104 protein-coding genes and 1 tRNA gene (1 of these 105 running past the window's edge) are annotated in these 115343 nt (G+C 65.6%); 58 read left to right on the forward strand and 47 right to left on the reverse strand.

What is annotated here, in order from left to right; genetic code table 11:
* The first annotated feature begins 623 nt into the window (after positions 1–623).
* The 10 genes from dnaK to HMI57_RS09365 all read left to right on the forward strand — a co-directional run bounded on the left by dnaK (position 624) and on the right by HMI57_RS09365 (position 10228).
* Positions 624–2522 carry a molecular chaperone DnaK gene (dnaK, locus tag HMI57_RS09320; protein WP_171585689.1) on the forward strand — a complete coding sequence of 633 codons (1899 nt, stop codon included), beginning with the start codon at positions 624–626 and terminating at the stop codon, positions 2520–2522.
* Between the two features lie 2 nt (positions 2523–2524).
* The gene (gene grpE / locus HMI57_RS09325; protein WP_171585690.1) at positions 2525–3235 is read left to right on the forward strand and encodes a nucleotide exchange factor GrpE; all 711 of its coding nucleotides are present in this window, start codon (positions 2525–2527) and stop codon (positions 3233–3235) included.
* 154 nt (positions 3236–3389) lie between these two features.
* The gene (locus tag HMI57_RS09330) at positions 3390–4412 is read left to right on the forward strand and encodes a DnaJ C-terminal domain-containing protein (RefSeq protein ID WP_171585691.1); all 1023 of its coding nucleotides are present in this window, start codon (positions 3390–3392) and stop codon (positions 4410–4412) included.
* A 28-nt stretch (positions 4413–4440) separates the two neighbouring features.
* A complete protein-coding gene (locus HMI57_RS09335; RefSeq protein WP_171585692.1) occupies positions 4441–4854 on the forward strand; it encodes a helix-turn-helix transcriptional regulator in 414 nt (137 codons plus the stop codon).
* A 73-nt stretch (positions 4855–4927) separates the two neighbouring features.
* On the forward strand, positions 4928–5527 hold the full coding sequence (locus HMI57_RS09340; RefSeq protein ID WP_171585693.1) for a hypothetical protein: 600 nt from the start codon (positions 4928–4930) through the stop codon (positions 5525–5527).
* Positions 5528–5544: 17 nt separating this feature from the next.
* Entirely contained in the window at positions 5545–6237 is a 693-nt protein-coding gene (locus tag HMI57_RS09345) for a PspA/IM30 family protein (protein ID WP_171585694.1), read from the forward strand.
* 39 nt (positions 6238–6276) lie between these two features.
* A complete protein-coding gene (locus HMI57_RS09350; protein ID WP_171585695.1) occupies positions 6277–6957 on the forward strand; it encodes an SDR family NAD(P)-dependent oxidoreductase in 681 nt (226 codons plus the stop codon).
* Positions 6958–7082: 125 nt separating this feature from the next.
* A complete protein-coding gene (locus HMI57_RS09355; protein ID WP_171585688.1) occupies positions 7083–7289 on the forward strand; it encodes a hypothetical protein in 207 nt (68 codons plus the stop codon).
* The gene (locus HMI57_RS09360) at positions 7231–7800 is read left to right on the forward strand and encodes a TetR/AcrR family transcriptional regulator C-terminal domain-containing protein (protein WP_171585696.1); all 570 of its coding nucleotides are present in this window, start codon (positions 7231–7233) and stop codon (positions 7798–7800) included. Before HMI57_RS09355 ends, HMI57_RS09360 begins: the two co-directional genes overlap by 59 nt.
* Positions 7801–8074: 274 nt before the next feature.
* Positions 8075–10228, forward strand: coding sequence for an EAL domain-containing protein (locus HMI57_RS09365; RefSeq protein ID WP_171585697.1), 2154 nt, complete (start codon positions 8075–8077; stop codon positions 10226–10228).
* Positions 10229–10250: 22 nt separating this feature from the next.
* Here the strand turns inward: HMI57_RS09365 and HMI57_RS09370 are convergent, their stop codons facing one another.
* The 8 genes from HMI57_RS09370 to HMI57_RS09405 all read right to left on the reverse strand — a co-directional run bounded on the left by HMI57_RS09370 (position 10251) and on the right by HMI57_RS09405 (position 17554).
* Complete coding sequence (locus tag HMI57_RS09370; protein ID WP_171585698.1) at positions 10251–11057, reverse strand: ABC transporter permease; 807 nt, start codon at positions 11055–11057, stop codon at positions 10251–10253.
* Positions 11054–11995 carry an ABC transporter ATP-binding protein gene (locus HMI57_RS09375; RefSeq protein ID WP_171585699.1) on the reverse strand — a complete coding sequence of 314 codons (942 nt, stop codon included), beginning with the start codon at positions 11993–11995 and terminating at the stop codon, positions 11054–11056. Before HMI57_RS09375 ends, HMI57_RS09370 begins: the two co-directional genes overlap by 4 nt.
* A gap of 19 nt (positions 11996–12014) precedes the next feature.
* On the reverse strand, positions 12015–12311 hold the full coding sequence (locus tag HMI57_RS09380) for a transcriptional regulator (RefSeq protein ID WP_171585700.1): 297 nt from the start codon (positions 12309–12311) through the stop codon (positions 12015–12017).
* Complete coding sequence (locus HMI57_RS09385) at positions 12304–12951, reverse strand: hypothetical protein (RefSeq protein ID WP_171585701.1); 648 nt, start codon at positions 12949–12951, stop codon at positions 12304–12306. The genes HMI57_RS09380 and HMI57_RS09385 overlap by 8 nt, the downstream gene beginning before the upstream one ends.
* Before the next feature lie 99 nt (positions 12952–13050).
* Positions 13051–14202 (reverse strand): MFS transporter, encoded by a 1152-nt coding sequence (locus HMI57_RS09390; protein ID WP_216607313.1) that lies wholly within the window; start codon positions 14200–14202, stop codon positions 13051–13053.
* A gap of 171 nt (positions 14203–14373) precedes the next feature.
* Positions 14374–15258: a tRNA (guanosine(46)-N7)-methyltransferase TrmB gene (trmB, locus tag HMI57_RS09395; protein WP_171585703.1), complete on the reverse strand. Its 885-nt coding sequence runs from the start codon at positions 15256–15258 to the stop codon at positions 14374–14376.
* A gap of 156 nt (positions 15259–15414) precedes the next feature.
* On the reverse strand, positions 15415–16191 hold the full coding sequence (locus HMI57_RS09400; RefSeq protein WP_171585704.1) for a type 1 glutamine amidotransferase domain-containing protein: 777 nt from the start codon (positions 16189–16191) through the stop codon (positions 15415–15417).
* 82 nt (positions 16192–16273) lie between these two features.
* Complete coding sequence (locus HMI57_RS09405) at positions 16274–17554, reverse strand: M20 family metallopeptidase (protein WP_171585915.1); 1281 nt, start codon at positions 17552–17554, stop codon at positions 16274–16276.
* A 303-nt stretch (positions 17555–17857) separates the two neighbouring features.
* On the opposite strand from HMI57_RS09405, the gene HMI57_RS09410 reads away from it, so the two are divergent.
* The gene (locus tag HMI57_RS09410) at positions 17858–19540 is read left to right on the forward strand and encodes a DEAD/DEAH box helicase (RefSeq protein ID WP_171585705.1); all 1683 of its coding nucleotides are present in this window, start codon (positions 17858–17860) and stop codon (positions 19538–19540) included.
* A gap of 136 nt (positions 19541–19676) precedes the next feature.
* Positions 19677–20078 (forward strand): YccF domain-containing protein, encoded by a 402-nt coding sequence (locus HMI57_RS09415; protein WP_171585706.1) that lies wholly within the window; start codon positions 19677–19679, stop codon positions 20076–20078.
* A gap of 112 nt (positions 20079–20190) precedes the next feature.
* On the opposite strand, the gene HMI57_RS09420 is transcribed toward HMI57_RS09415, so the two are convergent.
* The 3 genes from HMI57_RS09420 to HMI57_RS09430 form a co-directional block, all read right to left on the reverse strand.
* Positions 20191–21450, reverse strand: a complete 1260-nt coding sequence (locus HMI57_RS09420) for an ATP-binding protein (RefSeq protein WP_171585707.1) — start codon at positions 21448–21450, stop codon at positions 20191–20193.
* A gap of 67 nt (positions 21451–21517) precedes the next feature.
* Entirely contained in the window at positions 21518–22204 is a 687-nt protein-coding gene (locus tag HMI57_RS09425) for a response regulator transcription factor (protein WP_205207934.1), read from the reverse strand.
* A gap of 663 nt (positions 22205–22867) precedes the next feature.
* The gene (locus tag HMI57_RS09430; protein ID WP_171585708.1) at positions 22868–24817 is read right to left on the reverse strand and encodes a penicillin-binding transpeptidase domain-containing protein; all 1950 of its coding nucleotides are present in this window, start codon (positions 24815–24817) and stop codon (positions 22868–22870) included.
* A 255-nt stretch (positions 24818–25072) separates the two neighbouring features.
* On the opposite strand from HMI57_RS09430, the gene HMI57_RS09435 reads away from it, so the two are divergent.
* Together HMI57_RS09435 and HMI57_RS09440 are read left to right on the forward strand one after the other, a co-directional pair.
* Positions 25073–28513 (forward strand): response regulator, encoded by a 3441-nt coding sequence (locus HMI57_RS09435; RefSeq protein ID WP_346655178.1) that lies wholly within the window; start codon positions 25073–25075, stop codon positions 28511–28513.
* 11 nt (positions 28514–28524) lie between these two features.
* The gene (locus HMI57_RS09440; RefSeq protein WP_346655179.1) at positions 28525–29427 is read left to right on the forward strand and encodes a diguanylate cyclase; all 903 of its coding nucleotides are present in this window, start codon (positions 28525–28527) and stop codon (positions 29425–29427) included.
* A gap of 32 nt (positions 29428–29459) precedes the next feature.
* Here the strand turns inward: HMI57_RS09440 and HMI57_RS09445 are convergent, their stop codons facing one another.
* From HMI57_RS09445 to betT, 3 genes are read right to left on the reverse strand one after another with little or no spacing between them, the layout of a single operon-like run.
* On the reverse strand, positions 29460–31052 hold the full coding sequence (locus HMI57_RS09445; RefSeq protein WP_171585710.1) for a GMC oxidoreductase: 1593 nt from the start codon (positions 31050–31052) through the stop codon (positions 29460–29462).
* A 2-nt stretch (positions 31053–31054) separates the two neighbouring features.
* Positions 31055–32542, reverse strand: coding sequence for an aldehyde dehydrogenase family protein (locus HMI57_RS09450; RefSeq protein WP_171585711.1), 1488 nt, complete (start codon positions 32540–32542; stop codon positions 31055–31057).
* Positions 32539–34680, reverse strand: coding sequence for a choline BCCT transporter BetT (gene betT, locus HMI57_RS09455; protein WP_216607297.1), 2142 nt, complete (start codon positions 34678–34680; stop codon positions 32539–32541). Before betT ends, HMI57_RS09450 begins: the two co-directional genes overlap by 4 nt.
* A 195-nt stretch (positions 34681–34875) precedes the next feature.
* On the opposite strand from betT, the gene HMI57_RS09460 reads away from it, so the two are divergent.
* Both HMI57_RS09460 and clpB read left to right on the forward strand, forming a co-directional pair.
* Positions 34876–35874: an aldo/keto reductase gene (locus HMI57_RS09460; protein WP_171585713.1), complete on the forward strand. Its 999-nt coding sequence runs from the start codon at positions 34876–34878 to the stop codon at positions 35872–35874.
* A 148-nt stretch (positions 35875–36022) separates the two neighbouring features.
* On the forward strand, positions 36023–38629 hold the full coding sequence (gene clpB / locus HMI57_RS09465; RefSeq protein WP_171585714.1) for an ATP-dependent chaperone ClpB: 2607 nt from the start codon (positions 36023–36025) through the stop codon (positions 38627–38629).
* 47 nt (positions 38630–38676) lie between these two features.
* Here the strand turns inward: clpB and HMI57_RS09470 are convergent, their stop codons facing one another.
* On the reverse strand, positions 38677–40245 hold the full coding sequence (locus tag HMI57_RS09470) for a hypothetical protein (protein WP_171585715.1): 1569 nt from the start codon (positions 40243–40245) through the stop codon (positions 38677–38679).
* Between the two features lie 287 nt (positions 40246–40532).
* Here HMI57_RS09470 and HMI57_RS09475 point away from each other — a divergent pair, with 287 nt between their 5' ends.
* A complete protein-coding gene (locus tag HMI57_RS09475; protein ID WP_171585716.1) occupies positions 40533–40772 on the forward strand; it encodes a DUF3073 domain-containing protein in 240 nt (79 codons plus the stop codon).
* Positions 40773–40867: 95 nt separating this feature from the next.
* Here HMI57_RS09475 and purM read toward each other — a convergent pair whose 3' ends face one another.
* The 7 genes from purM to HMI57_RS09510 form a co-directional block, all read right to left on the reverse strand.
* On the reverse strand, positions 40868–41992 hold the full coding sequence (gene purM, locus HMI57_RS09480; protein WP_171585717.1) for a phosphoribosylformylglycinamidine cyclo-ligase: 1125 nt from the start codon (positions 41990–41992) through the stop codon (positions 40868–40870).
* Positions 41989–43548 (reverse strand): amidophosphoribosyltransferase, encoded by a 1560-nt coding sequence (purF, locus tag HMI57_RS09485; RefSeq protein ID WP_171585718.1) that lies wholly within the window; start codon positions 43546–43548, stop codon positions 41989–41991. Before purF ends, purM begins: the two co-directional genes overlap by 4 nt.
* 40 nt (positions 43549–43588) lie before the next feature.
* The gene (locus HMI57_RS19090) at positions 43589–44020 is read right to left on the reverse strand and encodes a hypothetical protein (RefSeq protein ID WP_228721029.1); all 432 of its coding nucleotides are present in this window, start codon (positions 44018–44020) and stop codon (positions 43589–43591) included.
* A 19-nt stretch (positions 44021–44039) separates the two neighbouring features.
* Positions 44040–45479 (reverse strand): DUF2079 domain-containing protein, encoded by a 1440-nt coding sequence (locus HMI57_RS09495; protein WP_171585719.1) that lies wholly within the window; start codon positions 45477–45479, stop codon positions 44040–44042.
* Positions 45476–45853 carry a sterol carrier family protein gene (locus HMI57_RS09500; protein WP_171585720.1) on the reverse strand — a complete coding sequence of 126 codons (378 nt, stop codon included), beginning with the start codon at positions 45851–45853 and terminating at the stop codon, positions 45476–45478. Before HMI57_RS09500 ends, HMI57_RS09495 begins: the two co-directional genes overlap by 4 nt.
* A gap of 5 nt (positions 45854–45858) precedes the next feature.
* Positions 45859–46863: an asparaginase gene (locus tag HMI57_RS09505; protein ID WP_171585722.1), complete on the reverse strand. Its 1005-nt coding sequence runs from the start codon at positions 46861–46863 to the stop codon at positions 45859–45861.
* A gap of 93 nt (positions 46864–46956) precedes the next feature.
* A complete protein-coding gene (locus HMI57_RS09510; RefSeq protein WP_228721030.1) occupies positions 46957–48564 on the reverse strand; it encodes a molybdopterin-dependent oxidoreductase in 1608 nt (535 codons plus the stop codon).
* Positions 48565–48667: 103 nt separating this feature from the next.
* Between HMI57_RS09510 and purD the strand changes: the two genes are divergently transcribed.
* Both purD and HMI57_RS09520 read left to right on the forward strand, forming a co-directional pair.
* Positions 48668–50002, forward strand: coding sequence for a phosphoribosylamine--glycine ligase (gene purD / locus HMI57_RS09515; protein WP_171585723.1), 1335 nt, complete (start codon positions 48668–48670; stop codon positions 50000–50002).
* Positions 49999–50886, forward strand: coding sequence for a phosphoribosylaminoimidazolesuccinocarboxamide synthase (locus HMI57_RS09520; RefSeq protein ID WP_171585724.1), 888 nt, complete (start codon positions 49999–50001; stop codon positions 50884–50886). Before purD ends, HMI57_RS09520 begins: the two co-directional genes overlap by 4 nt.
* A 202-nt stretch (positions 50887–51088) precedes the next feature.
* On the opposite strand, the gene HMI57_RS09525 is transcribed toward HMI57_RS09520, so the two are convergent.
* From HMI57_RS09525 to HMI57_RS09545, 5 genes are all read right to left on the reverse strand, one after another.
* A tRNA-Pro gene (locus tag HMI57_RS09525) sits at positions 51089–51165 on the reverse strand.
* A gap of 76 nt (positions 51166–51241) precedes the next feature.
* Entirely contained in the window at positions 51242–53122 is a 1881-nt protein-coding gene (locus HMI57_RS09530) for an ABC transporter transmembrane domain-containing protein (protein WP_171585726.1), read from the reverse strand.
* Positions 53119–54948, reverse strand: a complete 1830-nt coding sequence (locus HMI57_RS09535; RefSeq protein ID WP_171585728.1) for an ABC transporter ATP-binding protein — start codon at positions 54946–54948, stop codon at positions 53119–53121. The genes HMI57_RS09530 and HMI57_RS09535 overlap by 4 nt, the downstream gene beginning before the upstream one ends.
* Before the next feature lie 106 nt (positions 54949–55054).
* Positions 55055–55984 carry a metallophosphoesterase gene (locus HMI57_RS09540; RefSeq protein WP_171585730.1) on the reverse strand — a complete coding sequence of 310 codons (930 nt, stop codon included), beginning with the start codon at positions 55982–55984 and terminating at the stop codon, positions 55055–55057.
* 3 nt (positions 55985–55987) lie between these two features.
* Positions 55988–58255: a transglycosylase domain-containing protein gene (locus tag HMI57_RS09545; RefSeq protein WP_171585732.1), complete on the reverse strand. Its 2268-nt coding sequence runs from the start codon at positions 58253–58255 to the stop codon at positions 55988–55990.
* 36 nt (positions 58256–58291) lie between these two features.
* Between HMI57_RS09545 and HMI57_RS09550 the strand changes: the two genes are divergently transcribed.
* The 3 genes from HMI57_RS09550 to HMI57_RS09560 are packed head-to-tail and all read left to right on the forward strand — an operon-like array spanning position 58292 to position 59858.
* Complete coding sequence (locus tag HMI57_RS09550; RefSeq protein WP_171585734.1) at positions 58292–58453, forward strand: DUF4177 domain-containing protein; 162 nt, start codon at positions 58292–58294, stop codon at positions 58451–58453.
* Entirely contained in the window at positions 58450–58932 is a 483-nt protein-coding gene (locus HMI57_RS09555) for a RidA family protein (RefSeq protein WP_171585736.1), read from the forward strand. Before HMI57_RS09550 ends, HMI57_RS09555 begins: the two co-directional genes overlap by 4 nt.
* A gap of 5 nt (positions 58933–58937) precedes the next feature.
* On the forward strand, positions 58938–59858 hold the full coding sequence (locus tag HMI57_RS09560; protein ID WP_171585738.1) for an NUDIX hydrolase: 921 nt from the start codon (positions 58938–58940) through the stop codon (positions 59856–59858).
* A gap of 164 nt (positions 59859–60022) precedes the next feature.
* On the opposite strand, the gene HMI57_RS09565 is transcribed toward HMI57_RS09560, so the two are convergent.
* Positions 60023–60700 (reverse strand): Crp/Fnr family transcriptional regulator, encoded by a 678-nt coding sequence (locus tag HMI57_RS09565; RefSeq protein ID WP_019483148.1) that lies wholly within the window; start codon positions 60698–60700, stop codon positions 60023–60025.
* A gap of 245 nt (positions 60701–60945) precedes the next feature.
* Here HMI57_RS09565 and HMI57_RS09570 point away from each other — a divergent pair, with 245 nt between their 5' ends.
* Positions 60946–62130: a MarP family serine protease gene (locus tag HMI57_RS09570; RefSeq protein WP_171585740.1), complete on the forward strand. Its 1185-nt coding sequence runs from the start codon at positions 60946–60948 to the stop codon at positions 62128–62130.
* Positions 62131–62134: 4 nt separating this feature from the next.
* Here HMI57_RS09570 and HMI57_RS09575 read toward each other — a convergent pair whose 3' ends face one another.
* Entirely contained in the window at positions 62135–63139 is a 1005-nt protein-coding gene (locus tag HMI57_RS09575) for a DUF2332 domain-containing protein (RefSeq protein WP_171585743.1), read from the reverse strand.
* A gap of 223 nt (positions 63140–63362) precedes the next feature.
* Here HMI57_RS09575 and HMI57_RS09580 point away from each other — a divergent pair, with 223 nt between their 5' ends.
* The 3 genes from HMI57_RS09580 (at position 63363) to HMI57_RS09590 (ending at position 67096) form a co-directional block, all read left to right on the forward strand.
* Positions 63363–65063 carry an ABC transporter substrate-binding protein gene (locus HMI57_RS09580; protein ID WP_225668651.1) on the forward strand — a complete coding sequence of 567 codons (1701 nt, stop codon included), beginning with the start codon at positions 63363–63365 and terminating at the stop codon, positions 65061–65063.
* A 90-nt stretch (positions 65064–65153) separates the two neighbouring features.
* Entirely contained in the window at positions 65154–66158 is a 1005-nt protein-coding gene (locus HMI57_RS09585) for an ABC transporter permease (protein ID WP_171585744.1), read from the forward strand.
* Positions 66155–67096, forward strand: coding sequence for an ABC transporter permease (locus tag HMI57_RS09590; protein WP_171585746.1), 942 nt, complete (start codon positions 66155–66157; stop codon positions 67094–67096). Before HMI57_RS09585 ends, HMI57_RS09590 begins: the two co-directional genes overlap by 4 nt.
* Positions 67097–67200: 104 nt before the next feature.
* Here the strand turns inward: HMI57_RS09590 and HMI57_RS09595 are convergent, their stop codons facing one another.
* From HMI57_RS09595 to acs, 4 genes are all read right to left on the reverse strand, one after another.
* Entirely contained in the window at positions 67201–68931 is a 1731-nt protein-coding gene (locus HMI57_RS09595) for an ABC transporter ATP-binding protein (protein WP_171585748.1), read from the reverse strand.
* A 26-nt stretch (positions 68932–68957) separates the two neighbouring features.
* Positions 68958–69416, reverse strand: coding sequence for a type II 3-dehydroquinate dehydratase (aroQ, locus tag HMI57_RS09600; RefSeq protein WP_171585749.1), 459 nt, complete (start codon positions 69414–69416; stop codon positions 68958–68960).
* A gap of 44 nt (positions 69417–69460) precedes the next feature.
* Positions 69461–70810, reverse strand: a complete 1350-nt coding sequence (locus tag HMI57_RS09605) for an MFS transporter (protein ID WP_171585750.1) — start codon at positions 70808–70810, stop codon at positions 69461–69463.
* 205 nt (positions 70811–71015) lie between these two features.
* A complete protein-coding gene (gene acs / locus HMI57_RS09610) occupies positions 71016–72980 on the reverse strand; it encodes an acetate--CoA ligase (RefSeq protein WP_171585751.1) in 1965 nt (654 codons plus the stop codon).
* A 216-nt stretch (positions 72981–73196) separates the two neighbouring features.
* On the opposite strand from acs, the gene HMI57_RS09615 reads away from it, so the two are divergent.
* From HMI57_RS09615 to HMI57_RS09625, 3 genes are read left to right on the forward strand one after another with little or no spacing between them, the layout of a single operon-like run.
* Positions 73197–74750 carry a hypothetical protein gene (locus HMI57_RS09615; RefSeq protein ID WP_171585752.1) on the forward strand — a complete coding sequence of 518 codons (1554 nt, stop codon included), beginning with the start codon at positions 73197–73199 and terminating at the stop codon, positions 74748–74750.
* A 6-nt stretch (positions 74751–74756) separates the two neighbouring features.
* Positions 74757–75563 carry an endonuclease III gene (nth, locus tag HMI57_RS09620; RefSeq protein ID WP_318779262.1) on the forward strand — a complete coding sequence of 269 codons (807 nt, stop codon included), beginning with the start codon at positions 74757–74759 and terminating at the stop codon, positions 75561–75563.
* A complete protein-coding gene (locus tag HMI57_RS09625; protein ID WP_171585753.1) occupies positions 75560–76219 on the forward strand; it encodes a CoA pyrophosphatase in 660 nt (219 codons plus the stop codon). Before nth ends, HMI57_RS09625 begins: the two co-directional genes overlap by 4 nt.
* A 29-nt stretch (positions 76220–76248) precedes the next feature.
* Here HMI57_RS09625 and HMI57_RS09630 read toward each other — a convergent pair whose 3' ends face one another.
* Positions 76249–77976 carry a bifunctional 3'-5' exonuclease/DNA polymerase gene (locus HMI57_RS09630; protein ID WP_171585754.1) on the reverse strand — a complete coding sequence of 576 codons (1728 nt, stop codon included), beginning with the start codon at positions 77974–77976 and terminating at the stop codon, positions 76249–76251.
* On the opposite strand from HMI57_RS09630, the gene HMI57_RS19365 reads away from it, so the two are divergent.
* The 8 genes from HMI57_RS19365 (at position 77975) to HMI57_RS09665 (ending at position 83088) form a co-directional block, all read left to right on the forward strand.
* Positions 77975–78100 (forward strand): hypothetical protein, encoded by a 126-nt coding sequence (locus HMI57_RS19365; protein ID WP_267313540.1) that lies wholly within the window; start codon positions 77975–77977, stop codon positions 78098–78100. The genes HMI57_RS09630 and HMI57_RS19365 overlap by 2 nt on opposite strands.
* A 21-nt stretch (positions 78101–78121) precedes the next feature.
* Positions 78122–79204, forward strand: a complete 1083-nt coding sequence (gene ssd, locus HMI57_RS09635; RefSeq protein ID WP_171585755.1) for a septum site-determining protein Ssd — start codon at positions 78122–78124, stop codon at positions 79202–79204.
* A complete protein-coding gene (locus HMI57_RS09640) occupies positions 79201–80397 on the forward strand; it encodes a TadA family conjugal transfer-associated ATPase (protein ID WP_228721031.1) in 1197 nt (398 codons plus the stop codon). The genes ssd and HMI57_RS09640 overlap by 4 nt, the downstream gene beginning before the upstream one ends.
* Complete coding sequence (locus tag HMI57_RS09645; RefSeq protein ID WP_171585756.1) at positions 80394–81173, forward strand: hypothetical protein; 780 nt, start codon at positions 80394–80396, stop codon at positions 81171–81173. Before HMI57_RS09640 ends, HMI57_RS09645 begins: the two co-directional genes overlap by 4 nt.
* Positions 81170–81796: a type II secretion system F family protein gene (locus HMI57_RS09650; RefSeq protein WP_171585758.1), complete on the forward strand. Its 627-nt coding sequence runs from the start codon at positions 81170–81172 to the stop codon at positions 81794–81796. Before HMI57_RS09645 ends, HMI57_RS09650 begins: the two co-directional genes overlap by 4 nt.
* Before the next feature lie 165 nt (positions 81797–81961).
* A complete protein-coding gene (locus tag HMI57_RS09655) occupies positions 81962–82180 on the forward strand; it encodes a DUF4244 domain-containing protein (protein WP_171585760.1) in 219 nt (72 codons plus the stop codon).
* 63 nt (positions 82181–82243) lie between these two features.
* Positions 82244–82699 carry a TadE family type IV pilus minor pilin gene (locus tag HMI57_RS09660; RefSeq protein WP_216607301.1) on the forward strand — a complete coding sequence of 152 codons (456 nt, stop codon included), beginning with the start codon at positions 82244–82246 and terminating at the stop codon, positions 82697–82699.
* A 35-nt stretch (positions 82700–82734) separates the two neighbouring features.
* Positions 82735–83088: an Rv3654c family TadE-like protein gene (locus tag HMI57_RS09665; RefSeq protein WP_318779164.1), complete on the forward strand. Its 354-nt coding sequence runs from the start codon at positions 82735–82737 to the stop codon at positions 83086–83088.
* Between the two features lie 4 nt (positions 83089–83092).
* On the opposite strand, the gene HMI57_RS09670 is transcribed toward HMI57_RS09665, so the two are convergent.
* Both HMI57_RS09670 and HMI57_RS09675 read right to left on the reverse strand, forming a co-directional pair.
* Entirely contained in the window at positions 83093–85444 is a 2352-nt protein-coding gene (locus HMI57_RS09670; RefSeq protein WP_171585762.1) for a DEAD/DEAH box helicase, read from the reverse strand.
* A 76-nt stretch (positions 85445–85520) separates the two neighbouring features.
* Positions 85521–86078 carry a GNAT family N-acetyltransferase gene (locus HMI57_RS09675; RefSeq protein ID WP_171585764.1) on the reverse strand — a complete coding sequence of 186 codons (558 nt, stop codon included), beginning with the start codon at positions 86076–86078 and terminating at the stop codon, positions 85521–85523.
* 191 nt (positions 86079–86269) lie between these two features.
* Here HMI57_RS09675 and HMI57_RS19095 point away from each other — a divergent pair, with 191 nt between their 5' ends.
* The 6 genes from HMI57_RS19095 to proC all read left to right on the forward strand — a co-directional run bounded on the left by HMI57_RS19095 (position 86270) and on the right by proC (position 94879).
* Positions 86270–87196, forward strand: coding sequence for a rhodanese-related sulfurtransferase (locus HMI57_RS19095; protein WP_346655180.1), 927 nt, complete (start codon positions 86270–86272; stop codon positions 87194–87196).
* Complete coding sequence (locus HMI57_RS09685; RefSeq protein ID WP_346655181.1) at positions 87193–88839, forward strand: class I SAM-dependent methyltransferase; 1647 nt, start codon at positions 87193–87195, stop codon at positions 88837–88839. Before HMI57_RS19095 ends, HMI57_RS09685 begins: the two co-directional genes overlap by 4 nt.
* Before the next feature lie 201 nt (positions 88840–89040).
* Positions 89041–91806 (forward strand): type I DNA topoisomerase, encoded by a 2766-nt coding sequence (topA, locus tag HMI57_RS09690; protein WP_171585767.1) that lies wholly within the window; start codon positions 89041–89043, stop codon positions 91804–91806.
* Between the two features lie 98 nt (positions 91807–91904).
* Positions 91905–92927 (forward strand): Ppx/GppA family phosphatase, encoded by a 1023-nt coding sequence (locus tag HMI57_RS09695; RefSeq protein ID WP_171585769.1) that lies wholly within the window; start codon positions 91905–91907, stop codon positions 92925–92927.
* Positions 92924–93739: a sugar phosphate isomerase/epimerase gene (locus HMI57_RS09700; RefSeq protein WP_346655182.1), complete on the forward strand. Its 816-nt coding sequence runs from the start codon at positions 92924–92926 to the stop codon at positions 93737–93739. Before HMI57_RS09695 ends, HMI57_RS09700 begins: the two co-directional genes overlap by 4 nt.
* A gap of 294 nt (positions 93740–94033) precedes the next feature.
* Entirely contained in the window at positions 94034–94879 is an 846-nt protein-coding gene (gene proC / locus HMI57_RS09705; RefSeq protein ID WP_171585773.1) for a pyrroline-5-carboxylate reductase, read from the forward strand.
* 32 nt (positions 94880–94911) lie between these two features.
* Here the strand turns inward: proC and HMI57_RS09710 are convergent, their stop codons facing one another.
* Together HMI57_RS09710 and HMI57_RS09715 are read right to left on the reverse strand one after the other, a co-directional pair.
* Complete coding sequence (locus HMI57_RS09710) at positions 94912–95580, reverse strand: TrkA family potassium uptake protein (RefSeq protein WP_171585775.1); 669 nt, start codon at positions 95578–95580, stop codon at positions 94912–94914.
* Positions 95573–96985: a potassium transporter TrkG gene (locus tag HMI57_RS09715; protein WP_228721033.1), complete on the reverse strand. Its 1413-nt coding sequence runs from the start codon at positions 96983–96985 to the stop codon at positions 95573–95575. The genes HMI57_RS09710 and HMI57_RS09715 overlap by 8 nt, the downstream gene beginning before the upstream one ends.
* 129 nt (positions 96986–97114) lie before the next feature.
* Between HMI57_RS09715 and HMI57_RS09720 the strand changes: the two genes are divergently transcribed.
* The 4 genes from HMI57_RS09720 to HMI57_RS09735 all read left to right on the forward strand — a co-directional run bounded on the left by HMI57_RS09720 (position 97115) and on the right by HMI57_RS09735 (position 99509).
* Positions 97115–98314 carry an acetoin utilization protein AcuC gene (locus HMI57_RS09720; protein WP_171585777.1) on the forward strand — a complete coding sequence of 400 codons (1200 nt, stop codon included), beginning with the start codon at positions 97115–97117 and terminating at the stop codon, positions 98312–98314.
* Between the two features lie 33 nt (positions 98315–98347).
* On the forward strand, positions 98348–98797 hold the full coding sequence (locus tag HMI57_RS09725; protein ID WP_171585779.1) for a metalloregulator ArsR/SmtB family transcription factor: 450 nt from the start codon (positions 98348–98350) through the stop codon (positions 98795–98797).
* A gap of 181 nt (positions 98798–98978) precedes the next feature.
* Positions 98979–99191 carry a helix-turn-helix domain-containing protein gene (locus HMI57_RS09730; RefSeq protein ID WP_171585781.1) on the forward strand — a complete coding sequence of 71 codons (213 nt, stop codon included), beginning with the start codon at positions 98979–98981 and terminating at the stop codon, positions 99189–99191.
* Between the two features lie 219 nt (positions 99192–99410).
* Positions 99411–99509 (forward strand): AURKAIP1/COX24 domain-containing protein, encoded by a 99-nt coding sequence (locus HMI57_RS09735; RefSeq protein WP_003792170.1) that lies wholly within the window; start codon positions 99411–99413, stop codon positions 99507–99509.
* Between the two features lie 106 nt (positions 99510–99615).
* On the opposite strand, the gene HMI57_RS09740 is transcribed toward HMI57_RS09735, so the two are convergent.
* On the reverse strand, positions 99616–100440 hold the full coding sequence (locus HMI57_RS09740) for an HAD-IB family hydrolase (protein WP_228721034.1): 825 nt from the start codon (positions 100438–100440) through the stop codon (positions 99616–99618).
* A 77-nt stretch (positions 100441–100517) separates the two neighbouring features.
* Between HMI57_RS09740 and HMI57_RS09745 the strand changes: the two genes are divergently transcribed.
* On the forward strand, positions 100518–100799 hold the full coding sequence (locus tag HMI57_RS09745; protein WP_171585783.1) for a glutaredoxin family protein: 282 nt from the start codon (positions 100518–100520) through the stop codon (positions 100797–100799).
* Between the two features lie 172 nt (positions 100800–100971).
* Entirely contained in the window at positions 100972–101652 is a 681-nt protein-coding gene (locus tag HMI57_RS09750; RefSeq protein WP_171585927.1) for a redox-sensing transcriptional repressor Rex, read from the forward strand.
* A gap of 30 nt (positions 101653–101682) precedes the next feature.
* Here the strand turns inward: HMI57_RS09750 and HMI57_RS09755 are convergent, their stop codons facing one another.
* Positions 101683–102321: a hypothetical protein gene (locus tag HMI57_RS09755; RefSeq protein ID WP_171585785.1), complete on the reverse strand. Its 639-nt coding sequence runs from the start codon at positions 102319–102321 to the stop codon at positions 101683–101685.
* 144 nt (positions 102322–102465) lie between these two features.
* Positions 102466–103014: a YceI family protein gene (locus HMI57_RS09760; protein WP_171585787.1), complete on the reverse strand. Its 549-nt coding sequence runs from the start codon at positions 103012–103014 to the stop codon at positions 102466–102468.
* A gap of 185 nt (positions 103015–103199) precedes the next feature.
* Between HMI57_RS09760 and HMI57_RS09765 the strand changes: the two genes are divergently transcribed.
* The 5 genes from HMI57_RS09765 (at position 103200) to ccsB (ending at position 108104) form a co-directional block, all read left to right on the forward strand.
* Positions 103200–103877: a histidine phosphatase family protein gene (locus HMI57_RS09765; protein ID WP_171585789.1), complete on the forward strand. Its 678-nt coding sequence runs from the start codon at positions 103200–103202 to the stop codon at positions 103875–103877.
* 37 nt (positions 103878–103914) lie between these two features.
* Positions 103915–104529, forward strand: a complete 615-nt coding sequence (locus HMI57_RS09770; RefSeq protein ID WP_318779162.1) for a TlpA disulfide reductase family protein — start codon at positions 103915–103917, stop codon at positions 104527–104529.
* Positions 104530–104629: 100 nt separating this feature from the next.
* On the forward strand, positions 104630–105343 hold the full coding sequence (locus HMI57_RS09775) for a cytochrome c biogenesis protein CcdA (protein ID WP_171585928.1): 714 nt from the start codon (positions 104630–104632) through the stop codon (positions 105341–105343).
* Between the two features lie 32 nt (positions 105344–105375).
* Positions 105376–107079, forward strand: a complete 1704-nt coding sequence (locus tag HMI57_RS09780) for a cytochrome c biogenesis protein ResB (RefSeq protein ID WP_171585793.1) — start codon at positions 105376–105378, stop codon at positions 107077–107079.
* Positions 107079–108104 (forward strand): c-type cytochrome biogenesis protein CcsB, encoded by a 1026-nt coding sequence (gene ccsB, locus HMI57_RS09785; protein ID WP_171585795.1) that lies wholly within the window; start codon positions 107079–107081, stop codon positions 108102–108104. Before HMI57_RS09780 ends, ccsB begins: the two co-directional genes overlap by 1 nt.
* Positions 108105–108181: 77 nt before the next feature.
* Here ccsB and HMI57_RS09790 read toward each other — a convergent pair whose 3' ends face one another.
* The gene (locus HMI57_RS09790; RefSeq protein WP_171585797.1) at positions 108182–108595 is read right to left on the reverse strand and encodes a PLD nuclease N-terminal domain-containing protein; all 414 of its coding nucleotides are present in this window, start codon (positions 108593–108595) and stop codon (positions 108182–108184) included.
* 30 nt (positions 108596–108625) lie between these two features.
* On the opposite strand from HMI57_RS09790, the gene HMI57_RS09795 reads away from it, so the two are divergent.
* Positions 108626–108922, forward strand: coding sequence for a DUF4229 domain-containing protein (locus HMI57_RS09795; RefSeq protein WP_171585799.1), 297 nt, complete (start codon positions 108626–108628; stop codon positions 108920–108922).
* A gap of 25 nt (positions 108923–108947) precedes the next feature.
* Here the strand turns inward: HMI57_RS09795 and HMI57_RS09800 are convergent, their stop codons facing one another.
* The 3 genes from HMI57_RS09800 to HMI57_RS09810 are packed head-to-tail and all read right to left on the reverse strand — an operon-like array spanning position 108948 to position 111956.
* On the reverse strand, positions 108948–109835 hold the full coding sequence (locus HMI57_RS09800) for a 1,4-dihydroxy-2-naphthoate polyprenyltransferase (RefSeq protein ID WP_171585801.1): 888 nt from the start codon (positions 109833–109835) through the stop codon (positions 108948–108950).
* A gap of 30 nt (positions 109836–109865) precedes the next feature.
* Entirely contained in the window at positions 109866–110999 is a 1134-nt protein-coding gene (locus HMI57_RS09805; RefSeq protein ID WP_171585803.1) for an AMP-binding protein, read from the reverse strand.
* A gap of 6 nt (positions 111000–111005) precedes the next feature.
* On the reverse strand, positions 111006–111956 hold the full coding sequence (locus HMI57_RS09810) for a 1,4-dihydroxy-2-naphthoyl-CoA synthase (protein WP_171585805.1): 951 nt from the start codon (positions 111954–111956) through the stop codon (positions 111006–111008).
* Between the two features lie 159 nt (positions 111957–112115).
* Between HMI57_RS09810 and HMI57_RS09815 the strand changes: the two genes are divergently transcribed.
* The gene (locus HMI57_RS09815) at positions 112116–112541 is read left to right on the forward strand and encodes a hypothetical protein (protein ID WP_171585807.1); all 426 of its coding nucleotides are present in this window, start codon (positions 112116–112118) and stop codon (positions 112539–112541) included.
* A gap of 1 nt (position 112542) precedes the next feature.
* Here the strand turns inward: HMI57_RS09815 and HMI57_RS09820 are convergent, their stop codons facing one another.
* Positions 112543–112980 carry a VOC family protein gene (locus HMI57_RS09820; RefSeq protein WP_171585809.1) on the reverse strand — a complete coding sequence of 146 codons (438 nt, stop codon included), beginning with the start codon at positions 112978–112980 and terminating at the stop codon, positions 112543–112545.
* Between the two features lie 111 nt (positions 112981–113091).
* On the opposite strand from HMI57_RS09820, the gene HMI57_RS09825 reads away from it, so the two are divergent.
* Positions 113092–113919, forward strand: a complete 828-nt coding sequence (locus tag HMI57_RS09825) for an alpha/beta hydrolase (RefSeq protein WP_171585811.1) — start codon at positions 113092–113094, stop codon at positions 113917–113919.
* A gap of 28 nt (positions 113920–113947) precedes the next feature.
* On the opposite strand, the gene HMI57_RS09830 is transcribed toward HMI57_RS09825, so the two are convergent.
* Entirely contained in the window at positions 113948–114520 is a 573-nt protein-coding gene (locus HMI57_RS09830) for an SRPBCC family protein (protein WP_171585813.1), read from the reverse strand.
* Positions 114521–114727: 207 nt separating this feature from the next.
* Here HMI57_RS09830 and HMI57_RS09835 point away from each other — a divergent pair, with 207 nt between their 5' ends.
* Positions 114728–115343, forward strand: partial view of an ATP-binding cassette domain-containing protein gene (locus tag HMI57_RS09835; RefSeq protein ID WP_171585815.1) — the start only. Its footprint extends 1010 nt past the window's final position; the window shows 616 of its 1626 coding nt (coding positions 1–616); the start codon lies at positions 114728–114730; the stop codon falls past the right edge of the window.

Raw genomic sequence — 115343 nt, forward strand, 5'->3', positions numbered from 1 at the left:
ACACAAACTGGCTCAACGACCATTGACACCTATAGGAGCATCAAAATAAGGGGCAAATTAGGGGTGCTCAGAAAACTTTTTCCACTAATTTTTCGGGGCCAAGATTGCGCTCAGATTGCCGGCATTCAGCGGCCGGTGGTTTGCGTCCGAGGTCGTGGCGGAGCCTCAACACGAGCCCCGACGGAGCCGCTAGCCCTCGACAAAACTCTTGCCAAGAGATTGGAAGTCCCCCAGAGGTGAGATCTGGTGGCTCAAAGAAGGCGGAACCCACCAGATCTCACGCCTCAGCGGATTGGTCCGGGGGCACACGAACACACCGCACCGCACCTTCACAACCCGCAGGCAAACGAAAACATAACGCACGGCACCTTCAGGATTCACCTGCCGAGGGTCGAGGCATGTCGTTCTCTCACGGCTGAACCTCCGGAATCCCACTGAATAAGCGGGCTAAAACCACTATCCGGCAAAAGTTGAGTCCACCCGACTCAACTTCAATTTGACTCTCCATCCACCGAGAGTACAGTTGAGTGAAGAACGCTCAAGATCCAGCTTTCTGGCGAAAATCCGCCAGGCACCGGATCGAGTGATTCCCCTTATTTACGGGCTGTTGAAAGGAAATACGCATGTCACGTGCAGTAGGTATTGACCTCGGAACCACCAACTCAGTGGTTTCCGTACTCGAAGGTGGCGAGCCCACCGTTATCGCCAACGCTGAAGGCGCACGGACTACGCCCTCGATCGTTGCATTCTCCAAGGGCGGCGAAGTGCTGGTTGGCGAGATCGCCAAGCGCCAGGCCGTCAACAACATTGATCGCACCATTGCCTCCGTCAAGCGCCACATGGGCACTGACTGGAGCGTCAAGGTAGACGACAAGAACTACACCCCACAGGAAATCTCCGCTCGTATCCTTCAGAAGCTGAAGACCGACGCCGAGAGCTACCTGGGTGAAAAGGTAACCGACGCCGTCGTTACCGTTCCTGCCTATTTCAACGACGCCGAGCGCCAGGCAACCAAGGAAGCCGGTGAGATCGCCGGGTTGAACGTCCTGCGTATCGTCAACGAGCCAACTGCTGCAGCACTCGCTTACGGCCTGGACAAGGGCAAGGAAGACGAGCTCATCCTGGTCTTCGACCTGGGCGGCGGCACCTTTGACGTGTCCCTGCTTGAGGTCGGCAAGGATGAAGACGACTTCTCCACCATTCAGGTACGCTCCACCGCCGGTGACAACCGCCTCGGCGGCGATGACTGGGATCAGCGCGTCGTTGACTACCTGCTGTCGCAGGCCAAGGCCAAGGGCGTCGACCTGTCCAAGGACAAGATCGCTCTGCAGCGTCTGAAGGAAGCAGCCGAGCAGGCCAAGAAGGAACTCTCCTCGGCCAGCTCCACCAACATCTCCCTGCAGTACCTCTCGGTCACCCCCGACGGACCTGTGCACCTGGACGAGCACCTGTCCCGCGCCAAGTTCCAGGACCTCACTAAGGACCTGCTGGACCGCACCAAGAAGCCTTTCAACGACGTCATCGCTGAAGCCGGCATCAAGGTAGCTGACATCGACCACATCGTGCTCGTGGGTGGCTCAACCCGCATGCCCGCAGTCGTCGACCTGGTCAAGGAACTGGCCGGTGGCAAGGAGCCCAACAAGGGCGTCAACCCTGATGAGGTAGTCGCCGTCGGCGCCGCTCTCCAGGCTGGCGTGCTGAAGGGCGAGCGCAAGGATGTGCTGCTCATCGACGTCACCCCTCTGTCCCTCGGGATCGAGACCAAGGGCGGCATGATGACCAAGCTGATCGAGCGCAACACGGCTATCCCCACCAAGCGCAGCGAGACCTTCACCACCGCTGACGACAACCAGCCATCGGTTGCCATCCAGGTCTTCCAGGGCGAGCGTGAGTTCACCCGGGACAACAAGCCTCTGGGTACCTTCGAACTGACCGGCATCGCGCCAGCTCCCCGTGGCGTGCCGCAGGTCGAGGTCACCTTCGACCTCGACGCCAACGGCATCGTCCACGTGTCCGCCAAGGACAAGGGCACAGGCGCCGAGCAGTCGATGACCATCACCGGCGGCACCGCGCTGTCGAAGGAAGACATCGACCGCATGGTCCGCGAAGCCGAAGAGCACGCAGCCGAGGACAAGGAACGCCGTGAGGCAGCCGACACCCGCAACGGCGCCGAGCAGTTGGCCTACTCGGTCGACAAGCTGATCGCCGACAATGCGGACAAGCTGCCTGAGGACGTCAAGACCGAGGTCCAGGCCGACGTCGACGACCTCAAGAAGGCGCTGGAAGCCAACCCCGAGGAAGCCGGATCGGTTGACGCCGTCAAGGCAGCGTTTGAGAAGCTTCAGGCTTCCCAGACCAAGCTCGGCGAGGCAATCTACGCAGCAGCACAGCAGGACGCCGCCGCACCAGGAGCCGACGCCCCTCAGGATGGGACGACGCCTGACGCCGACTCATCCTCGAGCGACGAGGACATCGTTGACGCCGAGGTAGTCGACGAAGACGACACCAACGAAAAGAAGTAATCATGCCGCACCACGGAAACGAAGAAGAGCACCAGTCCGAACCGGTCAGCTTCCGCGACAAGCGGAAGATCGATCCCGAGACAGGTAAGGTCCGTGGGCAGCAGGACGACGACGGCTCACAGGCTGGTCCCAGCGACCAGCCTGTGGCCCCGGACTCCGTTCAGGATCCGGTCGAGGAAACCGACGCCGACGCCGAAGGGAAGGCTGCTGACGGCAGCGACGCCCTGGCCCAGGCCGAAGCAATCCTCAACGGGATTGACGGCGAAGGGTTCACTGAACCCGCCGCCGAATCGGGCTCCAGTCTGGAGAACGAGCTGCGCACCGACCTGCAACGCCTCTCGGCCGAGTACGTCAACTACCGGAAGCGTGTTGAACGTGACCGGGACGTGGCCCGGGACATGGCAGTCATCGGAGTGTTGAACTCCCTGATGCCCGTCCTGGACGACATTGACGCTGCCCGCCAGCACGGCGACCTGGCCGACGGACCCTTCGCCGCGATCTCCACCAAACTGGAGAACGCGCTGAAGACCTACGGTCTGACCCGGATCGACGAGACCGGTGTGGAGTTCGACCCGAACGTCCACGAGGCTCTGATCCAGCAGCCCAGTGCAGACGTGCAGTTCGACAGCGTCAGCCAGATCCTTCGGGCAGGCTACAAGAAGGGCGACCGCGTCCTGCGGGCAGCCCAAGTGATCGTCGCAGTACCCGAGTAGCGCTCGGCAAGCCGGAGCAGTGCCCGACCGGCGGCAACGAAGTTTCCTGGCTCGCAGAGCTCGCTGGAAACATTAAAGCCGCCGGATCGGACACTGCTCCGGCTCCATCACTACTCACCTATGCTTTGAATTCATATACGAAAGGGGACGCCAATTGGCTAGTCAGGATTGGGTCGACAAGGATTTCTACAAAATTCTGGGTGTCCCCAAAGATGCTTCCGCGGCCGACATCAAGAAGTCGTACCGGAAGCTGGCGCGCAAGCACCACCCGGACCAGAACCAGGCAACCGGTGGATCCGACAAGATGTTCAAGGACATCTCCGAGGCCTACTCGGTATTGTCGGACCCCGAGGATCGTCAGCAGTATGACGCTATCCGCGCTATGGGTGGCGGCGCACGGTTCACCGCCGGCGGTCCCGGCGGTGGCGCTGGCGGCGCAGGTTTCGAGGACATTTTCGGCAACCTCTTCGGACAGGGTGCTGGCCGCCCCAGTGCCGGACGCCAGCGCGGCGGCGGCGCCCCCAACTATGGCAATCTGCCACCCGAGTTCGCCGACCTTTTCGGTCAAGGTGGGGGAGGCGGCTTCGGTCAGGGCAGCGGAGGCGGGTTTGGTGGTTACCAGCCCACCCCACGCAAGGGTGCCGACCGGACCGCGACCACCAGTATTTCGTTCGCCGGCTCCATCAACGGCACCACCATCGGACTGCGCGAGCCATCCGGTGAAGTGATCGACGTCCGCGTGCCAGCCGGCATCAAGGACGGACAGAAGGTCCGTGTCCGCGGTAAAGGGCAAGCCGGCGCAGCAGGCAACGGTGACCTGATGGTCAGCGTCAGCGTCAAACCACACCCGTTCTTCCAGCGCGACGGCGACAACATCCGGGTGCACGTTCCGGTGTCCTTCCCCGAGGCCGCCCTCGGCGCACAGATCGACGTTCCCACGCTTACCGGTGACACGGTCAAGGTGAAGGTTCCCGCCGGGACACCATCCGGCCGCACGCTGCGCGTCAAGGGACGAGGGGTTTCCACCGCCAAGGCGACGGGCGACCTGCTGGTGACCATCGACGTCGTCGTCCCCCAGAAGCTGAACAAAGAGGCCGAGGCGGCCGTCGAAGCGTTTGCCGCCGCTACGGCCGACGCCAACCCGCGGGCGGGTCTTGCCGCGAAGGCAAAACTCTAAAGCCCAAACTGCCTGAAAGGAGGTCACGATGGCAATTGACGCAACCCTGCCCATCTATGTGATCTCCGTCGCCGCCGAACTGGCGGACATGCATCCGCAGACGCTGCGGCAGTACGACCGGCTGGGGCTGGTGACTCCCAGTCGGGCTCCGGGCCGTGCCCGGCGCTATTCGCAGCGGGATGTCACCACGCTCCGTGAGGTGCAGCGGCTTTCCCAGGAGGGCGTTTCCCTTGAAGGAATCCGCCGCATCCTGCAGCTTGAGAACCAGGTGGCCGCGCTCCAGTACCGGGTGCAGGAATTGACCGATGAACTGGCCTCCCGCCGTCGCCAGTCCGACGGAAGCCGGGTCTTCGCCGCGGGCCTCGCCGGCGACGTCGTCACCCTCTCGCGTGGGCAGCGACCCCGCCCACGCAGCCAGGCCATGGTCGTGTGGCGACCGTGACGAGTTGATGACAACTCTGCGCCCGGGGCCCCCTCTGCTGGAAACCGCTGCGGTTACGGTGCAGACTGGGAGTATGCCTCAACAGCTCACCGACGCCGGTGACTCCGGTGACTTCATCATGCAGCTCCTCATCTTTGGCGGGGTGACACTGCTGGTTATCGGCCTGGGATTTGCGTTGGCCACGTGGCTGATTGTCCGCCGGCTCCGCCGCTCCGGAGTAGTGCAGCGCAGCTTCTCCAACGGCGTGCTCACTGCCCGGTCCTACGCCGTCGACGACGGCGTCCGACGGATCGCCCGACTGCGCCTCGACCTGCGACGCTCCGGCCAGGCAACCCGCCGGGCCCTCGACGCCGCGGCGGGCAGCGGCGGTCCCATCGGGGAACTTCCGATGGTTGCTGAGGACCTGTTCCGGGCCGAACGTGCTCTGGAAGACCAGCTCCGCCTCGCCGAACGCGAACCCGACCGCCAGCTCAAACGCGATCTGGCGGGCCGAATCGGTGAGCAGGTCCAGTCCTACGGCACCCTGTCGGCAGACCTTCGGCGCTCACTCATGCAGGCTGGCCAACCGGCTGGCGGTGCCGAAATTCAACGGGCCAGCACCCACCTGACGCGCGAGATCAATGTGCTTCAGGCGTGGAGCAAGGCCTACGGCACCCGCGACCAGATCCAGTAGAGGCTGAGGGAATCACCATGTCACTAGGCCACCGCATCTCCCGTATCGTCCGAGCGAACCGCACCGCCGCGAAGGATGCGAAGCAGAAGCCCACCGACCCGATCCAGACCGTCGAGCAGGCCCACCGGCAGCAGCTGGACCTGGTGGACAAGGCCCGCCGCAGCGTCGCTGACCTGGCGGCCAACCGGCACCGCCTGGATTTGCTCGCCGGCGAAGCCCGGGCCGAGCTGGACCATCTGGAACGCCAGGCCGCGGATGCGGTGAACGCCGGCGACGACGACGCCGCCCGGGCCGCCCTGCGCCGCGGCCTCGCCGTCACGAAACGGCTCGAGACGCTGAGCCGTCAACGGGACGAACTCGATTCACAGGTACGCCAGCTCGACTCCAACCTGCAGCGGCTGGAAACGCGGGTTGAGGACAACGGCATCCGGTACCAGACCCTCAAGGCCAGGCATGGTGCTGCGCAGGCCGAACTCGGCATGCAGGACGCGCTCACCGGATCAGGGCAGGCCGCTGCGGGGGCCGAGGCTGCGGCACGGCAGGCAGAGCTGGAGGCCCGGCGGGTTCAGGCCCAGGCTGCGGCCCACGACGAACTGTCCTGGACCGATCCCAACTCCCGACGGGTCGAGGAGGCCTTCGAGGAGCTGGAAGCCAGCTCGGCGGCGGACCGGGAACTGGAACGCCTGAAGAACCGGCACCTTCGCGACTAGCCCCCTGGCGGATACCCAGGGGTGGGTAGACTCGGCCACATGACAACTATCAGTGGCAGCCACTTCCTGGTGATCGGAGCGACGGGCGTTCTGGGCGCCGCCGTCGCCAGGCAGCTGGCAGGTGCCGGTGCGCGGGTGACGCTCTCCGGCCGGAACGCCGGAAAACTTGAAAGCCTGGCCGCCGAGCTGGGAGATGCGGTGGCTGGAACCGTCGTCGCCGACCTCACTCACCCCAACGCTCCGGCAGAGATCGCCGGGGTCTGCGGTGATCTTGACGGGCTGGTGTACGCGGCGGGAGTAGTCGCGTTCGGGCCGGTAGCCGGGCTCGACGACGAAACCCTGGATGAGCTGCTCCTCGTCAACGTCCTGGGCTACATCCGGCTCATCCGTGCGGTGTCAGCCCAGCTGCAGCGCGATTCAGTGGTGGTCCAGATCAGCGCCGTCGTCGCCGAAAGCCCAACCGCCGGGATGGCCGCCTACTCGGCGAGCAAGGCAGCGCTCAGCGCCTTCGGGAAAGCACTGTCGCTGGAAGTCCGCCGGCAGGGAATCCGGGTGCTCGATGTGCGGCCGCCGCACACCGAGACCGGGCTGGTGAACCGAGCCATTGCTGGTGCAGCGCCGCGGCTTCCCGCCGGGAAAGACCCGGACGCCGTCGCTGAGCGGGTTGTCCGGGCGATTGCCGACGGCGAGAAGGACCTCCCGGCATCGGCATTCAGCTAGGGTGCCGCAGTGATCCATAGGCCAGCGCCGCGGACCTCCTGAGGTCTATCTGGATTGTTGAGATAGTGAACACTCTGGGCGGGTGAAGCGTGCGCCTAATATGGCCACTGGACGGAAAGGGCGTAATGACCGTTGAGCAAACGGAGAGCTCACCGCTTCCGCCGGGAATTGCCATCGCCTGGGCGCTCGGGCGCCCCGCGTCCCGTGGCATGAAGGCCGAGTTGAGTCCGGCCCGCATCATCGATGCGGCAATCAGAATCACCGACGCCGCTCATGCGGGACGGGGCCTACGGGCGTCCGGACTCGCACCAGTCGAAACCGCAAAGTGCTGATCATGCGGTCGATGTTCCACCCGTCGACGGTCCTGGTGACTCGGGCGAATCGGGTAATTCAGGCGGGGTCGGCGACTGGCGGTCGGCGGTCGGGGAGTGGGCCCGGGCAGTTGAGGCCCAGTATCGCGCGCATCCGTGGGTGTTGGAGTATCGCCTCACCGCGCCGCCCGCCACTCCCAACGAGCTGCTGTGGCTGGAAATGCTGCTGCGGGTGCTCGCCACCACGCCGCTTAACTCGTCAGAAAAACTGAGCAGCGCCCTCATGCTCGGAAACCTGGTGCGATCTGTCACGAAACTCGAAATTGATGTTTCCGCCAGCGATTCCCCCGAGGCGCTCGAAGAATATGGATCGTTATTGTTTCGCCTGCTCGATCCGGAAGAATACCGCGAGGTGCTCGGCGTGTTTAGCGACCCCGCCCTCACCGTGATGGAAGCAGAGGGGGCTGAATTACAGTTCGTCTTGAAGCGGTTTCTCGATGGGGTGGCAGTCCTGATCGCCAACCGTTCCTGAGGGCACACCCCGTCACAATCCTTCCTCCGGCCGCCCTATCTGAGGAATCGCGCGCCTTTGAGGCAGTTTTGGCTCAGTAACCTGCGCCGGGTCCCTGCGGCGCACGTGCCCGCGAAATATGAGTCCTATGATTTGTGAACAAACACTGGGGTGCCACAAGGTAGGTAGAATGCAACAGATCAGTGGTTTACATTGCGATCGTTTTGGTACCAATGTGGCCGTAAGCCCGCGTGTGTGGCTTCTCAGACTCACCGGTGCGCTACTTGCGATTTTTATGGTCAGCCTCGCGCTGGTCGGTGAGGGTGTCCTCGACCAATGGGTCGCGACAAGCCTATGCCTGACCACCGAAGCATCAGCGGTCCTCCTGTGTTGGGCCGCCGCGAGCGAAGTAGGCTTTCGGCGGTTGGAAGTGACCCTTGCCGCGTCAGCGGTCACGCTCTATGCCACTGGGGATGTCCTCTATTCCTACCTTTCAAACGGTGAGCCAGCGTTGGCGATCGCCTCTGTGGCGGACGCGGGCTATCTGCTGTTCTCGGTGCTGGTCATCGGCGCTCTCGGCGTGGTGATCCATCGGCAACTGCGCGGCCGGCTCTGGCCGGTGCTCCTTGACAGTCTCGTTGGTACCCTTGCCGCGGCATCCGTGATCTCAATGGTCGTGGCACCCACGCTCAACGCAGTCAGCCTCGGTTCCGTGACCCGCGAATCCACGATTGCCATTGCCTACCCTGTGCTGGATATTGTCACAATTGCGCTGATCGCCGGGATCCTGGCCTCTCAAGGATTGGACCTGGGCCCCCGCTGGCCCATTCTCCTGATCGGATTGGGCCTGTTCGCGGCGTTCGACGTGGGATATGCACTGGATCCGGAGTCCTACTCGGCGGGGTCTCTCTACGACGCTGGCTGGACCGCAGGAGTCGTCGCAGTAGCTGTCTGGGTCGATGGTATCGCCCGGCCCCTCTCTGACCGGCGCCGCGGCAACGCGGGCATCCCAGCACTTGCAGCTCCGATCATTTCAACGGTCGCTGCGTTGGGAGTGCTGGTGCTGGCAAGCCAGAAGCCAGTACCGGTGCTCGCCGTCGTCCTCTCCGGGTTGACCCTCGCCGCCGCAGCGATCCCGCTGAGCTTCCGGCACCGTTTGCAGCGAACGTTGGCCAGAACTGACGACCTCACCGGCCTCACCAACCGCCGGGCCCTCTACGCTGACGTTCCCGATCGGCTGCAGCCGGGTCAACACAGCGCCCTCCTCCTGCTCGACCTGGACCGGTTCAAGGACGTCAATGATGGGTTGGGGCACGACGTCGGCGACGGCCTGCTGCAGCGGGTGGGGGAGCGGTTGACCGAACAGGTCCGCTCGTCCGACCTGATCTCCCGGATCGGCGGCGACGAATTTGCCATCTTCCTGGCCGATGTCTCGGAGGAAGCCGCGGTGGAAACCGCGGCCCGCATCTCCAGGGCGTTGGAGGAGCCGTTCACGATCGGGGGTGTGATAGTGCAAACCAGTGCAAGCGTGGGGGTGGCTCTTTACCCCGAACACGGACCGGAACTTGGGTCATTACTGCGGAGCGCCGACGTCGCCATGTACCGCGCGAAGGCCGACCACAGCGGGCATCACCTCTACCAGCTGGACTACAACGACCACCGCGAAATCCGCTTCCGCACCGTCCAGGAACTCAGGACCGCAATCGCGGAGCGCCAGTTCGTGATGCATTACCAGCCAAAAATCTGCCCCGGAGGTCCGGAGATCGCCGATGTGGAATCGCTGGTGCGGTGGAATCACCCCACCCGTGGGCTGCTGTACCCCGGTTCTTTCCTCCAGCTCGCCGAAGAGGCCGGGCTGATGCCGCAGCTTACCGACGTGATCATGGACCAGGTGCTGGACCAGGCGGTCCGGTGGCGGTCGGAGGGACTTGAGCTGGCGATTGCGGTGAACGTGTCAGCGAGCTGCCTCCGGCAGGACATGCCACACCGGATCACCCGGCTGCTGAGCGCGCGAAACCTGCCACCTTCAGTGATCGTGCTGGAAATCACCGAGGAAATTCTTCTGCAGGAGGGCCCGCAGACAGCCGGGATCCTGCGTGAAATACGCGCGAGGGGCATCGAGATTTCGATCGATGACTTTGGGACGGGCTACAGCTCCCTCGCCTACCTGCGCGATCTCCCGGTCGACGAACTGAAGCTGGACCGGTCGTTCATCGCTCCGATGAACCAGGACCCTCGAGCCACCAACCTGGTGGCGTCGATCATCGACCTGGCGCACAGCCTGGGGCTGCGGATCGTTGCTGAGGGTGTCGAGGACGAGGAGGCATACACCGCGCTGGCCGGCCTGAACTGCGACCTCATCCAGGGGTACTACCTGAGCAAACCCATCCCCGCCGGGGAGCTCAGCGCCTGGATGGCCAGGCGACGGGTGGCAGCAGGTCTGGTCTGACCCTCCCGGCCCGGCAGCCAGGTCACCTGAACCTTCGCCCCTGGTCCCGTCGGTTTGCCCATAGCGCCAGTGCCCCCAGGAGGACTGTCCACGCGGTGATCGTCAGCAGCGACAACACCTCGACCGGGCCGCCCGTGAAGACCTGGACAGAAATGTCGCGCGCGGCCCGTGAGGGCAGGAACAGCGAGAGGGTGTTGAGCCAGTCAGGGAACAGGAACGGCGGCAGGAGCATCCCACCGGCGAATGCCAGCGGGAAGAACACCACCTGTGTCACAGCGATGGCCACCTTCGAGGTGCACAGGTAACCGATGAACAGGCCCAGCGCCAGGAAGGGCAACCCGCAGAGCAGCCACACCACCACCGACAGCGGGACTGTCCACCAGGGCAACATTCCGGTGGTGAATGCGTCGGAGGCCGTGGTGAGGGTTGCTCCGAGAACCAGCACCGGGATGAGGGCCAGGAAGGCGAACAGCATCGCTGTCAGCGCGCGGGCGATCGTCGACGGGAGCGGACCCGCGGGAAGCGTGCGGAGGTAGCTGCTCCACGGGTTGGCGCGGTCTTCGGCAACGCCGATGCCGTAGTTGAACAGAAACGCGCTCATAACTCCGAAAAGTGCCAGCTGCGCCACCGCCGTCAACGATGCCACCGGATCCTGCACTGTTGCCTGCTGGGGGATGACGAAGAAGAGCAGTGCCAGCGCCGGGAAAATTGTCGACGAGATCACCGCGACCGGGATCCGCAGCTGTTCGAGGATGTGCGCCTTGGTGTGCGCGCGGATCAGGGTTGCCTGGGAGGGTGCCGCCGAATGGGGCCCTGCTGAGATTGTCATGACTGCTCCTGACCGATCGTGCGTACCGGATGCTCACCGGTCAACGCCTTGAACGCTTCCTCAAGGCTCGCCGCATGCACTTCAAGCGAACGGACGGCGAGGTCCTCCAGCACCAGGGCTCTCACCGTCGCGTCGCCGTCGGCCGTGACAATGGTGACGCGGCCGTCGTCGTGCGTTTCAACGCCAACGGTATGGGGCAGGGACCCGAACGACGACGCAGGCAACTCGGTCCGGAATGAAACTTTCGTCAGGGTCACGTGGGAACGGATCTCGTCGACGGTGCCATCGGCGATCACCGATCCCTTGTCCATCACGACCACCCGGCCAGCCAGTGCCTGGATCTCCTCCAGATAGTGGCTGGTGATCAGCAGGGTTCCGCCGGCGTTCCGGTAGGTGCGGAGCAGGCGCCACAGGGTGTCCCGGGCCTCCACGTCCAGGCCGGTGGTGGGTTCGTCGAGGATGACCAGCTCGGGCCGGCCGACCAGCGCGAGTGCCACCAGCAGGCGCCGCTGCTGTCCACCCGACAGACCGCCACACTGTTTGGCGGCCATCCCGTCCAGCCCGAAATCGGACAGGAGTTCAGCCGTGGGGATCGGGTCCGGGTAGTGGGCCGCCACAAAGTCGACGGTCTCGCTGACCCTCAGCGTCTGCGGCACGGAGGTGGCCTGCGGGGTTGATCCGAGCCGTAGCCGAGCTGACGGGTCCAGCGGGTTGCGGCCGAACAGGCGCACTTCACCTGCGTCGGCGCGCCGGAGCCCGCACAGCAGGCCGATCAGGGTGGATTTACCGGCACCGTTCGGTCCGAGCAGACCCACCGCCTCACCCGAGTGGATGTTGAGACTGACGCCGTCCACTGCTGTAGCTCCGCCGAAGCGTTTGACGACGTGGGACGCCGAGGCGAGGACCGGCAGATGGTCAGACGGGGTGGGGGTGGTCATGGCAGCTCCGGTCTGGTGGTCAGGAGAGCCCGGCGAGGAGTTCCCGCAGGGCCTTCCGGTAGTCCTCGAAGGCGGCTTTGCCCTTGAGGGTGATGGCGACATAGGTGGCGGGTGTGCGGCCCTCGATGGTCTTGGTGACCTCCACATAGCCTGCGTCTTCAAGCTTGCGAAGGTGGGTGGAGAGATTCCCGGCGGTCATGTCCAGGATCTTGCGGAGCTTGGTGAACGCAATACGGTCCCCTTCGCCCACCTCGTTAAGGGTGGTGATGGCGCGGAGCCGGGATTCGGCATGGATGATGGGGTCGAGTTCAGGCATTGGACTGGGCCTGCTTGCGGCGACGAACGGTCTCCAGCACCGCAGCCACCAGGAACCCCCCGGAGCCGAAGATGAAAAAGACTGTGAGGTAGTGCTGGGACCCGCTGAGAAGGGCGGCCATGTCCACGACCAGGAACCAGACGCCCATGACCGACTGGGTTTTGTCGTTGAACGTGGTTCCTCCGGTGATGTAGAGGAGGCCGACAATCAGGATGGCGATCCCGTTCATCAGCATGCCGCGAACCCAGAAGTCGTCCACCACACCGACGATCACGCCGCTCAGGGTGCCCATCACCAGGAAGCCCAGTGCCCAGGCCACTCCATACATGGTGCCGGTGAATGAGCTGTGCCCGCGGATTCCCCGGCTGTAGCGGCCGGCCACGACGATGGTGACCACGATCGCGAGGAGGATAGCCACGCCGAAGACGGCAAGGGCCGGTTCATGGTCGATCGGCAGCCAACCGAACCGGGAGCCGTGGAGAGTGCCGAAGCCGAGCAGCCAGGCCAGGCCCCACACCAGATACTGCAGTGCCTCGTTGCCGCGTAGCTCCCGCCGGGCGGTATCTTCGGCACTTTTCACCAGCCGGAGGGCGGTGTGGAGATCGAGTGGCCGGTCGTCGTCGAGCGCGTCGTGGGTCATGTGCTTTCCTCATCCTTCAGCTTCGCAAACGAGTTTGTCATGCAAACCAGTTTGTGCGCAAGGGTTTCAGAAGAAGAGACCTGCAGAAGTGGGAGAGTGCTAGTGGTTGGGGGCACCGCGGAGGGTGCCGACGGCGAGTGCCCCGGACAGGACGGCGAGCGACGCAGCGTAGAGGGCCACCCCGTTCCACCCGAAGCCGTCGAAGAAGAAGCCACCGGTCCAGCCGATCAGGCTGGATCCGGCGTAGTAGAAGAAGTTGTAGAGGCTTGAGGCCTGGGCACGCCCGACGTCGGTGAGCCGGGGAGTCCAGCCGGCAGCCACCGAGTGGACGGTGAAAAAACCGCCGGTGAAGATGATCAGGCCCACGATGATCAGAGGCAGAGAATCGGCGAGCGTGATGATCAGGCCGAGGACGATCACCGGGATGCCCGCGACCATCACCTGGAGCCTCCCGAACCGCACCGCGAGCGTGCCGGCCACCCTCGAACTGACGGTCCCGGCCAGGTAGGCGAGGAAGAGGAGGCTGATGATGGCGACGGGAAGACCGAAGGGCGGTAGCTCAAGGCGGAATCCCAGGTAGTTGTAGACCGCCACAAAGCCGCCCATCAGCAGGAACCCCTGGGCGTACAGGCCAAGCTGCCGCGGCGACCGGAGATTGTGGACAATCCGTTCGGCGAGTTTCGGCCCAATGCCGCGGACCACCGGCACGAACCGTCGAGGTGCTGGCGCCAGCCAGACAAAGGCCACCGCAGCCAGGGCCGCCATCAGGCTGGCCGTGAGAACCCCTGCCCGCCAGTCCAGGAGGTCCGCCACCGGTCCGGCGACCAGCCGGCCCGACAGCCCGCCGATGGTTGTCCCTGCCACGTAGGTGCCAGCGGCGACGGCGGCATGGAGTCGCTGCACTTCCTCGTTGAGATAGACCAGCGCGATGGCCGGGATCCCACCCAGGGCCGCGCCCTCCAGGAAGCGCAGCACCAGCATGAGCTCGAAAGTGGGGGCCAGCGGGACCATCAGCCCGAAGGCGACGGCGGCGCTGATCGCCCAGGTCATGGTCCGCTTCCGGCCCGCCCGGTCGGCCACCCAGGACCAGGGGATGACCGCCAGGGCCAGCCCGATGGTCGCAGCGGACACGGTCAGTGCTGCCTGGGCGGCCGAGATGGAGAAGTCACTGGCGATACTGGTCAGGACGCTCTGCACCGAGTACAGCTGGGAGAAGGTAGCGACCCCGGCGAAGAACAGGGCCCAGAGCATCCGGTTATAGGCGCGGCTGCCTTTCGGGTGGCCCTCCCACGCCTCGTGCGGGGTCACCGGCGCTCACCGCGTGCAGGTTTCCCCAGTTTCTCCGGGCCCGTACGGCGTGTCGGCGGCGGCACGCCGCGGTTCGGGCGCGGGTGCTCGGAGATGGTGGGCAAACCTGTCCGCCTAGATCTTGCGGTAGGTCAGGTCGAAGATCATCCTGCCGGCCTCATGGGCCTTGTTCTCGAAGCTGGTGAGGATCCGGCCGTCGAAGCGCGGGGCCCAGCCTCCGCGGGTGTCGATTCCCTCATTGACGCCGGTGTTCCCGGTACTGACCGGGTCCTTGCCCTCACGGACGGGTGCCCCGCCCACCACCAGTTCCACGCCGCTCTCCCACACCTGGGTGAGGGGGCTGTCGGCGCCGGTGCGCTCGCCGTCGTGCACGTTGGTGAAGTGTGCCGAACCCGCCAGGACGTCGCGCATCTGCACGGCGTAGTCGGACCAGTCGGTGGCGAGACGCCAGAGCCCACCGTCGGCGAGCACCCGCGCCGCGACCTCGGCGAAGTCATCCTTCACGAGGCGGCGTTTCCGGTGGCGGGTCTTGTGCCAGGGATCGGGGAAGAACACCCAGAGTTCGCTGACCGAGCCGGCTGGCAGCATGGTGGCGAGGGCCTCGGCGGCGTTCGCCTGTGCGACGCGGACATTGGTGAGCTGTTTCTGCTCGATCCGCAGCAGGGTCTGCGCGAGGCCCGGCTTGTAGACCTCGAGGGCCAGAAAATTGGTGTCGGGCTGCAGCTCGGCCGCGTGCGTGATGGCCTCGCCCAGGCCTGACCCGACCTCGACGACGAGCGGTGCCTCACGGCCGAACTCGGCACTGGCGTCGAACCGGTAGCCAGGGTCGACGGAGGTATCGGCCATCGTGTTTCGCGGGACCTCGACCACAAACCCGTCGAGTTCCGCCCACGCCTGGCGTCGTCGGCCCTGAAGCCGGGAGCCCCGGCGCACGAAGGACACGGGCTGGGAAAGGTGCGGACCGGGGGTCGGTGACGGGGCTGCTGGGTGAGTACTCATTGTTCTAAGGGTATCCAAGCGAACGAAACGCGCCCGCAGCAGGGGGGTGGGACGGTCCGCTGTCGCAGACCATCTCCATCCCTCACTACGGGCGCGTTCGTGGGACCGACTTCCAGGGCAGCGCAGAGACTGCCGCCTGGCCCGTCAGAAGGGGGCCTAGTGGTCGGACTCGGCTTCCGCGGCGGCTGCTGCCTTCTCGGCGTCCTTCTGGGCGCGCAGCGCCTCGGCTTCGCCCTGCTCCTCGGCCTTCTCCTGGTGGATGACCTCGGCGAGGAGTTTCTCCATCTCCTTGGCTACCCCAGCTGCTGACGCGGGGTTCTGCCCGGTGACCAGACGCTCGTCGACGATGACCTTCTCTTCGAAGACCCCCGCGGAGACGTGGGTGGCACCCTGCTCCTCCAGGCGGTCAGCCAGGAAGAACGGGACAATCTTGTCCTTGTCGGCGGCGACTTCCTCGTCGTTGGTGAACGCTGCAACGCGCTTGCCCTCGACCAGCCGGAGACCGTTCTCCAGCTCGACGTTTAACAGACCTGCGGGTCCGTGGCACACGGCGCCCACCACGCCACCGGCGTTGTACACGCTGGCGACCAGCTTCTGCAGGCCCTCGCTGTCAGGGAAGTCCCACATGGTGCCGTGCCCGCCCACCAGGTAGACGGCGTCGTACTGGGAGGGGTCCACCACGTCGACGCGCGCCGTGTTGTAGAGGCCGGCTTTGGTGGTCTCATCCTCGGTGAAGGCGACCTGGATGGGGTCGGAGGTATCCACTTCGTCCTGGGGTGGGACGCCGCCCTTGATGGAGGCGAAGTCGACGAAGTGACCTGAATCCTTGAAAACCTTCCACGGGTGGGCAGCCTCGGCCACGTTGTAGCCGGTCTTCTCGCCGGTGTCGCCGAGTTCGGAAACGCTGGTCAGTACAAGCAGGACTTTTTTCATGGGGAAACTCCTCTAGTCGTTGTTCCCACCCTAGGCGAGGTGCACCGACAGTGCACTCCGGCAGGGGGACAGGGACGCCCAGTCAGCTCCCGACGGCGGCCAGCTCGGCGATCCGGGACAGGGCCAGCTGTGCGTACAACGCCGCGCCGTCGGCCAGCACGTTGTCGTCGAAGGTGGCGTACGGGGAGTGGTTGAACGCACTGGTCGCCGGATCGGCGCCCGGGGTTACCGCTGAGAGGAAGACGAAACTGCCCGGGACGGCCGCGAGAATCCGTGAGAAGTCCTCGGACCCGCTCAGCGGTTGCGCCATCCGCGAGTATCGGCCGGAGCCGAACAGGCCGGCGATGACCGATTCGGCCCGCACCGTCTCAGCGTGGTCGGTGACCGTCAATGGGTACTCGGTCGAGTAGTTGACCGTGACCTCCAGACCGTGCGCCGCGGCGATTCCCTCCAGCAGCCGCGGCACCACTGCCTGCATCTTCTCCCGGTTCGCCTCCGAAAAGGTCCTCACCGTCGCCTCGAAGACCGCCGACTCAGGGATGACGTTGCGCTTGGTGCCAGCCCGCAGCACACCCACCGTCACCACCACCGGATCGAACATGTTGAACTGCCGGGTGATCATCACCTGCAGCGCGGTCACCATTTCCGCTGCCGCAGTGACGGGGTCCTTCGCCAGGTGTGGAGCGGAGCCGTGGCCGCCAGCCCCGTGCACTGTGACATGCAGCCCGTCGGAGGCCGACATCAATGTGCCGGGACGGGTCGCCAGCTGTCCGTTTGGCTGCAGCGCCGACATCACGTGCAGCCCGTACGCGGCGTCGGGGGCCCGCCCCGCCGCCTCCAATACACCCTCCCGGATCATCACCCCGGCACCGTCGAAGCCTTCCTCGCCGGGCTGGAACATGAGGACGACGTCGCCCGCCAGTCGGTCCCGTCGGTCCGCCAGCAGGGTGGCCGCCCCGGCCAGCATGGCGGTGTGCAGGTCGTGGCCGCACGCGTGCATGGCGCCGTCGATGTGCGATGTGTACTCGACACCGGTCTGTTCCTGTACCGGCAGTGCATCCATGTCTCCGCGCAGCAGCACGACGGGCCTGGTCGTTGACGTAGCAGCCGGCCCGTGGCTGCCCTGTCCGCGGAGCACAGCGGTGACTGAAGTGGTGTCCGTTCCCAGCGTAATTTCGTAGGGCAGACCGTCGAGCGCCTGGAGCACTTTTTCCTGGGTGCGGGGGAGGGACAAGCCGACTTCAGGTTCCTGGTGCAGGCGGTGCCGCAAACGCACCAGGTCGCCGTGGAGGCTTCGCGCGTCGTCGAGCACTGAGTGGTCGAGCACTGAGTCACTGAGCGGTGTGTCATCTGGGTGGGTCATGGCGGCCTCCGGGTATGTGGTGTCAGTCACGTTCACCCCCAGTTCACGGCCAAACGGGCCATGGCGCAAGTCAGTAGCCGCGAACGCTGATAGAGTTGAGGGACTTGTCTGCGTGCCAGCCTGGGTGGAAGTACCTCACACCTGCTGGAATCCAGCGCAGCTTGCGTCGATGAACGCATTCTTTTGTCCCGCATTTGAGCTCCCAACATTGTGAGCGCGGTTGACACTGTCTGACTTTTCTTCGGCGAACCCCTCGCGTCAACCGATTCGTGGGGAAGATGAGAAGAAAGTTCGTGTACCTACATGACTACTTTTGCTGCACTCGGTGTGCCCAAGGCCCTGGTCCAAACCCTTACCGCCCAGGGAATCACCGAACCATTTCCCATCCAGGTCAAGACCCTGCCGGACACGCTGGCTGGCCGTGACGTTCTCGGCCGCGGCCGCACCGGCTCCGGCAAGACCCTCGCCTTCGCGCTCCCCATGGTGGCCCGGCTGGCTGAGCAGGAAGCCGCATACCGGCGGAAGCCCGGACGCCCCCTGGCGCTGGTGCTGGCCCCAACCCGCGAGCTGGCCACCCAGATCAACGCGACCATCGAGCCGCTGGCCACCGTGCTCGGCCTGAACACCACTGTCATTTACGGCGGTGTCTCCCAGGCCCGACAGGAGAAGGCACTGCGCGCCGGCGTCGACATCGTCATCGCTTGCCCAGGCCGCCTCGAGGACCTGATGCGCCAGAAGCTCATCACCCTCGACGCTGTCGAGATCACCGTGCTGGACGAGGCCGACCACATGGCCGACCTCGGCTTCCTGCCCGTCGTGAAGAAGCTCCTGGACACCACGCCCAAGGAAGGCCAGCGCCTGCTGTTCTCCGCCACGCTGGACAACGGCGTCGACAAGCTGGTTCAGCGCTACCTGACCAACCCGCTGACCCACTCGGTGGATGACCCCCAGGCGTCAGTGACCACCATGGAGCACCATGTCCTGCTGGTCGGGGACCAGACCCAGAAGAAGCAGCTGATCGTTCAGCTCGCCTCCGGCAGCGGACGCCGCCTGCTCTTCATGCGCACCAAGCACCACGCACGGAAGCTGGCGAAGACCCTCACCGACGCCGGCATCCCCGCCGTTGACCTGCACGGCAACCTGTCGCAGAACGCCCGCGACCGTAACCTCGCAGAGTTCTCCTCCGGCGACGTGCGTGTCCTCGTCGCCACCGACGTCGCCGCCCGCGGCGTGCACGTGGACGACGTCGAATTGGTGGTCCACGTGGATCCCCCCACCGAGCACAAGGCCTACCTGCACCGCTCGGGCCGTACCGCCCGTGCTGGCTCATCCGGCACCGTCGTGACGATCACCCTCCCGGAACAGAAGTCCGAGGTGCAGAAACTGATGCGCGCCGCGGGCGTCGATGTTGCCTTTGAGAACGTGAAGGCCACCTCGCCGCTGGTCGGCAAGCTGATCGGTGATGTCGCCGAGAAGATCGACCCGCGCACCCGCGCGTCACTGGTTGCCTCACGTGAAGCACAGCGTGGCGGTGGCACCTCCACCGGAGCCAACGCACAGCGGAAGCGCCGCGGCACGGCGCCACCCTCGTCGGGTGGACGTGGCGGCCGTGGCGGTCGCGGGAAGGTTTCCGCCGAGTCGACGGGGAACCGGTCCGATCGTCGTCAGGATCAACCACGCGGCCCCCGCTTCGGCGCAACGGCCGGTGCCTCGGCCGGTAGCTCCAACGGCGGCGGACGCCGCCGCGACGACGACCGTCCCACCGGCTCGGGAACGGGTGGCGGCAACCGCACCCGACGTCCGGCCGGTGCACGCGCTGCCGACGTCGCCTCCCAGGGTAAGGCGCCTCACCGCTCCAGCAGCGCGGGCGCCAAGCAGGAGCCGGGCAACCAGCGCAACCACACGCCGTCGGCCGGTGCAGGACGCCGGTCCAGCGGACCCCGCCGGGCCACCGCGCCCGCGTCGAACGACCGTCGCAGCAACTAGGCTCTGACCACGAAAGTGCCCTTCCCGTTCACGGGGAGGGCACTTTTGCCTTTCCCCGGGGACGAAAGCTGATGATCGGCACACTCAGGGGTGTCCCCCATAGACCGCCGCAGTGCACTCAAGGAAGATGGAAACCATGAACGCAATTCTGAATGTTATCTGGCTGATTTTCGGCGGCATCTGGCTCGCCCTGGGGTATGTCCTGGCGGGAGTGATCTGCTGCCTGCTGATCGTGACGATCCCGTTCGGGATTGCGTCCTTCAGGATTGCCGCTTACGCCATCTGGCCTTTCGGCCGCACGATAGTGGACCGGGGCGGACGAGCTTCGACCTTGTCGAGCATCGGCAACGTCATCTGGCTAATCGTCGCCGGAATCTGGCTGGCCATCGGGCACGTTCTGACGGCAATCCCCATGTTCGTGAGCATCATCGGTATTCCCCTCGGCATTGCGAACCTCAAGATGATCCCGGTATCCCTGACACCACTCGGCAAGGAAATCGTCGAGACGCGCGGCAGCCGGGTCCCCCAGCTGCGCTAACTGCCGAAGGGTCGGCCAGTACTTCGGAACCAGTTGCCAGCAACGCACCCCTCCGACGACTGACCTGAGAAAGCCACCTTGATCTTGGAGAAGCCCTCTGCGCTCACGGCGACTAAGCGGCAGAAGGAACCCTGGTGAGGGTGGCCGTCACAGAGGTTCCCCCAGTTCCACCCGACACGACCTCAAGGGATCCACCGGCCTCCCGGATCGTGTCACGCATCAGGCGCAACCCGAAGTGGCCCTCACCGGAGCTGGCCTCCGGGTTGAACCCGCGCCCGTCGTCTCGAATGGTCATGACAGTGGAGTCGTCCTGCCTGAGCAGTGAAAGATGAACCGTGTTCGCCTGGGCGTGCTTGACTGTATTCATCAAGACCTCCCGGGCCACCCGGTAGAGCATGACGGCCTGATCCCGGTCAATGTCGCAGCTTTCGGGGATCTGAAGAGCCACAGTGATACCGTGATCCTTCATTGACGCCGCTAGGCGGCTCAGCGCTTCGGGAAGCCCCAGCTTGTCCACATCAGGGGGGTACAACTCGCTGGTCATGGCGCGCAGGGTTCTGACATTCTCCTGGAGGATAGACCTGACCCGGGCAAAGAGGGGACGCTGCTCCACGGCGCCGTGGTCCTCCTCAGCCTCCATGACGTACGAAAGACCAGCAAGATCCTGGATCACCTCGTCGTGCAGGTCGCGGGCGATGCGCCGTCGCTCCAGGTCTGACGCTTCAATGGCATACTGCAGCAGTTTGCGCCGGGATACTTCCTGCGCCTTGATGCGGCGTGCCAACTGGATGCCAGGCACCAGTTGCGCCAACTGCAGGACCGCGAACGAAAGAAGAAATATTGGCGCGATAGCCAGGAGCACCATGCTCTGTTCATCGCGGACGGCGTCGTCGTCGTAGTAGGCCTCGAAGATCAGGGGCTCCCCGTTTGCCGCAGCTGATTCGACATACACCTCCACCAGTTCGCCGGAACCGGACTCAAACTCGTTCTCCAGTTCATTCTGGTCCTCAAGAGCGGCGTTTCCCCCGGTGCCATCGAGCATCTCAGGGTCTAGAGGCATGAACTGTTGTCCAATAAGAGAGTGCACATCCGAATAAACAATTGTGCCGTCGGCAGTCCAGACCTTGATCCTTAGCACGGCACCGCGTTCCAGCCAGGGTTGAAGGCGCGCATCGAGGTCCTCAATAGCCGCGGGATCCCCCGCCAATAATTGAGTGGTGACCAGCGGGCTGATGGCGTAGTCGGCTAGACGTTGCGTAATGAGCCGGGCATTAACGAGGGCATGATTCTCGGCTTCGGCCCTGATCCAGAAGGCTACGGGTGTGGCGATAAGCACCGTGACAAGCAACCCGGTCCAGAGGAACCGCGCCACGGCCCGTCTGACCTCCGATCGCTCGGCGACGGTTGGGCTCCCAGGCCTCCGTCGCGGGCGGTTCCTCCTAGTCATGTCGGTTGAGGAGTAGCCCCAGTTTGCCAGCAACCGCCACAGCCTCTAGCTGTGAATGTGCGCCCAGCTTCGACAGTATTGACTTCACGTACCCTCGACAGGTGTTCTCGCTGATATTCAGGGCTCTGGCATTTGTCCTCACGTCCTTGCCTGCGGCCATGAGTCGAAGCACCTCCACCTCGCGGTGGGTAAGCGATGCGAAGCTTGCAGCGTGTGCTGGTGCCCTTTTGCGGGCACACAACTGGGTGACCAGTTGGGGATGGACCATCATTCCGCCGTTCCTCGCATGCCGCAGTGTTTCAAGCAGCGTCTTGAGGGAGCCATCTTTGGGGAGGAAAGCACAGATGCCGCTTTCCGCCGCCCGGGTCAACGACTGGGAATTAGCATCCCCAGTCAACATCACTACACGGGTGTCCGGGGCGCGGACCAGAAGTCGTTCAGCTGCACTGATACCGTCGCCATCGGGCAGGTGGTAATCCATCACCACCACATCAGGGCGTAGCCGTCCACACTGCTCCATTGCGGACGCAATGTCGGTAGCGAATCCGACGCAGATAAAGTCGGGTTCACGGACGAGCGCCTGAGCCAGTAGCTCGGCGAAAGTCGCGTGGTCATCGACAATAAGAACGCGAGCCGGGAGCAATTCGACCGGAACGGCGTCGACTGTTGGCGTGGTCACGGCATGTCACCCCTCAATGTCACGCCCCAACAGCTGTGTTGTAGTTAGAGTATGCATCCTTGATGTGCACCGGGCCAGTGAATCTTGGCAAATCTTGGGAAAATCTTGGAAACTCAGATGGAGCCGACGGCTGCCGGGTATTGACAAGCTTTTTCCAACCCCCAGATGGGACAGTGAGCCACTGTGTGAATCGGTCACGCAGCATTCACCAAAACGGGGTGCCGTGTGGAGAGACAACCTAGAGTGGGAAAGCCTGTCCGGCCATGGGAGGCAGGGGGTCGACGGCTTTGCACTGACAGCATTGTGGTATTCCCGGATTATGCCTCTATCCGTATTCCAGACGCCGATGACCATTAACCCAGTCGTGGTTCGTCTCCGGGTGACCTCGGGGGCACTAGCCGCTGGAGGGTGTACTCAGTCTTCGCCTGCGGAACGCTGCCGCTGGAACAACCAATCCAGGCACCATTTGGGGCGAATCCATTGAGGGGCCTTGCTGGTCCCAACGCGCTAGCCAATAAATAGACTGTCCGACCGAATGTGGGCCCCATCGCCCAGTGGGGCCCACATTCTTTTCCTGGGTCCCGAAGTGTTGAAAGGCCACGAAGAGGCGCTGCAACCAGGAGAAGTGCCTGCAATGGGGTCCGAACAAGCCACTTCCTAACGCTAGCCGGCGGCGCCGCTCAGGAAGGCGTCCATCAGCGGGCCACCGGAGGTGGACCCCAGTTCGCCCTCCTCAACAAACACTGCGACCGCCAGGTCACCCTGCAGCGCCACAATCCACGCGTGAGTCCGCGGCGGGTCCTCATCGCCGAATTCTGCGGTGCCGGTCTTCGCCAGTACCGGGTCCCCCGGCACGTCGGCGAGCACCGTGGCTCCACCTTCGGCGACGACGGCGGCCATGAGGGTCCGCAGCGTTCCCGCTTCGTCGACGGTTAGCGCGCTCGGCGTACCTGCCGGCGACGGTGACGGGTCGGATTCGCCCGCCGGGGCGCTCGCGGTATCGCCGGCCGGATCCGCTGCGAGCAGGGTGGGGGTGACACGTTCACCGGCACCGACACTCGCGGTCATCACGGCGAGGGCCAGCGGGGACACCAGAACCTCGCCCTGCCCGATCATCGAGGCCGCATGCGCAGTGCCTTCGGCGGTCTCGGGTACCGACCCGAAGAAGGCCGGGATCCCAATGGAGGCTTCGACTCCCACGCCCAGGTCGGCGGCGGCACCGGCCAGCTCTTCCTGGGATACGACATCGCGGGTGGCGATGAACCCGGTGTTGCAGGACTGGGCGAAGGTCTGCAGAAGGGGAATTTCGCCAAGGAACGCTGCCGGGTAGGTGCTGGCGTTGTTGAAGGATCTACCGTCCACAACGAGTTCCTCGGTGCACTGGGTGGTGGATTCGGGGGTGAATCCCTCCCGCAGCAGGGCCAGGGAGGTGGCTACTTTGAAGGTTGAGCCCGGTGGGTACTGGCCCAGCAGGGCGGTCTGCAGGCCGGCGCTGCCGGGGCCGTTCGCGACGGTCAGGATTTCTCCAGTGGACGGGCGTAACGCCACGATTGACGACGCCGACGGCTCATCCTCAAGCACACCCTCGGCGAGGGACTGAAGCGTCTGGTCGAGGGTGATGCTCAGCGGGTCCCCTGGTACCGGATCCTTCTCGAACAGCACAACCGGCTCGGTGGCCGCCTCGGTTTGCTCGGCGGGAACTGCCGAGACAACCAGCCCGGGTGTGCCCGCGAGCTGAACGTTGTGCTGCAGTTGCAATCCCGACAGGCCGGTGACGTCGCCAGCCGCCAGTTCGCCGTCGGACTGCTCAATCATTTCCGCACTGGCCAGGCCCACAGAGCCCAGCAGCTCGCGGGCGAAGGTCCGGGTGGGTGCCAGAGCCAGCTCGTCGGGAACGGCTAGCGCCCCCGGAACGGCTGCCAGCTCCGCGTCGGTTACGGGGCGGGAGTCGTCATCGCGCAACACGATCGCCTCGACAAAAGCTTCCGGCCCCGCTCCCTCTACCTGGGCGGTGAAGGCGGTCGGGTCAACCCCCACCAGCTCCGCCAGGGCCCCAGCTGATCCGCCCAACTGGTCAGCCTCAAGCTGGGTCTTGTCGATCCCCACGCGGAGCACCGGGCGGTCAGTCACCAGGACCTCGCCGTCTGCGCCGAGGATGTCCCCGCGCTCCGCCGGGCTCGAGGACATCGTCAGGACCTGGCCAGGCTCCAATCCATCCACGGCAACCGCCGGATCCCAGTCCACCTGCCAGACGTCATCGACGAGCGAGAGATCCACGGTGGTCGTGTACGCCCAGTCGTCGTCGCTGTCGTCCAGGTCCCACACATGGTTCAGTTGCACAGTGGCGGCGTCCTCGGATGCGGTTTCCACCGCTCCGACGGAGACGGCGAGGGTGAGCGGATCGAGTGCCTCGGTGATCGCTGCCAGTTCCTCGTTGACCTCTGCTGCCGAACCGGAAGTGAACGTGGAACCGGTGACGTCCTGGGCGGTGAGTCCTTCGGCGAAGGTGGCAGCGGCATCCTCAGCTGTCGGGCCGGTATCCGTGCAGGCGGTGAGAGCGAGCGCGAGCGCTGCGATGGTTGCCACTGATGTTGTGCGTCGAAGATTCCCCATGGGGTCATTATTACCCACCGATGTCGGCGGTCGCCGGAACCACCGGTCTTCAGCCACGGCGGGTGCAGAGTAAGGGCGGTGGCGGCGGGCAGGTCATATGGGTATCGAATCGGTGACATGTTGGTGGTTGGACCCGGTTCCTGGACCGCGAGACGTTACAGTGGCAGAAAGTTATAGAGGCACGATAGTGCACTGCAGGATCACCTGGTGGATGAGCGCTCGGTAGGTCGCTACCGGGCCTCCGAAAGGATCCAAGTGAGCACTCTCGCCCTTGAACCACCGGGTTCAGCCATGCGTTGGCGGAACGGACTCTGGTGGCTCGTCGGCGGTGGGCTTGCGCTGGTCCTGCTGATCGGCGGCTACCTGACGGCGAACAGCGGCACCCCAATGGCCCAGAACATTGGCAACCTCAGCCTCCTGGCGTTCAGCCTCGCCGCTGCGATCAGCTGTGCGGCTGGTGCGCGGCGCGATCAGGAATCTGCCAGGGCCTGGTGGTTGTTGGCTACGGCGATGCTCGTCTGGTTCAGCGGGGTTCTGGCCTGGACCTACTTCGGCATCACCCGCGATCACCTCTACCCTTTCCCCTCAATTGCCGACCTCGGGTTCGTTGGCTACGCCATCCCGGCTACCGCCGCACTCTTCCTGTTCCCCCGCCCGCCAGCAACCCTCGTGTCGCGCCTCCATACACTGCTCGACGGCGGGGTGATCGCCGCGACTGTGCTGTTCATCAGCTGGGCGACGGTTCTTGGACCCGCCTACCGGTCCTCCGACCAGGAGTTCATCGGGCAGCTCACCGGCACCTCCTATCCGGTGGTCGATGTGATCATCATTTCCCTGGTGCTCGTGCTGGGTATCCGGCGTCCGGTGGGAGACCGGCTGCGCTGGTTCTGCATGGGAGGCGGGCTGCTTCTGATTGCCATTACTGACAGCGTCTACGTTCGCCTGGTCTTTGAGGGCGCAACGGGGTCCACGGGATCTCCGCTCGCCATCGGCTGGATGCTCGCCTTTGGACTCATCGCGATCGCCCCGTTTGTGCCACGCTCTCCGAAGGAGGAGGGCGACCGCCACCGATATGCAGTGGGACTGGAGCTTCTGCCCTATGCGCCGGTGGTGGTCGCGATCCTGGTATCGGGCTACATCGTGGTTGACGGCACCTACCCGGTCCAGCTGGGGATCGGGTTGGTGGCGCTGGTGCTGCTGGTGGCCCGCCAGGTACTGATCGTCATCGAGAATGTGACGCTGACCCGTGGGCTGGCGGACCAGGTGGCTGCTCGCACGGCCGAGCTCGAGGGTCTCGGCGCGATTGTCACCTCGTCCTCCGACGCGATCATCGGCTCCACGTCAGACGGGAAGATTGTCAGCTGGAACCCCGGGGCAGAACGGATCTTCGGGTATCCAGCGGCGGACGCGATCGGTCGGGACCAAGGCTTCTTCGTCCCGGCGTCGGCGCGTGAAGCGAACGACGCCGCGCTCGCCCTGGTGGAATCCACCGGCGAAGGTCATAGTTTCGAAACGGAGCGCGAGCGCAGCGACGGATCAGTGGTGCAGGTCGCGATGACCATGTCCCCGGTGTTCACTGACGGAGTGATGCGCGGCATCGCCACCATTGCCCAGGACATCAGCGAGCGGCGCGCGGCGGAGACCGAGTTGCGCAACGCCAGGGAAGCGGCCCTGGAAGCGACCCGGCTGAAATCCGAGTTCCTGGCAACCATGAGTCACGAGATCCGGACCCCCATGAACGGGGTGATCGGGTTGACGGGGCTCCTCCTGGACACACCCCTGGATTCGACCCAGCGGCAGTACGCCCAGGGCGTCAAGGGCGCCGGAGAATCACTGCTCCTGCTGATCAATGACATCCTCGACTTCTCGAAGCTCGAAGCTGGCCGGATCAACCTGGAGATGGAATCCTTCGACCCGCGCAGCCTCATCGATGAGGTGGCCGGCCTCCTCGCGGAGGGTGCTCGGCGGAAGAACCTGGAACTGATTGCCTATTGCCTCCCCGAGGTGCCCCAGCAACTGGTCGGTGATGCCGGCCGGATCCGGCAGGTGCTGCTCAATCTGCTGTCGAACGCAGTGAAGTTCACAGCGGCCGGTGAGATCGCCATCCGGGTGCATAGCGTGGATGTCGCCGACCCCCAGGGCGACCAGCGGTCGATGATCCGCTTCGAGGTGCAGGACACCGGCATCGGGGTGGAGGCAACCGATCATGAGCGGTTGTTTGAATCGTTCGCGCAGGCGGATGCGTCAACTACCCGCAGGTACGGCGGAACGGGGTTGGGGCTCGCCATCTCCCGTCGCCTGACCGAGGCGATGGGCGGGACCATCGGGGTGGCGAGCACCCCGGGGGCCGGCAGCACCTTCTGGTTCACCCTCCCACTCGCCGGGTCGCAGGGTGTCGCGGCGCCTGAATCCAGTCTTCTCGATGACCTGCGGGTCTTGGTGGTCGATGACAACGCGACCAACCGGCTGGTGCTTGAATCCCAGTTGGGCTCCTGGCGGATGAACACTGTCGCTGTTGAGACCGGCGATGTCGCGCTGGAGCGGCTCCTGGCCGCAGCCGACGCAGGGGAACCTTTCGACATCGCTGTCCTCGACATGTGTATGCCGGATATCAATGGGATCGACCTGGCCGAGGCAATCAGCAACCACCCGAACCTGGCAGGCACCCGCCTGATCCTGCTCACGTCGATCGGGCGCATCGACCGTGACCGGTTGGCCGCCGCCGGGGTGTCGGAATGGTTGACCAAACCGGTCCGCAGCTCGGCGCTCTACGACCGCCTGATGCACCTGATGACTGACACTGACGCCGAACCGGTGCCGGAAACCGTACACTCGCGCACGGTCCAGTTGCAGGATGCCCAGTATGGGCCGAACCCCCGCATCCTCGTGGTGGAGGACAACGCGGTCAACCAGCTGGTCGCCGAATCGATGCTGCTGAAGCTGGGCTATCGGGTGGACCTGGTCGGGGACGGCGCCGAAGCAGTCAAGGCCACCTCCCACGAAACGTACGCGGCCGTGCTGATGGACTGCCACATGCCGGTGATGGACGGGTTTGAAGCCACCCGGGCTATCAGGGGTCGCGGGGGCGCGCATCTGCCGATCATTGCCATGACCGCTGGCGCGCTGAGCGAGGATCGCGAACGCTGCCGCGCCGCCGGGATGGACGATTACCTTGCCAAACCGGTTGACCTCACGCAGCTCCAGACCACCCTGCTCCGGTGGGTGGGTACCCCTTCAGCGAGCACACCTGCCGATGTGGTGCCGGCGGAGTCCTCTGCCACTACGGCAGTCCCGGCTGTTCCAGCGGCGCCCGCACCCGGGGCCGTCGTCGTACGGCACGCCGAACCCCGGGAGGTCGTGGACCCTGCGCGGCTGGAGTTGCTCCGCGGGCTGGGTGCCGACGATGGGTGGGGCGTGTTGCCCGCTGCTGTCGCCGCCTTCCTCGGCGCTGTCCCCGGTGATCTTGCGGAGCTTCGCGAGGCAGTCAAGCGGGGCGCAGGATTGGGCGACGCCGCCCACAAGCTCCGGGGCGCTGCCGCGAATATCGGCGCTGACGGAGTTGCTGCGTTGTGCGCCGAGCTTGAGGGCGCCTCGCGCACCGACACCGTGGTGCACCCGGAAAGACTGGCGGAGCTGGAAGCGGAACTGGAACTGGTATCCGTCGCGCTCGCCGAATCATTGATTGGAGCGCCGTGAAGGTCCTGGTAGTGGACGATGACCCAGGTTCGCTGATGGTAGCGAAAGCGGTGGTGGAACAGGCTGGCTACGAGTGTCTGTCGGCGGCGGACGGCGACGCCGCGTGGGAGCTGTTCCAGCTGCACCAGCCGCAGGTCGTGGTCACCGACTGGGTGATGCCGGGTATGAACGGTCTGGAGCTGTGTGAGGCGATCCGGAAGGTTGCCGATGACTCCTACACCTATCTGGTCCTGCTGACCTCCTTCGGCTCGCAGGACGATGTGCTCGCCGGGATGGAGGCTGGCGCCGATGACTACGTCACCAAGCCGTTGGACCCTTTCACCCTGCGTACCCGGCTTCTGGTCGCCCTGCGGGTGACTGCCCTGCATTCACAGTTGGGAAAGTACCGGCAGGAACTCACCCGGCAGGCGAGAACCGACCCGCTCACCAACGTCGACAACCGGCTGAAACTCACTGAGGACCTGGAGCTGCTGCATGGCCGCAGCCAGCGCTACGGCAACCGTTACTCGCTGGCCCTCTGCGACGTCGACCACTTCAAAAGTTTCAACGACCTGCAGGGGCATCCGGCGGGCGATGAGGCGTTGAAAGCGGTGGCCAGAAGCCTCACCCTGCTTTCACGGGATACCGATGGCGTCTACCGCTACGGTGGAGAGGAATTTCTGCTGATCCTGCCGGACCAGGGAGCAGCCGATGCTGAAGCCGCTGTCGAACGGATCAGGTCAGGCATCGAGGCACTAGCCATCACCCACTATGGCAACCCGCGCCAGGTGCTCACGATCAGTGCTGGCATCTCGACCTTCACCGCCGACCACCCAGTGAGCAGCGGGCAACTGCTCAAGGAGGCCGACGACGCCCTGTACGCGGCCAAGGCAGCGGGTCGGAACCGGGTCTCGAGTTTCGTCAGGGCCGGGTAGAAAGAACCGGGCCCTGACGAACCCCGGAGTGCCTAGTCGGCCCGGGCCTGTTTGATCAGGTCGGCGCAGCGCTCACCGATCATCATGGTGGTGATGTTGGGGTTCACGGTGGTCAGCTCGGGCATGACCGAGGCGTCAGCGACGCGCAGACCCGTCACCCCTTTCACCCGCAGCTGGGGGTCCAACGGCGACAGGTCGTCGGTGGGCGCTCCCATCCGTACCGTGCCGGCCGGGTGATAGACCGTGTTGTGGGTCCGGCGGATGTAGTCGGAAATTTCCTCATCCGTCTGCACGTCCTGGCCGGGATACAGCTCACGACCGGCCCATTCCGCCATGGCTGGCTGGGCGACAATTTCCCGTGCCTTCCTGATTCCCGTAATCATGACCCGCATGTCATGGGGGTCGGTAAAGTAGCGCGGATCCACCATCGGCTTGTCGCGGTAGTCCCGGCTGCGCAGTCGCACCGTCCCGCGTGAGCGCGCGTGGGTGACGTTCGGGGTGAGGCAGAACCCGTTGTCGGTGGTGGGGTACCCCTGCCGCAGCGTATGCATGTCGAAGGGCACCGATCCGTAGTGGAACATCAGGTCCGGCCGGTCCAGGCCCTCCTCGGTGGTGGTGAAAATCCCGATCTCCCACCACTGCGTCGAGGTTTCGGGCATCGGCTGCTTGGCTTCCCACTGGATGACACCCTCCGGGTGGTCCTGCAGGTGCTCGCCGACGCCCGGGGAGTCCACGCGGACGGCAATGCCGTGTTCGGCCAGCTGGGCGGCCGGGCCGATCCCGGAGAGCATGAGCAGTTTGGGCGAATCGATCGCGCCAGCTGATAGCACCACTTCCGACCGTGCGGTGAGGGTGTGCGTCCTCCCGAAGGAGGAATCGACGACGTCGACCCCGGTGCACCGGTTATCGCCGTCGAACCTCAGTTCCCGCGCCCGGAGGCCGGTGAGCAGGGTGAAGTTGGACCGTTCCACGATCGGGTGGATGTAGGACACCGACGACGACGCGCGGGTACCGTCCGCTTGCCGGTTGATCTGGAAGAAGCTGGCCCCGTTGATCACGGTGGCCCCGGTGTTGAAATGGACCCGGGGGATGCCCGCCTGCTCGCACGCGTCCAGCAGTGCCTTGCCGGACGGGTCCGACGCCGGGATGTTCATCAGGTGCACCGGTCCTGAATCGCCGTGGTGAGGAGCATCAGGTCCGGCGTCCTCGTTCGTTTCCAGCCGCTGGTACAGTGCGTAGGCGGTGTCGGAGTTCCACCCCTCCGCCCCAAACCGGGTCTCCCACTCGTCGATGTCCTCCCGTGGCGCCCAGAACGCGATGCAGGAGTTGTGGCTGGAGCAGCCGCCCATCACCTTGGCGCGGGCGTGGCGCATGAAGGAGTTCCCGTTCTCCTGCGGTTCGATGGGATAGTCCCAGTCGTAGCCCGATTCAAGGAGTTCCATCCACCGGTCGAGGCGGAGGATCTGATCCACGCCGCGGTCGTCCGGCCCGGCCTCGACCAGTGCCACCTCCACGGCAGGATCTTCGCTGAGACGTGCCGCGACGGCTGCACCGGCGGAGCCGCCACCCACCACGATGTAGTCGAAGTCGGTCTTCTCGAAGTTCTCTGTTGTCTGGTCCGGCACCGTCACTGCTCCTCTTTGTGATCCGCAAACCAGCCAGTGACCTGCGGATCGATGTTGTGGTAAATGTGCTTGGCTTCCTGGTACTCGGCCAGGCCGGTTGGCCCCAGCTCGCGGCCTACGCCCGACTGGCCGAAACCGCCCCACTCGGCCTGCGGCAGGTAGGGGTGGAAGTCATTGATCCAGATGGTGCCGTGGCGCAGCCGCCGGGCAACCCGCTGGGACTTCCCGGCGTCCTGGCTCCAGACCGCACCGGCGAGACCGTAGTGGGTGTCGTTGCCGATCGCCACCGCCTCGTCCTCCCCGTTGAACGTCTCGACGGTGACCACCGGGCCAAACGCCTCATCAACCACCACCGACATGCCGCGTTCTACCTGGTCGAGCACGGTGGGCGTGTAGTAGAAGCCCTTCTCCAGCTCCTTGGTACCCCAGGTCCCGCCGCAGCGCAGCCTGGCTCCCTCGGCAACGCCCTTCTGAACGTAGGCGGTGACCTTGTCGCGGTGGGCTGCGGAGATGAGAGGCCCGGTTTCGGCGTCCTCGTCGAACGGTCCACCCAGCCGGATCAGCTGTGCTCGCCGCACCAGCTCATCGGTGAAGCGTTCGGCGATCGGTTTCTCGACAATCAGTCGCGCACCAGCAGAGCAGACCTGCCCTGAGTGAACAAACGCTGCATTGAGTGCGTTGTCGACCGCGGCGTCGAAATCGGCGTCCGCGAAGACAATGTTGGGATTCTTCCCTCCCAGCTCCAGCGCCACCTTCTTGACGGTGGCCGATGCTGCTGCGGCGATCCTCTTACCGGTCTCTAGGCCGCCGGTAAAGGACACCAGGTCGACGTCGACGTGCTCGGACAGCGGTGCGCCGACGGTCGCCCCGGCGCCGAGCACCAGGTTCGCGACCCCCTTCGGCAACCCCAGCTCATCCAGCACGTCCATCATGAGCATGCAGGTGTGCGGCGTGAGCTCGCTGGGCTTCAGTACGAAGGTACAGCCGGCCGCCAGAGCGGGTGCGATCTTCCAGGCTGACTGGAGCAGCGGGTAGTTCCAGGGCGAGATCAGCGCGCACACGCCGACCGGCTCGTATTCAATCCGGCTGACCACCGAGGCATTGCCGGGGTCGACGAGTCGTCCCTGGTTCTGGCCGGCGAGCTTCCCGAAGTAGGTGAAGCAGCCGATGATGTCATCCATGTCGATTTCGCTCTCGAGTAGGCGCTTGCCCGTGTCGAGGGTTTCGGCGCGGGCAAACTCGGCCTTGCGTTCCTGCAGTCGGGCGGCGACCTTCAGCAGGAAGTCGCCGCGTTCAGGGGCGGGCACAGCGGCCCACACGCCCCCGTCGAACGCCCGCCGGGCTGCGGCGATGGCGGCCACGGCGTCGTCAGCGGTCCCCTCCGAGACCGTTCCCACTGCGGTGCCGTCGGCGGGGCAGCGGATCTCCCGGGTGCCGCCGTCCGAGGCTGGCACCCAGCTGCCATCAATGAACAGTGTTGCGGTACTCATGAGCGCTCCTCAGGGTTGGTGAAGTCGGCTTCCCAGTTGTCGGAGGCCAGATGGTCGTCGGTGATCGCCGTCGTGCCCGGTGTTGCACGGTTGCTGTGCAGGAATTCGAGGTGTGTCTCGTAGTGGTCCAGCACGTCGGTGATGACCTGTTCCTTGGTGTAGCCGAGCAGGTCGTAGCCGTTGCTGCCTTCGAGGGAGAAGACCTCCATCCGGTAGTACTTGTCGGTGGTGGGGGCACTCTTCACTGCGTACGACGGCGTGTCGTACTGCACGGGGTACACCTGGTACTTGAACGAACGTTCGCTGCCCAGGTTGACCGTCAGGTCCACGTGGCCAACCCCACCCGGGCCGGCGCTGCCGGAGGTAATTGTCACGTCGGCTCCCTGGGCGGCGAGTTCGTCGTGGACTTCCTGGAGTGCGGGCCGGGCGACCTCGTCGATGAACCGCTGGGCCTGTTTACGGCCAGGGTAGGTCAGGACATGGGTGAGCCGCTGGCGCCAGGTGCGGCCGCCGCGGGCCTCGGAACCGGACCGGCTGGAGATGATCCCGGGCAGCGAGGAGCGGTAGCTGTCCATCCGGGAGCTTTCCACCCGCAACGCCTTGTACAGCCCGTACATGATGAACAGCAGCAGGATCGAGAGCGGCAGGCCCATCACTACTGTGGCGTTCTGGAGCGTGAGCACCCCGCCGACCGACAGCATCGCCAGGGTCAGGGCGCCGGTCACGAGCGCCCAGAACACCCGGAGCCACTTGGGGCCATCGGAGTTGGCGTCCTTGAGGTGGGAGGTGAAGTTGGCCATCACGAGCGCGCCTGAGTCGGCGCTGGTGACGTAGAAGAGCAGCCCGGTGAAAGTGGCGATCGCAATGATCAGCGGGGCCAGTGGATACTGCTCCAGGAGCCCATAGAAGGCCCGCTCCGGGTTGTTCATCCCTACCTCACCGAACTCGGCGTTGCCGCCCATCACAATGTCGAGGGCGCTGTTACCGAAGATCGAGATCCACAGGAGGATGAAGGTAAACGGCACGATCATGACGCCCAGGACGAACTGCCTGATGGTGCGGCCGCGGGAGATGCGTGCCAGGAAGAGCCCGACGAAGGGGGCCCAGGCGATCCACCAGGCCCAGAAGAACAGCGTCCACCCGCTCAACCAGGCATCGGGCCGGTCATAGGCGAAGGTGTCCATGGTCATGCCGGGGAACTGGCTGAGCACGTCACCGGTGTTCTGGATGATCCCGTCGAGCAGGAAGCTGGTCTTGCCAGCGATCAGGATGAACAGCATGAGAGCAGCGGCCAGCAGGACGTTCAGCTCGGACAGGCGTCTGATCCCTTTTTCAACACCCGACACGGTCGAGACGACTGCCATCAGAACGGCGACGGTGATCAGGCCGATCTGGACCGCGAGGTTTTCCGGCAGGCCGAACATGAGGGTGAGCCCGTAGTTGAGCTGGACGACGCCGATGCCCAGCGAGGTGGCAATGCCGAAGATGGTGCCCAGCAGGGCGGCGATATCCACCGTGTGTCCGATAGGGCCCTCGACCTTCTTGCCGAAGATGGGGTACAGCGCGGATCGGATACTCAGGGGCAGGTTGTGGCGGTAGGCGAAGAAACCGAGGGCCAGACCCATCAGGGCGTATAGGGCCCAGCCGGTGATTCCGTAGTGGAAGAGGGTCCAGACCATCGCCTGGCGGGCGGCCTCGACTGTCTCGCCGGCGCCCTGGGGAGGTGCAAGGTACTGGGTGATGGGCTCAGCCACCGAGAAGAACATCAGGTCGATGCCGATGCCAGCGGCAAACAGCATCGATGCCCAGGTGAACATGCTGAACTGGGGCTTGGAGTGGTCGGGTCCGAGCCGGACCTTCCCTACCCGGGAGAGCGCCGCGACCAGGACAAAAACGACCACCAGGGTGACGATCAGAAAGTAGTACCAGCCCATATTGACTGAGACCCAGGTGACCAGGGTGCCGATGACGGCTTCAGCATTGGCCGGGGCGATGATGGCCCAGAAAGTGATTGCCAGAATGCCAACGGCCGAGCCGATAAAGACCGTCTTGTTTACAGTGGTTCGTTGCACTGGGTTGGGTTCTGAACTCGGCTCGCCGGGGGAGTCCGGCCGATTCTTGATCGTTTGACTCATCATTCGCCTCACAGTTGTTTGTTGCCACGCCTGAGCTGCTGCACCCCACAAATTAAGTGGGCGGTTATAGGTATGACGGGCGACTCAACGCTATCAAGTGGGTTCCTGCGCCCCAAGCGAGGTCCTGACTAGGCTGCGATTGTGACCAATCTGCAACCCGCTCTTGATTCCCCCGGAACAAGGGTTAAGGGTGGGATCATGACTATTTCCCGAATCGAACTTGCCCCCGGCTTCACCGTCAGTGCCCAGGGTTTTGGCGGTATGGCGCTCACCGACGTCTATGGCGGATCACCCAGTGACGAGGCGCTGGCAACCCTGAATCATGCGGTGGATATCGGGGTGACCCTGATTGACACGGCGGACGTCTACGGGGCTGGCAGCAATGAGGAACTGATTTCCCGGTTGCTTCGGCACCGGCGCGGCGAGGTGGAACTGGCCACCAAATTCGGGATCATCGGCAGCCCCGCGCAGGGCTATTCGGGGGTCCGCGGTGACGCTGCCTACGTCCGTGAGGCCGCCGAAGCAAGCCTCGGCCGGCTTGATACCGAGGTGATCGACCTGTACTACATGCACCGGAGGGATACCAGCGTGCCCATTGAGGAAACCGTGGGGGCAATGGCTGACCTGGTGACCGCTGGCAAGGTGCGCCACCTGGGCCTGTCCGAGGTGACCGCCGACGAGCTCCAGGCGGCCTGCGCGGTCCACCCGATTGCCGCAGTCCAGAGCGAGTGGTCCATCTGGAGCCGTGACGTGGAGGCTCTAGTGGTCCCGGCTGCGGCACAGCTGGGCGTGGGCTTTATCCCGTATTCGCCGCTGGGCCGGGGTTTCCTGACCGGCACCGTTCAGGCAACCTCGCTGGGGGAGGGGGACTTCCGCCACCGGGTGCCCCGCTTCGGCGCCGAGGCCATGGCGGCCAATGCCGCGGTTGTTGAGGCCATCCAGGGCGTTGCAGCCGACGTCGGTGCTACCGCAGCCCAGGTGGCCCTTGCCTGGTTGGCTGCGCAGGGCAAGCGGTTCGGCCTGCCAGTGGTTCCCATTCCTGGAACGCGGAAGCAACAGCGGATCGATGAGAACGCTGGCGCCACGTCAGTGGTCCTCACCCAGGCTCACCTGGATGTGCTCGACGGTGCGGCCGCCCAGGTAGTGGGAGACCGCAGTGCCGACCGGGGCTGGGTCTCGCAGGGAAGAGAGGCTTAGGGCCCTACCCCTGAAACGGGTGGAGTGCTCTACTGGGAGCCGGTGCGGTGGGGTTTGCTGTCAGCGAACCGTGCCCTATGCCGCGCCCGCGGTGAAGTTGAGCGAGGTAGACTCAACTTAAGGTCTAGTCGTTCGAAAGGTAAGAGTCATGGACGCCAAGTTCACCACCAAAAGCCAGGAAGCCCTCTCCGCTGCGGCAATGAATGCGTCGACCGCGGGGAACCCCCAGGTCGAGCCGGCGCACCTGTTGAAGGCGCTGATGGATCAGCGCGACGGTGTGGCAGTCGCACTGCTGAAGGCATCGGGTGCAGACCCCGACGCCGTGAGCGTCCGGGCGAGCACCGCGATCAAGGCCCTGCCGTCGTCGTCGGGCTCAACCACGGCGCAGGCACAGTTCTCCCGTGACACCCTGCAGGCCATCAAGGCCGCTCAGCAGGAGGCAGAGGGGCTCGGCGACAGCTTCATTTCCACCGAGCACCTGCTCCTGGGCGTGGCGGCCGGGGTCGGGCCAACAGCCACCATCCTGCGGGGAGCAGGAGCGAGTAGGGAGGCCCTCGCTGCCGCACTGCCTGGCATTCGCGGCGACCGCAGGGTGACCACTCCGGACCCGGAGAACACCTTCCAGGCGCTGGAGAAGTTCGGCGTCGACCTGACCGAGGTGGCCCGGTCCGGAAAGCTCGACCCCGTGATCGGGCGGGACAGCGAGATCCGGCGGGTCATCCAGGTGTTGTCACGCCGCACCAAGAACAACCCGGTGCTGATCGGCGAGCCCGGCGTCGGCAAGACCGCTGTGGTGGAAGGACTTGCCCAGCGGATCGTCGCCGGGGACGTTCCCGAATCGCTGCGGGACAAGACTTTGATCAGCCTCGATCTGGGGTCGATGATCGCTGGTGCCAAGTACCGGGGCGAGTTCGAGGAACGGCTCAAGGCTGTCCTTGAGGAGATCAAGTCCGCCAACGGCCAGGTGGTGACCTTCATCGATGAACTGCACACGGTGGTGGGCGCCGGCGCCTCCGAAGGGTCGATGGATGCGGGCAATATGCTCAAGCCGATGCTCGCCCGGGGTGAGCTCCGACTGATCGGGGCGACCACGCTCGACGAATATCGCAAGAACGTCGAGAAGGACGCGGCCCTCGAGCGCAGGTTCCAGCAGGTCTACGTCGGCGAGCCCAGCGTTGAGGACACCATCGGGATTCTCCGTGGCCTGAAGGAACGTTATGAGGCCCACCACAAGGTCACCATCGCCGACTCCGCACTGGTGGCTGCAGCCACGCTGTCCAACCGGTACATTTCCGGCCGCAAGCTCCCGGACAAGGCGATCGACCTGGTGGATGAGGCTGCGTCCCGGCTGCGGATGGAGATCGATTCAGCCCCGGAGGAGATTGACCAGCTGCGCCGTTCGGTGGACCGCCTGACCATGGAAGAACTGGCGCTCGCAGGCGAGAACGACGACGCATCCCAGGACCGGCTTCATGCCCTGCGTGCCGACATGGCCGACCAGAAGGAAAAACTTACGGCATTGAACGCCCGTTGGGAAGCGGAAAAGGCTGGCCTGAACCGGATGGGCGACCTCAAGGCGTCCCTCGAGGATCTACGCTCTCAGGCCGAGCGTGCCCAGCGCGACGGTGACCTTGAGCATGCCTCGCGGCTGCTGTACGGGGAGATTCCCGCGCTGCAGCGCGAACTCGACGCAGCGCAGGAGGCCGAGCCGGAGGACACCCCGCTGCCCATGGTCGCCGAGGACGTGACGGCCGCCGACATTGCCGAGGTGATCTCAGCCTGGACCGGTATTCCTGCCGGGCGCATGCTGCAGGGGGAGAGCCAGAAGCTGCTGCATATGGAACAGGTCATCGGTTCCCGGCTGATCGGACAGACCAAGGCCGTGTCCACAGTCTCGGATGCCGTTCGGCGCGCCCGCGCGGGCATCTCCGATCCCGACCGTCCCACCGGGTCCTTCCTGTTCCTGGGCCCCACCGGCGTCGGGAAGACCGAGCTCGCGAAGGCGCTCGCCGACTTCCTGTTCGACGACGAACACGCAATGGTCCGGATCGACATGTCCGAGTACTCCGAGAAGCACTCGGTCTCCCGGCTGGTGGGTGCCCCTCCCGGCTACGTCGGCTACGAGGAGGGCGGCCAGCTCACCGAAGCAGTCCGCCGCCGGCCCTACAGCGTCCTGCTGCTGGACGAGGTGGAGAAGGCGCACCCGGAGGTCTTCGACATTCTCCTGCAGGTGCTCGACGACGGACGGCTCACCGACGGGCAGGGCCGGACGGTCGACTTCCGGAATGTCATCCTGGTCCTGACGTCGAACCTGGGGTCCCAGTTCCTCGTTGATCCCGCACTGTCAGACTCGGCGAAGCGCGACGCCGTGATGGCTGTGGTGAACGCGAGCTTCAAACCGGAATTCCTGAACCGGTTGGACGATGTGGTGCTCTTCGATGCGCTGAGTCTTGAGGAGCTGTCCCGCATTGTGGACCTGCAGGTCCAGTCGCTCGCCTCCCGGCTCCACGAGCGCCGACTCAACCTCTCGGTGACCGACGCCGCGCGCGAATGGCTGGCGTTGACCGGATTCGACCCTGCCTATGGTGCGAGGCCGTTGCGTCGACTGGTTCAGCGGGAGATCGGGGACCGGCTGGCCCGCGGCATCCTCGCGGGAACCATCAACGACGGCGACACGGTGCTGGTGGACCGCACCAGCGATGCCGATGGTCTCAACGTCGCCGCTCTGGAGGTTTCCGGGGAGGTTTCTGCCTAGCCGGGGGTTCTGTCTGGTGGAGACGCTGCGGCGGCCTGCGTGGCCGACTACTCGCTGATCAGCGTGTCGTTGATGATGTTGCCCTCGCTGCTGGTCACCAGGCAGTCCACCCGACGGTCGCCGTCGGACCAGGAGCCCTGACGCGGCGTGACGCGGAGGAGTTCGAGGTTTTCGTAGCGCGCGGCGGTGCCCTCATCGAGGTCGACGCCGTCGCACACCTCCTGCGCACGAAGGGCCAGCGCGGCATCCCCGGGGAACTCGTCGGCCTCGGCGTAGAACGCCGTAGCCAGGAGCTGGGCGTTGTGCGGGGTTGAGCAGGTGACCACTGTCGACTCGCTGTTGATGTCGACAAAGTCGCGGAGGCACTGGCCTTCCTCGATATCGAGGGGCAGCACGTTCTCGGCGATGATGCCGTCGGCGCCGGGGGTGCTGTTGACCACTGGCTCGCGGTCAGGCGAGGCTGTGAGCCCGCCGATTAGGGTGATCAGCCCCCAGATCAGCAGTCCCAGGGCCAGCACGCCGAGCAGCGCCCCACCGATGAGGAGGTTGCGGTTGCGAGGGGTCTTGCCGGATTCCTCACGCCCCTCACGACGGGTGGGGTGCGTGCCAGCCGGAGGGAGGCCATAGGGGCCTCCGGAGGGCTCGGGCTGCGGCCCGTCGGGTGCCTCCGGATAACTGCTGGCGGTACCGGCCGCTACCGGGCTTTCCGCGCCTGGACCTTTCGTTGCAGCGTTGGACGTTACCGCGTTGGACGTTGCCGCGTTGGACGTTGCCGAGCCGGACGGTGCGGTCTCGGCGGGTGCTGTAGCGGACGGTGCTGTGTCGGACGGTTCAGCGTCGGACGGTTCACCGCCGGTAGATTCAGGACCGGTGCCAACGTCAGCCGTGGCAGTTCCGGGTTCAGCTGTGTCGGGCGAATCGTGGGTGGCTCCCGCCTGGGCGAGGTTCTCGGTCTCGTCGAAGAGGCTGTCCCATCGCTGTTCATCTGTTGCTGCGGGGGTCCACTGTGGCGCCTTAGCGTCGGCGGCGAAGCTCGGAAGTGAGCGGGTGGCGTCGTTGCTGTCCAGAGGGCGCTCGATCGGGTCTGAGCTCTCCTCAGCAGGATCAGGTGCGCCCTCAGCGCCAGCAGGCGCGTCGGCGGCCGGGGCAGCAACTTCTGGGGCCTCGTCCACTTCTGCGGCGTCGGCGGCCGGGGTGGGCGGCTTCTCGCCAGTATCACCTGCGGCGCCGCCGGCCGGAGCAGTGCCCGCCGGTGCCATCTGGGAGGCCGGGTCGGAGGAGGGGACGGTTCCGGCGACGAGCTGTCCGGCGTCGAGCGCTTCCTGCTCAACCCGGCGGGCCTCGGCCGCGGTCTCCTCCAGCGATGCGGCACGAGCTGTGTCGTCGCTGATTTTTGCCGGGTTCAGGGATGGTTCGACCAGTTGGACGTCGTCGGCGGAGACTGACAATTCAGGCTCAACGGTTTCTGGGGAGACTTGGGCGTCGGCAAGCTCCACGGTGTCGGGATCAATCAGCTGGGGTTCGTCCATGTGAAACGGGTCAACCTGCGGTGGCTGCGCGTCGTTGTGGTTCGGCTCAGCTTCGGAGTCCCGAGGGGTGTGCTCCTGATCGCTCATGGTGTCCCGCCCTGCCTTAGATATTCTCTCGCGTCCGCCCAGCGTATAGGCTCTTTAAGTACGACTTTAGCCAAGTTTTGGCTGCGTCATGCGGGGGCCGGGGATTCCAGATGCCGCGACGTGGTTTGGACGATTGGTGGGTGGCCGCGGCGGCGCACGCGGCGGTCGCGAAAGCATGTAATCTATAGGTACGACAAACTGACCAAATACTCCGGGGCCTCGCTGCAGCCTTGGGCCGATAGGGCCCCAGTGACCACCTCCGGATCGACGCAAAAGGGGGTCACGCCATGGGGCGCGGCCGTCAAAAGGCAAAAGCTACCAAGCAGGCTCGGGACATGAAGTATTTCAGTCCTGCAACTGACTACACGGCACTGCAGCGAGAGCTCACAGGCCCGGGCGAGCGAGCCTCCAAACGTTCGGCGGATCCGATGGAGCCGGTTGAACCGGATTACTCGGCTTACGCGGACAAGTACGCTGATGGGGTCGATGATGACGAGGACGACGGCGGATCGCGCCGCACTGGTTAATCTCTTCTAAAGAAGTGGGGTACCTGCAAAATAGCCGTCAACTGACGGCGATTCTGCAGGTACCCCACTTTTTTGTGCTGTAAACCGCGCCTGACCTAGGCGTACTGGCCGACCAGGCGTACCGATCCGCCGTCCACGCCCTTGGCGCCCTGCACGTAATCCGGTCCGTCGGTGGACTCGTTGGAGGCTTCGGCGATCTGCCCCATCACCCAGGCGGGGACGCCCCGCTCGGTCAGCCGGGCCACTGCAGCGTCGGCGGCCGGCGCCGACACGACCGCCACCATTCCGACGCCAAGGTTGAGCGTGCGCTCGAGGTCCGGCAGCGGGACGGCTCCGAGCTCTGCAACCAGCTTGAAGATGGCTGGCAGTTCCCAGGTGGACCGGTCCACTGTGGCTTCCAGGCCGTGCGGAAGGACGCGTGCCAGGTTGGCGGCAAGACCGCCGCCGGTGACGTGGCTGAAGCCGTGGACGCCCGCATCGTGGGTGACCGGCAGGAAGCGGGCCAGGTCCAGGCAGTCGGCGGCGTAGACGCGGGTCGGCTCGAGGAGTTCCTCGCCGAGCGTGCGTCCCAGTTCGCTGACCTGGCGGTCCAGGGCCCAGCCGGCCTGGTTGATAATCCGGCGTACCAGTGAGTAGCCGTTGGAGTGCAGGCCCGACGACGCCATCCCGATGACCACGTCACCCGCGCGTACCCGGTCCGGGCCGAGGAGCGCGTCGGCTTCGACCACGCCGGTGGCGGCGCCCGCGACGTCGTACTCATGTTCTCCCAGGAGACCCGGGTGCTCGGCGGTTTCCCCGCCCACCAGGGCGGTCCCGGCAACTGAGCAGGCCGCGGCGATACCCCGCACGATGTCGGCAATGCGTTCAGGCACCACCTTGCCGCACGCAATGTAGTCGGTCATGAAGAGGGGCTCGGCGCCCACCACCACAATGTCGTCGACCACCATGCCCACCAGGTCAAACCCGATGGTGTCGTGGATGTCCATCGCCTGCGCGATCGCTACCTTGGTGCCGACGCCGTCGGTGGACGTCGCCAGGAGGGGCTTGCGGTAGGTCAGCAGTCGTGACACGTCATACAGGCCAGCGAAACCGCCGACCCCACCGATGACCTGGGGTCCGTGGGTGGCGCGAACGGCATCCTTCATCAATTCGACGGCGCGATCGCCGGCCTCGACGTCAACTCCGGCGCTGGCATAGGTGATGGGGGAGTTGGTGGTCATACCCGTTCTTTCTTGTCTTCGTCGGTCAGGACTGCCTCGAACTCGCTGTCGGGCCCGGGGTCGCAGCCGTTGGATCCGGGATCCTCGGCCGGATCGATGCGCTCCAGCAGGTTCTTTCCGCGCCGTTCCTCGGCAGGAAGCGCGATCGGGTAGTCACCGGTGAAGCACGCGGTACATAGCCGTTCACGGGGCTGCTCGGTCGCGGCAATCATCCCGTCCTCGGAAATGTACGCGAGGCTGTCGGCGCCGATGGAGTTACTGATCTGCTCCACTGCTGCACCATTGGCGATGAGCTCGGCACGGGAGGCGAAGTCGATCCCATAGAAGCAGGGCCAGCGGACCGGTGGGGAGGAGATCTTGACGTGGACCGACGCGGCGCCAGCCTCACGGAGCATCCGTACCACCGCCCGCTGGGTGTTGCCGCGCACAATCGAGTCGTCCACCACGATGATCCGCTTGCCCCGGATGACGGACTCCAGCGCGTTGAGTTTCAGCCGGATGCCGAGCTGGCGGAGAGTCTGGCTGGGCTGGATGAATGTCCTGCCCACGTAGGAGTTCTTGACGAACCCGTGGGCGAACGGGATGCCCGACTGTTCGGCGAACCCCACCGCGGCAGGGGTGCCGGATTCGGGGACGGGGATGACGACGTCGGCCTCGGCGGAGTTTTCGCGGGCCAGCTGGCGGCCCATCTCCACGCGCGCCTCATAGACGGAGCGGCCGGCGATGGCGGCGTCAGGCCGGGCCAGGTAGACGTATTCGAAGACGCAGCCGGCCTTCGTGGGCTCGGCGAACTTCCGGGTGCGGACGCCGTCCTCGTCGATGGCGATGAACTCGCCCGGTTCGACTTCGCGGATGAAGCTGGCGCCCACGGTGGCGAGGGCTGCCTGCTCGGAGGCGACCACCCAGCCGCGCTCCAGCCGGCCCAGGACGAGGGGGCGGACGCCGTGCGGGTCACGGGCCGCGTAAAGGGTGCCTTCGTCCATGAAGACGAAGCAGAAAGCGCCGCTGATCTTGGGGAGCAGCTCCAGGGCGGTTTCCTCAAGCGACCGGCCGTCGTCACCAGCCAGGAGCGTTGTCACCAGGGCAGTGTCCGAGGTGTTGCCCTGGGCCATTTCGCCGCTGCGGGGCTTGCCGTGGCGGGCGAGGACCATCTGGTACAGGTCGGCCGAGTTGGTCAGGTTGCCGTTGTGGGCGAGGGCTACGGTGCCGACGGCGGTGGCACCGAGCGTGGGCTGCGCGTTGGCCCAGTTGGAGGACCCGGTGGTGGAATAGCGGCAGTGCCCGACGGCGATATGCCCTTCCAGCGTGTTGAGGGTGGTCTCGTCGAAGACCTGGGACACGAGGCCCATGTCCTTGTAGACGCTGATCCGGGTGCCGTCGCTGGTGGCGATGCCCGCAGATTCCTGTCCCCGATGCTGCAACGCGTACAGACCGTAGTAGGCGAGCTTGGCCACCTCCTCGCCGGGGGCCCAGACTCCGAAGACACCGCAGGCATCCTGGGGTCCCTTCTCGCCTGGAAGAAGGTCATGGGAAAGATTACCGTCACCGCGAGCCATTGCATCATTCTCTCACGCGCTGGCCCTGGCAGCTCCACCGTCAGTCGGTATGTGACTCGTCGTCGTAGGTGCGCTCTGCGACGGCCCGGCGGGAGCGCCGGACGCTGATTCGATCGAGGACGAGAACCAGGAGCGCGCCGAGCAGGAGCCCAGGAATCGCGAACACCATGATGAAGAATCCGAAAATAGATTCGCGGGTCAGGGTGGGGTCGCCGGGGCCGGCGTAGGCAACGATTGCCGCGATGACCACTCCCACCAGCACGCCGAGTCCCATGAACGGGGCGAATCGCGGAGCGCGCCGAACGGTCACCTCGCGGCGTGCGGGAGCCTGCTCCCCGGAGTCCTTGCCGACGTCGCCGGAATCGTGGTCCGGAGTGTTGGCGGGGGCAGGCGTCTCGCGGGCCATGTTCGCGGCGTCGGGTGCTGGCACATCTGCGTCCCCGTTGCGGGGTGGGGGTTGCTCTGAGCTCATGCTTTAAGGCTACCGGCGTTTAGCCGATCCGCCTGACCACCTGATACCCGTCGTCCTGGAAGACCAGCTCGTAGGACTCGCCCGGGTAGGTTTCCTCGGCGTGCGCCACGGCGTCTTCCGGATGGGTGGTCCCCCAGCTCCAGTCCTGGTTGTCCACGATGAGGAAATCGGGCGGCGGATTTTCGGAGCCCAGCCAGAACACCTCGGTGTGAGGGACCAGGTATGGCATCAGCACCACACCGGTCTCCACGGTGGCCCCTGTGGGCAGCTGGTCCATGAGGCGCTGGGCGGTCTCCCAGCGCTCGGACTGTCGGTAGGTTTCCGGGTTGGCGAGGGCGGCGAGCGGCTGGCTGGGCAGCAGGAGCAGTGCGACGACGGTCACCGCAGGGACGACGGCGGCGTCGGCCGCCCGCATCCACCGCCGCTCCGACCTCCGGGACGTGTCGATGGCGTCGATCAGTGCGGCGAACAGGACCGGCATCAGGACGGCGCTGTAGTGCCATTCAGTGCCCCAGTACACCGGGTTTTCGGCAACGAAACGCCAGGCCAGGGTGGGAACCATGATCAGCGTGAGGGGGGACCTGAGGAAAAGGAACCCACCGGCCAGCAGCAGCAGCCACACGGTTTCATACTTGGCGCTGGCGGAAAAGATTGTGACCAGAGCCCCGACCGGGTCGGCAAGCATCCCGCGGACGTCGATCCGGTCCGAATAGTCGTACTGGCCGCCGCTGTTGAGGAGGGGCAGGATCACCGCGACGGACAGGAGCATCCAGCCGAGTCCCCAGGCCGCGAGCCACAGGCCGATCCGGTCGCGGTAGCGCCACGCGATGACCAGCCCGATCGCTGCAACGGTCAGCCCCAGATCCTCCTTCACGAAGACCAGCAGGCCGGCCCAGACGACGGCGGCGCGCAGCCGCCTGTCGATCATTGCTTCGAGTGCCAGGGCCAGCAGCAGGATGGCGAACGCGATCTCGTGAAACTGGGCGGCGACCGCCGTCTGTAGTCCCCACGACAGTCCGTAGGCCGCGCCGAGACAGGTGCCGGTGATGGTCCCCAACCGGCGGATGCCCAGCCGGGCGATCACCAGGACTGAGGCGCCGATCAGGATGTTCTGCAGTACCAGCAGGGTGAGCCCGGAGGGGAAGAAGGCGTAGGCGGGCCCGAGGAGGACCAGGAGCGGGTGGAAATGGTCTCCCAGCAGGTTGAACCCGTCCCCCTTGATCGGGACGATGGGAGCGTCGAACCCGGCGTAGGCCTTGGCCAGTTGGGTGAAGATACCGAGATCCCAGGAGGGGGTGTCCATCCGGTTCCACTGCGCCACCGAGAACACTGTGTAGATGACGGTGACAGCGAGGGCTGTGATTAGGGCGGCGGGGGGCTGCCGACGGAACGCCGACCCCGTCGACCGGAGGCCCTCAGCGATGAAGGACGGCCGGTGCATTGAATGCTGGGCACTCACGGAGTGCGGGGGCCGGGGGCTGGAAACAATGGCAACCACTCACTCAGGTTTGCCCGCTGGCCGGATGCCGCGACCTTGCCGGCGCTGACGGCGTCGGGCCAGTTCAGTGTGCCGGTGACGAGCGCCAGCCACGTGACGGCGTCGGTTTCCACCACATTCGGCGGGGTACCCCGGGTATGGCGCGGCCCGGGCACGCACTGCGCCACGCCGAAGGGAGGGACCCGAACTTCGACGCTGTTCCCAGGGACACGCTCGGCGAGCTCCTCGAGGGCGTAGCGGACCGCTGTTGCTGTGTCGGCTCGGGCAGCCGTCCCGGAGCGAACAGCGTCCAGGGCGGGTTGGCCCGCTGTGGCGGGGATCCGTCGTCGTGCCATGGTGATTAGTCCAGCAGGGCCATGACCGGTGCGGCGAGCCGGAGCTTACCGACCGGCTCGTTTCCGCCGAGGACGGGCGGCACCACCTTCTCCAGCACGGCGCCCACCTTGTCGACGTCGACCGCGCCAGCCGCGGCCAGCAGGGTCAGGCCGACCAGCGTGGTGGCGCGGATGTTGCCGTCCAGGATTTTCAGGGCCAGGGAGACACCGGTGTCGGTACCCATCACGAGCACGCCCTCCGCACCATTCTTCGAGATGATGCCCAGATCCTCCATCACCACCGAGTTCTCGCGGCCGCGGCCGTGAACGGCCCATGGGTAGTCGAGCATGGCGGTGGCGATAGTCGCCGCGCGGGCGTCAGCGTTCTTGTCTGACGGCGCCCGGGAGAACTTGCCGATGCCGCGGGCCAGGCCCTTAAGGGAGACCGCGGCCAGGGGAGCACCGCAGCCATCGACGCCCCAGTGCGCAACCTTCTCCTCGGTGTACTCCTCGATCACCGTGGCAATCCGCTGCTGCAGCGGGTGCGACGGGTCGAGGTAGGTGGAGTGGTCCCAGTTGTTCTCGGTGCAAGCCCAGAGGAAAGCGGCGTGTTTGCCTGAGCAGTTGAAGGCGATCCGCTGCTTGCCGCGGTCGGTGCGGATCAGCCAGTTGCGGGCTTCCTCATCCTGGGGCCAGTCGGCCGGGCACTGGAGGTGTTCCTCGGACACTCCGGCGGCGCTGAGCATGGTGCGGACCACGTCCATGTGCTCGTGGGAGCCCACGTGGCTGGCGGCCGCCAGGGCCACCTGGGGACCGCGCAGCGGCACCCCCGACTGCATCGCGGCGAGGGCCTGGAAGGGCTTGAGGGTGGAGCGGGGGAAGACTGGGGAACTGATGTCTCCGAGTTCGGTGACGACCGTCCCGTCTGCGGCCAGGATTACTGCTGAACCGAGGTGCCGGGATTCGATGAAACCGTTGCGTTCCAGGACGGCGAGGTCGACGGCGTCGGAGGTGGAGAAGGTCTGAGGCATGAATCAAGTATCGCTCATCGGCTGCGGGGGTGGAGCTTGTGCCCACCGAAGGGAACGGACATCCGGTGGGCACAAGTTTTTGGGGGTGGCGAGCTATTCGGCGGTGAACTGCACCGACTGCCAGCCGGAGGCGCCGTTGGGCACGGTATCGGCGCGTTCCTCGGTCTGCACGCCGTCGGGATCGTAGGCACGGGCGCGCACCGTGTGCGACCCGGATTCGAGGTTCACCTCGTGGGACCACTGGCGCCAGGTATCCACCGACGCTTCGGCCGCCAGGGTGACTTCCTCCCAGTCGCCGCCGTCAATCTGGACCTCCACTTTGGTGATGCCACGGTGCTGGGCCCAGGCCGTACCACCGATCATCGAGGTCCCGGCAGGCACCTGGGCGAAGGATCGGGGCACCTCGACGCGGGCCATGGTCTTGATCGGGCCCTCTTCCGACCATCCGCGGTCGGTCCAGTAGGCGGTCTTGTCGGCAAACCGGGTGACCTCCAGGTCGACCACCCATTTGGTGGCGGAAACGTAGCCGTACAGGCCGGGCACCACCATCCGGACGGGATAGCCATGTTCCAGAGGCAGTGGCTCACCGTTCATCGAGATCGCGAGCATCGCGTCTCTGTCGTCCTGCAGGATCGGCAGCGGGGTAGAGGCGCTGAAGCCGTCAGTGCTGGTGGACAGCACCATGTCGGCGCCAGCGGTGGGCCGCGCACGGGCCAGCAGATCGCGGAGGGGGTAGCCGAGCCATTTGGCGTTGCCGGCCAGGTTCCCGCCCACGGGGTTGGACACGCAGGTCAGGGTGATGTGGCGTTCGATCAGGTCGGCGTCGAGCAGGTCCTGGAAGGTGATGGTGAACTCTTCCTCGACCATTCCATGGACGCGCAGTTCCCAGGTTTCCAGGTCGATCTGCGGCACGCTCAGTGCGGTGTCGATGCGGTAGAAGTCGGGGTTGGGGGTGACCCAGGGGACTACACCGTCGACGCCGGCTTCCACCCCGGCCGGGATGGCGGGTGCGGCGCTGGCCGGTGCGGGAAAGCTGAGGGCTTCGCGGGCCATGTTGACCGTATTACGGGCGCCAGCGATGGCGCGGCCTCCGGAGGCCGCGGCACCCGCGATAACTGCGGTGATGCCTGCGGCGGCGAAGAAGGTGCGGCGGCTGGTTCCGCTGGCTTTCGGCTGGGTGGACTCCGTCTGGCTGGAGGTCGATGCGTTGGAGTCCGAGGTGGTCGCTACGGAGGCGACGTCGTCGTTCGCGGTATGCAGCGCCCGGATGAGGAACCGCAACGCGAGCAGCCCGACGGCGGTGCCGATCACTGTGGGGATGGCATCCACCAGCGTGGCTCCGGCGCGGGAGATCACCGCGGCCACGATGACAGCTCCCATAAGCACCACACCGGCAACACCGAACGCCCACCGACGGTAGGCGACCACGCCAAGGATGGCGGCGAGGATGACGATGGTGACACCCATGCCGACGAAGAGGGCGACCTTGTCGTTGGTGCCGAAGGTGGCGATCGCGAAGTCCTTCAGCCACGGCGGGGTGAAGTCGATAAAGGTGGAGCCCAGAGCGATCAGGGGTGCGGCGCGGGCGGTCAGGAAGGCACCGAGCAGCTCGGCGACGCCCAGCACCAGGCCCGCCGACACAATCCCTGCGAGTGCTGCCAGCATGGTTCCCTTGCGCCCGAGGCGTCGTAAAGCTTTCATGACCTTCATTCGTAGTCGTTGGGCACGGGTATGGGTTGTCATAGGCCGAATCGGCCCGTCACAGCTTCGCGGGTACTCAGCGGAGCCAGTACGCTGATCTACTGTGAAGGTTCTAGTGATAGGCCCCGGCGGCCGCGAACATGCCCTTGTCCGAGCGCTGCTGGCCGATCCGTTCGTGCACGAGGTGCACGCCGCCCCCGGCAATGCGGGAATCAGCGCGATGGTGCCCACCCATCCGGTTGACGCCGTCGACCCCGCCGCCGTGACCGCCCTGGCGCAGTCGCTGGGCTCCGATCTGGTGGTGATCGGTCCGGAAGCGCCGCTCGCCGCGGGAGTTGCCGACGCGCTGCGGGCCGCGGGGATCCCCGTCTTCGGTCCGTCGCGGGAGGCGGCGCAGCTGGAGGCCTCCAAGGCGTTCGCCAAGCAGATCATGGCGGCGGCAAACGTTCCCACCGGGATGGCGCGCGTCGCCTCGACAGCCGAGCAGGCCGCAGATGCACTCGATATCTTCGGAGCCCCGTACGTGGTCAAGGATGACGGACTGGCCGCGGGCAAGGGAGTGGTGGTCACTGAGGATCGGACCGAGGCGCTCGCCCACGCGCAGGCCTGCTTCGACGCTGGCGGAACGGTGGTGATCGAGGAGTTCCTGGACGGACCCGAGGTCTCACTCTTCGTTCTCTCGGACGGGCTGAACGTACTGCCCCTCGCGCCCGCCCAGGATTTCAAACGCATTCACGACGGCGACCAGGGCCCGAACACCGGCGGCATGGGTGCCTACTCGCCGCTGGAGTGGGCACCGGCGGGCCTGGTTGATGAGGTCATTGCCCGGGTAGCGCAGCCCACCATCGACGAGATGGCCCACCGCGGTACCCCGTTTGTGGGAGTCCTCTACGTGGGTCTGGCCCTGACGACCCGCGGCCTGCGGGTCATTGAATTCAACGCCCGCTTCGGCGACCCCGAGACCCAGGCCGTGCTGGCACGGCTGAAGACCCCGCTGGGCGGGGTGCTGCTGGCTGCGGCGAAGGGCGAACTGGACCGGGTTGAACGGCTGCACTGGTCGCCCCAGACAGCGGTGTCGGTGGTCCTCGCCTCAGCGAACTATCCCGACGCTCCCCGGACCGGGGACCGGGTACGCGGGCTGAAGAAGGCCGAGGCAATCGACGGCGTGCAGGTGCTGCACGCTGGAACCGCCAAGAAGCGCGGCAAAGTGGTGTCCGCCGGCGGCAGGGTGCTCGCCGTCGTCGGGCTCGGCGATGACCTCGCCGCCGCCCGGGCCAAGGCCTACAGCGGCCTGGCCGAGCTGAAGTTGAAGGGCGGGCAGTACCGGACCGACATTGCACTGGTCGCCGCGCAGGGCGGTATCGTGGTCGCCTCGCCCGCGCCCTCGCCCGTCACGGCGCTGTCCGCCGGATCCGCCTCCACCCCGACGGGGGCATGAGCGTGGTCTTCGCCCCGCCGTTCGTCGAGGTTCCTGGGTGGAAGCACGTCTACTCGGGAAAGGTGCGGGACCTGTACTCGCCGCTGACCGGGCCCGATGATCGGGTGCTCGTGGTGGCGAGCGACCGGATTAGCGCGTACGACCACGTGCTCACCTCGGAAATCCCCGACAAGGGCCGGGTTCTGACCCAGCTGAGCCTGTGGTGGTTTGACCAGCTCGCCGAGGTGCCCAACCACGTGCTCTCGACCGATGTGCCCGACGTGGTCGCTGGCCGGGCGATGATCTGCCGGAAGCTCGACATGTTCCCGGTGGAATGCATTGCCCGCGGCTACCTGACCGGGTCCGGCCTCCTGGAGTACCGCTCGTCGGGAACTGTGTGCTCGCTTCCGCTGCCGCCCGGCCTGGTGGACGGGTCCCGGCTGGAGCCGGCAGTGTTTACGCCGTCGGCCAAGGCCGCCGTGGGGGACCACGACGAGAACATTGCGTACGACGACGTCGTCGCCCTCGTCGGCCCGTCAGTGGCGTCGGAGCTGCAGCGGTTGACGCTGGCGATCTATGGCCGGGCCGAGGAGATTGCCCGGTCCCGGGGGATCATCCTGGCCGACACGAAGGTGGAGTTCGGGCTGTCGGGCGACGGCGAGATCACCCTGGGCGATGAGGTGCTGACTCCCGACTCGTCGCGGTTCTGGGATGCTTCCCTTTACGCGCCGGGGCGGGCGCAGCCCTCCTTCGACAAGCAGTTTGTCCGTGACTGGCTGACTTCGGACGCGTCCGGGTGGGACAAGACCTCCACACCGCCCGCGCTTCCCGACGAGATCATCGAGAAGACCCGGGCCCGGTACATCGAGGCCTACGAGCGGCTGACCGGGCTCACCTTCGCCTGAGCCTTTGGGCCCGAGTCCTCTGGGGCCTGTTCGCGCACGCAATATCCCACTGGCGGGTGTCAGTCAGTGGGATTGTCTGGACTATCCCAGCGACAGCCTCCGATCGGTGGGATCATGCGTCGGAGCGTGAGCAGCTGTGCCGTGGCCTGGATGAAAAAGGGCCCTGCGATTGGCGTCTAGCCGAACCACAGGGCCCTGAAACTGGTCGGGGTGACAGGAATTGAACCTGCGACCTCGTCGTCCCGAACGACGCGCGCTACCAAGCTGCGCCACACCCCGATTGTGCCTGAGCAACCGCGTGAAGCGGAATTCAAAGCAACCTCTAAAGAATACCCGAGCACCCGGGGAAGTAAAACTAAACGAGGGTCTCCTGCCAGGCGGCGTGCAGGGTCGCGAAGCGCCCGTCCCCGCCGATCAGCTCCGCCGGGGTGCCATCCTCAACGACCTCCCCGTTGTGCACCACGAGCACCCGGTCGGCGATCGCAACCGTAGACAGCCGGTGCGCAATGATCAGCGCCGTCCGGTTGCCGAGCAGCTTCTGCAGGCCCTCCTGCACCAGCCGTTCGCTTGGGATGTCGAGGGACGAGGTGGCCTCGTCGAGGATCAGCACTGCTGGGTTGGCGAGGAAGGCGCGGGCGAAGCTGATCAGCTGCCGTTGCCCGGAGGACACCCTGCCGCCGCGCTTGTTCACATCGGTGTCGTAGCCGTCGGGGAGGGACCTGATGAACTCGTCGGCGCCAACCGACCGCGCCGCCTCCTCGATCTCCTCGCGGCTGGCCTCCGGCTTGCCGAGGGCAATGTTGTCCGCCACCGACCCGCTGAAGAGGAACGCCTCCTGGGTGACCATGACGACGGCGCGCCGCAGGTCCCGTGGGTCGACCTGGCGGATGTCGACACCGTCGAGGGTGATGCTTCCCGCCGTGACGTCGTAGAACCGGGCAATGACCTTGGCCAGGGTGGACTTGCCGGCGCCGGTCTGACCGACGAGTGCGATGGTCTGGCCGGCCGGGATCCGCAGGTCCATGGTGGGCAGGATGAGGGGGCCGTCCCCGTAACGGAATTCGACGCCGTCGAACGTGATCTCGCCGCGGGGATCTTTCAGCGGCACGGGGTTCTTTGGTGGGCGGACGGTCGGCACTTCCTCGAGCAGGCCGGACACCTTCTCCAGCGCCGCTGACGCAGACTGGAATGAGTTGTAGAACATGGCCATCTGGTCGACCGGCTGGAAGAACCGCTTGCTGTAGAGCAGGAGGGCAAGGAGGGCGCCGACCGCGAGCGTGCCGTCGAGCACCCGGAAGCCACCGACCAGCAGCACCACTGCCACGGTCACGTTGCCGATCAGCACCAGTCCCGGCTGGAAAATTCCGTTGAGGTTGATCGAGCGGACGGTGACCCGGCGGTAATCCTCGGCCAGCTCGTCATACTTAGCGGCGTTGGCTTCTTCACGGCGGAAGGCCTTGACCGCGCGGATGCCGGTCATCGTCTCGATGAAGTGCACGATCAGTCTTGCCGACACCACCCGTGAGGAACGGAAGGCGATCTGGGAGTGCTTCTGGTACCAGCGGGCCAGGAAGAACATCGGTACCGCGGCAACCAGAATCAGCAGCCCGGTCCGCCAGTCGAGGACGAAGATGGTGATCGCCGTGAACAGCATGTACATGACCCCCGAGGCGAGGGAGCTGACGCCGGAGTCCAGCAGTTCGCGCAGCGCCTCCAGGTCGGAGGTCTGCCGCGAGATGATCCGCCCCGACGTGTACTTCTCATGGAATTCAAGACTGAGGCGTTGCGTGTGCCGGAAGACCCGCAACCGCAAGTCCAGCAGCATCGCCTGGCTGAGCAGCGCGGTCGCCCGCACATAGCCCGCGGTCAGGAAGGCGGTCAGGACGGCGGCGATCAGGTAGGTGATGCCAGCGAGCCAAAGAAAGGTCGGGTCGCCGTCGAGCAGCGCAGGCAGAGCATTGTCGATGCCGAAGGCGATGATCGCCGGACCGGCGACACGTGCTGCCTGGGAGCCGACCACCAGGGAGATGGTCCAGATGAACTGCCGTCGGTTGGGGCGGATCAGCGAGCCGAGCAGCCGGAACGAGCGGGAGCGAACCGACTTGTTCTGGGCCTTGGAGAGAAGGACGTCGTCCTCATTGGTGGTGCCGGAGGAGGTTGCGCCCGACGAGGTGGCGCCGGCGGGCGTACCCTTACCGGGCGTCGAGCCGCTGTCCGGCTGTGGTGATGTGCTCACGTGAGCGCCCCCTCGTCGTCGTTCTTCAGATCTTCGAGCTCGGTGTCCAGGTCGGTGGGCCCGTCCGGCAGGCTGGCGATCACATAGCGGTAGTGGGTGTTCCGGGCCAGCAGCTCGGTGTGGGTGCCGACGTCGGTCACCCGCCCGTCCTCGAGCAACGCCACCCGGTCCGCGAGGGCGACCGTCGACGGCCGGTGCGCGACGATCAGTGTGGTGGTCTGGTCGAGCACCTTACGCAGACCCTCCTCGACGAGTTCCTCGGTGCGCACATCGAGGGCGGAGAGTGGATCGTCGAGCACCAGGACCCGTGGCTTCGAGGCGATGGAACGGGCCAGTGCGATCCGCTGCCGCTGTCCGCCGGAGAGGCTCAGCCCCTCCTCGCCGATCAGGGTGTCGACGCCGTCGGGCAGCGAGTACGCAAAGTGTGCCTGGGCGACGTCCAGTGCTTCCTGAAGGATTTCCGCTGCGTGTTGGTCGTCACGCGGTTCGGCGCCCATCAGGACGTTCTCCCGGACCGAGCTGGAGAACAGCGTGGTGTCCTCGAAGGCCACCGATACGTGGGTCCGCAGGTCGGCGATGGAGATCTCCCGCAGGTCGGTGCCGTCGATCCTGATGGATCCGCCGGTCACCTCGTACAGGCGGGGGACCAGTTGCAGGAGGGTGCTTTTGCCGCACCCGGTGACGCCGACCAGCGCCATCGTCTCACCCGCCCGCATGGTGAGGTTGATGCTGTTGAGCACATCGGTGGTGCCCTCCTCGGCATCCGGGTAGCGGAAGTGCACGTCGGTGAAGGTCACTTCGCCGCGGGGGTCGATCAGCCGGACCGGTTTCTCCGGGTCGGTGATCGTGTTGACCGACTCCATGACCTCGTAGTGCCGGTCGATGGCGGTCTTCGCGGTGAAGGTCATGGCCAGCAGGGGGCCGATGAACTCGACGGGGGTCGCGACCACGGCCGCCGTCGCGAAGAACGCCACGAGGGCGCCGATCGAGAGGTCCCCGTTGGCGGCGAAGAGAACACCCACCACCAGCGACGCGCCGAGGGCCAGTTCCGGCAGCAGGGTGACGATCAGGGAGAAGTTGGCCAGGGAACGGGCCTTGTAGATTTCGGTCTGCCGCAGTTCTTCGGCCTGCAGGTTGAACCCCTCGAGGGCTTCCCGGCTTCGGCCGAAGGCCTTCAGGACCCGGATGCCGTGGACCGATTCCTCGACGGTGGTGGCCAGGTCGCCGGCCTGGTCCTGGCTTTTGCGGGACACCTTGCTGTAGGAGGTGCGGAACCGGAACCCATAAATCATGATCGGCAGTGCGGCGGCCAGGAAGATCAGGGCCAGCGCCCAGGAGGTGAGGAACATGATGACGACGCCGATCACGACGGTCAGCGACGTGACCACGAGCATGATCAGCCCAAACGCCATCCAGCGGCGCATCAGGTTCAGGTCGGTCATGGCCCGGGAGAGCAGCTGCCCACTGCCCCAGCGGTCGTGGAAGGCGACGGTGAGGTCCTGCAGGTGGCGGTAGAAGGACGTCCGCATGTTCGTCTCAACTGTCGTCGCCGGGGCAATGACAAACTGGCGGCGCAGCGCGACGAACGTTGCCTCAAGGACGCCAAGAAGCAGTACCACTCCGGCAGCAATCCACACGGTCGACGACGCCCCACCAATGGCGAGGGCATCATTGATGAGCACCCGGAACACCTGTGGGATGGCCAGGGCCATCAGGCTGGCGCCCAGCGCGCACACCAGACCCAGGATCAGCCGCGGCAGGATGGGCTTGATGTGTGGGTACAGTCGGCCTAGCGATTCCCACAGGGTGGTGGTTTGAGTCTGCATACTTCTGTCTTTGACACTGGAAGGCGGATCGACCATTGCGCGACACTTCGTGTCCCGTAGCAACTATCCTATGTCAGAGCCTTGCCGCTGTCTCAGCGGCCGTCCCCTACCGTGAGGAAAGGGTCAGCAGCACTGCCTCGGGACGGCAGGCGAACCTGACCGGCGCAAACCGTGAGGTGCCGATCCCGGCTGAGACGTTCAGCGGGATGGTGCGACCCTCGTGCTCCCAATCGGTCAGGCCACGTGCCCGCCAGGTTGGAAGGTCGCAGTTGCTGACCAACGCGCCGTAGCCCGGGATACAGACCTGTCCGCCGTGGGTGTGCCCCGCGAGGATGAGGTGGGCGCCGTCGGCGGTGAAGTAGTCCAGCACCCGCTGGTAGGGGGCGTGAGCGACGGCGATCCGCAGGTGCGGTGCGTTGGAGGAGGTGCTGCTGCCGGCGGGGTAGCCCGCATAGCTGTCGCGGTTGATGTGGGGATCATCCACACCGGTGAAGTCGAGACGCAGGTTGCCCATCGCAATCGACTGCGACCGGTTGGACAGATCGATCCAGCCAGCGGCACCAAAGCTCCTGAACATTTCGGCCCAGGGCAGTGCCTTCGGCTCACGGTCGCTGCGGTGCTTCGAGGGACCGGAGAAGTACCGCAACGGGTTGTTGAGCACCGGTGCGTAGTAGTCGTTGGACCCTGGGACAAACACGCCGGGGAACTGCAGCAGCGGACCCAGCGCCTCAAGCAACGGCTCAACACCCTTGCGGTGGCTGAGGTTGTCGCCGGTGTTCACGACGAGGTCGGGTTCCAGCCGGGCCAGCCCCTGCAACCACTGGGTCTTGGCGGCCTGGTGGGGTGCCATGTGAATGTCGGACAGGTGCAGGATCCGCACCGGCCGGCTCCCCGGAGGGAGGATCGGCAGGGTCTCTTCGCGGAGCTGGAACAGGTTCCGCTCCACCAGCGAGGCGTAGCCCAGCCCAGCAACTGCTAGCGCGGCTGTCCCTCCCAACGCGATCGTAGTGGCGTCGAGCAGCTTCGATGAGCCCAAGGGTTAGCCTTCGTCTTCGTTGTTGTCTTGATCCGCTGGGCCACCGGCGCCCGGGGCGCTGGCCTGGTTGCCGACGCCGGGCCGGCCCTGGTTGCCGGCGCCAGGTGCCGTCTGCGTGGGGGAGCGCTGCGCGGTGAGCATCCGCTGCGGTGGGTCAACGAATTCCTCGGCCGGATAGCGGTCCGGGATCTGCTGCATATAGCGTTCCCAGGATGGTGCAGCGATGAAAGAACCGTCAATTTCAGGATAGATCTGGCCGCCGATTTGCAGCTCACCCAGACCAACACTGTTTTCTTTCCAGTTTCCCAACCAGGTGGCGGTAGCCATGCCGGAGTTGTACCCCATGAACCAGGTCTGCGACCGGTCATCGTTGGTTCCGGTCTTGCCGGCCATCGGGATGTCACCGTACTCAAGCAGCTGGCCCGATCCGCGTTCCATGACAGCCTCGGTGGCATAGTTCATGCCGCGCGCCAGTTCCTCGGGAATCGCTTGCTCGCAGGTCTGTTCAGGAACAGGGAAGGTGGTGCCGTCAACTGCCACTACCTCAGTCAGGGCCCGTGGTTCACAGGTAAGGCCCTCGGCTCCCAGAGCTGCGTAGGCAGTGGCCATGGACAGCGGAGAGATTTCGCTACCTCCACCAATGAGGGCAGAAGGGGAGACCTGCAGCGGCGTGTACTCGCCCTCGGCGCTCTTGGCGTCGTGAATGCCGAGGTCCGCTGCGATCTGGAACGGCATGCAGAGGTCCACCTGCTTGGCGGTCTCCATGGTGATGGTGTTGTAGGACTGCGCCAGGCCCTCAAGAACCGTGTAGCTGCCGTAGTTGATGTCCCCGTAGTTCTGGGGCTCGTAGCCATCCTCGTCGGGCAGCACATAGGTTCCATCGGGGTAGCAGCTTGCTTCCCACTCGTCGCCCTGCGGGTAGACCCGCTTCGCGCCGTTGATGACGGTGTTGAGCGCCTTGCCGTCCTCGAGCCAGGCGCCGACGGTGAAGGGCTTGAAGGTGGATCCTGGCTGGAAGCCTCCGACCCCGCCCAACGGCTTGGCCGGGTCGCCTCCCTGATAGAGGTCAACGTTGAAGTTCAGGACGGAGTCGCCCGGTTCGGTGCCCGGCATGTAGCGCGTGTTCTGGGCCATCACCAGGATGTCACCGGTTCCCGGTTCCATGCTGACCATCGAGTGCCCTACTGACGGGTCGGTGGTCGCACGGTCGGCGGTCTCCTGGATGGCGGTCTGCGCGGCCGTCTGTGCCACCGGATCGAGCGTGGTCTTGATGGTGAGCCCGGCGCGGTACAGCGTGTCGGTGCGATCCTCGAGCGTTTCGCCGTAGGCGGGATCGTTGAGGATCAGGTGGGTGACGTAGTCACAGAAATACGGTGCCTGGGCAGCGCCCACGCAACCGCTGTAGGTCGGGGTGATGTCGAGTCCCAGATCGGTGACGACGGCGGCGTCGTACTCTTCCTGGGTGATGTGGCTGTTCGAGAGCATGGCGCCGAGCACCAGGTTGCGGCGCTCCAGAGCGCGCTCGGGGTTCAGCTCGGGGCTGTAGAAGGTGGGGCCGTTGACAACCCCTGCGAGCAGCGCTGCCTGCTGGATGTTCAGGTCAGCGGCCGCCACGTCGAAGAAGTAGCGTGACGCTGCCTGCACGCCGTAGGTGGTGCCGGTGAACGGCACGATATTGAGGTAGCCCTCAAGGATCTCGTCCTTGCTGAGTTCCTTCTCCACGGCGATCGCCAGTTTGGCCTCGCGAAGCTTGTCGCCGAGGGTCTTGCCGCCGCTGAACGTCACGGCTCCGTCGCCGGCCTGCAGGCTGGCATCGATCAGGACGTTGTTCACGTACTGCTGCGTAATGGTGGAGGCACCGCGGGTGGTGTCGCTGCTGACGTTGCTCACGACGGCGCTCATGATGCCCTGCAGATCAACGCCACCGTGCTCGTAGAACCGGGCGTCCTCGATGGCCAGCAGCGCATTCACCATGTTGGGGTTGATCTCGTCCAGGGTGACCGGCTGCCGGTTCTCCTCATAGAGGGTGGCGATCAGGGAGCCGTCGGCTGCCAGGATAGTTGACGGCTGCGCAAGAGCACCCCGCTCCAGTTCCGCCGGCAGTTCCTCGAAGAACTGAATCGATGCGGAAGCGCCGGTACCCGCCGCCGCAGCGACAGGGACCAGTAGACCCGCAGCAAGCACCCCGCTCAGAGCACTGATTCCGAGAAACGCAATCAACTTCCCCAGGGTGGTTGCTGTGTCAAAGATCGGTGATTTACGAGCAGCCATTACTCCAGTTTACAAGCACGCGCTAGTCTGTGAACCATGACCAAATGGGAGTACTCGACAATTCCGCTCATCATCCACGCCACGAAGCAGATTCTGGACCAGTGGGGAGAGGACGGCTGGGAACTGGTGCAGGTTGTTTCCGGGCCGGACGGCAAGGGCCTCGTTGCCTACCTGAAACGAGAGAAGAACCAGTCGTGACCAGCACCGACGCCCCTGCATCAGCCGTCGAACGCCGCCTGCTGGATCTCGGGATCGCCCTGCCGGAGGTCGCGCAGCCACTGGCGTCTTACGTCCCCGCAGTGGTCACCGGCAACTACGTCTTCACCGCCGGCCAGCTCCCACTTATTAACGGCGAACTCCCAGCTTTGGGCAAGGTGGGCGCCGAAGTCACCCCTGAAGCTGCCAAGGAGTACGCGGCCACCTGCGCTGTGAACGCTCTGGCTGCGATCAAGTCGCAGATCGGGGACCTCGACCGGATCAGCCGGATCGTCAAGGTCGTCGGGTTCGTGGCCTCCGATCCCAGCTTCACCGGCCAGCCCCAGGTCATCAACGGAGCATCCGACCTGCTCGGTCAGGTGCTCGGTGACGCGGGAACGCACGCCCGCTCCGCCGTCGGTGTTGCTGTGCTTCCCCGGGATGCGCCGGTGGAAATCGAAATTATCGCGGAGTTTGTCTGATTCCTGTGGGACACATTACCAACCGTCATTTTCCGGTTCCTGAAGACCAGCTTGGCGCAGCGCGAAGCTGGGTGGAGCACGGCGAGCGAACGCCGGTGAAGCCGCGTCCGGCGTCATCGGTCGTGTTGATCCGTGATGCCCCCGGGGGCACCGAAACCTACCTGTCCTACCGGCGGGGCGAGTCCCCGCTCGGCATTGTCGCCTTTCCCGGCGGCAGCATCGAGGAGTCCGACGACGACGACGTCGCCTGGTTCGGGCCCGCACCCGCCCAGTGGGCCAAGGCCATGGGTATCGACGACCTGTTTGTCGCCCGACGTCACGTGGTGGGAGCTATCAGGGAACTGTTCGAGGAAACTGGTGTCCTGCTTGCTGGACCGGACGCAGTGTCGCTGGTCGACGGAAGCCGCAACCCCGAGTGGATGAAGGCCCGCGAGGACATCAATACGCAGGAGCGCTCCTTCACCGAGATTCTGACCCGCCGCGGTCTGGGACTCCGGACCGACCTGTTGAAGCCGTTGGCGCACTGGCTCAGCCCGGACTTCGCGCACCGCCGGTTCGACACTCACTACTTTGCCGCCGCGCAACCGACCGGCCAGGAAGCCAGCATTCTCGCCAGCAAGGGAATTTGGGGGGAATGGCGGTGTGCTGCGCGGGAGGTAGCGCGGGCCGGCACCACTGCGCTGGGCGATGAAGTGGGCCAGCCGAACTCGGTGGGACGCACCCTGGACGAGATCGCTGTCCCCGCCGTCGAACTAATGCTCGAGAAGATCGGGTCCTCCAAGGGCTGCGTCGCTTACCTGACGCACAAGCGACCCATGAAGGTCTACTACCCGCATCTGGTCACCCCCGATGGATCCGCCGACCCGATGCTCGAGGTCGCCTGCTCGGTAGCCACCGAGGGCGGTTCAGGACAGCGCGGCCGCTAGCCCGCAACCACCTCACGGCCAAGCATGGCCCGGGCCGTTGGCGCGCGGTCTGTGCAGCTCTGGCGGGTGCCGGTTAAACAACTGTGCAGTTGTGGTGGGTTGGGGCGTACCCAACCCACCACAACTGCACGATTGCTGGTGATCTGCGGGGTTAGCCGTACTGGCTAGCGGCTGCGCTGCCGCAGGCGCTGGATGTCCAGGATGACGACGGCGCGCGCCTCCAGGCGCAGCCACCCCCGCTGCACAAACTCGGCCAGGGCCTTGTTGACCGTTTCACGGGAAGCGCCAACCAGCTGGGCAAGCTCTTCCTGGGTCAGTTCGTGCGCCACGAGGATACCGTCGGTGGCCGGGCGGCCGAACCGGTCGGCCAGGTCCAGCAGGGCCTTGGCTACACGGCCCGGAACGTCGGAGAACACCAGATCGGCGAGGGACTCGTTGGTGCGGCGCAGCCGGCGGGCAAGAGCCTGCAGCAACTGGGCAGAGACCTCGGGACGGGTTTCCAGCAGGGTGCGCAGGTTCTCATTCTTCAACCCGGCGAGGCGTGTCTCGGAAACGGCCGTGGCGGTGGCAGTCCGGGGGCTCGGATCGAACAGTGCCATCTCACCGAACAGCTCGCCCGGGCCGAGGATGGCCAGCAGATTCTCGCGGCCGTCCTGGGCGGTGCGGCCAAGCTTGATCTTGCCGGACACGATGAAATACAGCTGGTCGCCCTGATCGCCTTCGCGGAAGACTGATGCCCCGCGTGAGAGATCCACTTCGGTCAGCTCGTCGGTGAGCGCGGCGAAGACGTCGTCGCCCAGCGAAGCGAAGAGTGGCGCGCGGCGCAGTACCTCGATGTCCATGAATTCTCCTGATAGTTGTCGGCTCATTCCATCTTGCCGTACATAACGAACTTGTGACACCTGCTACACGCGTGTTCGCCGTCGGAATAGCCGATTTGCCTGCCATTTGGGGTGAATGGCATGGCTGCGGGCCCGAAACGCCCGAGCCAGCCGCCTGACCTCCCGCCCAGCGGACTGTCAGCCCCGCCCGATAGACTCGGCTGTATAACGGAGGCGGAGCGCCTCTCAAGGATCAGGGAGCGTACGTGCCGGACTTCACCATCTTGGACATCCTGTTGGTGCTCGCACTGCTGGGATACCTGGTCGCCGGTTTCCGGAACGGCTTCCTGGTGACTCTCGGAGGAATCGCTGGTTTCGTGGCCGGGGCTGTGGCGGCTTTCTTCGCGATCCCGTTGGTCAGCGAGTGGGTGCCCGACGACGCCTGGCGGCTCCCCGCGATCATCCTCACCGCCCTGATACTGGTGGTGGTGGGCCAGGCGATCGGATCGCGGATCGGGTCCGGCATCCGTCGGGCCCTCGACTTCCGACCCATCCGGACTGTCGACCGTCTGCTGGGCGGGGTAATGAATGTTGTGGTCGCTGCCCTGGTGATGTCGATGCTCGCCTTCAGTATCGGCACTCTCGGCGTACCGTTCCTCTCCCAGTCCATCGCCTCCTCCCAGGTCATCCGCACGATCGATAACCTCACCCCGGCCCCTGTGCGGACGTGGATGGCCGAGCTGCGGACCATCGCCGTCGACGACGGTATCCCCACCATCCTCGAAAGTGTCGCCCCTGCCGCTCCGGCGCCGGTGCCGGACGCCGCCGTCGATACTCCGGAGCTGGCCGTCGCCTCCGAATCGGTGCTCCGGATCGCCGGGACAGCGTTCCAGTGCGGCCAGAACCAGACCGGTTCGGGTTTCATCATCGCCCCGGGGCGGGTGGTGACCAACGCTCACGTGGTCGCTGGCGTGAACGAGCCGGTGGTGGAGATTCCCGGCGGGGGAGCGCTGCCCGGCCGGATCGTCTACTTCGACGCTGTCCGCGACCTTGCGGTCCTCGCCGTGGACGGGCTGGACCGGGCGGCACTGCCGCTCGGGGAGGACCTCTCCATCGGCGACACCGCCGCCTTTGCGGGATTCCCCGCGGGCGGACCCTTCCAGATCCAACCGGCAAGTATCCAGAACCGCAGCGACGTCCTGGTTGCGAACATCTATGGCGCTGACCCGTCCTCGGTCAACGTCTACAGCCTCGCGGCGAACGTCCAGCAGGGGAACTCGGGTGGGCCGTTGCTGGATATGCAGGGCCGGGTGGCCGGAGTCATCTTCGCAAAATCGACCCAGGATGCGCCTGTGGGATACGCCCTGACTCTCGGGGAATTGCGCCCGATCGCCGAACAGGCCGGCGCGTTCACCGACACCGTCTCCGCCGGGCAGTGCAACCGCCGCTAACCGCTCATTCCAGCCAGTCGAGCGTTTGCCCGTGACCGCCAGTGCGGGCGACTGCTTCGCCGTTGTGTGTGAGGACAAACAACCGGTCCACCTCGACGTCGGCCTTCGGCAGCGCCCCCTCGACGCCGGGCAGCACCCCGTAGCCTTCGTTGGACACCCAGTGGACGGGCCGGCTCCGGTCGGCCGTCAGCCTGAGCATGGTGTCCCGGAAGGCTTCCCTGCCGGATTCCCCGACGTACGCCAGCACAGCGCTGTGAAACACGACAACGACGGCGTCCGCTGGGGCACGCTGGATCAGCGGCTCCAGATCCACGGCCAGGTCGCCCTTGACCAGCAGCGGTGGTTCCCGGCGGGCTACTCCAACGGCAGCGCGGAGCCGTTCCCGCCGTCGGGCATGTTCGGGCCAGACGAGCGCTTCCAGCCAGGCGACGTCGTCGTCGTCAGCCACTCGCAGCGGATTCAGGTCGATCCCCGCGCGGAAGCTCACCGAGGGCAGCGATGCCGGCAGGGGCGGGTGGCCAGTCGTGGCGCACTCCATGACCAACTCGTTCGGGACTGGCCCGGCGGACAGCAGCGGGCCGGCGTCGTACGAGTAGCCGTACCTGTCCGGGTACAGGCACAGCCCAGCGGAAGCGCCGACCTCAAGCAACGCCAGCGGGCGTCCCTCGGTGGCAGCGATCCTCGCGAAAAGGGGGAGCAGGACCGCGCAGCGGCCCGCCTCGTTGGTCTGGGTGCTGCGGGCGAGCATCGTCTCGCTGATCTGCGCCCAGTGCTCCAGGAGGAACCCGCGGAACTCGGGGTAGGGCGTCGGCTGGGCCCCGTGGAACCGGGCGGCGCCGAGCAGGAGGTTGGGTTGCCGCTTGGCCTCTGGCAGGTCGTCGAGCAGGGCGAGCAGGTCCGGATCTTCGCTGATTCCGGTGCACCACTGATCGTAGGTGGGCGAGTATCCCCGGGTCTCCACGAGCGCGAAGCGCCGGTACCAGGCCGCCGTGTCGAGTTTCTCAGCCATGCCATTTCCTCCGGTGCGATAGGTGAAACGCCACCCTAGCGTGTCCGTCAGCTCGCGTGCGGGCGTCAACGCGTGACCAAATCGTAACCTCATCTGTGATGTAAATCCCATCAGGGACCCTCCTCGGGGATAGGCTCATTCCACAGATTGCTACGCTCACGCGAAGCTGTCCGGGCATCACGTCACGTGCACTGCCTCCCCACTCGTACATGAGGAGCTCAACATGCAAGAAAGCGCCACACCGCCGCGCAGCTCACGCCCCGCAAAAAAGCGGGCCGCTGTGGTCACGGCAGGATTGGCAATCGGTGCGCTGTTGCTTTCCGGCTGCGTCGAAAGCCAGCGGGACGACGAGACCGCCGGCGGCGAGAGCGGAGCGGCCGTCGATTCGACGTTCGTCTTCGCTGCTTCGTCCGATCCAGCGTCACTCGACCCCGCATTTGCCAGCGACGGCGAGACCTTCCGGGTCAGCCGTCAACTGTTTGAGGGCCTCGTAGGCGTCGAGCCGGGCACCGCAGACCCCGCGCCACTGCTCGCCGAGTCCTGGGAAACCTCAGAGGACGGCCTGTCGACCACCTTCGCGCTGAGGGAGGGCGTCACCTTCCACGACGGTACTGAGTTCAACGCCGAGGCTGTCTGCTTCAACTTCGACCGCTGGTACAACTGGACCGGGGTTGCCCAGGCGCCTTCAGTGTCCTACTACTACAACAACCTGTTCCGCGGCTTCGCTGACTCACCGGATGCAGCGGTCTACGAATCCTGCGAGGTGAACGGTGACCTTGAGGCGACCGTGACGCTCGCGCAGCCGTTCGCAGGGTTCGTCCCCGCACTGTCCCTGCCAGCGTTCGCCATGCAGAGCCCGACGGCGCTCGAGGAATTCGCTGCCGATGACATCGGTGGCTCCGCCGAGGCGCCAGCCCTCAGCGAGTACGCCGAGAGCAACCCGGTGGGTACCGGACCGTTCAAGTTCGACTCCTGGGACGTGGGAGAGCAGCTGCAGCTGTCCACCTACGAGGACTACTGGGGCGAGCAGGGTGACGTGGAAACCATTATCTTCCGCGTGATCGACGACCCGCAGGCGCGCACGCAGGCGCTGCAGGCCGGCACTGTCGACGGGTTCGACCTCGTGTCGCCTGCTGATATCCCCACCCTTGAGGACGAGGGATTCATGATTGTCCCCCGCGATCCATTCACGATCCTGTACCTGGGCCTTAACCACGAGGTTGAGGAACTCAGCGACCCACTGGTCCGCGAAGCCATCCACCACGCCATCGACAAGCAGGCACTGATCGACCAGACGCTTCCGGAAGGAACGCAGCTGGCCACCCAGTTCATCCCTGACGTGGTCGACGGTTACAACGACGAGGTCACCACTTACGAGTACGACCCCGAGCGTGCCATCGAACTGCTGGAAGAGGCAGGCTACCCTGACGGCTTCGAAGTCGAGTTCAACTACCCGACGAACGTGTCACGGCCGTACATGCCAACCCCAGAGCAGGTCTTCACCAACCTGACCGATCAGCTCGCAGCAGTTGGCATCACCGCCACGCCTTCACCGGATGTGTGGACCCCCGATTACCTGGACAAGATTCAGGGCACTGCCGATCATGGGATCCACCTGCTCGGTTGGACGGGTGACTACAACGACACTGACAACTTCATCGGTGTGTTCTTCGGCCAGGAGAAGCTCGAGTTCGGCTTCGACAACCCCGAGCTGTTCGCAGCGCTGGACGAGGCACGCGGCATGACCGACCGTGAGGCACAGACCGCCGCGTACGAGGAGATCAACGAACAGATTGCCGAGTTCAACCCGGCTATCCCGTTGGCCCACCCCGCACCATCGCTGGCCTTCGCCCCGCGCGTTGATTCGTACCCAGCAAGCCCCGTCAATGACGAGGTCTTCAACATGATCGAACTCAACGAGTAACACCTCTTGATGACAGGAGAGCCTGGCCAACCGGCCCGGCTCTCCTGTTGTTCGTTGGTCACATGTTTGATCCGTTCCTGAAAGGACCCCGTGCTACGCGTCATTGGTAAGCGCCTTGCGCTGCTGGTACCCACACTGATCGGCCTGTCGATCCTGCTGTTCCTGTGGGTACGCAATCTTCCCGGCGGTCCGGCAACCGCCCTGCTAGGCGAGCGGGCCACCCCCGAAGCGGTGGAGAGGGTCAATGAGCTCTACGGCTTCAATGAGCCGATCATCTCCCAGTACTTCACCTATATGGGCAAGCTGCTGCAGGGTGACTTCGGCACCTCGATCAACACCGGACGCCCCGTGCTGGAGGAATTCGCCACCCGGTTCCCCGGCACCGTCGAACTCACCATCGTTGCCCTGATCTTCGCTATCGGGATCGGTATCCCCCTGGGCTACGTGGCTGCCCGCTACTACGGTCGGTTTGTCGACCATGGTTCTGTGGTCCTCAGCCTGCTCGGCATCACTGTCCCCGTCTTCTTCCTGGCCTTCATCCTGAAGTACCTCTTTGCCATCCAGTGGCCGATCCTCCCACCGGACGGCCGCCAGGATCCCCGGATGGACGCCACCCATGTGACCGACTTCTACGTGCTGGACGGCATTCTGACCGGCGAGTGGGATGCGGCCTGGGACGCGTTCCAGCACCTGATCCTGCCGGGCATCGCGCTGGGCACCATTCCGCTCGCGATCATTGTGCGGATCACCCGCGCCTCGGTCCTTGAGGTCCAGAACGCCGACTACGTGCGCACCGCCCGAGCCAAGGGCCTGATGGAAAAGACCATCCGGAACCGTTTCATCCTCCGCAACGCGATGCTCCCCGTGGTCACCACCATTGGGCTGCAGGTGGGCCTGCTCATTTCCGGTGCGGTACTCACCGAGACGGTCTTCGCGTTCAACGGGATTGGGAGATTCCTGCGAGATGCGATCTTCGGTCTCGACTATCCGGTCCTCCAGGGGTTCATCATCATCATTGCCATCCTGTACGCAGTGATCAACCTGATCGTTGACATTTCCTACAGCATCATCGACCCAAGGGTGCGTGTGAGTTGAGTACAACATTGCCTCCGTCCGCCGGTGACGGGCCAACGCCCACCGAACCGACCATTCCCGACGGCGCCGGGACGGGCCTCTGGAAGGATGCCTTCCGGCGGCTCAAGAGAAACCCGCAGGCCATTGCGGGTGCCATTATCGTGGGCCTGTTCCTGCTGGTGGCCATCCTGGCGCCCGTTCTCGCTCCGTTCGGCGGCGATGAACTGCCGGGCCGGACAGAGATCACTCCCACCAATATTCCGGGTCCCGGCGAGATTGACGCCTACCCCCTCGGTCTCGACCGGTTCGGCGGGGACCTGCTTAGCAAGCTGATCTGGGGAGCGCAGGCGTCACTGCTGATCGGCGTCGTCTCGACTGCCCTCGGCCTGGTCGGCGGCATGATCCTGGGGCTGCTTGCCGGCGGTCTGGGCGGCTGGGTGGACAGCGTCATCATGCGGTTCGTTGACATTCTGCTCTCGGTGCCGAACCTCCTGCTCGCGGTCAGTATTGCGGCGATCCTGGGCCAGGGGCCCTACGCGGTGATGATCGCTATCGGTGTCTCACAGGTCCCCATCTTCGCTCGGCTGCTTCGCGCGTCGATGCTGTCCCAGCGGGGATCGGATTACATTCTTGCCGCCCAAACGCTCGGGCTGAGCCGCTCCACCATCACCATGAGCCATCTGCTGCCCAACAGTGTGGGACCGGTGATTGTCCAGGCGACCCTGACCCTCGCCACCGCGGTGATCGATGCCGCGGCGCTGTCGTTCCTCGGGCTGGGCGGCGGCAGGCCGCAGACGGCCGAGTGGGGGCGGATGCTCACCTACGCCCAAGCTGAACTGGCGAACTCGCCGCAGCTGGCCTTCCTGCCGGGCATCTGTATCGCCGTCACAGCACTGGGCTTCACCCTCCTGGGCGAATCCCTGCGCGAATCGTTGGACCCCAAGACCCGGAAGAAGTAACCGGACCTCCGGAGCGGACACACAAGACCCCGGCACCAATGGTGCCGGGGTCTTTTGCTGCCGGGGTCTTGTGCTGCCGGGGTCTTGTGCTGCCGGGAGCGGTGCTAGGCGATGTTCAGTTCGTTGCCCGGGATTGATGCGAGCAGCTTCCTCGTGTACGGGTGGCGCGGGTTTTGGAATACTTCCTCGGAGCTCGCCGCCTCGACCAGCTCGCCGTCCTTCATCACGCAGACGTAGTCAGAAATCAGGCGGACCACGGCCAGGTCATGGGAGATGAACAGGTAGCTCAGGCCGAGCTCCGCCTGCAGGTCGCCGAGCAGTTTCAGGATCTGGGCCTGGACCAGGACGTCCAGCGCTGAGACCGGCTCGTCGCAGATGATCAGCTCAGGCTTCAACGCCAGCGCACGGGCTATTGCGACACGCTGACGCTGTCCACCGGAGAGCTCGGAGGGGTAGCGGCGCAGCGCAGCCTGCGGCAGCGAGACCTGGTCCATCAGTTCACGGACCCGAGCCCGCCGCTCACTCTTGGATCCCCGCTTGTAAGCATTGAGGGGTTCCTCGACGATCCGTTCAATGGTGAACATCGGGTTCAGCGAGGAATAGGGGTCCTGGAAGATCGGCTGGACGCGCTGCCGAAAGTCCGCCAGCTGTGCCTTGTCGAGCGTTCCGACATCCATTCCGTCAAAGGTCATACTGCCCGACGTCGGCTCGATGAGCTTCAGGAGCATCCTCGCCGTCGTCGTCTTTCCGGACCCGGATTCACCAACGATGGCGACGGTCTGGCCGCGGGGCACGTCGAGGGTCACGTTCTTCGCGGCGTAGAAGTCCTCGGAGCTACCCCGCCGCTTGTAGACCTTGGTCAGGTCGCGGATCTCGACGATGTTCCGGCCTGCAGTGGCGGCCGCGGCGACTTCCGCGGGCGCCTCGGTCTGGTGCTCGGCGAACGCCGCTTCCGCAGCCTCGACGCGTTTCGCGGCGTCGGCGTGGTACGTCCCCGGCTGGAGACGGACCGCTGCCACGCTGGGCGCGGCGCGAACCAGTGACTGGGTGTAGGGGTGCTGGGGGTCGGTGAGGAGCTGTTGCGCCGGGCCGGCCTCCACCACACGGCCGCGGTGCATCACGACCAGGTCGGAGGCTCGTTCGGCGGCCAATCCGAGGTCGTGGGTGATCAGCAGGACCGAGGTGCCCAACTGTTCGGTCATCTGGTCGATCTGGTCGAGGATGGTCCGCTGCACCGTCACGTCGAGGGCGCTGGTCGGTTCGTCGGCGATCAGCAGCCGAGGCTGGCAGGCCATCCCGATGGCGATGAGGGCGCGCTGGCGCATGCCGCCGGAGAACTCGTGGGGGTACTGCTTGGCGCGGTCGCCGGCGTCGGGCAATCCGGCGGCCGTGAGTACCTCGATGACGCGGTCCTTCACGTTCTTCTTCGTCGCCATTCCATGCACCAGGAGGGTCTCGGCCACCTGGGTGCCGATCTTGGCGACCGGGTTGAGGTTCGACATCGGGTCCTGCGGGACCAGGCCGATGGCCCGTCCGCGGATGGCACGCATCTTGGCTTCGGAAAGGGTCACGATGTCCTGGCCCTCAAACATGATGCTGCCGTGGGTGACCCGGCCGTTCGAGGGCAGCAGGCCGATGCAGGCCATCGCCGTCGTCGACTTGCCCGATCCGGATTCACCGACAATCGCGAGGGTCTTCCCGCGCCGCAGGGTGAAGCTGGCGTTCTCCACAGCTGTCACATCGCCGTAGGTGGTGCTGAAGGTCACGGCGAGGTCTTTGACCTCCAGGAGCGGGGCGTCAGACGTGTCGCCGTCAATGGGTGTGATGTCGATCATGCTCCTATCGTCCCCCATGTCGGGCTCTAACCGACGGATCCGGGCGAGAGTTTCTCGATCAGAAGGTCGACGGCGAACCGGTAGCCGCTGATCCCGGCGCCCACGATGACCGCCTCGGCCACCCCCGAGAGGTAGGAGTGATGCCTGAACTCCTCGCGCCGGTGCACGTTGCTGAGGTGGACTTCGACCATCGGGAGGCCGACGGCGGCGACCGCGTCGCGGAGCGCGACCGAGGTGTGGGTGTAGGCGCCAGCGTTCAGGACGATGCCGTCGGCCGTACCGGCAGCGCCGTGGATGGCGTCCACCAGTTCGCCCTCGTGGTTGGACTGCACGCAGGTCACAGCCCAGCCGTGCTGGCCGGCAGCCTCGGCTGCGACCGCCTCGACGTCGGCCAGTGTGGACGTCCCATACGTGGCTGGCTCCCGGGTGCCCAGGAGATTGAGGTTGGGTCCGTTGATGATCAGGAGGGTGGTGGTCTTCGGCATGGCTTAACTATGCCCCACGCCCCCTCGCTGCCCCACACCGGTGATTAGTGGCTGGCTTCTGCCGGGACGGGTGCAGGCTCAACACCCTGGGTCTTCCGGCGCAGCCGGACTGCCGCCAGCGCGCCTGCTACCGTCACCAGGCTCATCACCGCCAGCACAATACCGGGATGCCACCAGGCACCGTCGGTCGCCTGGCCGAGGAGTTGGGTGATCGAGGGTGCGAAACCGGCGACGATCGCTGCCAGGCTGTAGGCGAACGACAGGGCGGTGAAACCGGTGCGCGGTTCGAAGAGATCAGCCATCAACCCGCCCAGCGCGGCCCAGCTTGCCGTGGGCAGGATGCCGCCCAGCAGGATGGCTGCGATATAGGTGGGTGCGTCAGCGATGCTGATTACCCAGTACAGCGGGAACGCGATCAGGGCGGTGCCGATCGCGCCACCTGCCACTACCTTGGCCGAGCCGATCTTCATGGCGAGGTAGCCGAAGGCAGGAATGGTTGCGAGCTGCAGCAGTGAGCCAATCAGTGCGGCGTTCAGGACCGTCGCCTGGTCCAGCCCCAGCCGTTCGGTGCCGTAGGCCTGCGTGTAGGAGACCATCAGGAAGTAGGACCCGATGCCGAGTACTGCGGCGGCGGCGGCGACGGCAATGGCTGCCGGCTGCCGGCGAATCACCTCGAAGAACGGAATGCGGGCGGGTGCCTGGGCCTGCACGGTCGACTTGAACACCGGCGTCTCATCGATGGCGAGCCGCAGGTACAGGGCGATACCCAGGAACGGGAAGGCGAGGAGGAACGGGATGCGCCAGCCCCAGGTGGTCATGACGTCGGGAGCCGCCACCGCGAGGATCAGGAACACGAGCGAGATCAGCATGGTGCCGACCGGGGAGCCAAGCTGGGGGATCGAGGCATAGAGGGCCCGTTTGCGGGGCTCGGCGTGCTCGGTGGCGATCAGGATGGATCCGCCCCACTCGCCGCCGAGGGAGAGCCCCTGCAGCAGCCGCAGGATGGTCAGGAGGATCGGAGCCCACACGCCGATCACGCTGTAGTCAGGGAGCAGCCCCACCGAACCGGTGGCCAGGCCCATGAGCACGATGGTCCAGATCAGGGTCTTCTTGCGGCCAATCCGGTCGCCCAGGTGCCCAAACAGGATGGCACCCAAGGGGCGGGCCACGAAGCCCATTGCGAAGATCAGGAACGCCGACAGGGTTCCGGCGAGCGGGTCCTGAGAGGTGAAGAACACCTGGTTGAACACCAGTGCGGCGGCAGTGCCGAAGACGTAGAAGTCGTAGGACTCAAGGGTGGTGCCAACAAATGAGGCGGCCGCTGACTTCCTGGCCATCTTGCGGTTGGCGGCTGGCGGCGGCCCGGGGATCGCGGGGGCGGTAGTAGTAGACACGCTTCGAAATTGTCCTCGGCGCTCCGGGCGCTGCGCCATCTATTCAGGGCAAGATCACACCCCACCGGGACGCAGGTCACATCCGCACGTTAATAGCTGGCCCGTCACGACGGACCTGTCGATCGCCCCTTAACCCGGTGACGCGCCCGCAGCGTGCTGCGGACGCGTCACCGCCTGGTCTGGTCCAGTCGGTGGAGGAGGGGTGCTACTTCCTGAGTGACTGTGCGATCTGGGCCATGATCGTGGGGTCGGACAGGGTCGACGAGTCGCCGACCTCGCGGCCCTCGGCAACGTCCTTGAGCAGACGGCGCATGATCTTGCCCGACCGGGTCTTCGGCAGTTCGGGCACTACCAGGATGTTGCGTGGCTTGGCGATCGGACCGATCTCCTTCCCCACGTGGTTGCGCAGGGTGGTAACGATGTCGTCGTCGTCGACGGCGGAGCCGCGCAGGATCACGAACGCCACCACCGCCTCGCCGGTCGTCTCATCGGACGCGCCGACGACGGCGGCCTCAGCCACGGAGGGGTGGCTCACCAGTGCCGACTCGATCTCAGTGGTCGACAGTCGGTGACCGGAAATGTTCATGACATCGTCAACACGTCCCAGCAGCCAGATGTCGCCATCCTTATCGCGCTTCGCGCCGTCGCCGGCGAAATACATGTTGTCGAAGCGGGACCAGTAGGTGTCCTTGAACCGCTGCGGGTCGCCCCAGATGCCCCGGAGCATCGACGGCCACGGTTCGCGGACCACCAGGTAGCCGCCCGACCCGTTGGGGACCGACTGGCCCATCTCATCCACGACGTCCACGGAGATACCCGGTACCGCCACCTGCGCGGAGCCCGGCTTGGCGTGGGTGACGCCCGGCATCGGGGCGATCATGTGGGCGCCGGTCTCGGTCTGCCACCACGTGTCAACGATCGGTGCGCTGCCGCCGCCGATCATTTCGCGGTACCACATCCACGCCTCGGGGTTGATGGGTTCGCCGACGGAGCCGAGGACCCTGATGGAGCTGAGGTCGTACTTCTTGGGGATGTCCCGGCCCCACTTCATAAACGTCCGGATCGCGGTGGGTGCGGTGTAGAGGATCGACACCTTGTACTTCTCCACCAGTTCCCACCAGCGGCCCTGGTGCGGGGTGTCGGGCGTGCCCTCGTACATGAGCTGGGTGGCGCCGTTGACGAGCGGCGCGTAGGCGACGTAGCTGTGACCGGTGACCCAGCCGACGTCGGCCGTGCACCAGAACACGTCAGTCTCCGGCCGGAGGTCGAACGTGTTCTTGTGGGTGAAGGCCGTCTGCGTCAGGTAGCCGCCGGTGGTGTGCAGGATGCCCTTGGGCTTCCCGGTGGTCCCTGAGGTGTAAAGGATGAACAGCGGGTGCTCCGAGTCGTGGCCCTCGGCGGTGTGATCGGGGGAGGCGGTGCCGACGACGTCGTCCCACCACACGTCCCGGCCCTCGGTCCACTCGACCGGCTCACCGTTGCGCTTGACGACCACCACGTTCGTGACCGTGTGGCCCTCACGTTCCAGGGAGCCATCCACAGCGGGTTTCAGCGAGCTGGGCTTGCCCCGGCGGTAGGTGCCGTCAGCGGTGACCACCAGTTTGGCTTCCGCGTCATCGATCCGGCTGCGGAGCGCGTCGGCGGAGAACCCGCCGAAGACCACCGAGTGGACCGCGCCGATCCGGGCGCAGGCGAGCATCGTGATGACTGCTTCGGGGATCATCGGCAGGTACACGGCTACCCGGTCGCCTTTTTCGACGCCGAGCGACAGGAAGGCGTTGGAGGCTTTCTTGACCTCCTCGGTGAGCTCCGCATACGTGTAGGAGCGGGTGTCGCCCGGCTCGCCCTCGAAGTGGATGGCCACGCGGTCTCCGCGGCCCGCCTCGACGTGGCGGTCGAGCGCGTTGTAGGCGGCGTTGACCCGGCCCCCGACAAACCACTTGGCGAATGGTGCATCAGAGAAGTCGAGTGCCTCGGTGAAGTCCTCATCCCAGCTCAGGAGCGACCTCGCCTGGGTGGCCCAGAACTCAGGGCCCGCCTTGCCCTCCTCGTACAGGGACGGCTGGGCCACCGCGTTCGCGGCGAATTCCTCGGTCGGGGGGAAGCTGCGCTCCTCCAGGAGGAGGTTCTCGAATGCGTCGCCCTGGGTGGTCTGCGTGTTCTCAGACATGTTCTGCCCTTCTTCTGCCGGTTATCTCTCTGGGGCGGTGAGCCACACGGTTCGAAACCGGCACGCCGCACCGCGATACTGCTGACCAGACTAACCGCGGATGCCGTGGATATGTGTGCGCGCTCACACTCCCAGATGTGAAAGGCAGAGATTCTGCGGTGAGCGGCGGCGCGCGGAGCTTGCGCACGGCCCATTGGGTAGTGAAGGAGGAGTGGGTTGGCTAGGCTGGTGGGAGAAGAGAACGCTGGCGACTGCGGCCTGCCCGGCCGCCGCGACGAATGGAATTTCGACATGACAGATCCGCAGACAGGCCGGGATTCCGGCACCAGTGGCAGTAACCGCGTCGAGTCCGGGAGGACCGGCGGCCAGGCGGTGGCTGGCCCCTTCACCCTCCGCGAAACGGTGATCGGCGGATCCGTCCTGGTCATCTTCATCGGCTCGGTGCTGCCCTTCTTTGAAGCCATGGGGCGGTTCGGGAACCTCTGGAACTCGTCGTCGCTGTTCTTCCTCGCGATCGGGATTGTGCTGCCGATCGCCACCGCGGGACTGATGACGGCGCGGCGGCTCGGCACTGACACCCGGGTCGGGTCCCTGTCCGTCGACCAGTTCGCGTCAGTGGTCGCCGTGCTGGCAACCGCCTTCTTCTTGCTGCAGACCGTCACCTCCTTCCACTACGGGCCCTTCATCTGCCTGATCGGCTCGCTCGGCATGCTGGTCGCGACGGTCGGTGGACCGCATCTGCCCGGTTTCGCCGTCGACTTCGCTGGCCGCCCCTCCGCTGAGGCCCATGTCATGGCGCGGAAGATACTGCCTGCCAAGCCCAAGGCGCCCAAGGCACCGAAGGCGCCGACGTCCACCCAGCCAGGTTCAGCCACCCCGTCGGACTCGGCCAGCCCGGCCGGTTCGGCCGAACAGGTCACCGGGTGGAGCGATGGAGCCGGAACGACTGGCGCTGCCGCTGCCGCGGGAGCTACCGCCGGTGCCGCTCCGGATGACCACCACCAGGAGACGCCGAAGAAGCCTGGCAGTGCGCTGCGCAACAAGCTCGGTTTCGGTGCCGCAGCCAAGGCATCCTCCACGGATCCCTCCAGCAGTACCCCCGACGCCCACCTGGACAGCTCGGTCGCAGCGGTCCCCGGGGTCCAGGACAAGGAACTTCCCGACGCCGATTCCTCGGGCTACCCCCGGTTCGCCGACGAGGATTTCGCCCCCTACGCCAAGTCGGCCGACACTGCGAAGTCGCCTGATTCCGCAAAGTCAGCCGGAACGGCATCGTCCAACGACGTAGCGGAGCCCGTCGCCGCAGCGGCACCAGCAGATACCGCGGCCACCGCGCAGCGGGACTCGTCCTCCGACCAGCGCACCGGAACCAACGCCGGGTCCCGCCCAGCGGATCAGTCCTCGGTGGACACCGGCCCGCAGGACGCCGTCGCCCCCGGAACAGGTGCGGCAGCCGCAGCGTCAGCAGCAGCAGCCACGACCGCACAGCCGGTCGTGGAGCACCGTGGCAGCGGAAACCAGGAGTCCATCTCGGCGACCAAGTCGGAGGACGAGGGTCCCGTTGTCGAGGCATTCTGGTTCGCGGTAGGAACCCCCCGCCCCGTGGTCGACGAGGCCTCAGGGGTCGAACTGTTCGTCCTGCGCCCGGGTGACTGGGAAGTGGGCATCGAGGATCGCGGCGAGGAGTTCCTCGTTCAGGACAAGCGCACCGGCCGCGTCGGAGTCATGCGGGACCTGAGCAACATCGAGCGCGCCCCGAGCGACGGCTAGGCCGCAGTGGTCAGCAGCACCCCCGCTGACGGGCTGGATCCCTCGCCACTGGCGGTGAAGCGGCGCGCCCGTCGGATCCACCGGCGGCTGGCGGAGGAGTACCCGTACGCGGTCCCTGAACTCGATTTCACCAATCCCTTCGAGCTGCTGGTCGCGACGGTGCTCTCAGCCCAGACCACCGATGTGCGGGTGAACCTCACTACCCCGGCACTATTTGCGCGTTACCCAGATGCGCGAAGCCTGGCGGAGGCCGACGAAACGGTCCTGCAGGAGCTGATCAAGCCCACCGGCTTCTTTCGTGCGAAGGCGAGAAGTCTGCTGGCGCTGTCCACCCGGTTGGTTGACGAGTTTGATGGCGTCGTGCCCGCGCGGTTGGAGGATCTGGTGACGCTGCCCGGGGTCGGGCGCAAGACGGCGAACGTGGTGCTGGGCAATGCCTTCGGCATCCCGGGCATCACCGTCGATACCCATTTCGGGAGGCTCGCACGGCGCTTCCGATGGACCGAGTCCGACGACGCCGTCAAGGTGGAGGCCGACGTCGCCCGCTTGTTCGAGCCGCGCGACTGGACCCAGCTGTCCCATCACGTGGTCTTCCACGGCCGGCGTGTCTGCCACGCCCGGAAGCCCGCGTGCGGTGCCTGTCCGCTGGCGACGCTCTGCCCTGCCTACGGAGAGGGTGAGGTGGACCCGGTCAAGGCCGCCAAGCTGCTCAAGTACGAGCTGGCGCCCGGCAGGGAAGAGTTGCTGAGGTTGATGAAGGACGGCGCGACACGACGCGAGCTGCAGGCTGCCGGCTACAGCCTCGGCGCATGAGCGCCCGGCAACAGCTGCTGGACCTCGCGGCACGGTCCACCGACCGGCGCGGGATCCTGCGCGGCGTCGACCCGGCGTCGGCGCGCCACGCGGCCGTCCTGATCCTGTTCGGCGCACTCGACGACCGGCCGGCGCAGTTCCAGGCGTCGGCCGTGCCAGAGGACCTCGACATCTTGCTGGTGCTGCGGTCCGGGTCGCTCACCGATCACCCCGGCCAGGTGGCGTTCCCCGGCGGGCGGATCGACGACGACGACGACGGCCCGGTCGCGGCGGCCCTCCGCGAGGCCCGGGAGGAAACCGGCGTCGACACCGGCGGCATCGAGGTGCTCGGTCCGCTCCCGGAGTCTGGTCTCCCGGTCAGCAATTTCCTGGTCACCCCAGTCCTGGCGTGGTGGACCCGGCAGTCGCCGGTCACCGCCGTCGACGAGGCGGAGTCCGAACACGTGTTCCGGCTGCCGGTCGCCGACCTGCTCAATCCCGCGGGTCGACGGTCGGTTGTCGGAACCAGGAACGGGGTCAAGTGGACGACCCCCGCCTTCCTGGTCGGCGACATCACGGTGTGGGGTTTCACCGCAATGCTGCTGGACGCACTGTTCGATGACCTGGGGTGGACGGTTCCCTGGGACGCCTCCGCCGAGATTCGGCCGCCCCTTTAGCCAGCGGCCGCCCCTCTAGCTGGTGACTGTCACTTGGCATCGGCGTAGGAGTCCACCACCATCACGTTCACGGCGAATTCGATCGGGATGTCGCCGAACATGAGTCGGGTCGCCGACTGGGCGGCAGCCGTCACCAGGCGGCAGACCTCGTCGACCTGCGCGTCGGGGACATGGAGCATCACCTCGTCGTGGAGGAAGAACACCAGCAGGTCCACCGGAGGCGGCACTGCCGCTGTGCGCAACTGGCGGCGGAGTTCGGCCAGCCAGCACAGCGCCCACTCCGCGGCGGTCGCCTGCACCACGAAATTGCGGGTGAACCGGCCGCGCGATCTGGCCAGGTTGTCCGCCCGGCGTTGCTCCTCCGCACTGGCGGTCTGCTGGGCGGCCACCCATGCTTCGGTCGCCGGGGGACAGCCCCGGCCCAGATAACTGGTCACCACGCCGCCCGCCTCGCCGATGCGCGCCGCTCCCTCCACCACCTGAATCGCCTGGGGATAGGTGCGGGCGAGCTGCGGCATCAGCCGTCCCGATTCGCCGGTGGTGGCCCCGTACATGGCCCCAAGCATGGCGAGTTTCGCCTTCGCCCGGTCGCCGAAGCCCTGCTCCGCGATTCCCTGGTACAGATCCTTCCCCCGGGCCGCCGTCGCCAGGGCCGAGTCGCGGCCCAGCGCGGCCAGCACCCGCGGTTCGAGCTGGGCGGCGTCGGCAACCACAAACCGGTGGCCGGGGTCCGGGCGGACGGCGTCGCGGATCTGTTTGGGGATCTGCAGGGCCCCGCCACCCCGTGAGGCCCACCGGCCGGACACCACGCCTCCGACAACGTACTCGGGCCGGAACCGGCCATCCTGCACCCAGGCGTCCAGCCAGGTCCAGCCATTCGCGGTCAGCAGCCGGGAGAGCTTCTTGTAGCGCAGCAGCGGTTCAATCGCGGGATGCCGGTGCTGCTCCAACTCCCAGGACCTCGTGCTGGTCACCTCGATCCCGGCCCGGTGCAGTGCCCGGAGCAACTCCTGCGGTGAATCGGGATTGAACCCGGGATTGTTCAGATGAACCCGCAGCTCGCCGGCTATCCGCTCCAACTCGCGTGGCCGTGCGCCTTCGCGGGGTCGGGGACCCAGCTCGGATTCCAGCAGTGTTTCGTGCAGGTCGCGGCGCCAGGGAATCCCCGCCGCCTCCATCTCCGCGGCCAGCAGCGCCCCAGCGGATTCGGCGGCGAGCAGCAGGGCGAGACGTTGAGGCTGGCTGCCGGTGGCTACCGCCTGCTGTTGCTGGCGGAACTCGGCGAGGACAACCTCGGGGCCAGGACCGCTGGGGGCACTGGGAGTGTCGAAGAGGCTGAACTGGCCGGGCTGTTCCGGGAGCGGTGGAAGCTGCCGGGTGGGCAGTGTCTCCGGTGCGTCGGCCCGGTCCCGCAGGTCGGTGACGTAGGGCAGGTTCGCGCTGAAACTGGAGTTGCGGAGAATCTCTCGGGCCAGACTCAGATCGTGGCAGCGTTCGACACTGACGCCCGCCGTGAGCAGGCCCGGGTACCAGGCGCGGGTTGCCTCCCACACCCACCGCACCTTCTGTCCCTCGAAGTGGCGGACCGCGGCGGGGAAGTCATCCTGCCCGACGGCGATTGCGTCACCCGAGGGGGCCCCGGTTCCATCAACGGGTTGCAATACTGCCATCTGCGGAGCTGACGCGGCATCCGATGGTCCGCCAGAGTGCGCTGCCTCGTCCCCGCGAGGGGGTGGGGCTGAGACAACTACATACATGGCTTCATTCTCCCCCGCGAAGGTCCACCTCCTGCACCGTGCCGCTCCCTGGCACTCCTCCTGCACCGGACCCGCCGTCGGACGCTTTGTCCACATCTGCTGTGGGGGGCTGGGTGGGCACTGATTCCCGCGGCACGCTGGGGACATGACAACCGGCCAACCGTGGCTTCCGGCACCCGACGATGGGGGTGCGGCTCTGGTCACCGGCTCCCAGCGCATCCGCGACGAGACAGCACGGGTAGCAGCGGCCGCTGGTCTCGAACTGACGGTCACCGGAACGCTGTCCGAGGCCCGGATGCGGCGGCCAGCAGTCCTGCTGGTGGGAACCGATATCGGCGTGACCGGGCCGACGACTGACAGCGACCTGATCCTGGTGGGCCTTCAGGGAGAGGAGACCAGTGCGTGGGAAGTGGCGTCCCGGATCCACGCGGCACAGGTCGCGCTGCTGCCAGCGGCGGCACCCTGGCTGGCGGGGAGGTTCGCCGCGCTCTCAAATCAGGGTCCGAAAGGTCTGCTGCTGGGGGTGATGGGCTGTACGGGCGGGGCTGGGGCAAGTTCCCTCAGCTGCTGGTTGGCTCTCGCCGCTGCGGGCTCCGTCCAGTCCACGCTGCTTCTCGACGGTGACCCCGGCGGGGGAGGGCTGGCCCTGGCGCTGGGGACAGGGGAGGGGCCGGGTGTGCGGTGGGCGGACCTGGGCGAGGTGAGCGGTACGCTCAATCCCGACCAGCTGGTCGGCGCCTTGCCCACGGTGTCGGGTGTTTCGGTGCTGTCCATGAGCGGAGCTGGTCCAGCCGAGTCAGAGATCCTGGCCTCCCCGGCCGTGCCATCGGTGGTGGATGCGATCCGTACCGCTTTCACGCTGACAGTTGTCGATCTGCCGTCCGGCCGGCCGGCAGGAGGTCCGCTGCTGCAGGTCTGTGACACGCTAGTGCTCCTGGTTCCGGGCCGGGCCAGACCGATTGCGGCAGCCCGCTCCCTGGCACAGCAAACCCGCCACCTGCCGGTGTCGGTGGTCGCCCGGGGGCCGCTGGCATCCGGGTTGGACCCGCATCGGGTGGCCGAGATCACCGGGCTACCGCTGGCGGGCTACCTTCCCCAGCTGCGCGGCGTGCACACCGCTGAGCATCAGGGGCGGCTCTTGGAACTTGGATCCCAGCGTGCTCTCCGGCGGCTCACCTCCAGCCTTCTTGCCTCGCTTCCGGACGTGGCCGGGAAGGCGTGGCGATGAGCGACCGGCCAGCAATCCGCCGGGATGACCGCGCTCCTGACGACGTCGGAAGGTCAATGGTCAGCGAAGTACGACAGGCTGTCCTCGCGGACCAGCTGCCGCTGACCGGAGCCCGCCTGGCAGCGGCGGTCCAGTCAACCGGCAAGCTGTTAGGTTCCGCTGGAACACTCCGCACAGTGGATCGGGTGCAGGCGGAACTGCAGGGATTAGGGCCGTTGCAGCATCTTCTCGCCGACCCCACGGTCACCGACATCCTGGTCAACGGGCCCGACGAGGTGTGGGTGGACGGCGCCAACGGGCTGCGGCGGACCCCGGTGGTCTTCCACGCGGACTCCGAGGTGAGGTCCTTGGCCGTTCGGCTTATTTCGGCAGGTGGGCGGCGGCTCGACGACGGCAATCCCTGCGCCGACGTCCGGCTCAGGACGTTCCGGGTGCACGCAGTCCTCACTCCCGTCTCCAACCGGGGCACACTTTTGTCCATCCGTATCCAGCGACACCGCGAGTTCACCTTGGAGGAGCTGACCCGGTCCGGCACCCTCGACCAGGAAATGTCCGAGGTGCTGCGCGCGGTGGTGGAGCAGCGCCTCAACTTTCTGATCAGCGGGGCGACTGGCACCGGCAAGACCACCCTCCTGTCGACTCTGCTGGCCCTGAGCGCCCCCACCGAACGGCTCATCACCGTCGAGGATTCTGCGGAGTTGACCCCGCGACATCCCCACACGGTCCCACTGCAGTGTCGCCACGGCAATGTGGAGGGCGCCGGGTCCGTGGACCTCGCAGAACTGGTACGTCAGGCGCTGCGGATGCGCCCGGACCGGCTGATAGTCGGTGAATGCCGTGGAGCTGAGGTCCGGGAACTCCTGTCCGCGATGAATACCGGCCATTCGGGAGCTGGCGGAACGATTCACTCCAACTCGGCCGAAACAGTCCCGGCCCGTCTGACGGCCCTGGGTTCGCTGGCGGGCCTGAGCCAGGAGTCCGTCACCCTGCAGGCAGCCAGCGCCCTCGACGTCGTCGTGCATCTGGTGCGCACCGTCAGGGGCCGCCAGGTCGCAGCAATTGGGCTTGTGGAACTGGATGAGGCGGGTCACCTGGTCGTGCGGCCGGCTCTGGTCCAGGGCATCGACGGATGCAAGCCGGCAGCCGGCTGGTCCCGGCTGGTAAAACTGCTCGGGCACGGACCGGACCGATGACCGGAATCCTGACGGGCGCCCTCCTGTTGGCGGGCTACCTGATCCTCACCCTTCCCTGCGGCAGTGGCGCCAGTCTGATGTCCATGCCGACCAGCAGGATCACCGGGTGGAGGCGCCCCGCGCGGTCAGCCGCTCTTGATCCCGCAGAGCTGCCGTTGTTCGTCCACCAACTCACCGCTCTGCTGCAGGGCGGACGGTCGCCACACCAGCTGTGGCAGGACCTTGCCCTGCTGTACGCGGCAGCCGACGATGGCAGCGGGCGGCAGGACCCGACCGGTTTCGCCCAACTCGCGGCACCCGTGCTGCGGGCCGCCCAACAGGCGGCAGCCATCGGTGCGGGCGTCCCGGAGGTGCTCCGGGCCGCAGCCACCGAACCACCCGGGCCACGCGACTGGAGACCCGGCCGGCCACGAACCCCACCCTCAGTGTGCGCCGGGTTATGGCGGGATCTGGCAGTCTGCCTGGAGATTTCCGAACGCAGTGGCGCACCACTGACCGAGGTCCTCGGCCGGTACGCGGCGCAGCTCGACCTCGCGCTCGACTCGGCATCGGCCCGGGCGACGGCCCTGGCCGGTCCGAAGGCCACGGCCCGGCTGCTTGGCTGGCTGCCCGTGTTCGGACTCGGACTGGGCTATCTAACCGGACTTCAGCCGCTCGCCGTCCTCCTTGGATCCGCTGCGGGGATAACGCTGCTCTGTACAGGAGGCGCGTTGATGCTGCTGGGGCGGTTCTGGTCCGGACGGCTGGTTGCCACGGCAGGAAAGGAGCCGGGATGACCGGAGTGGTTGTTTTCCTCCTCATCTTCGCCGGGTGCTGGCTGCTGGTCGGCTCATCTCGGTTCGGAATCGCGGCGTTGAACCATAGCCCTGGCGTGGACCACGGCCAGCAGCGCACCGGCCTCGGGCGAGGGTGGCGGGCATCCGGCGACCGCGATTCGCCCAAAGCAGCGGTTCATCCGCTTGACCCGGCTGTGATGATCGACCTGCTGGGGGCAATGCTGGTTGCTGGTGCGCCCGTCGGGGAGTCGCTGGCAGCGCTCGCAGGCTCCTCCCCGCCGCCGGTGGCACAGGGCCTCCGGCGCGTCACGGGGGCTCTCGCCCTCGGATCGGACTGGGACGCGGCCTGGAACTCGGCGATATCGCAATCAGACCGTCCCACCCGGAAGGTGCTGGCGGAACTCAGGGATGCGCTGCGATTCGCGGCCCTGACCGGTGCGTCCTCTGCCGGAATGGTTCACGCCTACGCCGCACAGTTACGGCGCCGGAGAAATGGCGAGGCAGAGCGGCGTGCCGCGACCCTCGGTGTCCGACTCGTGGTTCCCCTGGGGCTGTGCTATCTGCCAGCTTTCATCTGCCTGGGGGTGCTTCCCATGGTCCTCGCTTTGCTTCCGCGCTGGTAATGACCCGGGTGACCGACCGTCGGAGACTTATCCACATAGCGCGTGCGTTCGGTCCGCAGCCGGGCGCGAACGGGCAGAGTTTTCAGCAGGACACATCAGAGTCCCAACCGATCGAGTGCCCACGTGGGGCAGGGCACTCACCAGATGGATCACACGGAGGAAGACATGTCATCACTCAAGGTACTCGTTTCGCGGACCGGCAGGCGTTTGGCTAGGGAAGTACGTCGACTCGCAAGGTCAGAGGCAGGGATGGCCACCGCGGAGTACGCCATTGCCACGCTGGCAGCGGTGGGGTTCGCCGCACTACTGGTGGCGATCCTGTCCAGCGGGGAGGTCAGGGGCATGTTGATGAACCTGATCAGTTCGGCCCTCAGCTTCGGGTAAGCCGCAGTGTCTCCCCATTCAGCCTTAACGAGACGGCGGCGGCCCGACTCCCAGCACGGGGCGGTGACGGCGGAAGTGGCGGTCGCACTGCCGTCCTTGATCGTGCTTCTGGCGCTGCTCCTGGGCGCCGCCACGGCCGGACTGACCCAGCTCAGGCTAGAGGAGGCGGCCCGTGCCGGGGCCCGGGAAGTGGTCAGGGGAGAGCGAGCGGACGAAGTGCAGGCAACGGTGCGCAGGCTCGCTGGCTCGCAGTCACAGCTGGAGGTAGCGGAGCAGGGGGTCTGGACCACCGTGACCGTTGGGTCCCGCGTCTCCCTGCCGGGGGTCGACTTTCTGGGATGGGACCTGTCGGCGTCTGCCACGGCCCGGGCAGAACTCCAGAAGCAGGTCCACGGGAAGCCGTATCGGGGTGCTCCGGCTGCAGAGAATAAGTCAGCTGCCTGCCATCCAGGCACTGGTGGACCACGGGGTGGCTGCGCGGCACCGCCCGGCCAGGCGCCCACGGAGTACAGCTCGTGAAGGGGCGGGCCCACAGGCGGCGCCGAGGAGGGGAAGTGGGAGCCGGAACAGTGTTGACCTGCGGGTTCGCGTTGCTGCTCATGTCCCTGATTGCCGCAATGGTTCTGCTCGCCCAGGCAGGTGCGACGGCGTCCCGGGCAGCGACAGCCGCCGATCTGGCAGCGCTGGCCGCCGCGGACGCGTCCCGCGGATTGATACCCGGCGACCCCTGCACGGTGGCTGCAGAAACCGCAGCGGCACAGGGGGCAACCCTGCAGTCCTGCAGCAGGGCAGGGCCGGGCGGCACGGTCGTGGAGGTGCGCACGTCCGCCAGGGTCGATCCGGCGGTCCACTGGTTCGCGCTGATCCCGGACGCGACCGGCCGGGCGCGTGCCGGACCGCCGCCCTGATTCGCTAGCCGGGGATGCCGGGGATGCCGGGGGTGCCTACCGGATCCTGGGCGAGCAGGAGCGCGAGCAGGGTAGCCGCACCGGCCTTGCTCAGCGGGTTATTCCGGTTTCCACACTTCGGCGACTGCACGCAGGAAGGGCACCCGGTGTCGCACTCGCAGGCACGAATCGCATCGAGGGTCGCCTTGATCCAGATCCTGACGGCGTCGTAACCCCGTTCGGCGAAGCCCGCCCCACCCGGGTGGCCGTCGTAGACGAAGATAGTCGGCACCATGGTGTCGGCGTGCAGGGCGGTAGATACTCCGCCGATGTCCCAGCGGTCGCTCGACGCCACGAGGGGTAGCAGGCCGATCGCTGCGTGTTCGGCGGCGTGCAGGGCTCCCGGAAGATCGGCAGCCGTCAGGCCGTTGGCCTCCAGCAGACGCTGATCGAACTCAAACCAGACACCCTTCGTATGAAGGTCACGAGCGCCCAGCTCCAGCGGTTCCTCACCGAGGATCTCGTTGGAGACGAAAGCCTTGCGCTGGAACGAGACCACCTGGGTGGTCACCAGCACCTCACCGAACCTGATCTGGACACCACCCCAGTCCTGGGTGCGGTCAGTCCCGATCACCTCGATCTCGGTGATGTCCCTGGCCTGGGTGTAGTAGTCAGGGTTGGAGCGGGTCACCATCGCGCAATGATCCTGCTCGTTCAGTTCATCCACCACATAGGTCTGCCCCTGGTGCACGTAAATCGCTCCGGCGTGCGCCTGGTAGTGGCTCTGCGGCGAATCCATGGTGCCGAGCATCGTGCCGGTTCCGGTTTCGACGATGCTGATGGGCCCACCGCCGTCCGCGCGGAGGTTCACCATCGCGGCGGCACTCTGCGGATGGGTCCAGAACCAGCCCGCGGGCCGCTGGCGGAGAAACCCCTGCGTCACCAGTTTGGCCAGCAGGGCTTCGACACCCGCACCGAAGAGGGGCAGCTCGGCCGGAGTCAACGGTAGCTCCGCAGCCGCCGCGCACAGATGCGGGCCCAGCACATACGGGTTGGTCGGGTCGAACACCGTGGCTTCCACCCCGACGTCGAACACCGCCTCGGGATGATGCACCAGATAGGTGTCCAGCGGGTCGTCGCTCGCGACGAAAGCGGCGAGTGCATCCTGGCCCGAACGCCCGGCCCTGCCGATCTGCTGCAAAAGCGACGCGCGGGTGCCGGGCCAGCCCGCCACCAGGACCGCGTCCAGCCCTGAGATGTCGATGCCCAGTTCCAGCGCAGGCGTGCTTGCGACGCCGAGAAGTTGCCCGCTGCGGAGCGCCGCCTCCAGTTCCCTGCGCTCTTCAGGCAAATAGCCCGACCGGTAGGCGGCAACCCGGGCTGGCAGGCTCGGATGGACCTCGTGGAGCAACCGTTTGGACATCGCCGCGATGCTCTCTGCGCCCCGCCTTGACTTGATGAAAGCGATAGTACGCACCTGCGCTGAGACCAGGTTCGTCAACAGGTCGGACGTCTCGGCGATGACGGTCCGGCGCTTGGGTGCGCCGTTCTCCCCGCGCAGGTCGGTGAGCTCAGGCTCCCAAAAGGCCACCGTGGTGGAGCCGTGGGGTGAACTGTCCTCGATGACGGGGGTCGCCTCGCCGCCGATCAGCTTCCCGAAGGAGGCCCCTGGATCGGCTGACGTGGCTGAGGCCCCAATGAACACGGGAGAGGCACCGTAGTACTCGCAGACCCGCCGCAGGCGCCGTAGCAGGTTCGCCACGTGTGATCCGAAGACTCCCCGATAGCTGTGCGCCTCATCGATGATTACGTACTTCAGCCGCCTGAAGTACCTGGCCCACCATGCATGATTCGGGAGGATCCCATAGTGCAGCATGTCCGGGTTGGCCAGGACCAGGTTCGCGTGATCCCTGATCCACCGGCGGGCTGTGGGGTCCGTATCGCCATCGTAGGTTTCCGCCCGCACCGTCGGAAGGTTCAGAGCCTTGACGGCGGCCAGCTGGTCAGCGGCGAGGGCCTTGGTCGGGGCGAGGTACAGCGCCACCGATCCGGTGGGCTCCAGGGAAACCTGGTCGCCAAGCGCCGTCCGATGGATCTCGTCGAGCACCGGCAACTGATAGCAGAGCGATTTTCCGGACGCTGTTCCGGTCGCCACGATGGTGTGCTGCCCGCTATGGGCTGCGTTCGCTGCGGTGACCTGATGCAGCCACGGGGTCGGAACCCCCAGGGCGCCGTAGGCGGCGACCACGTCCGGGTGTGCCCAGGCCGGCCACGGTTCGGTGACGGCCTGCCGGGCCGGGATCTGACGGACATGGACCAGCTGCTCCGGTTCGGCGCCCCCACCAAGCAGGGGGATCAGGGAGTCATGTTGGGCCACGGTGCCATTGTGTCACTCCGGCGGGCACACACCTCCCGCCGGAGCAAGTGCCCGCTCCGTCCGAGAGACGGAAGGGTCAGCCGCGAATCACAAAAACATCGGCCAGATGGTTCCAGCCCAGGAACTGGTACAGCTGCTGGCCATCCGCCGAGGCCATCAGCAGCCCGTCCTGCACGTCGTCCTCGAGCACCGCGGAGGTGAGTGCCCGCATGACGAAACTGCCGAGCCCCCGGCGCCGGTACGCCTCGTTGGTAATGATGCGGTCGTAGACCGCGAAATCCTGTTCGACGGCCACCGAGCCGCGGGCGGCTTCCTCCCCATTGGCCGTCACCATCACCCGGCGGCACGACGGTTCACGCAGGTGGGTGAGGGAGAACACGTCATCCGGCGCCCGCGGCTCCTCCACGTCCTGGCCATCCATGTTGACCGTCATCAGTGCCTGACGGTTGTCGACCACGCGCAACCCCGCAGGACGCAGCGTCGCCAGCAGGTCATTCATTCTGGTGGTGACCACCGTCAGGAGACGGTTCGGATCGGCCTTCGTTTCAGCGGCGAGCGCCAGTGCCTCCTCGTCGGATGGTTCATAGACGAAGTGTTCCAGCTGGTTTCCGGAGTCGGTCAGCACTACTGACACCGTTCGCCCCTCGTCATGCGGCTGATAACCCCGGCAGGCGGACCAACCAGAAATCCACGTTTTCATCAAGTCTTCAGACAGGGTTGCGCTCATGCAATGACCATAGTTTGTAGGACAGGTATTGAACATAGAATTACCCGGCCGTAGCGCATTTGAGACCTGCTATGACAGGGGCCGTTATGCTTAAATGCGTGTCCATGAACCGCATTGTGCTCTATTACGCCTTCACCCCATTGCCAGACCCCGAAGCCGTGCGCCTCTGGCAGCGCGCCCTCTGCGAGAAGCTGGGGCTGCGGGGACGCATCCTCCTGTCGAAAGACGGGATCAACGGCACGGTGGGCGGGGAGCTCAACGCGATGAAACAGTACGTAAAAGCCATCCGCGAATACCCTGCCTTCAAGAAGATGGACATCAAGTGGTCGGAGGGCGGCGCGGCTGACTTCCCCCGCCTCAGCGTGAAAGTGAGGGACGAAATTGTGTCCTTCGGCGCCCCGAACGAACTCAAGGTCAACGAATCGGGGGTGGTGGGCGGTGGCACCCACCTCAAACCGGCTGACCTGCACCGGCTGGTGGATGCGAAAAAAGCCAGCGGGGAAGAAGTGGTCTTCTTCGACGGCCGCAACGCCCTCGAAGCGCAGATCGGCCGGTTCAGGAACGCGATCGTGCCCAACGTGGCCACCACCCAGGACTTCGTCAACGAACTGGACTCCGGCCGGTATGACGACCTCAAGGACAAGCCGGTGGTCACCTACTGCACCGGCGGGATCCGCTGCGAGGTGCTGTCCAGCCTGATGATCAACCGTGGTTTCACCGAGGTGTACCAGCTCGACGGCGGGATTGTGCGGTACGGCGAGGAATACGGTGACTCCGGCCTCTGGGAAGGGTCGCTGTACGTGTTCGACAAACGCATGCACGTCGAGTTCTCCAAGGATGCGAAGACCATTGGCAAATGTGTCCGCTGCGCGTCGCCCACCAACAAGTTCGAGAACTGCTCCAACCTTGCCTGCCGGAACCTCACCCTCTACTGCGCCGACTGCGCGGCCTCCCCGTCGACCCTGCGGTGCCCGCAGGGCTGCGAATCAGACGAGTCCGAGGCCACTGCCGCAGGTGCCGCGTGACCCCCACCGATTTCGTTGCCGACGTCCCCGACGCCCCGGCCAGCAACCACCCCGCACTGCTCGGGCAGCTGGCCGCTGACCTTCTGGCACTGAACTACACGGTCGACGGCGTTGCCGAGCTGGTCGGCGACGAAGCCTGGCAGGCGTTGGAAAAGGACCAGCTGATCCCGGCGCTGCTCGCCTGCCAGCAGGCGGGGACCTCCGGTGATCAGCCGGCCGCTCCCGTCCTGCTCTGGATGCTCGGCGAGCGGATATCGGACGACCAATTGGGCACGGCGTTCCCCCGAACGGGACCGGAAGGGTTGCACCGTCTGGGGTTGGCTGAGCGCTCCGACGCGGACCACTGGCATGCAACTGTCGACCTGCGGCCCTACACCTCCGACACGAGCGGTGACCTGTGGGTTGCCAGTGACCTGGGGCAACACCAGCGGCCCGGCGTCCTCCGGCGCGACCATGTCCTCGGAATCGGTCACGCCTCCTTGAACCTCGCCCAACTGACCATCCGGCCAGCCGTTGATCGTGCCCTGGATCTGGGCACCGGCTGCGGGATCCAGACCTTTCACCTGCTCGATCACGCACGACATGTCACCGCCACCGACATCTCGACGCGAGCTCTTGCCTTCACCCGGTTCAACCTGCTCCTGAACGCTGAGGGTCTCCGGCTCGACCCCGCGGATCTCGGGGCACGGGTCACCCTCCGGCAGGGCAGCCTACTGGACCCCGTGGCGGGGGAGACCTTCGACCTGATCGTCTCCAACCCACCGTTTGTCATCACCCCGCGCCAGCCCGGCGAATCCGCCGCTAACCAGTTCACCTACCGCGACGGCGGGCTGCCGGGCGACGACATTGTCTCCACCCTGGTCAGGGACCTTCCGGCGCTGCTGACCGAGGGTGGAACCGCCCAGCTGCTGGGCAACTGGGAAATCACGGCCGGCAGCGGTACCTGGCATGAACGGATCGAGTCCTGGATCCCCGCCGGAGTGGATGGCTGGGTGATCCAGCGGGAACAGCTCACGCCGTCGGGCTATGCCCTGACCTGGCTGCGGGACGCCGCCGAAACCCGCGACCCCCACTGGTTCGCCGAGCGTTACTCTGCGTATCTCGCCGACTTCGCCAGCCGGAACGTCGAGGCCATCGGGTTCGGCTCGGTGGTGCTCCGCACCCAGCCACCGGGCGGCCTCAGCCAGGCAGGGCCCGCACCGCTGCGAAGGTTCGAAGAGATTACCCACCCCCTGGAACAGCCCATCGGCCCCCACATCGCTGCTGCTCTGCGCCGCCAGGACTGGTCGACCGCGCACACCGGGGACCTCGCGGACCAGCACCTCGAGGTGTCCGACGACGTCACCGAGGAACGGCACCAGCGCCCCGGCGCTGAACACCCCGGCGTGATCCTGCTGCGGCAGGGCGCAGGATTCCGGCGCACGAACCTCCTCAGTACCGAACTGGCAGGCTTCGTCTCCGCCTGCGACGGCGAGCTCACCGCCGGTCAGATCACGATGGCACTCGGCGCCCTCCTCGGCCAGGACGACGAGGGCTTCCGGGAGGCGCTTCTCGCTGATGTGCTGGAGCTTCTCCTTGACGGCTTCCTCATCCCGGCCGACGACCACTGGGACCAGGACCGTCCCGTCGAAGTCGGCCACTAGCCACCCGCCCGGGGCATCCGGCGACGAGAGGTTGTACACAGTTATCGCGCTTTTGTGACCACCCCTACATCGGAGCCGTTACCCTATTGCAGGAAGGCATACCGCATACTGTGAAGGGTATGGGGCCAGAGAACCAGTGGCGTCCCGTCACGAACCACGCTGAATCAGCACCGAAATCAGCGACCTATATATAGGAGAGAAGTGCCCACTAAGGCAACGGACAAGAAGCCCGGCCGCAAGCTCGTCATTGTTGAGTCACCCGCAAAGAGCAAAACCATTGCGGGCTATCTTGGCGAGGGCTTCGAGGTCACGGCGTCCATGGGGCACATCCGGGATCTCCCCCAGCCCTCCGACCTGCCCGCCGAGCTCAAGAAGACCGGTGTCGGCAAGTTCGCGGTGGACCTCGACAAGGACTTCGAGCCCTACTACGTGGTCTCCGCCAACAAGAAGAAGACCGTCGCCGAGCTCAAGGCTGCACTCAAGGGCGCCGAAGCCCTCTACCTCGCAACTGACGGTGACCGCGAAGGTGAAGCGATCGCCTGGCACCTGCTCGAGGTCCTCAAGCCCAAGGTTCCCGTATACCGGCTGACCTTCCCCGAAATCACCAAGGAAGCCATCCAGCGTGCCCTGCTGGAAATGCGCGAACTCGACATCCCCATGGTCGATGCCCAGGAGACCCGGCGGATCCTCGACCGGCTCTACGGTTACGAGATTTCGCCGGTGCTGTGGCGCAAGGTGGCCCGCGGGCTCTCCGCTGGCCGGGTGCAGTCGGTTGCGACCCGCCTCGTGGTGGAACGCGAACGGGAACGGATGGCGTTCCGCGCCGCCTCGTACTGGGACCTGACTGGTTCGTTTTCGCCGCTGAGCGGCGACGAACGGCAATCCTTCGGCGCCAAACTGGTCAGCCTCGACGGTGCCCGCGTCGCCACCGGCAAGGACTTCAACGACCTGGGCGAGCTGAAGTCATCGACAGTTGCACGGCTCGACGCCGAGACCGCCGAATCCCTGGCAGCCGAACTCCAGACCTCCGAGTTCGCCGTCCGGTCAGTGGACACCAAGCCCTATACCCGCCGCCCGGCGGCGCCTTTCACGACGTCGACCCTGCAGCAGGAAGCGGCACGCAAGCTCCGCTTCTCCTCCCGGGTCACCATGCAGGTGGCACAGCGGCTGTACGAAAACGGCTACATCACCTACATGCGAACCGACTCGCCAGCCCTGTCGGACCAGGCTGTCAACGCTGCCCGCCGCCAGGCCTCCGAACTGTACGGCGCCGAATATGTGCCGGACGCCCGCCGGGTCTATAAGGGCAAGTCGAAGAACGCACAGGAGGCCCACGAGGCCATCCGTCCCGCGGGTGACTCCTTCCGTACCCCGGCCCAGGTGGCCGGCCAGCTCCGCGGCGACGAGTTCCGCCTGTACGAACTTATCTGGAAGCGGACCGTTGCCTCCCAGATGGCTGACGCCAAGGGCTCGACGGCGACCGTCCGGCTAGGTGCGCTGGCAACCGGACCGGACGGCAGGACCCGCGACGCCGAGTTCTCCGCTTCCGGAACGGTGATCACCTTCCGCGGTTTCATGGCCGCCTACGAGGAAGGCAAGGACGCCGGTCGCAACGAACAGGACGCCGCCGACGACGGTGGGCAGGGAGCGCGGCTCCCCAACCTCAGCGCCGGGGACAAGCTGGGCGCCGAGGAAGTCACCGCCGTCGGGCATGAGACCTCGCCGCCGCCGCGTTACACCGAAGCCTCCCTGGTGAAGGTGCTTGAGGAGCTCGGCATCGGCCGTCCCTCCACGTACGCCGCGACCATTTCCACCATCATGGACCGCGGGTATGTGCGCACCCGTGGGCAGGCCCTGGTTCCCAGCTGGATCGCTTTCTCGGTGGTCCGGTTGCTGGAGGAACATTTCCACGACTACGTCGACTACGACTTCACGGCCGAGCTGGAAGAGGACCTTGACCGCATTGCCCGCGGCGAGGCTGGCCGGGTCGACTGGCTGAACCACTTCTACTACGGGGACCGCAAGGTCACCGGGCTGCACACCATCGTGAATGACCTGGGCGAGATTGATGCACGCAAGATCAACTCGATCGAGATCGCTGAGGGCATCACCCTGCGGGTCGGCAAGTTCGGTCCCTACCTGGAGAAGCCACTCGACCCCGACGCCGAGGAGGGCACCGAGCCGCAACGCGCGAACGTGCCCGAGGATCTCGCTCCCGATGAGCTGACCGTTGAGAAGGCCATCGAACTGATGAACTCGTCCGGCACCGAAGAGCGCGTCCTTGGGGAGGACCCCGAAACGGGACGCACGATCGTAGCCCGCGACGGCCGGTACGGGCCCTACGTGATCGAACTGATCCCGGAGGTCACCGAGGAGGAACTGGCCAAGCAGCCGGTCGAGTACTACAAGAACGGCAAGCCGAAGCCGCCCAAAAAGCCGGTGAAGGAGAAGCCGCGGACGGGCTCCCTGTTCGCGTCGATGTCGCTGGAAACTGTCACGCTTGAGGATGCCCTGAAGCTGATGAATCTTCCCCGGATCCTTGGAACTGATGCCGAGGGCAAGGAGATCACTGTCCAGAACGGGCGGTTCGGTCCCTACCTGAAGAAGGGCACCGATTCGCGGTCCATCGGGTCGGAAGAGGAAATCTTCACCATCACCCTCGAGCAGGCGCTGGAGATCTATTCGCAGCCGAAGCAGCGGGGCGGCCGGGTGGCTGCCCCGCCGCTCGCCGAGTTCGGTGACGACCCGGTCTCCGAGAAGCCGGTAGTGGTCAAGGACGGTCGCTTCGGCCCGTACATTACCGACGGCGTCACCAACATCACCGTTCCGCGGTCGATGGCCATCGAGGAGCTGACCCGGGAGATGGCGCTCGACCTTCTGGCGGAGAAGCGCGCCAAGGGCCCGGTGCCGAAGAAGAAGCCGGCCACCCGGGCGCCAGCCAAGCGTAAAGTTGCTGCACGCAAGTAAAGGTTCGGTGGCGGATGCCACCGGGTAGGCCCGATCAGTCACAGGACGTCGTGGGGGCGCGTCGTCAACGGAAGTAGCTCACGAGACATAATGGAATCATGCGTCTAGGCGTCCTCGATATTGGATCAAATACGGTGCACCTGCTCCTGGTGGATGCGCATGCCGGGGCACGACCGGTACCCTTCGCGTCCCACAAGCGTCCACTCCAGTTGGTGGCGCACCTGGACGCCGACGGCGCCATCACCGATCAGGGGCAGGATGAGCTGATCAGCTTCGTCAAGGAAGCGCGGAAGTTCGCCGACCGCCACGGTGCTGAAGACTTCCTCGCTTTCTGCACCTCGGCCATCCGGGAGTCCGCGAACGGGGCCGCCGTGCTGCAGCGGGTCAAGGAGGAAACCGCCGTAGCGCTTCAGGAGCTCACCGGCGACCAGGAAGCGGCCATGACGTTCCAGGCCGTCCGTCGCTGGTACGGCTGGAGCGCCGGCTCAATTCTCAACCTCGACATCGGCGGCGGCTCCTTCGAAATGGCCATGGGCGCCGACGAACTGCCCGAGGTCGCCATCTCGGTGCCACTCGGAGCCGGACGGCTTACCCGGGACTGGCTCTCGGCTGACCCGCCCACCGCGAAGAGCGTCAAGAACCTCCGGCGATACATCCGCGGCACCATGAAGGAGGCGGCCGCTGAGTTCGCTTCCCTCGGTGAACCGCATCTGGTGGCGGGGACATCCAAGACGTTCCGGTCGCTGGCCAGACTGGCTGGCGCGGCGCCGTCGGCGGCAGGGCCGTTCGTGCGCAGGGAGCTCCGTCTCGAGGACCTGTCCCTCTGGACCAAGCGCCTGGCGGCCATGTCAGTGAAGGACCGGGTCAACCTCGACGGCGTCTCCGAGGCCCGGGCGGCGCAGGTGCTCGCCGGTGCACTGGTGGCCGAGGCTGCCCTTGAGGCGTTCAAGGTGGACAGCGTGAAGATCTGTCCGTGGGCGCTCCGCGAAGGCCTACTGCTTCGACGGTTCGATACGAAGATGTTCGAAGCGCAGGAACCGATGCCAGCGGTCGGCGTCGGTCATGTGCAACTGAATTCGGCCCTCCAAGACACCCCGTGGGCAGGACGCGCGGCACTGTGAGCGGGGAAGCTGCACCGCAGCGGGACGGGGTGCGGGTCGCGCTCTCCAGCGCATCCGTCTACCCCCTCGCGGTGCATGAGGCGTTCGCCGTATCCCGGAACCTGGGCTATGACGGCGTCGAGGTGATGGTCACCAACAACCATGTCAGCCAGAATCCGGACATGCTCAGCGCGCTCAGCCGAGAGTATGACCAGCCGATTGTGGCGATCCATGCCCCGACCCTCCTGCTCACCCAGCAGGTGTGGGGCAAGGCGTGGACCAAGGTGGAAATGTCGGCCGCGATGGCGGCGGAGGTCGGGGCAACGACTGTAGTGGTCCATCCACCCTTCCGGTGGCAGAGCGGCTATGCCGAAAACTTCGCCGAGGGGGTGCAGCGCATCACCGCCGAATATGGGGTGACAGTCGCGGTCGAGAACATGTATCCGTGGCGGGTCCGGGGTCGTGAGGCGAAGGCCTATCTGCCGCACTGGAACCCGGTGCCGCAGGGCTATGAAGCGGTCACCTGGGACTTCTCCCATGCAGCGATTGCCGGGATGGATTCGCTCGACGAAATGCGGACGCTCGGCGACCGGTTATCGCACGTGCACCTGACCGACGGTACGCCCAACGGCAGGGACGAGCACTTGTTGCCGGGGCAGGGGACACAGCGCTGCGCCGAATCCCTGCAGTTCCTCGGTGACTCGGGGTTCACCGGGGTGGTGGCGGTCGAGGTCAGCACCAGAAAAGCGAAAGGTGCCGACGAGCGGGACAAGTGGTTGGGGGAAACACTCGCTTTTGCTCGACGACACCTGGGTCAGGCCAAGGAAGCCTGACGGTTATCACTCGCACCTCGAGGAGGTGTTACCAACACTAGGACCGCTACTTGTGCGTTAGCCGTGAGGCACCTGAGTGTTCCCCTTAAAGGGAACGGTGCCGGCGAGCTGTCCAAGCGAGTGGGGGGCAAGCTTGCGTCGCTCACCGGCACCTGAGACGGATCAGACCCTAAGGCCTGATCCGTCATCACTCGCACCTTTATGAGGCAATAACGAGTGTACTGTTATTTCCTCGTGAATATGCCTGAGGAGGCTGGGATATCGCTGGGAATTCGGCCGTGGCAGGATGGATTCATGAATAACACCCCTGAACCCACGATTTCCTTCCTCGGCTGCGGCTCCATGAATGAGGCAATTCTGGGGGGCCTGCTCGCCGGCGGGCTTTCACCCGAGCGCGTGAGCGCGACGGTCCGGGGAGCGGAACGGGCAGCAGAGCTGCGCGGCACCCATGGCATTACGGTGCTTGCCACCTCGGAAGACCCGGAGGCCAACCGGGTGGCCGCGGCGGGAGCCGACGTCGTCATCATGGGCGTCAAGCCGGTAGGAACCATCGACCTCGCCCGCGAAATCGCTCCAGTGCTGAAACCGACCACCACCGTCCTGAGCGTCGCCGCGGCCATCTCCCTGGCGATGCTGGAGGCCGCCCTCCCTGAAGGCCAGCCGGTCATCCGATCCATGCCGAACACGCCGTCCCGGCTCGGCAGGGGAGTGCTCTCCATCTCGGCGGGTACTCACGCCGATGCGGCCCTGATGGCGCAGGCGAGGGAGATCCTCAGCTCCGCCGGAACGGTGGTGGATATTCCGGAGAGTCAGGTCGACGCCCTGTCGGCGGTCAGCGGCTCCGGCCCTGCTTATGTGTTCTACCTTGCGGAGGCGATGGCCGCGGCCGGCGTGGAGCTGGGCCTCGATCCTGAGCTGGCCAAGGTCCTGGCCACCGAGACGGTGGCCGGAGCCGGTTTGATGCTGGCGGAGCCGGGAGCCGACCCCACCGCGCTCCGACGGGCAGTGACCAGCCCCAACGGCACCACCGAGCAGGCGATTGCCACCTTCGACCGGCTGGACCTGCCAGTGATCGTCGCCGCGGGAGCCCGGTCCGCCAGCAACCGTGCCAAGGCGATCACCGAGGAGCTGGACAGCTAACCGATGACCCGCCCCACCCGGATGCTTCCGGGTCAGGGGCGGGCGGCGAAGCGTTCCAGCAGATCCACATGGCCGGAGACAATCAGCATGTCCCGGCTGGTCACCTTGGTGTCCGGCCGGGCGTAGGTAAAGTCCTCGCCCGGCGATTTCACGCCGACCACTGTGACGCCGTATTTGGACCGTACCGCTGACTCGCCGAGGGTGAACCCCTGGGTCTCCTTGGGTGGGTACATCTTCACGATCGCGAAGCCGTCGTCGAACTCGATGAAGTCCAGCATGCGACCGCCCACCAAGTGGGCTGCCCGCACCCCGGCGTCCGCCTCGGGGTAGATGACGTGGTTGGCGCCGATCCGCTTCAGGATCTTTCCATGCGCCGGAGTAATCGCCTTGACCCACAGGTGGTCGATGCCGAGGTCCACCAGGTTCGCCGTAATCAGCACGCTTGACTCGATCGACGTTCCCACGCCGACGACGGCGGCGGTGAACTCCTGCGCCCCCAGCTGGCGGAGCGCGTCAATGTTGGTGGCATCGGCCTCGACCACATGGGTGAGCACCCCCGACCACTTCTGGACGAGCTGGGTGTCGCGTTCAATCGCCAGGACCTCGCGGCCCTGCTTCACCAGTTGGTCGGCGGTTGCTGAGCCAAAGCGGCCCAGCCCGATCACCAGGACCGGTGCGTTGTGTGCTGGTCTCTCAGCCAATGATTGGCCTCTCTTCGGGGTAGTGGTAGAGGGTACTGCGTTGCCGCAGGGCTAGCGCGGAGGCGAGCGTGATGGTCCCCATCCGGCCAGCGAACATCAGCGCGGACAGCACATACTTGCCCTCCGGGGGCAACTCGGCGCTGAGGTTGGTGCTCAGCCCACAGGTGGCGAAGGCCGAGATCACCTCGAAGAGCACCCGGTTCAGGTCCTCCTCGGTCATCCAGAGCAGGATCCCGCAGGCCACCAGCACCAGGGTTGCGCCCATGAAGATCACCGAGATGGCCACCCGCATCACACCCTCGGGGATTTTGCGTCCGTAGGCCTTCACATCGGAGTTGCCGCGGGCTTCAGCCACGATAGCAAGGAACATGACGGCGATGGTGGTCACCTTGATGCCGCCCGCGGTGGAGGCGGACCCACCGCCAGCGAACATCAGGGCGTCGGTCAGCAGCATCGTCGCCGAGCCCATCTCCGCCTGGTCCACCAGGTTGAACCCGCCCGAGCGTGTCATCACCGAGGCGAAGAGGGCATGGATCACCTTGTCGCCGTCGTTGAATCCGCCGATGGTCCGGTTGTTGGACCATTCCATCGCCCCCCAGGCGACTGCGCCGGCCACCAGAAGAATCAGCGAGACATTGACGGTGAGCTTGGTGTGGAGGCTCCATTTGCGGACCCTGAGCCGGTACTGGATGAGGACCAGGATGACGGGAAAGCCGAGGCTACCCAGAAACACGCCAATCATCAGGGGTACCAGGATGAACAGGTCGGTCTCGTAGGGAACCAGCCCGTCGGAGTGTGGCGTGAAACCGGCGTTGTTGAAAGCGGAAATGGAGTAGAACACGCCGTGCCAGACAGCGAGCCAGAACGGTTCCCCGAGCACCATGAACCGTGGGATCAGCATCAGGGCGAGCACAATCTCGACCACCACCGACGTGGTGATCACGATCCGCAGCAGCGTTCCCACTTCGCCGAGCCGGCTGGCGTTGTTGAGTGCCGACTGTGCCAGCAGCTTGCCGCGCACTCCGAGCCGCTTGCTCACCATCAGTGCGAGCAGCGACGCAAGGGTCAGGGTGCCGAGGCCGCCCACGAAAATGGCAATCAGGATCACCAGCTGACCGAAGAAGGACCAGTACGCCGCGGTGGAGACAACTGTCAGCCCGACCACGCAGACCGCTGACACCGCGGTGAACATCGCATCGTGCAGGGGGGCGGCCTCACCGTCGGCGGTCGCTATCGGCAGGCTCAGCAGGGCGGTGAAGATGAGGATGACGCTAAAGAAGATGATCAGCGCGACGCGGGCGGGGGAACTGTTCGCCACCCCGTCGATGAAGTCCCGGACGCGAGCCAGCAGCCTCAGGTATACGCTCTGCTCTTCCCGCAGCCAGGACGGCTGTTGTCTTGCCATAGCGCTCGCTTTGCCCCGGTTCCGCGGTCTCGACTTCGGCTGGATTACACCAGATGTCCTCCGAGTAGTAAACCACTTCCGGGATGCCACCGTGTCCAGACATCCCGCAAATCACGTAGCCTGTCAGTGATGAGTAGCGAATCCCCGTCGATCCCCACCAGCGTTGTCTGGGACGACTCAATGCTGGCCTACAACTTTGGCCCGACGCACCCGATGAACCCGCAGCGGCTGGCGCTCACGGCACGTCTTTCCACTGACCTGGGTCTCTTCGACCACCAGGCCGTCACCCTCACCCCACCGTTCGTGGCAACTGACGCGGAACTGGCTACCGTCCACGACGACGACTACATCGACGCGGTGCGGACGGCCGGAGCGGATCCCGAGCAGGCGGACCAGGCAGTGGGGCTGGGCACCGCTGACAATCCTGCGTTCGCTGGGATGCATGAGGCCAGCGCGCGGCTGGTTGGCGGTTCGCTGGCCGCCGCCGACGCCATTCTTGCGGGGCGTGCAGTGCATGCGGTGAACTTCGGCGGCGGGATGCATCACGCTGGCCGCTCCATGGCCAGCGGGTTCTGTATCTACAACGACGCCGCCGCCGCCATCCAGCGGCTGCTCGACTCGGGGACTCAACGGGTCCTCTATATCGACGTCGACGCCCACCACGGTGACGGAACCCAGAGCATCTTCTGGAATGACCCGCGGGTGATGACCATTTCGCTGCATGAGACCGGGATGAGCCTGTTCCCGGGTACCGGATTTGCCAACGAGGTAGGGGGACCGCGCGCCGAGGGATACGCGGTCAACGTTGCACTACCGACCCTGGCTGGCGATGGCGCCTTCCTCCGCGCATTCCACGCAGTGGTTCCGCCGCTCGCGGAAGCCTTCCAGCCCGAGGTCATCCTGAGTCAGCATGGCTGCGATAGCCATGTTGACGACCCGCTGACCAATCTCAGGATCAGCGTCGATGCCCAACGCGACCTGATGGTCAGCATCAGTGACCTGGCAGCGCGGGTCTGCGAGGGCCGTTGGATCGCCACCGGCGGCGGAGGGTACAACCTCACGAGCGTGGTGCCCCGTGTCTGGTCAACACTGATTGCGGTGGCCGCCGGTGTGTCCGTCGGGCCCAAGACTCCGGTGCCCGAGTCCTGGCGATCCTACGTGCTCGAGCAGTACGGGACGACGGCGCCTCTCCTGATGGGTGACGGCGCGGATACCTGGTGGCGCTCCTGGGAAGTCGGCTACGATCCCAACGACGAGCTGGACCGCACGGTGATGGCCACCCGGAAGGCAATCTTTCCACTGCACGGCCTCGATCCGTGGTTTGACTAGCATCGAACGCATATATGCCGCTAGGGTAATGGAATGGTCATAGAGGATGTTTTTGCCGTCGTCGCGGAGGGTACCCGCCGGGAGATTCTGGGGTCGCTCCGCGCCGGCGACAAAGCGGTAGGCGAGCTGGTCGACGAGCTCGAAGTCAGCCAGCCGACTGTCTCGAAGCACCTGAAGGTTTTGCGTGTTGCCGGCCTGGTATCGATGCGGGCGCAGGGACAGCGCCGCTACTATTCACTGAACCCCGCGCCGCTGCGAGAGATAGAACTCTGGTTGGGTTCGTTCGACCTCCCGGCCAAGACGCCGCCAGAGCCCGAACTCGCTGCAGTTGCTCCGCGCCCGTCAACGGTCCTCGCGACAGCTGTTGATCCGGCCACCGACCTTGCCGGCCAGCAAGCCTTCGGTCGCACTGTGGGCAGGGCTGCCGAACGTGCAGCTGACCTCTTCGCACAGCTCCCGAAACTGAGGCGTCGACGCGACTGATCCTGCCGCGGCCATCCCGCTCGGCGGCGCCGGCGACACTTTCACTTTGGTCACAGCAGCAACTAGAGTACTAGGTGGCGGACTCTTCCCAACACGTGGCGACAGGCCGTTTGGGCTGCCACGAGGCACGCCTCAGGTTGCACACGTTGGGTGCAAGCCTCAGTTTTAGGAGCAATGTGGGATGGTAGACGCGAGCAATTTCTCGGACGTTCGGTTTGTGACGGTGGCCGAGGTGGCCGACATGATGCGAGTCTCCAAAATGACCGTTTATCGCCTGATTCACTCCGGCGAAATGCCAGCAGTCCGCTTCGGCCGGTCCTACCGGGTGCCGGAATCGGCTGTCGAACAATTTGTCAGGGGCGCGGTGGTGGACGGCCAGTCCGAGACGGGCTAGTCGGCGCCGGGTTCTCAGGCCGCCGATCTCCCCGAAGTAGTCCGGTCGGGAGAGGTCACAATTAGCGGTACCCTGTTAAGGAGCGTTTTACGCGCTGTTGGCCGTGCGCCCGAGTGGCGGAAAGGCCGATCCGCGTAGGTAGTTGCGTTATTGTCAGAATCCGATCGTTGGCCCCACCCGGGCCGTGTCGGAAACCGAAGATCAGTTTGTGAGGACTTTATGGGTTCAGTAATTAAGAAGCGCCGCAAGCGTATGGCCAAGAAGAAGCACCGCAAGCTGCTTCGTAAGACCCGTCACCAGCGTCGCAACAAGAAGTAGCTTCATTTTTTCAGTTTTTTGAAGGGTCCGTCACTTCGGTGGCGGGCCCTTCAGCGTTAAGCCCGACCCAGTGTCAACCAGATCGAGAGTGAGAGCCTGGCTCTGCCTAGTTCCCGCGCATCCTGGTGAACCCACGCCAGAGCCCGTAGACCGCGCCGGCACCCGTGGCCGCCTTCAGCCCCAGAGTGGCGGCACGTCGGCCGCTGCGGAAGTCGTAGATCGGCCAGTTGTTCTCCCGTGCATGCCGCCGGAGTCTCCGGTCCGGGTTGATCGCCACCGGATGGCCCACAATGGTCAGCAGGGGGATGTCATTGAAGGAATCGGAGTATCCCCAGCACCGCCGGAGATTGAGGCCTTCCTTCTCCGCCAGCGCGCGAACCGCAACCGCCTTGGCTGGCCCGTGAAGAAACTCGCCCACGAGCTTCCCGGTGTACAGGCCATCAGCCACTTCACCGACGGTGCCGAGTGCGCCGGTCAGTCCCAGCCTGTTGGCGATCACGCTGGCCACCTCGACGGGTGTCCCGGTGACAAGCCAGACGCGTCGCCCTGACTTCAGGTGCTGTTCGGCCAGGGCACGTGCACCGGGCCAGATCTTGGAGGCGATCATCTCGTCGTACACTTCTTCGCCCAGCGCCAACACGTCCTCGTGGGCAATGCCGATGGCGAAGGCCAACGCTGCGTCGCGCACTGAATTGATGTCGGTCATGTTCTCGCCACGCATGACGAAGCGGAGTTGTTTCCAGGCCAGCCCGACGGCGAAACGGAGGGTGAAGGCCCTGCGCTGATACATCTTCCGTCCCACGTGGAAAAGGCTGGCGCCGCGCATCATGGTGTTGTCGACGTCGAAGAATGCGGCATCTCCTCCTGGGCCGGGGAGGGTGTCGGCTACCCCTGGGACCACGCGCAGGGGTCCGGTGCTGGCAACGGACATGCTCTGAGTCTAAATCAATTGCATCGGGCCACGGCCCGATACTGTGTGCTCACCGGTGAGGCGGTAACTTGGGTGGCATGACCCCTACACCACCGTCCGACGTTCCAGAGGGCGAGGTGTCCGCCCCGAGGGTGGAGCTGCTCACCCGGCCCGGCTGCCACCTGTGCGCTGATGCCCGGGCTGTGGTCGAATTGGTTTGCGGCGAGCTGGCTGTGCCCTGGCGGGAGCTGTCGACGGAGGAGAGGTCGGACCTGCTCGAGAAGTTCGCCGAGGAGATCCCGGTGCTGTTCATTGACGGTGTGCAACGTGACTTCTGGAAGATTGACGAGCGGCGGCTTCGATCGCTCCTGGCCCCATGACGGTCCCCTCGGGCAACCCCGGCTTTGTGCGGTCCCCTCTGCACCCTAAAGTGGAGTTACCCACGGCGTCGGCTGGTCCGGCGTCGTGCAACCCTGCCGCCTGACGGCTGGTGGATAGCAAACGGAGCGATGGAAAGTGACGACGCCGGAAGTACCCGAGCTGCGACTGTCGATGGGCGGCAGCGCCGCGCGCCAGATCCCCAGCGCCTCCCTGACGCGCTTGACCATCTATCTGCGCGCACTGAATTCCTTCCTGGCGGAAGGCACCGAACGGGTGTCATCCGACCGCCTGGCGGAGGCTGCCGGCGTCAACTCCCCGATCCTGCGCAAGGACCTGTCGTACCTCGGCTCCTACGGCACGCGGGGTGTCGGTTACGACGTGCAATACCTGAACCGGCAGATCTCGGCGGCTCTCGGCCTGACCCATGACTGGCGGGTAGCGATCCTGGGGGCGGGCAACCTGGGCCGGGCACTCGCCGGCTACTCCGGGTTTGAATCCCGGGGATTCGAAATTGTTTCTCTCTTTGACGCCGACCAGCTGGTGGTCGGAGCCGAGGTGGGCTGGCTGCGGGTCAGTCCGGTGGCCGACCTGGAGCAGGTGCTGGAACGGACCCGCGCCAATATGGCGGTCCTTGCCGTGCCTGCGGCGGTGGCGCAGGCGCTGTGTGACAGGTTGGTCGCTGCAGGGATCACCAGCATCCTGAGTTTTGCCCCGGTGGTGCTGCAGGTGCCGGACGGGGTTCAGCTGCGGAAGGTCGACATGGCTACCGAGCTGCAAATACTTGCCTATCACGCACAACGGGCGCAGGAGCCAGAGATAACTGATGACTCCCGCGCCCGTTCAGCCCAGTAGGTCCAGCGTTCGGCTCGCGCTCGTGCCCGCCTAGTACTGGCCGGGGGCGGTCTGCTTCTCGAAGTACGGCCGGGCCGGTTTCAGGAAGGTCATCACGACGCCGGCGATGCCGAGCAGCAACCCAAGGAGGCCCAGGATGGTCTCCAACGGCCCCGGTGTAACCATCTCCTGGCCCTGCATCAGGTCGCTGCCCTCAAGCATCGACGCCGACATCAGGCCGAACAGGTACATCAGCACTGACAGCACCGCCAGCACCGCCGCTGTAATTCTCGCCCAGTTGTGACCCTTGCGGATGAAGATCGCCAGCAGAATGTAGACGCCGGTCACGATCGCGGCGAAGACCAAGCCAATCGCAGTGGCAACGTCAGCGCCGGGACCCTGAACCGGAGTGGTCACTGTGCTGAGGATGGTAGAGATCAAGCTGACCACACCCGCAGCAATGATCAGCCAAAAAGCCCGCTCCACTTCCTTGGGAGCCGGGCCCTTCTCCGTCATCGCGACCTGGCTCATGTTCCCCGGGTAGTTGTAATTGGCGGGCGGTGTGTTGGGCGACCCATAAGGTGACGAGGTGGGGCCCGCCGGGTTCTGGCCGGGGGTGGGCTGCCCCGCCGAGGGATCGCGCGGACTCTGGCCCTGGCCGTAGTTAGGGTCGTTGGGAGGTGTGCTCATTGCCGTTTCCTCTTCACTTGAGACTGACTGGTGCAGACCCTGTGGGGTCCCAAATCCAACCCTAGCGCGGAGGATTGAGCGTCGGCAGGATTAAACGCCAGTGGCTGCCCTTCCCATAGGGAAGGACAGCCACTGAGGGGATGCTTACGCTGCTGGTGCTACGAACGCTGCATCGAGGTTGATGGTGACCTTATCGCCGACCAGGACGCCGCCTGCTTCGAGGGCTGCGTTCCAGGTGAGGCCGAAGTCCTTGCGGGAGATCACGGTCTGACCGGAGAAACCGGCGCGGGTTGCACCGAAGGGATCAACCGCAACGCCGTTGAACTCGGTCTCGAAGACTACGGGAAGGGTGGTGTCGCGGATGGTCAGGTTGCCTGAGAGCTTGTAGGTCTCGCCGGAGCCGTCGATGGACGTGGACTCAAAAGTCATTTCGGGGAAACGCTCGACGTCGAAGAAGTCCTCGCCACGCACGTGGGCGTCGCGGTTCTCGTCGTTCGAGTTGAAGGATGCGGTCTTGATGGTCGCGGTGACCTTGGAGTCGCTCAAAGAGGAGCCTACGTGCAGGGCTGCATCGACGGTGTCGAAGTTGCCGCGTACCTTGCTGATGCCAGCGTGCCGCACGGTGAAGCCGACCTCGCTGTGCGAGCCATCGAGGGTCCAGATGCCGTTGTTCAGTCCGGTGGGAATTGCCATGGTAGTTCTCCTGATCGTGGTGCCGTCTAGGTGATGCTGCTGTCGCTGCCGGGAGGCCGCTACTCATAATAAGCATGCATTTGCATTGATTATTCCTCAAGTTACTTGAATCTTCAAATAAACGGTTCCCGAGTCAGCTCCAGCGCGGATTTAGAGGCATGAGCGAACTCTGAGAAACTAGAGGTATGTCCCTAGCTACCGTTCACCTCGTGCGCCACGGTGAGGTCCATAATCCCGAGCGCGTCCTCTACGGGCGGTTACCCGAATTCCACCTCTCCGTGCTGGGCCACGAGATGGCAGCCCGGGTGGCCGGCCATTTCGCGCAAAGCGCCGCCGACGGTGCGAACATTGTGCAACTCGTTGCCTCACCGCTGACGCGTGCCCAGGAAACCGCCGCCCCGATCGCCGAACGCCTTGGCCTGGAGATGAGGACTGATGGACGTGTGATTGAGGCATTCAGCCGTTTCGAGGGCATGTCGCAGGTGGTCCAACAGCTGAAGAATCCCCGCTACTGGCCACTTCTCGCGAACCCCTTCCGTCCGTCCTGGGGTGAACCGTACCGCCAGCAGGTCGCGCGGATGATGTCGGCCGTTGAGGACGCGCGGCGCAGTGCGGTCACGCTGGCAGAAGCTGCCGGAATGTCCGGCCCGGCCGAGGTGATCGTGGTCAGCCACCAACTGCCGATCTGGGTCTCCCGCCTGGCCGCTGAGAATCGCCGGCTCTGGCATGACCCCCGTGACCGCGAGTGCACCCTGACCTCGATCACGTCACTGGATTTCGATGGCGGGCGCCTGGCCGGAGTGCGCTACCAGGAGCCGTGCGCTGACCTCCTGCCCGGTGCGGCAAACCTGCCGGGAGCATAATAGTATTACTACACGTTGTAGAACTGTGGAAGAAGCTGTGAAAAACTCTGACCGATCCGCTGGGCGCCTGAAAAAACTCGGTGCCGCGCTGGCTCTTGGGCTGGCCGCCTCACTCGCCCTTTCAGCGTGCGCCGCCGACGACCCCCTCGCGCAGCAAGCCGCCGTCGGTGACAACAAAAACTACATTGCAGGCGACGGATCGGTGACCGAATACGCTGCCAGCGACCGCGGCGAGCCGCTCGCCATCACCGGCACTGAGTACGGCGGGGCCACGGTCGACTCAGCGGACTGGGCGGGCCAGGTCACTGTGGTGAACTTCTGGTACGCGGCTTGTGCGCCCTGCCGCGAGGAAGCTCCGGACCTGGTGGCGCTGCACGACGAATACGCGTCGGCCGGGGCCCAGTTCTATGGAGTCAACATCCGCGATACGCAGAGCACCGCGGAGGCCTTCGAGCGCAGCTTCGAGATTCCCTATCCCAGCCTGGACGACCAGAACGGAGGGGTGCTGCTGGCAATGACCAGCTACGTCCCCCCACAGGCAGTCCCCACCACGCTGGTGATCGATAAGGAAGGCCGTGTCTCAGCACGGATCCTCGGGTTGGCCGACAAGAGCACGCTGGCCGCTCTCATCGACGCCGCGCTGGCCGAGTAAGAGACAAGTGAGTTTTCAGCTGCACCTCAGTGCCGCCGTCGGGAGTTCAGTGCCGACGGCGACCTCCAACGCGTTCGCCGACACCGTGCTGAACGGGTCGATGCTCCTGGCGCTTCCGGTGGCGCTGCTGGCCGGTCTCGTGTCGTTCGCCTCACCGTGCGTCCTGCCACTCGTCCCCGGCTACCTGGGCTACGTCACGGGGCTGACGGGCGTCGACCTGGAACAGCAAAAGCGTGGCCGGATGCTCACCGGGATTGCCCTGTTTGTGCTCGGGTTCTCGGTGGTCTTCATGGCCTACGGCGCCTTGTTCGGCCAGCTGGGTGCCTGGATGGTGGGGTCCGAAAGCTGGCTGATCCCGGTGATGGGCGTGGTGGTCGTGCTGATGGGGCTGATCTTCATGGGCGGCTTCTCCTGGTTCCAGACCGAGAAAAAGCTCCACACCAAAGTTCCTACCGGGCTCTGGGGTGCACCGCTGCTGGGGTTGACCTTCGGGCTGGGCTGGGCGCCCTGCATCGGCCCCACCCTCTCCGCGGTGCAGCTCCTCGCCTTCTCAAGCGACGATGCCAGCGCCGCGAAGGGTGCCGCCCTCACGTTCGTGTACTGCCTTGGGCTGGGCCTGCCGTTCCTGCTGATTGCGCTTGGTGTACGGCGCGGCATGGGTGCCATGGCGTTCTTCAGGAAGCATCGCCTGGCCTTGCAACGGTTCGGGGGCGGAATGCTGGTGGTGGTTGGCCTGCTGATGGCAACCGGCGTCTGGGCGCTTTGGATCAATGAACTGCAGAACTGGCTCGGCGGGGTGACCCTTCCCATCTAATGACTTCTGACTACTATGAAAGGGGGCAGACAATGACCCCCGACACTCCAGACGGCGGCAAACCCGACGTTGCTCTCCCGGCCCTCGGCCTCCTCGGCAGCCTGCGGTGGGGCTGGACCCAGCTCACCAGCATGCGCACTGCACTGTTCCTGCTGCTCCTGCTTGCCGTCGCCGCGGTTCCCGGATCGTTGTTCCCGCAGCGTCCGGCCAACCCGGCAGTGGTCACCCAGTACATCCAGGACAACCCCGACACCGGGCCGATCCTCGACTGGTTCCAGCTGTTCGATGTCTACTCGTCGGTCTGGTTCTCGGCGATCTACCTGCTGCTCTTCGTGTCCCTGATCGGCTGCGTCATCCCGCGGGCTCTTGCCCACGGCCGGGCCATGAAATCGAAGCCACCCCGGACACCCCGGAAGCTCTCGAGGATGCCGATCTACGGCACACTGGTCCTTCCCGCGTCGACGCAGTCCGGCGGCTCGCCGATCACTGCTGCATCAGCAGCCGCCGACGCAGCCGCGATGCTGAAGAAGCGCGGTTACCGGGTGGACCTGCGGGACACTGACTCCGCGCAGCCCTCAGTTGGCGCGGAACGCGGTTTCCTCAAGGAAGTCGGCAACCTGGTATTCCACTTCTCACTCATCGGTGTGCTCGTTTCGGTGGCAGTCGGCGGTCTCTTCGGTTACAGCGGGCAGAAAATCATCGTGGAGGGCGACAGCTTCGTCAATACTCTCGTGGGCTACGACACGTTCACCCCCGGCGCCAACTTCACCGCCGGCCAGCTGGAACCCTACTCATTGCGTCTCGATAACTTCGACGTGCAGTTCGACCGCCAGGAAACCCACTACGGGCAGCCACTCGACTTCACCGCCAACGTCACCACCAAGGACGGCCCGGACGCCGAGGAAGAGGAACAGGTGCTGAAGGTGAACTCTCCGCTGAACATCGGCGGCACCGGCATCTACCTGGTGGGCAATGGCTACGCGCCCGTGGTCACGGTCCGCGACGGCAACGGCGACATCGCCATGCAGGGCCCCGTGGTGACCATCCCGCAGGACGGCCTTTTCACCTCGCTCATCGTGATCAAGGCACCGGACGCCGCACCCGATCAGCTGGGGTTCGTCGGATTCTTCCTTCCGACAGCATTCGTGGGCGAGGACGGCGTCGCCTTCTCCCGTGATCCTGACCCGTTCAATCCCCAGCTGAACCTGAACTCCTACTACGGTGACCTCGGCCTTGACGACGGCGAGCCGCGCAGCGTCTACGTCCTCGACACCGAGGACCTGACCGAGCTCAACAGCCGGACGAGCGACGAGGGCGGTATTGTCCTGGGCGCCGGCCAGACCTACGATCTCCCCGACGGTAAGGGTTCTATCTCCTTCGACGGGCTGGACCGCTACATCGCCGTAGACATCCGCCACGATCCCGGGCAACTGGGCGCCCTCGTGTTCTCCTCCCTCGCGTTGGCTGGGCTGACGGCGTCCCTCTTTATCGGACGTCGGCGGGTCTGGGTGCGAACCGGCACCCACGCCGACGGCCGCACCATGGTCGAGTACGGGCTCCTCGCCCGCGGCGAGGACCATCGGCTGACCGGAGAGGGAGCCGCCATCGAGAAGGCGCTCCGAACCCAGTGGCTGGTGGACGAACCGGTTGAGGAGCAAAATGAAAGACCTGGCGCACCAGGTAGCACGACCTTCGAACACGCGTCACACCAGGCAGGAAACGGTAAGGAAAGCTAATGCCACCAATCAGCCAGACCCTCGGGGAGTTCAGTGAGCGCTTCATGCTGCTCGCTGCCCTCACCTACACGGTCGCCTTCATTGTCTTCACGCTCGACCTTGTGAAGAGCAGCAAGCGAATCCGTGCGGTGGAGGAGAACCTCGCCGCGTCCCAGCAGGCCGAGCAGCGGGTTCTGGTGGGAGCCGACATGACAGGTGGTTCCTCGCCTCGCGGCGGCGCTGCCCGTCTCGCTGCCGACACCACTGCCGATGATTCGATGGATTATTCCGGCCGGCGGAAACTGGCGCGCATCGCCGTCGTCCTCACCGTCGTCGCGGCACTGATCCACGCGGCCGGGGTGATTTCCCGCGGACTGGCCACCAACCGCGTCCCGTGGGGCAACATGTACGAGTTCTGCACCACGGGGGCCCTGGTAGTGGTGGTTGTCTTCCTCCTCGCTCTGATTCGCAAGGACCTCCGGTTCCTCGGCACATTTGTTGTCGGTCTGACCCTGGTGATGCTCTGTGCTGCGACGATCGGCTTCTTCACGCCGGCAGGCAACGTGGTGCCCGCTCTGCAGAGCTACTGGCTGATCATCCACGTCTCGGTGGCGGTAGCGGCCTCGGCGCTGTTTACTCTGACCTTTGCCATGTCGGTCCTGCAGCTCATCCAGACGAGCCGGGTCCGCAAGCTTGCCGCAGGCGGTGTGGACCGCACCCCGTTCATGCGGCTGGTTCCGTCAGCGCTAAGTCTGGAGAACCTCTCCTACCGGATCAACGCCTTTGCCTTCGTGATGTGGACCTTCACCCTGATGGCCGGCGCTATCTGGGCTGAGGAGGCCTGGGGCCGTTACTGGGGCTGGGACGTGAAGGAAGTCTGGACCTTCGTCATCTGGGTTGTCTTCGCCGGGTACCTTCACGCCCGGGCCACCCGCGGCTGGACTGGCACCCGCGCCGCGTGGCTGTGCATCATCGGTTACCTGTGCATCGTGTTCAACTTCACGATCGTGAACATCTACTTCTCAGGCCTGCACAGCTACGCCTAGCGAGCGGCTGACCAGACGAAAAAGTGCAGCCACCCTACGGGGTGGCTGCACTTTTTCGTTTCGAGTGGTCGATGGGATCAGGCGGTCTGGCCGCCGGGCTCGGGGTCGGTTTCCCCATCCTTCTTCTGCTGATCCTCGCGTGCCTTCTTCTCCTGGGCGGCGCGCAGCTCTTGTTCCTTGCGCCGGAGTTCCTTCTCGCGGGCCTGCTGCCGACGCTTCGCTTCAAGGTTTCGCAGGAACTGGGGATCGTCGTCCGGCGCGGTGGGATGCCGGGGAGCGGGGCGGGCGCGGCCGCGGGTCCCGCTGGGCCGGGGGCGGCCGAAGAGGAACCACAGTCCCGCACCGAGAAGCGGTACCAGGGCGATGGTGAGGATCCAGGCGGGTTTGGAGATGCTGCGCACCGAGTGCGCCTTGGTCATGATGCAGTCGATCAGTGCGTAGACGATAACGGCAACTGCAACGAGGATGAGAAACAACAACAGGCGAGGCATCTATCAATTGTAGGCGAGTAAACTTGATGAGTGCCCTTCTTCAAATTCACTGCCCTCCGCCTCGGCCTCGTCGTGGTGTTCTTCGTTATTGCCTACTGGCTGGGCCTCGGCGCCATCTTCTCGGCGGTCGCGGCGGCGATCCTTGCCTGGTGCGTGACCTACCTGTTTTTCCGCTCCCAGCGGGACGCGGCCGCAGCCTCCCTGCAGCGCCGGTTCAGGGACGGGGCGCCGCCGCAGCGCAACGTTGCCGAGCTCGACGACGCCGCCGCTGAGGACGTGTACGACCCCAACGCAGCGGTGAACGCGGACCGCAAACCCCGCCCCTGAGCTACGCCGGTCCATTGGACCGGCGTCAGGATCCCATGACAGTCGTCAGAATCAGGCCGGCACCGTAGAGGACACTGAATCCGAGGTTGATCAGACCGGTCTGCTTGAGCACTGGAATGAGGCTGCTGCGTTGCTCGCCCTTGAGCATTAGCCAGCTCGGCATCAGGCAGGCCGGGACGAGCAGCAGCACCAGCAGCACCCACGGGTAGTCGGAGACCAGGAACAGGGGCAGCAGCAGTGCGACGGCGAGCATCATCACGTAGGTGATCCGAGCGGCGGTGTCACCGAGTCGGACGGCCAGGGTGATTTTCCCCGCCTCACGGTCGGTCGGGATGTCCCGGACGTTGTTCGCCATCAGGAGCGCCATCGCAATGATGCCGGTGCTGACTGCGCCGATCCAGGCCGCAGCGCTCAGCTGCCCGGCCTGCGTGTAAGTGGTGCCCAGCGTCGCGACCAGTCCGAAGAAGACGAACACAAAAACATCGCCCAGGCCCAGATATCCGTACGGGTTCCTGCCACCGGTGTAGCCCCAGGCGGCCGCGATACAGCCCACTCCCACGAGTAGCAGGAACCAGGCCTGGGACAGCAGAACCAACCCGGCGCCCGCGACCATCGCCAGTGCAAAGCACGCGAAGGCCGCCCGTTTCACTTGTTCCGGCCGGGCAGCACCGGATCCTGTCAGGCGCAGCGGGCCGACGCGGTCCGCGTCGGTGCCCCTGACGCCGTCGGAGTAGTCGTTGGCGTAATTGACGCCGATCTGCAGCAGGATGGCGACGAGCGCCGCCAGGGCAGCGTTGACGGGTTTGAAGGCACCAAGGTCGAACGCGGCGGCACAACCCACGATCACCGGCGCGATAGCCATCGGGAGGGTTCGTGGGCGGGCGCCCTCAAGCCATTGTGCGGCAGTAGCCACGATGTTGTCCTTTGCGTTGGAAGGGGAGGTCTAGGCGCCGGCGCGTTCGAGCAGGGCCTGTACGGCGAGCCGGTCGGGTTTGCCGTTGGGCAATACCGGCAGCGAAGCGAGGGTGAGGATGGTGCGCGGTGCGGCGTGGGGGCCGAGGGCAGCCTTCGCGTGCTGGCGCACCTCGTCGGGGCTCACCTGGCCGACGACGGCGGCCGCCACCTCCGAGCCCCACTCGGCGCTTCCAATACCCAATACCAGAGCCGTCTCCACGCCGGCCATCGACTCGATGGCGGAGGCGACAGCCGTGGCCGACACCTTGACGCCCCCAGTGACGATCACGTCGTCGATCCGGCCCGAGACCGACAGTTTCCCATTGCTGAACTCACCAATGTCATCGGTCCTGAACCAGCGGCGGCCCGAGTTGAACCTGAACCGGTCGGCGCTGAGTTCGGCCTGGCCCAGGTAACCGTCCGCCAGGACGGGACCACTGATCCACAACCGGCCGTCCTCGTTGATCAGGTCGACCCCGTCCAGCGGGACGCCGTCGTAGACGCAGCCGCCGCAGGTCTCGCTCATCCCGTAGGTGAGCACCAGCTTCAGCCCTTGCCGGTGTGCCTCCTCACGGAGGGCCGCCGATGCTGGGGCGCCGCCCAGAAGAATCGCGTTGAACCGGCGTAACGCCTGGAGTGTTTCCGGACGGGGATCCTGGAGCAGCCGGTGCAGTTGCGTGGGTACCAGGGAGGTGAAGCGGACCTTGTCGGTGAGTTCGCCGGCGGCCGCGGTGAACGCGTCGGCGCTGAACGGCGCTGCCAGATCCATGGCCCAGGGGCGGGTGCCGGCGTACAGCGACCGGACCAGGACCTGGAAACCCGCCACATAGTGCACGGGAAGAGTGAGAAGCCACTGGCCCTCTGCCTTTAGCGCCAGGGCCGTGCCCATCGCCGAGGCGGCCAGCGCGTCGACGCTGAGCATGGTTTGCTTGGGCGTCCCGGTGGAGCCCGAGGTGCTGAGGACGGCGGCTATCTCGTCGTTGGGCAGCTCACCATCGAAGGTCTGGCCCTGCTCCACATGCGGGGCAATGGCAGGGCCCTCCCCGGCGAGGGCGGCAGCCAGCGGAGTGAGGAGGGCATGGGGGTCGGATCCGGGCGGGGTATAAAGGGGGAGCAGTTCCATGGCGGCCTAGAAGTAGTAGGGGTAGGCGGACCAATCGGGTGCCCGTTTTTCCAGGAAGGCTTCCTTGCCTTCGACCGCCTCGTTGGTCATGTAGGCCATCCGCGTGGCTTCCCCGGCGAACACCTGCTGGCCGGCGAGGCCGTCGTCGGCCAGGTTAAAGGCGAACTTCAGCATCCTGATGGCCTGGGGGCTCTGCCGGGCGATGTCAGCGGCGTACTGCAGCGCAGTGGTCTCCAGCTCCGCGTGGTCCACCGCCTCGTTCACGGCGCCCATGGCGACCATTTCGTCGGCCGAGTATTCGCGGGCCAGGAAGAAGATCTCGCGGGCCTTCTTCTGGCCGATCTGGCGGGCCAGCAGGGCAGACCCGTAACCGGCGTCGAAACTGCCCACCGTGGCATCAGTTTGTTTGAACTTGCCGTGTTCGCGGGACGCGATCGTCAGGTCCGCCACCACGTGCAGGCTGTGCCCGCCGCCGGCGGCCCACCCGTTAACGACGGCGATGACGACCTTGGGCATAGTGCGCATCAGGCGCTGCACCTCCAGGATATGGAGCCGGCCCGCACGGGCAGGATCTACGCTCTCGCTGGTCTCGCCGTCGGCGTAGCGGTAGCCGTCGCGGCCACGGATCCGCTGGTCACCGCCGGAGCAGAAGGAATGACCGCCGTCCTTGGGTGACGGGCCATTGCCAGTGAGCAGGACAGTGGCGACGTCGGAGGTCATCCGGGCATGATCCATGGTCCGGTACAGCTCATCGACCGTCCCGGGACGAAACGCGTTGCGGACCTCGGGCCGGTTGAAGGCAATCCTGACGGTCGGGAGATCCCGTACCTGCCCCTCAGCGGTCCGCTCGACCTGCCGGTGGTAGGTGATGTCCTCCAGGTCCCCAAACCCGGAGACGAGTCGCCAGCGGGCAGGGTCGAAGAGGTCTGAAACCTGTGGGGGAAGGTCGATAGTCACCCATCGAGTGTAACTTCGCGGCGCGCCCTTGGCGTGATCAGGGCCGCCTGCTGCGATCCGCTGGGTAAGGAACCTAGAGTGCTGGCGGTTTTCTTCGGGGTTTGGTTAGCTGACGCCTGGGAGCTGGCCATCGGGGACAGCCGACATCAAGGGGGAGTCATGAAACTCATCAAGTACCTGGCCATCGGAGCTGCCTCAATCGCACTCGGGCTCGCTTCAGCGGTGCCGGCACTTGCTGCCCCCGACGAGATCGTGTTCGTTCCCTTTGATGAGGCGACCGTGATCGACCCGAACACTGTCACCTTCGTGACCGGGGGCCTGATCGACGCCACTGGAAACAATCTGTGCGCCGTCAACCCCGGTTCCATCGTGTTCCCGGATGGAACCTACCCGTGCTTCATTGATTTTGCGTCGCCCACGCCGGACCCCGCGCCGCAGGTAGGTCAGCTGCCGGTGGGTGGGGTCGACACCGGGGTGTCCACGCCGCCCCTCCTGCCACCGGAGACCGCCACGATCGCGGCCGTCTCCGCTGGCACCGTCAGCCTCGTAGCAGCGCTTGTGGTGTTGCCCAGGCGGGCCGAATAGGTCAGCCGATGCAGAACTCGTTGCCCTCGGGGTCGGCCATCGTGTACCAGACGTGGGGACCCTGATTCGCCTGGTACAGGAACCGTGCACCCCGTCCCTCAAGCTGGGACCGGAGCAGGTCCTTGTCATCGCCGTCGAGGTTGATGTCCAGATGGCAGCGGTTCTTGACGGTTTTCGGTTCGGGAACCGGCTGAAACAGCATGCGCAACCGGCCAGGGCTACCTTCCTCGCCGGGACGGCAGATCGCTGCGCCGTCCCGCCACACCCGCACCCCGTTGTGCACCACGAGGTCGTCAGGTTGGGCCAACCCCTTGGCCAGCACGTCGTCGATAAAGGCTTGGTCAGTGGGTTCCACCACCCAGCCGAGCGTTTCCGCCCACCAGTCCGCCTGCTGGTGGGTGTCTTTGCAGTCGAGGGAGATCTGAATGTTGTAGGTCATGCACCGACAGTAGGGAATCACCGCTGCGGCAAACCAGCCGATAGCGGACAGTAACGGTCCGCAGAGCAGGCCGCTCTTGACAGCAGTTTCCGGCTCGGACACGTTAGCCACATGACGTCGGCACCCGTGACACAGCTCCTTGCCCGGCCCGCGCAGGGCCGGATTGCCTACGATGTGCAGGGCTCAGGCCCCCTGCTGCTCCTCGTCCCGGGAATGGGGGATCTGCGCTCGACCTACCGTTTCATTACCCCCGCACTGGTGGCCGCCGGATACACAGTGGTCACCACCGATCTGCGGGGACATGGGGACAGCAACACCGCCTTCGAGAGCTACGGAGACAATGAGACGGCCAGTGACATTGAGGCGCTGATCCGTGAACGGGGTGTGCCCGCCACCATCGTGGGCAACTCGATGGCTGCGGGTGCAGCAGTTCTGGTCGCTGCCCAACATCCCGGGTTGGTGAGTCGGCTGGTGCTTATCGGCCCCTTTGTCCGGGAGGCTGCGATCAGCAGGGTCGGGAAGCGGTTCTTCCGTCTTCTGATGGCCCGTCCGTGGGCGGCAGCTGCCTGGAAGGCATATCTGCCCACGCTGTACGCGGGTAGGAAGCCGGTGGACTTTGCCGAGTATCGCCAACGGGTCATCGAGAGCCTGAAGCGGCCGGGCTACGCCCGAGCCTTCAGCCTGACTACACGCACCGATCATGTGGACGCCGGCAACAGCGTGGGTTCGGTCACCGCACCCACCCTCGTGGTGATGGGGGAGAAAGACCCCGACTTCAAGGACCCGAAGGCTGAGGCCGATTGGGTCTCACAAGCCCTGAACGGAGCTACCGTTATGGTTCCCGAAGCGGGGCACTATCCGCAGTCCCAGCAACCAGAGCTCACCGCCGCCGCGATCCTGCAGTTCCTTGATGCGCAGACAGGGGCCGGACAGCCCTAGGGAAGCACCGACGCGGTCCCCTGATATGTCACTGTTCGCCAGCAGGGCGGCTGTCGGGCGGCGTCAGGCTTCGATGGTCTCTTTCGGCGAGCCGCCGGAGTTCGCGGAGTTGCTTGCGCATCATCACCAGGTCTCCCCAGGCGAGGGCGCTCTGGCGAAGGCCATCCAGCGGACCGGTGGGCAGCGGCACCGACAGCCTCACGACCAGCCGTGAACTACTCTCGACGGGCTCCACCAGGTACTCGATAATCAGCCGGCCGAAGATGCGTTCCGCGCGGGCGGAGCTGAACCGGAGGGTGAACGACCGCGCCGGATCAACCGACACCACTGTGAAGATCCGCATGACTGTGTCCCCTGGGCGAAGGTCGATCAGCGCCGGATCGAGAACCTGCGGACTGCGATGGCCCCAGTTGTCGATCAGGTCGTAGCTATACGGGGCCCGGCGAAGCTGCGTTGTCCAGGCGAACACCAGATCGGGGGAGCTGGCAACGTCCACAGCGCGAACCCAGCACTGCCGCGAGGCGGCACCGCTGGCGAGGGCCCCTGACACACGCGCTGGGCTGGGGTCAATCCAGAGCCAGGGTAATGCGGAGGTGATCATCTCCCTATCGTCCCGGACTTCCGCTGATGCCGCGAGTACCGGACGACGGCGTCGTCAGGGACAACGAGTTGACTGGCCCACCGTGCCGGGGCACGCTAGGGGCATGTGGAACTAGCCGTGCACCCGCCCGTCCCGTGGTGCCAACCGTGCGCCATGACAATGACGCGCCGTCCCACCGCCACCCCTTCCACACTGCGAGGAACCCCCGTGAGCGAACACGTAGAGCTATCCGAGGTATCCCATGGCTACGGCGATCGCCTGCTGCTGGATCACGTCAACCTGAGCATCGGCCGCGGAGAGCGCGTCGCGGTGGTCGGTGAGAACGGTGCCGGGAAGTCCACTCTCCTGCGGCTCATCGCGGGGCTGGAGCCCCCCGACGGCGGGCAGGTCTCCGTGCACGGGGCGGTCGGGCACCTGCCGCAGACTCTGGACCATGCGCCGACCGACACGGTGCAGACAGTCATCGATACGGCGCTGGCCAGGATCCGCGCCATCGAGGCTGAGCTGCGGACCCGGGAGGCGGCACTGGCCGTCGCCGATTCCGGAGAGCTGGAGCGCTATGGCGCAGCCCGGTCCGCCTACGACCTCCATGATGGCTACGCCGTCGATTCACGTGTCGATGCTGCCCTCAGCCAGCTCCGGCTGGGGGGTCTGCAGCGGGACCGTACCCTCGACACGCTGTCCGGTGGGGAACAGGAACGGCTGGCGCTGGCTTGCCTGCTCGCGGTTCCCGCCGCCATCCTGCTGCTGGATGAACCGACCAACCATCTCGACGACGACGCCGTGGCCTGGCTGGAACGGGAACTCGCCGCCCATCGGGGCG

This window comes from Arthrobacter sp. 260, from assembly GCF_013116745.1.
Lineage (GTDB): Bacteria > Actinomycetota > Actinomycetes > Actinomycetales > Micrococcaceae > Arthrobacter_D.

Coding starts and splice junctions, on each gene's coding strand:
- aroQ (WP_171585749.1), bottom strand. CDS start 69,416: ATGCCGAAGACCACCACCCTCCTGATCATCAACGGACCCAACCTCAAT.
- HMI57_RS09775 (WP_171585928.1), top strand. CDS start 104,630: ATGCTCCTGGCGCTTCCGGTGGCGCTGCTGGCCGGTCTCGTGTCGTTC.
- HMI57_RS09745 (WP_171585783.1), top strand. CDS start 100,518: ATGACCCCTACACCACCGTCCGACGTTCCAGAGGGCGAGGTGTCCGCC.
- ssd (WP_171585755.1), top strand. CDS start 78,122: ATGACAACCGGCCAACCGTGGCTTCCGGCACCCGACGATGGGGGTGCG.
- HMI57_RS09545 (WP_171585732.1), bottom strand. CDS start 58,255: ATGGCTGCTCGTAAATCACCGATCTTTGACACAGCAACCACCCTGGGG.
- HMI57_RS09375 (WP_171585699.1), bottom strand. CDS start 11,995: ATGACCACCCCCACCCCGTCTGACCATCTGCCGGTCCTCGCCTCGGCG.
- HMI57_RS09535 (WP_171585728.1), bottom strand. CDS start 54,948: ATGCAGACTCAAACCACCACCCTGTGGGAATCGCTAGGCCGACTGTAC.
- HMI57_RS09505 (WP_171585722.1), bottom strand. CDS start 46,863: ATGCCTCAGACCTTCTCCACCTCCGACGCCGTCGACCTCGCCGTCCTG.
- HMI57_RS09765 (WP_171585789.1), top strand. CDS start 103,200: ATGTCCCTAGCTACCGTTCACCTCGTGCGCCACGGTGAGGTCCATAAT.
- HMI57_RS09365 (WP_171585697.1), top strand. CDS start 8,075: ATGGTCAGCCTCGCGCTGGTCGGTGAGGGTGTCCTCGACCAATGGGTC.
- HMI57_RS09550 (WP_171585734.1), top strand. CDS start 58,292: ATGACCAAATGGGAGTACTCGACAATTCCGCTCATCATCCACGCCACG.
- HMI57_RS09630 (WP_171585754.1), bottom strand. CDS start 77,976: ATGTATGTAGTTGTCTCAGCCCCACCCCCTCGCGGGGACGAGGCAGCG.
- HMI57_RS09350 (WP_171585695.1), top strand. CDS start 6,277: ATGACAACTATCAGTGGCAGCCACTTCCTGGTGATCGGAGCGACGGGC.
- HMI57_RS09340 (WP_171585693.1), top strand. CDS start 4,928: ATGCCTCAACAGCTCACCGACGCCGGTGACTCCGGTGACTTCATCATG.
- HMI57_RS19365 (WP_267313540.1), top strand. CDS start 77,975: ATGGCTTCATTCTCCCCCGCGAAGGTCCACCTCCTGCACCGTGCCGCT.
- HMI57_RS09780 (WP_171585793.1), top strand. CDS start 105,376: ATGACCCCCGACACTCCAGACGGCGGCAAACCCGACGTTGCTCTCCCG.
- HMI57_RS09655 (WP_171585760.1), top strand. CDS start 81,962: ATGTCATCACTCAAGGTACTCGTTTCGCGGACCGGCAGGCGTTTGGCT.
- HMI57_RS09355 (WP_171585688.1), top strand. CDS start 7,083: ATGACCGTTGAGCAAACGGAGAGCTCACCGCTTCCGCCGGGAATTGCC.
- HMI57_RS09500 (WP_171585720.1), bottom strand. CDS start 45,853: ATGGCACGACGACGGATCCCCGCCACAGCGGGCCAACCCGCCCTGGAC.
- HMI57_RS09335 (WP_171585692.1), top strand. CDS start 4,441: ATGGCAATTGACGCAACCCTGCCCATCTATGTGATCTCCGTCGCCGCC.
- purF (WP_171585718.1), bottom strand. CDS start 43,548: ATGGCTCGCGGTGACGGTAATCTTTCCCATGACCTTCTTCCAGGCGAG.
- HMI57_RS09720 (WP_171585777.1), top strand. CDS start 97,115: ATGAGTAGCGAATCCCCGTCGATCCCCACCAGCGTTGTCTGGGACGAC.
- HMI57_RS09820 (WP_171585809.1), bottom strand. CDS start 112,980: ATGACCTACAACATTCAGATCTCCCTCGACTGCAAAGACACCCACCAG.
- HMI57_RS09370 (WP_171585698.1), bottom strand. CDS start 11,057: ATGACAATCTCAGCAGGGCCCCATTCGGCGGCACCCTCCCAGGCAACC.
- HMI57_RS09405 (WP_171585915.1), bottom strand. CDS start 17,554: ATGACCCACCCAGATGACACACCGCTCAGTGACTCAGTGCTCGACCAC.
- HMI57_RS09645 (WP_171585756.1), top strand. CDS start 80,394: ATGACCGGAATCCTGACGGGCGCCCTCCTGTTGGCGGGCTACCTGATC.
- HMI57_RS09450 (WP_171585711.1), bottom strand. CDS start 32,542: ATGAGTACCGCAACACTGTTCATTGATGGCAGCTGGGTGCCAGCCTCG.
- HMI57_RS09565 (WP_019483148.1), bottom strand. CDS start 60,700: ATGGACATCGAGGTACTGCGCCGCGCGCCACTCTTCGCTTCGCTGGGC.
- HMI57_RS09760 (WP_171585787.1), bottom strand. CDS start 103,014: ATGGCAATTCCCACCGGACTGAACAACGGCATCTGGACCCTCGATGGC.
- HMI57_RS09510 (WP_228721030.1), bottom strand. CDS start 48,564: ATGAAAGCTTTACGACGCCTCGGGCGCAAGGGAACCATGCTGGCAGCA.
- HMI57_RS09730 (WP_171585781.1), top strand. CDS start 98,979: ATGGTAGACGCGAGCAATTTCTCGGACGTTCGGTTTGTGACGGTGGCC.
- HMI57_RS09815 (WP_171585807.1), top strand. CDS start 112,116: ATGAAACTCATCAAGTACCTGGCCATCGGAGCTGCCTCAATCGCACTC.
- HMI57_RS09400 (WP_171585704.1), bottom strand. CDS start 16,191: ATGAAAAAAGTCCTGCTTGTACTGACCAGCGTTTCCGAACTCGGCGAC.
- HMI57_RS09380 (WP_171585700.1), bottom strand. CDS start 12,311: ATGCCTGAACTCGACCCCATCATCCATGCCGAATCCCGGCTCCGCGCC.
- HMI57_RS09625 (WP_171585753.1), top strand. CDS start 75,560: ATGAGCGCCCGGCAACAGCTGCTGGACCTCGCGGCACGGTCCACCGAC.
- HMI57_RS09360 (WP_171585696.1), top strand. CDS start 7,231: ATGCGGGACGGGGCCTACGGGCGTCCGGACTCGCACCAGTCGAAACCG.
- HMI57_RS09470 (WP_171585715.1), bottom strand. CDS start 40,245: ATGAGCGATCAGGAGCACACCCCTCGGGACTCCGAAGCTGAGCCGAAC.
- HMI57_RS09415 (WP_171585706.1), top strand. CDS start 19,677: ATGAACGCAATTCTGAATGTTATCTGGCTGATTTTCGGCGGCATCTGG.
- HMI57_RS09830 (WP_171585813.1), bottom strand. CDS start 114,520: ATGATCACCTCCGCATTACCCTGGCTCTGGATTGACCCCAGCCCAGCG.
- HMI57_RS09715 (WP_228721033.1), bottom strand. CDS start 96,985: ATGGCAAGACAACAGCCGTCCTGGCTGCGGGAAGAGCAGAGCGTATAC.
- HMI57_RS09410 (WP_171585705.1), top strand. CDS start 17,858: ATGACTACTTTTGCTGCACTCGGTGTGCCCAAGGCCCTGGTCCAAACC.
- HMI57_RS09345 (WP_171585694.1), top strand. CDS start 5,545: ATGTCACTAGGCCACCGCATCTCCCGTATCGTCCGAGCGAACCGCACC.
- proC (WP_171585773.1), top strand. CDS start 94,034: ATGAATAACACCCCTGAACCCACGATTTCCTTCCTCGGCTGCGGCTCC.
- acs (WP_171585751.1), bottom strand. CDS start 72,980: ATGTCTGAGAACACGCAGACCACCCAGGGCGACGCATTCGAGAACCTC.
- HMI57_RS09390 (WP_216607313.1), bottom strand. CDS start 14,202: ATGCTCTGGGCCCTGTTCTTCGCCGGGGTCGCTACCTTCTCCCAGCTG.
- HMI57_RS09825 (WP_171585811.1), top strand. CDS start 113,092: ATGACGTCGGCACCCGTGACACAGCTCCTTGCCCGGCCCGCGCAGGGC.
- HMI57_RS09460 (WP_171585713.1), top strand. CDS start 34,876: ATGACTATTTCCCGAATCGAACTTGCCCCCGGCTTCACCGTCAGTGCC.
- clpB (WP_171585714.1), top strand. CDS start 36,023: ATGGACGCCAAGTTCACCACCAAAAGCCAGGAAGCCCTCTCCGCTGCG.
- HMI57_RS09755 (WP_171585785.1), bottom strand. CDS start 102,321: ATGAGCACACCTCCCAACGACCCTAACTACGGCCAGGGCCAGAGTCCG.
- HMI57_RS09595 (WP_171585748.1), bottom strand. CDS start 68,931: ATGATCGACATCACACCCATTGACGGCGACACGTCTGACGCCCCGCTC.
- dnaK (WP_171585689.1), top strand. CDS start 624: ATGTCACGTGCAGTAGGTATTGACCTCGGAACCACCAACTCAGTGGTT.
- betT (WP_216607297.1), bottom strand. CDS start 34,680: ATGATGAGTCAAACGATCAAGAATCGGCCGGACTCCCCCGGCGAGCCG.
- HMI57_RS09520 (WP_171585724.1), top strand. CDS start 49,999: ATGAGCGTGGTCTTCGCCCCGCCGTTCGTCGAGGTTCCTGGGTGGAAG.
- HMI57_RS09790 (WP_171585797.1), bottom strand. CDS start 108,595: ATGCCTCGCCTGTTGTTGTTTCTCATCCTCGTTGCAGTTGCCGTTATC.
- HMI57_RS09385 (WP_171585701.1), bottom strand. CDS start 12,951: ATGACCCACGACGCGCTCGACGACGACCGGCCACTCGATCTCCACACC.
- HMI57_RS09640 (WP_228721031.1), top strand. CDS start 79,201: ATGAGCGACCGGCCAGCAATCCGCCGGGATGACCGCGCTCCTGACGAC.
- ccsB (WP_171585795.1), top strand. CDS start 107,079: ATGCCACCAATCAGCCAGACCCTCGGGGAGTTCAGTGAGCGCTTCATG.
- HMI57_RS09430 (WP_171585708.1), bottom strand. CDS start 24,817: ATGGGGAATCTTCGACGCACAACATCAGTGGCAACCATCGCAGCGCTC.
- trmB (WP_171585703.1), bottom strand. CDS start 15,258: ATGAGTACTCACCCAGCAGCCCCGTCACCGACCCCCGGTCCGCACCTT.
- HMI57_RS09650 (WP_171585758.1), top strand. CDS start 81,170: ATGACCGGAGTGGTTGTTTTCCTCCTCATCTTCGCCGGGTGCTGGCTG.
- HMI57_RS19090 (WP_228721029.1), bottom strand. CDS start 44,020: ATGAGCTCAGAGCAACCCCCACCCCGCAACGGGGACGCAGATGTGCCA.
- HMI57_RS09475 (WP_171585716.1), top strand. CDS start 40,533: ATGGGGCGCGGCCGTCAAAAGGCAAAAGCTACCAAGCAGGCTCGGGAC.
- HMI57_RS09740 (WP_228721034.1), bottom strand. CDS start 100,440: ATGTCCGTTGCCAGCACCGGACCCCTGCGCGTGGTCCCAGGGGTAGCC.
- HMI57_RS09805 (WP_171585803.1), bottom strand. CDS start 110,999: ATGGAACTGCTCCCCCTTTATACCCCGCCCGGATCCGACCCCCATGCC.
- purM (WP_171585717.1), bottom strand. CDS start 41,992: ATGACCACCAACTCCCCCATCACCTATGCCAGCGCCGGAGTTGACGTC.
- HMI57_RS09735 (WP_003792170.1), top strand. CDS start 99,411: ATGGGTTCAGTAATTAAGAAGCGCCGCAAGCGTATGGCCAAGAAGAAG.
- grpE (WP_171585690.1), top strand. CDS start 2,525: ATGCCGCACCACGGAAACGAAGAAGAGCACCAGTCCGAACCGGTCAGC.
- HMI57_RS09580 (WP_225668651.1), top strand. CDS start 63,363: ATGCAAGAAAGCGCCACACCGCCGCGCAGCTCACGCCCCGCAAAAAAG.
- HMI57_RS09725 (WP_171585779.1), top strand. CDS start 98,348: ATGGTCATAGAGGATGTTTTTGCCGTCGTCGCGGAGGGTACCCGCCGG.
- HMI57_RS09575 (WP_171585743.1), bottom strand. CDS start 63,139: ATGGCTGAGAAACTCGACACGGCGGCCTGGTACCGGCGCTTCGCGCTC.
- HMI57_RS09695 (WP_171585769.1), top strand. CDS start 91,905: ATGCGTCTAGGCGTCCTCGATATTGGATCAAATACGGTGCACCTGCTC.
- HMI57_RS09750 (WP_171585927.1), top strand. CDS start 100,972: ATGGGCGGCAGCGCCGCGCGCCAGATCCCCAGCGCCTCCCTGACGCGC.